Raw genomic sequence first — 111,771 nt, forward strand, 5'->3', positions numbered from 1 at the left:
CGGAGCCCGAGGACGGCGTCATCCTCGGATCCGGCAAGTTCCAGAAGGGGTACGTCGGAGCGGCGTCGAACTACATCGACGAGCGCACGAGCATCTCCGCGGTCGTCAAGGAGTTCGGTCGCAAGATCTTCCCCGACCACTGGTCCTTCCTCCTCGGCGAGGTCGCGCTCTACAGCTTCGTCATCATCCTGCTGTCGGGCACGTTCCTCACCTTCTTCTTCCAGGCCTCGATGGTCGAGACGCACTACGAGGGCAGCTATCTGCCCCTCAAGGGCATCGAGATGTCGGCGGCGATGTCGTCCTCGCTCGACATCTCCTTCGACATCCGCGGCGGCCTGCTGATGCGGCAGATCCACCACTGGGCGGCACTGCTGTTCGTGGCCTCGATCGGCCTGCACATGCTGCGCATCTTCTTCACCGGTGCGTTCCGCAAGCCCCGCGAGCTCAACTGGGTCATCGGCTTCGTCCTCTTCATCCTCGCGATGGCCGAGGGCTTCACCGGCTACTCGCTCCCCGACGACCTGCTCTCGGGCAACGGCCTCCGCATCATCGACGGCATGGTCAAGGGCATCCCGATCGTCGGCACCTGGATCTCGTTCCTGCTCTTCGGCGGCGAGTTCCCGGGCACCGACATCGTCGGCCGCCTCTACACGCTGCACATCCTGCTGCTGCCGGCGCTGGTGCTCGCGTTCATCGCCCTCCACCTCGTGTTCGTGGTCGTCCACAAGCACACCCAGTTCCCCGGTGCGGGCAAGACCGAGCAGAACGTCGTCGGCTACCCGGTGCTGCCGGTCTACGCCGCGAAGGCCGGTGGATTCTTCTTCATCGTCTTCGGCGTCGTCGTCCTCATCGCCTCGCTGTTCACGATCAACCCGATCTGGAACTACGGCCCGTACGACCCCTCGCCCGTCTCCGCGGGAACCCAGCCCGACTGGTACATCGGGTTCGCCGACGGCGCCCTGCGCCTCGTCCCGCCGGGACTCGAGTGGGCCATCCCGGGCATCGGAACCCTGTCATTCAACATCCTGATCCCGCTCGTCGGTCTCGGACTGTTCATCGCCGTGGTCATGCTCTACCCGTTCCTCGAGGCGTGGATCACCGGTGACAAGCGCGAGCACCACCTGCTCGACCGCCCGCGCAACGCCGCGACCCGCACCGCGATCGGCGCCGCCGGAGTCAGCTTCTACGCCGTCCTCTGGGCCGCCGCGTCGTCCGACCTCATCGCGACGCACTTCCACCTCACGATGGAGGGCGTGATCCACAGCCTGCAGTTCCTGCTCATTGCGGGTCCGTTCATCGCGTACTTCATCACCAAGCGCATCTGCCTGGCGTTGCAGAAGAAGGACCGCGAGATCGCGCTGCACGGCTTCGAGTCCGGCCGCATCGTCCGCCTCCCCGGCGGCGAGTTCATCGAGGTGCACCAGCAGCTCGACGAGTACGAGCGCTGGAAGCTCGTCGGTCAGGACGAGTACGAGCCCCTGATGATCCGTCCGGACTCGCGTGGCCGCATCACCGCCCCGCAGCGCGTCCGCGCCGGCCTCTCCCGCTGGTTCTTCGAGGACCGGATCACCCCCGTCACCCAGAAGGAGCTCGAGAGCTCGCACAGCGAGCACTGATCCTCCCCCGAAGGGCCCGGACGTTTCATTCGTCCGGGCCCTTCGTCGTTCCTGCAGCGGGGCGGGGCCTGTCCTCCGGCGCGGCAGAGGTCGGCGGTGGACCGAGAGCCGGTGAGACCGGATCACAGCGCCTCGACGGCGACAAGCCAGCAGGGACGTGGGGCGATCCACCGGACCTCGAGGCCTCCGCTCCTCGGATCACGAGATGCCATCTGACCGCCGAGCTGGAGACGTCCGCCCCCGTCCGATCATGGAGTGATCCAGCCCCTCTGCGTGCTCGCAGCGTCGTCGTCCGGTGAGGTCTCCCGGTTCCCGTTCACGTCGAGACGCTCGGCATCGGTTCCAGGGCACCCATCCTCAGCAGGCCCGTCAGGACTGCCCTCCCCCGCTCACGGCCGAACCCTCTGTGATCGGCGACGGCGACGCTCGCCGGTGAGACAGAGGAGGCGACCTCCGGGCCTCGACGACCGTCGCTGCAGCGGCATCTCAGGCTCCTTGTCCTCGCACCGACCGGCACGACCCGCTAGACGTACCGAGGAACTCCAAGAGCCGCAGGGGCGCCCGCGGTTCCGCCGGGGTGCGGGCTCCGCTGGGGTCGGAACGGTGTGCAGGAGTCCGTAGGGCGGCGCAGGCGCCAGAACAGGCGCGGCAGGCCCAGTACGGCCGCAGGCGCAGCAGTATCCCCGACCGTAGCGGCCACCACCGTCGGCACACCCACACGCGCACAGGAGAGCCGCCACAGGCGTAGCCCGCTCAGCCGTGACCGGAGCAGGAGCCGTCGCAGCGCAGACCCGTAGGGGTGATGACGCGGGCCGACGCTCCTGCCCGGCGCCGCCCGCTGCACTCCCCTGCGAGCTTCCACGTCGCGGGCCGTCGGGATGTGCACCGACGAGTTCTTCCGCGCAGGACGCCGCGGTGTCCCGCCAGCAGGACACCGCGAGAGATCCAGCTCACCTCGTCATCCCTCACTGAGCGGTCCCGGCCCTCACCGGGAGGTCCCGGCTCTCACCGGGAGGCTTGATCCGCCACCGATCGGCGAATGACGCCCCTGCACGAAGCCGAACGGCCGAGCCGACCGGGTCCCAACCACGCGCGCTTCCTCCTGGATACACGAAAGGGCCGAGTGCACGGAGCCGAAGCCCCCGTGCACCCGGCCCTCGGCCGTGCGATGCGCCCTAGCGGGCGAAGTACCCGCGGTAGTACTCGTACACCCAGCCGGCGATGGCGACCAGGAAGAGTCCGACGGCGATGTAGGTGATCCAGAACCCCACGGCCAGGCCGAGGAATCCGAGGGCCGCGGAACCGCCCAGGATCAGCGGCCACCAGCTCCACGGGCTGAAGAAGCCCAGCTCGGGGTCTCCGTCATCGATGTCCGCATCGAGGCGATCCTCGGGGAGCTCGGCACCCTGAGCCTTGTGGACGCGGCCGACGTAGAACGCGATGAACGCGCCCAGCACGGCCGAGAGGCCGATGCCGACGGTGCCGACCCACTCCACCTGGCCCGTGTCGAGCAGCGACCACACGATGTACGTGATGTCGGCGAGGAGGAAGAAGCCCGCGAGGAGCCAGAAGAGATTGACGTTGGCGCGCATGGCCCTACTTCACCGTGCCTTCGGACTTGTCGTACGTGGGGGCGTCCGGAGCGTCCTTCGCCGGACCGATTCCGACGGGGATGCCGGCCTCGGGGTGATTGAGGTCGAATGCCGGGGCCTCGCTTCGGATACGCGGGATCGAGGTGAAGTTGTGGCGGGGCGGCGGGCACGAGGTGGCCCACTCGAGCGACCGGGAGAAGCCCCACGGGTCGTTCACCGTCACCTTGGGCGCCTTGCGGGCCGTGATGTACACGTTCAGGAAGAACGGGATCAGCGACACCGCGAGGATCATCGCTCCGACCGTCGACACCTGGTTCATCCAGGTGAAGCCGTCCTCGGGCAGGTAGCTGGCGTAGCGGCGCGGCATGCCGACGACGCCCAGCCAGTGCTGGATGAGGAAGGTGGTGTGGAAGCCGATGAACAGCAGCCAGAAGTGCCACTTGCCCAGCGTCTCGTTCAGCATCTTGCCGGTCCACTTCGGCCACCAGAAGTAGAAGCCCGAGAACATCGCGAAGACGACGGTTCCGAACACGACGTAGTGGAAGTGCGCCACCACGAAGTACGAGTCCGAGACGTGGAAGTCGAGCGGGGGGGACGCGAGGATGACGCCGGTGAGTCCACCGAAGGTGAAGGTGATCAGGAAGCCGATCGCCCAGATCATCGGAGTCTCGAAGGTCACCGATCCGCGCCACATGGTGCCGACCCAGTTGAAGATCTTCACGCCGGTCGGAACCGCGATGAGCATCGTCATCAGCGAGAAGAACGGCAGCAGGACCGATCCGGTGACGTACATGTGGTGCGCCCACACCGTCACGGAGAGGGCGGCGATCGCGATGGTCGCGTAGATCAGCGTCTTGTAGCCGAAGATCGGCTTGCGGCTGAAGACCGGGAAGACCTCGGACACGATGCCGAAGAACGGCAGCGCGATGATGTACACCTCGGGGTGGCCGAAGAACCAGAACAGGTGCTGCCAGAGCAGGACGCCGCCGTTGGCCGCGTCGTAGATGTGGGCGTCGAACACGCGGTCGGCGCCGAGGGCGAACATCGCGGCGGCGAGCACCGGGAACGCGAGCAGCACGAGGATCGACGTCACCAGGATGTTCCAGGTGAAGATCGGCATGCGGAACATCGTCATGCCGGGAGCGCGCATCGTGATGATCGTCGTGATGAAGTTCACCGCGCCGAGGATCGTGCCGAAGCCTGAGAGCGCGAGGCCGAAGACCCAGAGATTGCCGCCGAGCCCTGGTGAGAACGTCGTGCTCGACAGTGGCGCGTACGCGAACCAGCCGAAGGACGCCGCACCCTGCGGGGTGACGAATCCGGCGACCGCGATGAGCGAGCCGAAGCTGTAGAGCCAGTACGCGAAGGCGTTGAGGCGGGGGAACGCGACGTCGGGGGCGCCGATCTGCAGCGGCATCAGGACGTTGGCGAAGCCGGCGAAGAGCGGCGTCGCGAACATCAGCAGCATGATCGTGCCGTGCATCGTGAACAGCTGGTTGTACTGCTCGCGCGTCTCGACCACGTTCAGGCCGGGCTCGAACAGCTGGGCGCGGATGACGAGTGCCATCACGCCGGCGATGCAGAAGTAGATGAACGACGTGATCAGGTACATGTACCCGATGACCTTGTGGTCGGTCGACGTCATCCAGCGGACGAGGACGTTCGCCTTGCGCTGGACCGGCGGAGTGCCGGCGGTGCGCGTCGGGCGGGGTGCCGTGGCGGTGCTCATGCTCCCTTACTCCTCGTTCTCGCGGGCCGGCGCGCCGGTTCCGGGAAGGTTCGAATTGCGGTTGTACTCGGCGCCGAGCTGACCGGTCTGGCCCGCGTCGCGCAGCGACTGGATGTAGTCGTCGTACTCGCCCTGCGAGACGACCTTGACGTTGAAGAGCATCGCGGAGTGGTACTCACCGCAGAGCTCGGCGCACTTGCCGGCGTAGGTCCCCTCCTTGAGCGGCGTGACGTACATGTAGTTCGTCTTGCCGGGGATCATGTCCTTCTTGTAGAGGAAGTCGACGACCCAGAAGGAGTGGATCACGTCGCGCGCGTCGAGCTGGATCTTGATCTTCTGTCCGACGGGCAGGTAGAGCGTGGGGATCTCGGACTCGACGAGCGAGCCGGCCGCGTCCCCGCCCTCCTGGTACTGGCCCTGGATGCCGGCGGAGTAGACGTCCTCGTCGACGTAGTTGAAGTCCCACGCCCACTGCTTGCCGTACACCTGGATGGTCTCGTCCGGGTCGTCGTAGGGCTGCTCGATGGCTGCCTGGTCGCGCGCGGTGAAGGCGAAGAAGCCGATCACGAGGATCAGCGGCACGATCGTGTAGAAGATCTCGATCGGCATGTTGTAGCGCAGCTGGACCGGCAGGCCGGTCTGCCCCTTGCGACGGCGGTAGACGACCACCGCCCAGATGGTGAGACCCCACGTGACGACGCCGACGGCGAGCAGGACGATCCAGGAGGTGACCCAGAGTCCGATGACGCGGTCGACGTGGTTCGTCGTGCCGGGTTCGGTGGGGAGCCAGCCCTGGAGCTGCTCTTGCGTGCAGCCCGCGAGGACGAGGGCGAGGGCTCCTGCGACGGGGGCAGCGACCCATCTGCGGATTCGGCGATTGAAGCGCACCGGTGACCTTTCGGAAGACTGGGGACCAGTTCACACGAAACTGTATTAGACCGGCTCCAGCCTACCCTTCCGCTCCGGCGGCCCGGTGCACGACGACCCGCTCTTGACGTCCCGGTCGAGTGGTGCAGTCATGACGAACGGCGCCCGACGGGCCACCGGAGTGGACTGTCGGACGCCGTTCGGAGGCGCTGCGGCCCGGGGCCGCGCGGCGTCAGTGGAAGCTGTCGCCGCAGGCGCAGCTGCCGCCCGCGTTGGGGTTGTCGATGGTGAAGCCCTGCTTCTGGATGGTGTCCTCGAAGTCGATCGAGGCGCCGTCGAGGTAGGGGACGCTCATCTTGTCGACGACGAGGCCGACGCCCTCGAACTCCACCGCGGCGTCGCCGTCGAGGGTGCGCTCGTCGAAGTAGAGCTGGTAGATGAGGCCGGAGCAGCCGCCGGGCTGCACCGCGACGCGCAGGCGCAGGTCGTCGCGGCCCTCCTGCTCGAGCAGGCTCTTGACCTTGGCGGCGGCGGTCGGGGTCATCGAGACGCCGTGGGCCGCGCTGGGCGGGGTGGCGAGGGGGGTCGCCGTCTGGTCGGTCAGTGTGTCTGACATGTCACTCCTCAGGGGACGGGCGGAACGGTCGTCGTGCCTTCCGGGATTCTACGGCTGAAACCCGGGTGGTCACCCGGGTATTCCACGACCGGTGGTCAGTCGCGGTGAGCGGCGGCGCGGAGCAGGAACAGCGCCTCGGTCTGCGCGGCGCGCTTGAAGACGCCCAGGTGCAGCGACTCGTTGGGGCTGTGCGCGCGCGAGTCGGGGTCCTCGACACCGGTGACGAGGATCTGCGCCTCGGGGAACTCGCGCACGAGGTCGGCGATGAACGGGATGCTCCCGCCGATCCCGGTCTCGAGGGGCTCGCGTCCCCAGGCGTCCGCCATCGCGCCCTTCACCAGGTCCACGGCCCAGCCGGTCGCGTCGACCAGGAACGGGCTGCCGGTGTCGACGTCCTCGATCGCGAGGTGGGCGCCGAACGGGGAGTTCGCCCGGAGGTGGCTCTCGATGGCGGCGAACGCCTCCTCCGCGTCCTGGCCGGGGGCGATGCGGGCGCTGATCTTCACGCGCACGGACGGGACGAGGGTGTTTGAGGCGTCGACGACGCTGGGCGCGTCGATCCCGGTGACCGTGACGGCCGGCTTCGACCACAGGCGCGAGAGGATCGCGCCGGTGCCGATCGGCGAGACCCCGTCGAGCAGCCCGGAGTCGCGGCGGAGGTCCTCCTCGGTCGTCTCGGGCACCGCTCCGTCGTGCTCGGTGAGGCCGGCGACGGCGACCGAGCCGTCCTCGTTCCAGAGCGTCGCGAGCAGGCGGACCGCCGCGAGCATCGCGTCCGGGACCGCTCCGCCGAGCATGCCCGAGTGCGAGGCGTGCGCGAGAGTGCTGACGGTGAGGGTGAAGGTGACGTTGCCGCGCAGGCCCACCGTCAGCGCGGGGGTGTCGACGTCCCAGTTGTCGCTGTCGGCGACGATGATCGCATCCGCGCGGAGGGCGTCGTGGTGCTCGCGGAGGAAGGTGGGGAACGAGCGCGACCCGAACTCCTCCTCCCCCTCGATGAAGAGGACGAGCCCGAGGTCGTGGTCCTCGCCCGCGACCTCGCGGAGTGCGCGCACCGCGGCGAGGTGGGACACGACTCCCGCCTTGTCGTCGGCGGCACCGCGCCCGTACAGGCGGTCGCCGCGCACGGTCGGCTCGAACGGAGGCGTCTCCCACGCCGACTCGGCGCCCTGCGGCTGCACGTCGTGGTGGGCGTAGAGGAGGACGGTCGGCGCTCCGTTGCGGGCGGCGCGGGTGGCCAGGACGGCAGGCTGGCCGAGCACGTCGGTGCCGTCGATCGTGGCGCTGTGGATCGCGACGTCGTCGAAGACGCCCGTCTCGCGCGCGAGCTCGGCGATGGCCTCGGCGCTGGCGGCCACGCGGGTCGCGTCGAAGCCGTCCCACGAGACGGACGGGATCCGCACGAGCTGCCCGAGCTGGGCGAGCGAGCGCGGCAGATCGTCGCGGACGGCGGCGAGGACGGCCTCCTCGTCGGAGGAGAGTGCGGGCGGAGTCGGAGCGTCGTGAGCCATGGAGGTAATCTTAAGAGACCCCCGATTCCAAGGACGTTCCCCGTGGCCAAGCACCCGATCGCAACCGACACGCCCGACGACGCCGGCTCCCCCGGCTCCGGGAAGGGCCGGCCGACGCCGACCCGGCGCGAGCAGGAGCTGGCCCGCAAGCGTCCGCTGGTCGTCACCGACCGCAAGCAGGCCGCCCGCGACGCCCGCGAGAAGGCCGCCGTGTCGCGCGAGCAGGCCCGCATCGGCCTGGCCGCCGGCGACCAGCGCTACCTGCCGCTGCGCGACAAGGGTCCTCAGCGCAAGTTCGTGCGCGACTGGGTCGACGCACGCTTCAGCCTCGGCGAGTTCCTCATCCCGGTGATGGTCGTCGTCCTGCTGCTGAGCTTCTTCCCGCAGCCGGAGCTGCAGTACGCGACGCTCGTCATCCTCTGGGTGTTCTTCCTCCTCGCGGTGATCGACTGCATCCTCCTCGGCATGCGGATGCGCCGGAAGCTCGCCGAGCGCTACGGCGCCGACAAGGTCGAGAAGGGCATCCGCTGGTATGCCGCGATGCGCGCCCTCCAGCTGCGCGTCATGCGCCTGCCGAAGCCCCAGGTCAAGCGCCGCGCCTTCCCCGAGTAGTCGGACGGCGGACCACGAAGGGCCCCTGCGGTCGCGCCTCGCGCGGCTCCGGGGGCCCTTCGTCGTGCACGGCGGGTCAGGAGGCGCGGGCCAGTCCCCGGTTGATGTCCCGAGCCCACAGGGGCCCGCGGTAGATGAAGGCGGTGTAGCCCTGGACGAGGGTGGCGCCCGCGTCGAGGCGCTCGCGCACGTCCTCGGCCGTCTCGACTCCTCCGACGGAGATCACGCAGAAGGCCGCGGGGACGGCGCCGCGGATCACGCGGAGCACCTCGAGCGAACGCGCGGCCAGCGGGGCACCGGAGAGGCCGCCGGCGCCGGCCGCCTCGACCACGGCACGATCGGTCGAGAGGCCCCCCCGGGAGAGCGTCGTGTTGGTCGCGATGATCCCGTCCAGACCCAGGCGGACGGCGAGCTCGGCGACCCGGCCGACCTCGTCGTCGGAGAGGTCCGGGGCGATCTTGACCAGCAGGGGCGTCGTGTCGGCGGCGTCCTTGACGGCCGCGAGGAGCGGCTCGAGGCGGTCGATCTCCTGCAGGCCGCGGAGCCCGGGGGTGTTCGGCGAGCTGACGTTCACGACGAGGTAGTCGGCGAGCGGCGCGAGCAGGCGCGTGCTGATCAGGTAGTCCTCGATCGCGTCGTCCACCTCGACCACCCGGCTCTTGCCGATGTTCACGCCGATCACGGGGCGGCGGCGCGCGCTGCGCAGCCGGATCAGCCGTTGCGCCGCGGCCTCGGCGCCGTGATTGTTGAAGCCCATCCTGTTGACGACGGCGCGGTCCGCGATCAGCCGGAAGAGGCGCGGCCGGTCGTTGCCCGGCTGCGCCCGAGCGGTCAGGGTCCCGACCTCGACGTGTCCGAAGCCGAGCGCGCCGAAGCCCAGGACCGCGGTGGCGTCCTTGTCGAAGCCGGCCGCGACGCCGAACGGGGTCTCGAAGCGGAGGCCGAGCGTCTCGACCGCGGGCGTTCCGCGCGGGACGGTGGTCCGGCGCAGGACCGGAGCGAGGGCTCCGAGGGCCCGGATCACCGGGAAGCTCAGGTGGTGCGCCCGCTCCGGGTCGAGGCGGCGCAGGACGGTGCGGAACAGGAGCGGGTACACCCGGGCCTCAGATCTCGTCGGCGCTGTGGGGCACGGAGGTGCGCTCGGCGCGGAGCAGGGTGATCGCAGACTCGAAGTCGTCCAGCGAGTCGAACGCCTGGTAGACGCTCGCGAAGCGGAGGTAGGCGACCTCGTCGAGCTCGCGCAGCGGCGGCAGGATGGCGAGGCCGATGTCGTTCGCGTCGATCTGTGACGCGCCCGTGGAGCGGATGCTCTCCTCCACCCGCTGCGCGAGGACGGCCAGATCGGTGTCGGTGACGGGCCGGCCCTGGCAGGCCTTCCGGACGCCGCTGACGATCTTCTCGCGGCTGAACGGCTCCACGACTCCGCTGCGCTTGATCACGACGAGGCTCGCGGTCTCGGTCGTCGAGAAGCGCCGGCCGCACGACGGGCACTGCCGGCGGCGGCGGATCGAGAGGCCGTCGTCGCTCGTGCGCGAGTCGATCACTCGGGAGTCGGGGTGCCGGCAGAAGGGGCAGAACATCGAGGGCCTCTCGGTCTCAGGCGAAGCGGGCGTCGACGGCGTCGCCGTGGGCGGGCAGCGCCTCGGCGTCGCTGAGAGCGCGGATGTGCGGGGCGACGCGCTCGAGCGCACCGCGGTCGTACGAGATCAGCTGCTGCGGCCGGAGGAAGGTGTAGGCGCCGAGCCCGGAGGAGAAGCGCGCCTGCCCGAGGGTCGGGAGCACGTGGTTGGAGCCGGCGAGGTAGTCACCCAGGCTCACCGGGGTGGTCGGGCCGAGGAAGATCGCGCCGGCGTCGTGGATCCGCTCGGCCGTCGCGACGGGGTCGGCCGTGTGCAGCTCGAGGTGCTCGGGGCCGTAGGCGTCGCTGAACGCGCAGGCGAGCTCGAGGTCGTCGACGATCACGAGCGCGGACTGCGGGCCGTCGAGTGCGATGGCCACGCGCTCCGCGTGGTGGGTGGCAGCGGCCTGGGCGGCGACCTCGCGCTCGACGGCGGCGGCGAGCTCGGCGCTGTCGGTGACCAGGACCGCGGAGGCGGCCTCGTCGTGCTCGGCCTGACTGACCAGGTCGGCGGCGACAAGGCGCGGGTCGGCGGAGTCGTCGGCGATCACGAGGATCTCGGTCGGGCCCGCCTCGGAGTCGATGCCGACCTGGCCGAGCACCTGGCGCTTCGCGGTGGTGACCCAGACGTTGCCCGGCCCGGTGATGATGCTGACGGGATCCAGCCCGATCGAGTCGACGCCGTAGGCCAGTGCGGCGACGGCTCCGGCGCCCCCGACCGCGTAGACCTCGTCGATGCCGAGCAGAGCGGCCGCCGCGAGGATCGTGGGGTGGACGGAGCCGCCGAACGCCTTCTGCGGCGGCGAGACCAGGGCGATGGAGGCGACTCCGGCGGCCTGCGCGGGCACGGCGTTCATGACGACGCTCGACGGGTAGACCGCCTTGCCGCCGGGGACGTACAGCCCGGCGCGGGCGACGGGCTGCCAGCGCTGGGTGACCGTGGCGCCGTCGTCGAGCTCGGTGGTGCGGGGCGGGGGGATCTGTGCGGCGCTGGCGCGGCGGACGCGCGCGATCGCCTCCTCGAGTGCGCTGCGGATGGCCGGGTCGAGGCGGTCGAGCGCCTCGGCGATCTGCTCGGCGGGCACGCGGAGGTGCGGGGGGCGCACGCCGTCCAGCCGCTCCGCCTGGTCGAGGAGCGCTTCCGCGCCGCGTTCGCGGACGTCGGCGATCAGCTCGGCGACGACGGGCCCGACGGAGGCGGACGTGCCCGGATTGCGGGGCACGAGGGCGAGGAGCTCGGCGGAGGAGGGACGACGGCCGCGGAGGTCGAGAGTCTGGATCATGGCCGCCCCAGTCTACGCGCCGCCCTCCCCCGCTCCCTCGCCGCGCGCTCCCCCGCCCGGACCCCGTCCCGCCCGGTCTGAACACGCTGCTCCGCGGCTACTCGACCACCATCTACGGGCCCGCCCGGTCCCTATACCCGCGCCGCCATTACTCGACCACCAGAAGGACACCGGCGGCCGCAGGCTCGCACTCCGATCCGCCACCCTCTCGCCGCACCCTCCGAGGCGAACCGGCGATCCGCGTGTCAGCGGATCGTCGTAGCCGTACGCAGGACGCCCTTGAGAACCCGGCCACCCTCCCCAGCCGACCGCGCCGAGCCGGTCGGGGACCGGCTCGGAATTCAATACAGACAGTTCGGCCCCAGCAGGCTCTTCAGCTCGCCGAAGAGGTCCGGGGTGATGCGCACGGGGAACGGCACCTCGAACACGCGGGCCGTGTCGCCCTTGATGAGCTTCAGGCGCACCTCGGTCTGGCCGGAGTGGCGGATGAGCACGTCGCTGAGCTGCGAGACCGTGTCGGTGGTCGCGCGCGACTCGGGCATCGAGACGGTGAGCGGTCCCGAGTCGCCGTCCTGGCTCATCTCGGGGGCGAACAGGCTGAACGCGTGCAGGTTCATCCCGTCGTCGCGCATGCTGACGCGGCCTCTGACGACGACGATGGAGTCGTTCGTGAGCGCCGGGGCGAACTCCTGGTACGCCTTCCCCATGAACATGCAGGTGATCTCGCCGCCGAAGTCCTCGACCTGGATCATCCCGTACTGGTTGCCGGAGGCCTTGGCCATGCGGTGCTGGACGCTCGTGACGAGGCCCGCGACGACCACGGTCTCGCCGTCGGCGATCGTCTCCGAGATCAGCAGGTCGGCGATCGTGGTGCTGTAGTGTTTGGCGAGCTCGGTCTCGAGTCCGGCGAGCGGATGGTCGGACACGTAGAGCCCGAGCATGTCGCGTTCGAAGGCGAGCTTGTCGCGCTTGGCCCATTCGGGCCGCTCGGGCACCTGGATCGCGGCCTGCGGCTCGTCCCAGAGGCTGTCGAAGTCGAAGCCGACCTGGCCGTTCGCCTCGTTGCGCTTCTCCCCCACCGCCGCCTCGACGGCGTCCTCGTGCACCTCGACCAGGGCGCGGCGCGTCGAGCCGAGCGAGTCGAAGGCGCCGGCCTTGATCAGCGACTCGATGGTGCGCTTGTTGGTCACCTGCAGCGGCACCTTGCGGAGGAAGTCGTGGAACGTCTCGAAGCGGCCCTTCTCCTCGCGGGCGGCCCGGATGCCCTCGACGACGTTCATGCCGACGTTGCGGACGGCGCCGAGGCCGAAGCGGATGTCGGTGCCGACTGCGGTGAAGAAGCCGATCGACTCGTTGACGTCCGGCGGGAGCACCTTGATCCCCATCCGCCGGCACTCGTTGAGGTAGGCGGCCATCTTGTCCTTGGAGTCGCCGACGCTGGTGAGCAGCGCGGCCATGTACTCCGCGGGGTAGTGCGCCTTGAGGTAGGCCGTCCAGTAGGAGACGACGCCGTACGCCGCCGAGTGCGCCTTGTTGAAGGCGTAGTCGGAGAAGGGCAGCAGGATGTCCCAGAGGGTCTTGACGGCCTCCATCGAGTAGCCGTTGGCGATCATGCCGCCCGAGAAGCCCTCGAACTGCTTGTCCAGCTCGGACTTCTTCTTCTTGCCCATCGCGCGCCGCAGCAGGTCGGCCTGTGCGAGCGTGAAGCCCGCGAGCTTCTGCGCGATCGACATGACCTGCTCCTGGTACACGATCAGGCCGTAGGTCCCTCCGAGCACCTCCGAGAGCGGCTCCTCGAGCTCCGGATGGATAGGGGTGATCTCCTGCACGCCGTTCTTCCGCAGCGCGTAGTTGGTGTGGGAGTCGGCGCCCATCGGGCCCGGCCGGTAGAGCGCGAGGACCGCGGAGATGTCCTCGAAGTTGTCGGGCTTCATCAGTCGGAGAAGGCCGCGCATCGGGCCGCCGTCGAGCTGGAACACGCCGAGCGTGTCGCCGCGGGCGAGGAGGTCGTAGGCGGCCTGGTCGTCGAGCTCGAGGTCCTCGAGCACGAGGTCCTGTCCGCGGTTGGCGCGGATGTTGTCGAGGGCGTCGTCGATGATCGTGAGGTTCCGCAGCCCCAGGAAGTCCATCTTGATCAGCCCGAGCGACTCGCACGCGGGGTAGTCGAACTGCGTGACGATCTGGCCGTCCTGCTCCCGCTTCATGATCGGGATGATGTCCAGCAGCGGATCGCTGGACATGATGACGCCGGCCGCGTGCACGCCCCACTGGCGCTTGAGGTTCTCGAGTCCGAGCGCGGTGTCGAAGACCAGCTTGGCCTGCGGGTCCTCGGCGATGACGTTGCGCACGTCGAGCGCTTCCTTGTAGCGCGCGTGGGCGGGGTCGTTGATGCCGCTGAGCGGGATGTCCTTGCCCATGATCGCGGGCGGCATGGCCTTCGTCAGCTTCTCGCCCATCCCGAACGGGAAGCCGAGGACGCGCGAGGCGTCCTTGAGAGCCTGCTTCGCCTTGATGGTGCCGTAGGTGACGATCTGCGCAACGCGCTCGTCGCCGTACTTCTCGGTGACGTAGCGGATGACCTCGCCGCGGCGACGGTCGTCGAAGTCGACGTCGAAGTCGGGCATGGAGACGCGGTCGGGGTTGAGGAAGCGCTCGAAGATCAGGCCGTGGCGCAGCGGATCGAGGTCGGTGATCTTCATGGCGTAGGCCGCCATCGAGCCGGCACCGGAGCCGCGGCCGGGACCGACGCGGATCCCGTTGCGCTTGGACCAGTTGATGAAGTCGGCGACGACGAGGAAGTAGCCGGGGAAGCCCATCTGCAGGATGACGCGGGTCTCGTAGTCCGCCCGGTCGCGCACCTCCTGGGAGATGCCGTCCGGGTAGCGCTCGCGCAGTCCGGCCTCGACCTCCTTCACGAACCAGGTGTCCTCCGTCTCGCCCTCCGGCACCGGGAAGCGGGGCATGTAGTTCGCCGAGGTGTCGAACTGGACGTCGCAGCGCTCCGCGATGAGGAGCGTGTTGTCGCAGGCCTCGGGGTGGTCGCGGAAGACCTGGCGCATCTCGCGCGGCGACTTGAGGTAGAACTCGTCCGCGTCGAACTTGAAGCGCTTGGGGTCGTCGAGGGTGGTCCCGGACTGCACGCAGAGCAGCGCCGCGTGCGAGGTCGCGTCGTGCGCGTGCGTGTAGTGCAGGTCGTTGGTGGCGACCAACGGGAGGTCGAGGTCCTTCGCGAGCCGGATGACGTCGCCGATCACCCGCCGCTCGATGTCGAGGCCGTGATCCATGATCTCGGCGAAGAAGTTCTCCTTGCCGAAGATGTCGCGGTAGTCGGCGGCCGCCTGGCGGGCCTCCTTGTACTGGCCGAGGCGCAGGCGCGTCTGGACCTCGCCGCTCGGGCAGCCCGTGGTGCCGATCAGGCCCTCGGAGTACTGCGAGAGGATCTCGCGGTCCATGCGCGGCTTGAAGTAGTAGCCCTCGATCGACGCGCGCGAGGAGAGGCGGAAGAGGTTGTGCATGCCCGTCGTGGTCGAGCTGAGCAGCGTCATGTGGGTGTACGCGCCGGAGCCGGACACGTCGTCCCCTCCGCCGTCGCCCCAGCGGATGCGGGTCTTGTCGGAGCGGTGCGTCCCCGGGGTGAGGTAGGCCTCGGTGCCGATGATCGGCTTGATCCCCGCCGCCGTCGCGGTGCGCCAGAAGTCGAAGGCGCCGAACACGTTCCCGTGGTCGGTCACGGCGATGGCCGGCATGCCCTCCTCGACCGCCGCGTCGATCAGCGGCTTCACCCGCGCTGCACCGTCGAGCATCGAGTACTCGCTGTGCACGTGGAGGTGGACGAAGGAATCGTTACTCGGCAAGGATGCGCCTCCGGCGGACTGCGGGCAGGGGAGGGATGGCCGGCGACCCGGGAGGGCCCGTGGACACGGCGGGAAGAAGTCTAACCGCGCCGGACGCGGGTCCGGCCGGGAGAGCGCGGATCACTCCCCGCGCAGCACCTCGAGGGCGTGCACCAGGTCGTCGGGGTACGACGCCTCGAACTGCACCCACTCCCCCGAGCCCGGGTGGGTGAAGCCGAGCCGGACCGCGTCGAGCCACTGGCGGGTGAGGCCGAGCCGCTTCGAGAGGGTCGGATCGGCGCCGTACATGGCGTCGCCGACGCACGGGTGGCGCTGGGCGGCCATGTGCACGCGGATCTGGTGGGTGCGGCCGGTCTCGAGGTGGATCTCGAGGAGGGAGGCGAACGGGAAGGCCTCGATCGTCTCGTAGTGGGTCACCGAGGGCTTGCCGTCGGCGCGGACCGCGAACTTCCAGTCCGAGGACGGGTGGCGGCCGAGCGGGGCGTCGATCGTGCCGGCGAGCGGGTCGGGGTGGCCCTGCACGACCGCGTGGTAGACCTTCTCGACCGTGCGGTCGTGGAACGCGCGCTTGAGGTGCGTGTAGGCGCGCTCGGACTTCGCGACGACCATGAGGCCGCTCGTGCCGGCGTCGAGCCGGTGCACGATGCCCGCGCGCTCGGCCGCACCGGAGGTCGACACGGTGAAGCCCGCGGCGGCGAGGGCGCCGAGCACCGTCGGTCCCTCCCAGCCCACGGCGGGGTGCGCGGCCACTCCGACGGGCTTGTCGATCACCACGATGTCGTCGTCGTCGTGCACGATGCCGAGGCCGGGGACCGCCATCGGCACGATCCGCGGCTCCTCGCGCGGGCTCCACTCGACGCTCAGCCAGGTGCCGGCGTGCACGCGGTCGCTCTTGTCGAGGACCCGTCCGTCGGCGCTCACTCCGCCCGCCTCCGCGACCTCGGCCGCGAAGGTGCGCGAGAAGCCGAGCAGCTTCGCGACGGCCGCGTCCACGCGGAGGCCGTCGAGCCCGTCCGGGACCGGCAGCTCTCGGGACTGCGCCATCAGCGTCCGCCGGGGCGGTCGGCGTCGCGGGCCGCCTCCTCGACGGAGGAGGCCGCTGCGGGGGCGCCCGCTCCGGGGGCGGCGGGAGCGCCGTTCTCGGACACGACCTGGTCCTGCTCGTCGCGGCCCGCGCGCTCACGGGTGCCGTCGAGGCCGACGCCCCGCACGCTCAGGAGGACGAACAGCGCCATCGCCGTGCAGATCGCGATGTCGGCGACGTTGTAGATCGCCGGGAGCAGCCACGGCGTGAAGAGGAAGTCGACGACGTGTCCGAGCCCGAAGGAGGGCTCTCGGAACAGCCGGTCGAAGAGGTTGCCGAGGGTGCCGCCGAGCAGCAGGCCGAAGAAGACGCCCCACGCGGTGGAGCGGATCCGGCGCGAGAACCAGATCACGGCGACGACGACGCACGCCGCGATGATCGAGAAGATCCAGGTCGACCCGCTCGCGAGGGAGAAGGCGGCGCCCGGGTTCTTCACGTAGTGCAGGATCAGGACGTCGCCGAGGACGTGGACGTCCTCGCCCAGGGTCAGGTTCGTCGTGACCAGGAGCTTCGCGGTCTGATCGATCGCGAAGACCGCGAGCGCGACGAGGCCGAGGGTGACGAGCACCCTCGGCCTGACGTCCGCTGCGGCGGGACTACGCCCCAAAGCCCGACAGCGAGGACTCCGTCGACGCCGGCTGGGTGTCGAGGTCGCGGAGCTGGCCCTCGATGTAGCTCTTCAGCTTCTGGCGGTACTCGCGCTCGAAGGTGCGGAGCTCGTCGATGCGGTGCTCGACCGTCGCGCGCTCCTCCTCGAGCTTCGCGACCTGCTGGCGCTGCTTGGCCTCGGCCTCGGCGACGATGCGGGCGGCCGTGGCACGGCCCTCGGCGACGAGAGCGTCGCGCTTCTCGGCACCCTCGCGCACGTGCTCCTCGTGGAGGCGGCGGGCGAGCTGCAGGAGTCCGCTGGAGCTCTCGGCCTCGTCGACCGGAGCCGACTGCGAGGAGCTGACGGGAGCGACGACCGGTGCGGGAGCCGGGGTGGGCTCGGGCTCGGGCTGCGGCTCCGGCTCGGGTGCCTCGTCGACCACCGGGGCGGGAGCAGGAGTGCTCTCGCGCGGGGCGTCGGGGACTCGGGCGTCCGACGGGCGGCTGTCGCCGGAGGAGAGGCGCTGACGAAGCTCCTCGTTCTCCTGGTTCAGGCGGCGGAGCTCCACGACGACCTCGTCGAGGAAGTCGTCGACCTCGTCCTGGTCGTATCCCTCACGGAACTTGGTCGGCTGGAACCGCTTGTTGACAACGTCTTCGGGAGTGAGCGCCATGGCTTTCCACCTTCGATTTCAAGTAGGTACACGTTTAACAACGCGCGACTAAAGCTAGCAACTTCAGGCGCACGGCGCAGTGCTGACACCGCGGGGAACGTCCGGACGTGCCAACGATACAGGGACGGTCAGGCGCGCTGGAGCCACGTGGCGATGTACATGCCCACGATGACGCAGAGCATGGTGAGGCTCCAGCCGAAATCGAGCGCGATCGGACCGATCGAGACCGGCTTGATCAGGCGTCGGAAGAAGCCGATCGGCGGGTCCGTGACGGTGTAGACGCCCTCCGCGGCGACGAGGCCGGCACCGCGGGGGCGCCAGTCGCGTCGGATCACGCGGACGAGGTCGAGCACGAACCGCGCCCACATCGCGAAGAAGTAGAGCAGCAGCACGAAGTACAGGACGCTCCCGAGGAGCGAGACGACGGAGGTCACCGGGGGCCAGGGCTCCCCGGGATCAGGACTTCGCGAAGAACGACGCGTCGGCGTCGCTCTCGGCGGAGGCGGAGTCGCCGGCGACGGTGATGTGCGACGGCGAGAGCAGGAAGACCTTGCTCGTCACGCGCTCGATGCGGCCGTAGAGGCCCTGCGAGAGTCCGCTCGCGAAGTCGATGAGGCGGCGGGCGTCCGCATCGCTCATCTGCGAGAGGTTGATGATCACGGGGATGCCGTCGCGGAAGTTCTCCGCGATGACCTGCGCGTCGCGGTACTGCTTCGGGTGGACGGTGAGGATCTCGTTCATCTCGGCGGGTGCCGTCGCCTTCGGGGTCTGGGGGGTGGGCTTGCGGAGCGGGGTGACCGTCGCGCGGGGCTGCTGCACCGGCTCGACGGGAGGGACGGGCTGCACCGGGGAGACCGGTGCGCGGTGGGCCGTCGCCGGGGCCGCCTCGACGGGCTCTGCGCGCTCGTACTCGACCTCTTCGTCGGCGAGTCCGAGGTAGACCATCGTCTTCTTCAGCGGGTTGGCCATGGGGTGTCCTCCGTGTCGTGTGTGCTCCCACAGGTGGGTCACCACGAGGTTAGGTGCGGGCGGGGCGTTCTCCGGTGATTGCCGATCCGATTCGCAGGTGTGTCGCACCCTCCGCGATCGCCTCGGCGAAGTCGTTCGACATGCCCGCCGAGATCGCCGTGGCGGAGGGCTCGACGGCGCGCACGCGGTCGGAGATGGACCGGAGCCGGGCGAACGCCGGACGGGGCTCCTCGTCCAGCGGGGCGACCGCCATCACGCCGCGCAGCGTGAGGCCGGGCGCCCCGGCGAGAGCCTCGGCGAGGGGCTCGACGTCGGCGGGCGACGCTCCCCCGCGGTCGGGATCCTCGGTGAGGTTGACCTGCAGGAACACGTCGAGCGGCTCCTCCCCCGCCTCCAGCAGCGGGACGAGCGCGAGCCGGTCGACGGAGTGGACCGCGTCGGCGTAGCGGCGCACCTGGCGCGCCTTCTTGCTCTGGAGCTGCCCGATGAAGTGCCAGCGCGCAGCGGTCCCCGCCAGCTCGGCCGACTTCTCCTGCGCCTCCTGGTGCCGGTTCTCGCCGAAGTCGACGACGCCCAGCTCGAGGAGGTCGCGGAGCAGCGACACGGGGTGGAACTTGGTCACCACGATGGTCGTGACCGAGGACGCCTCGCGACCGGCCGAGCGGGTCGCGTCGGCGACCCGCTCGGAGACCTCGGCCCAGCGCGCGGCCAGCTCCGGATCCGGCACGACTACTTGAGGAAGTCGGGGATGTCCAGGTCGCTGTCGTCGTCGTCGAAGGACGGGTCGGCGACAGGGGCCGGGGCGGCGACGGGGGTGCTCGACCAGATCGAGCCGGCCGCAGGGGCGGCGGCGGGAGCCGGGACGGGCTCGGCGGCCGACTCGCTCGCCGAGCTCTGCTGCTGGCGCGGCTGGGCGATCGCGGCCTGAGCGGTCCCGCCCGGCTCTCCGCCGTCGAAGCCCGCGGCGATGACGGTGACGCGCACCTCGTCGCCGAGCGTGTCGTCGATCACGGCACCGAAGATGATGTTCGCCTCGGCGTGCACCGCCTCCTGGACGAGGCGCGCCGCGTCGTTGATCTCGAAGATGCCGAGGTTCGAGCCGCCCTGGATCGAGAGGAGCACGCCGTGCGCGCCGTCGATGCTGGCCTCGAGCAGCGGTGAGGCGACGGCCAGCTCGGCCGCCTTGATCGCGCGATCGGCGCCGCGCGACGAGCCGATGCCCATCAGCGCCGAGCCCGCGCCCTGCATGACCGACTTCACGTCGGCGAAGTCGAGGTTGATCAGGCCGGGCGTGGTGATCAGGTCGGTGATGCCCTGGACGCCGGCGAGGAGCACCTGGTCGGCGGTCGCGAAGGCCTCGAGCATCGAGATGCCGCGGTCGCTGATCTCGAGCAGGCGGTCGTTCGGGACGACGATGAGCGTGTCGACCTCGTTCTTCAGCGTCGCGACGCCGGCCTCGGCCTGCGTCTGCCGACGGCGTCCCTCGAACCCGAAGGGCTTGGTCACGACGCCGATGGTGAGGGCGCCGATCGACTTGGCGATCCGCGCGACGACGGGCGCGCCGCCTGTGCCGGTACCGCCGCCCTCGCCCGCGGTGACGAAGACCATGTCGGCCCCCGCGAGGACCTCCTCGATCTCCTCGGCGTGGTCCTCGGCGGCGCGGCGGCCGACCTCGGGGTCGGCGCCGGCGCCGAGTCCGCGGGTCAGCTCGCGGCCCACGTCGAGCTTGACGTCGGCGTCGCTGAGCAGGAGCGCCTGGGCGTCCGTGTTGATCGCGATGAATTCGACACCGCGCAGGCCGAGCTCGATCATGCGGTTGACGGCGTTGACGCCGCCACCGCCGATGCCGACGACCTTGATCACGGCGAGGTAGTTCTGGTTTGAAGTCACGTCTCCGGCCTCCGGGCTGAACCTTAAACCTGTAGTTGAGGCTTAAAGTTATGCTGAGTATGCATTTGGGGTTCGGCTCCGACGGTAGGCGGAGTCCGGTCGCGCTCCCAGCAGACACGCCCGCAACGCTCGAAAGAACACGCGGATCCGCCGCCGGTCAGGGCCGGGGCGCCACGACGGCGGCCTGGGGCGAGGACACGTCGTAGGTGCCGACGACGGCGGGGTCGGTCGCGGCCATCAGCTTCTCGAGCACGACGGCTTTGAGCGGCGACTCGTCCGACCCGCCCCAGACGACTTCCGTGCCGTTCTGCAGGGTGAGCGAGACGTCGTCGCCGGTCGTGGCCGTCGCTGCCGTCACCTGCGGAGCGAGCGACGCGGGCAGGGAGCGCAGCACCCGTGCGGTCGCGCGGAAGCCGGCTCCCGAGGCGTCGCCGGACGCGGTGGTGAGGACCGGGTAGCCGGGCTGCGCCGAGTCCGCCGTCTCGATGACGACTCCGGCCGCGTCCACGAGCTCGAAGCGGCCCCCCGCCGCGATCACGCCGAGGGGCGTGCGCTCGACGATCGACACCACGAGGGTGCTCGGCGGACGGGTCTGCACCGAGTAGCTCTGGATGAGCGGGGACGCGCCCAGCACGCGGCCGACTTCGTCCCGGTCCACCAGGGTGAGCGGGACGCCGAGCTGGTCGTCGAGCTCGCTCTGCAGGGCGGCGGCGTCGACGCGCTGGGTGCCCGAGATCTCGATCGTGCGCACGGCCATGAGCGGCGAGTAGGCCGCGACTCCGACGATCAGGGCGAGGGCGACGAGCGACCCGGCCACGACCAGGGCGATCAGGCGGCGCCGACGCGCGCGCTTCGTGAAGCGGCGGACCTCCCCCCGCTCGTAGCGCCTCCGCTCGCGGGCGGCCCGGGAGACGGCCCGGTTCTCGGCACCGGGCAGGCGCAGGCCCGAGAGGGTGCGGCGGACCGCGCCCGCGCGCCACGGAGTGCGCTCGGCCGGCTCCGGGTCCACGCGGATCGCGGTGACGATCCGGATCGGCTCGGTGTCCGGCTCCGGCTCGCCGCCGCGCGTGGGGACGCTCCGACCGGGCGCCGGAGGGCGTCCGCCGTCGGGCCGCTTCACGGCCGCTCCCCCGCTTCGGGCGCGAGGACCGCGGTCATCGTGCGACCGGCGCGGCCTCGCTCGCGCCGAGCGACTCGAGCACCTGCGGGATGATCCGGTAGACGTCGCCGCAGCCGAGGGTGATGACGAAGTCGCCCTCGCGCGCGATGCCGGCCGTGAGGCGGGCCGCCTCCGCCCAGTCCGGGACGAACGAGACGTGCGACGGGTCGGCGAACTTCTCGCTGACCAGCGCTCCGGTCACTCCGGGCTCCGGATCCTCGCGCGCCCCGTAGACGTCGAGGACGATCGTCTCGTCGGCGTAGCGCTCGAGCGTCTCGGCGAACTCGCGGGCGAAGAGGCGGGTGCGGCTGTAGAGGTGCGGCTGGTGCACGGCGATGATGCGGCCCTCGCCGACCACGGTGCGCGCGGCGGAGAGGGCGGCGGCCACCTCGGTGGGGTGGTGGGCGTAGTCGTCGTAGACGCTGACTCCGCGGACCGCTCCGTGCAGCTCGAAGCGGCGCTCCGTGCCTCCGAACGCCGACACGGCCTCGAGCGAGGCGGCCGGATCGAAGCCCAGGCCCACCAGCACTGCGAACGCGCCGGCCGCGTTGATCGCGTTGTGCCGGCCGGGGATGCGGAGGCGGGCCGAGTAGCGCCTGCCCTCGTACTCGACCGAGAAGCCGACGGGGCCGACGAGGTCGAGGTCGACGACGCGGACGTCCGCCCCCTCGGCCTCGCCGAAGGTCAGCACCCGTCCGCCGTCCAGCCGCTCGGTGACGCGGACGGCGCCGGGGTCGTCGGAGGAGATGACGACGAGCTCGCTCGCGGAGGAGGCGAAGGTGACGAAGGCCTCCTCGAACGCCTCCAGCGATCCGTAGTGGTCGAGGTGGTCCGGATCGACGTTCGTGATGAGGGCGACCGCGGTGTCGTAGAGGAGGAAGCTGCCGTCCGACTCGTCGGCCTCGACGACGAAGACCTCGCCGGAGCCGGCGGCGGAGGAGGTGCCGAGGCTCTCGATGATGCCGCCGTTGACGAAGCTGGGGTCGGCGTCGACGCCGAGCAGGCCGGTGACGATCATGCCGGTCGACGTGGTCTTGCCGTGCGCTCCGGCCACCGCGACCAGGCGCTTGCCGCGCACCAGCCAGGCGAGGGCCTGCGAGCGGTGCAGCACGGGCAGGCCGCGCTCCTTCGCGAGCAGGTACTCCGGATTGTCGGGCCACAGGGCGGAGGTGACGACGACCGCCTCGGCGTCCCCGAGGTTCGCCGCGTCGTGGCCGATGGCGACCGGGACGCCGAGCTCCCGCAGCTGCTCGATGGGGTGGGACTCGCGGACGTCCGACCCGGTGACCCGGTGCCCGGCGTGGTGGAACAGCCGGGCGATCCCGCTCATCCCGGAGCCGCCGATGCCGATGAAGTGGACCGAGCCGAGCTCGTCGGGGACGGTGATGCCGAGGTCGGGCTTGATCACGGGGCTCTCGCTTTCGGGTGGGTCGCGGCGGGCGGGAGGAGCCTCCCGCGGTGCGCCGGATCAGTGTAGACGGTGGGCGGGAGTGCTCTCCCGAGCCGCGCGGAGCGGGCTCAGCGCGGAGCGGAGAGGGTCGACTCGATCAGGTCGACGAGCCGCCCGGAGCCGTCGCGGACTCCCACGCGGGCGGCCCGGCGCGCCATCTCGTCGCGACGGGCGGTTTCGGCCAGGAGCGGTACGAGCTCCCGCTGGACCCAGCCGGGGAGGAAGGCGGCGTCCTCGACGAGGACCGCTCCCCCGGCGTCGACGACGCCGCGCGCGTTGTAGCGCTGCTCGCCGTTGCCGACCGGGTACGGGACGTAGACCGCGGGCAGGCCGAGGGCTGTCAGCTCGCTGACGGTCGCCGCCCCCGCGCGGGAGACGGCCACGTCCGCGGCGGACAGCGCGAGGTCCATCCGGTCGCAGTAGGCGAGGAGGTGGTAGCCGGCCACCCCCGGGTCCGTGATCTCGGCGCGGTCGCCCGTGATGTGGAGGACCTGGAAGCCGGTGGCGACGAGATCCCGGGCGGCGGCGTGCACCGTCGCGTTGATCCGTCGAGCGCCGAGGGAGCCGCCGGTCACCAGGAGGGTCTGCCGGGACGGGTCGAGGCCCAGCGCCGCCATCGCCTCGTCGCGGCGCGCGGCCCGGTCGAGCTCGGCGATCTCGCGGCGCAGCGGCATGCCGACCACCCGCGCGTGCGGCAGGGGCGTGCCCTCGAAGGCCACGCCGACCGAGCGGGTCGCGCGCGCGCCGAGGCGGTTGGCGAGCCCGGGGCGCGCGTTGGCCTCGTGGACGGTGAAAGGGACGCCGGCGCGGCGGGCCGCCAGGTAGGCGGGTGCTGCCGCGTACCCGCCGAAGCCGACCACCGCGTCGATCCGCCGGTCGCGGATCGTCCGGACGATGCCGGCGATGGTCGCGCGGAAGGCTCCGGGGAACCGCAGCGCCGCCGCGTTCGGGCGGCGCGGGAACGGCAGCCGCGGGATCACCGAGAGCTCGTACCCGCGGAGGGGGACGAGGCGCGCCTCGAGCCCCTCGGCGGTGCCGAGCACGAGCACCTCGTCGTCCGGGTTCCGCCTGCGGATCTCGTCGGCCGTCGCGAGCAGCGGATTGACGTGGCCGGCGGTGCCGCCGCCGGCGAGCAGGTAGCGGGTCACTCCGCCGCCGCCTTCCTGCGGCGCAGCACGCCCGCGCCGGGCAGGGGCGCGGTCTGGGTGCGGGCGAAGGAGAGGACGACGCCGATGGCGAGAAGCGAGCTGAGCAGGGCGGTGCCTCCGGAGGAGATCAGCGGCAGCGGGACCCCCAGCACCGGGAGCACCCCCAGGACCACGCCGATGTTGACGAACGCCTGGCCGATCAGCCAGACCATGATCGCGCCGGTGCTGATCCGCACGAACGGATCGGAGGACGCGTGGATGACGCGGAAGAAGGCGACCGCGAGGACCACGAACAGCGCCAGGACGACGATCGCTCCGATCAGCCCGAGCTCCTCGCCGATGATGGCGAAGATGTAGTCGTTGTCCGCGGCGGGCAGCCAGGACCACTTGGCCTTGGAGTTGCCGAGGCCCACGCCGAAGATCCCGCCGGAGGCCATCGCCCAGGTGCCGTGCACCGGCTGCCAGCACGAGTTCTGGTACTCCTCGACGTTGGAGCAGTCGCCGAGGAAGGACATGATCCGGGTGAGGCGGTTGTCGCTGGAGACGGCGAACAGCACCGCTCCGATCGCACCGACCACCACGATCGGCACGAGGACCTTCATCTGGACGTTCGCGTAGAAGAGCGCGGCGAGGACGATGCCCGCCATGATCACGACCGTGCCCAGGTCGCCTCCGATGAGGACCAGTCCGATCGCCGCGCCGCCGACGATCAGGACGGGGATGAGCGCGTCCTTCCAGTCCTTCGGCGACCGGTAGCGGCGGGCGAGCAGGAGCCCCAGCCAGAGGGCGAGCGCGAGCTTGATGATCTCGGAGGGCTGCATGCTGAAGGCGCCGAGGCGGATCCAGTTGCGGTTCCCGCCGACGGAGTCGCCGAGCGGTGTGAAGAGCACGAGGCACTGGAGGACGCAGCCGGCGATGAGCAGGATCGGCGTCACGCGCTTCCACACGCCGAGGGGCAGCCGCGAGACCACCAGCATCATCGGAATCCCGAGGAGGGCGAACCCGCCCTGGCGCAGGAAGCCCCCGAAGGAGTCGTCGCTCGACACGTAGGAGGTGACCGACGAGGAGGAGAGCACCATCGTCAGTCCGAACAGCACCAGGAAGAGCGTGGTTCCGAAGAGGAGGTAGAAGTTCGGCGAGTGGGAGGCGAAGACCTTCGAGAGGACGATCCGCGCGGAGCGGGCCCCGCTCCGGTCCTTCCCGCGCGGCTCAGTGCGCGAGCGGCCCGCGGGGCGGCTCGTCGTCGGAGCGGTCATCGGCTCCCCCTCCCAGGTGTGTCGCCACGGCGGCCGCGAAGGAGCGGCCCCGAGCCGCGTAGTCGAGGAACTGGTCCATCGAGGCCGCGGCGGGTGCGAGCAGGACGACGTCCCCCGAGCGGGCGAGCGTCGCGGCCGCCTCGACGGCCGCCTGCATCACCGCACCAGTGTCGTCCGGCACCGCCTCGCTCACGGGGAGGGCGGGCGCGTGTCGTCGGAATGCCGCGAGCAGCGCCGAGCGGTCGGCGCCGATCACCACGGCGCCCCGCAGGCGGCCGACGTGCGCGGCCACGAGGGCGTCCACGTCGACGCCCTTGAGCAGGCCGCCGACGACCCAGACGACCGACGGGTACGCGCGCAGCGAGGCGTCGGCGGCGTGCGGGTTCGTGGCCTTGGAGTCGTTCACCCAGGCCACCCCGTCGTGCTCGGCGACGACCTGGATGCGGTGGGCGTCGAGCTCGAAGGACGCCAGCGCGGTGCGGACGGCCGTGACCTCGATCCCGCACGCTCGGGAGAGCGCTGCCGCGGCGAGCACGTTCTGGACGATGTGCGGAGCGGCGAGGTTCCGAGCGGCGAGCTCGTCCACGGTGGTGATCTCGAGGGCACTGGTGCGGCGGTCCTCGAGGAAGGCGCGGTCGCAGAGGATGCCGTCGACGATCCCGAAGTCGCTCGGGCCGGGCACGCCGAGGCCGAATCCGATCGCCCGGGCGCCCTCCACCACCTCGGCGTCGAGGACCATCTGCTCGGTCGCCGCGTCGGCGCGGTTGTACACGCAGGCGACGCGGGTGCCGGCGTAGACCTTGCCCTTGGCCGCGCGGTAGGCGTCGAACGAGCCGTGCCAGTCGAGGTGGTCGTCGGCGATGTTGAGGCACGCGCTCGCGATCGGCTCGATCGCGCCCAGGTAGTGCAGCTGGTAGCTCGAGAGCTCCACGACGAGGACGTCGAAGCCCTGCGGGTCGCGGACCGCGTCGAGCACGGGCACGCCGATGTTGCCGCAGGGGGCGGCGCGGAGGCCGCCGGCCACGAGCATCGTCGCCGTGAGCTGGACGGTCGTGGTCTTCCCGTTGGTGCCGGTGACGGCCACCCAGTCGGCCGGAGTGCCGTCGGCGCGCACGACCTTGTCGCGGACACGCCAGGCGAGCTCGACGTCGCCCCACACGGGGATCCCGGACTCCGCCGCCCACACGAGGATCGGGTGCGTCGGCCGGAAGCCGGGCGACACCACGACCAGCTCCGGTGAGAACGCGTGCAGCTCCTCCGGAGCGGAGTCGAGGCGGTCGGCCCGGTGCAGGCGGGCGCCGATCACCTCGAGCAGGCGCTCGCGCTCCTCATCGGCGCGGTCGGCGAGGACCAGCACCTCGGAGCCGAGCTCGGTCAGGGTGTCGGCCACCGAGAACCCGGTGACGCCCAGGCCCAGCACGGCGACGCGCAGGCCGCGCCAGTCCGAGTGCCAGCTGCGGAGGGAGTCGGGACGGGCGGGATCGGTCATGCCAGCGACAGCCATTCCAGGTAGAAGAGCCCGACTCCGGCGGCGACGAAGATGCCGGCGATGATCCAGAACCGGACCACGACCGTGATCTCGGCCCAGCCCTTGAGCTCGAAGTGGTGGTGGAGCGGGCTCATCAGGAAGATGCGCTTGCCCCGGGTCAGCTTGAAGTAGATCCGCTGGAGGATGACCGAGCCGGTCACGATGACGAACAGGCCGCCGATGAGGATGACCAGCAGCTCGGTGCGGGTGAGGATCGCCAGGGCCGCGAGCGCGCCGCCGAGGCCGAGCGAGCCGGTGTCGCCCATGAAGATCTGCGCCGGCGAGGTGTTCCACCAGAGGAAGCCCACCAGGGCACCGGAGACGGCCGCCGCGATGATGGCCAGGTCGAACGGGTCGCTCACCTGGTAGCACTTGTCGACGACCTCGGGGTTGAGGTGCTGGTCGAAGCACCACTGGTTCGACTGCCAGAACCCGATGATGACGTAGGAGCCGATCGCGAGGATCGAGGACCCGGTGGCGAGTCCGTCGAGCCCGTCGGCGACGTTCACGCCGTTCGACGTGCTGGTGACGATGATGCAGATCCACAGCACGAACAGGCCGATGCCGATCCAGCCGAGGGAGGCGAAGTCGAACGGCAGGTCGCGGATGAACGAGATCGAGGTGGACGCGGGGGTGAGCCCGTTGGAGTCGCGGACCATGATCGCGATCACCGCGAAGGCCGCGGCGACGATGACCTGGCCGGCGATCTTCGCCCAGCCGCCGAGGCCGAGGCTGCGCTGGTTGCGGGTCTTCAGGAAGTCGTCGACGAAGCCGACGAGTCCGAGCCCGACCATCATGAAGAGCACCAGCAGGGCCGACGGCGCGATCGCCCGGTTGCCGAACAGCATCCCGAGGAAGTAGCCGACCACGGTGCCGATGATGATGACGATGCCGCCCATCGTCGCCGTGCCGTGCTTGACGTGGTGCGACTTCGGTCCGTCCTCGCGGATGAACTGGCCCCACTGCAGGCGGTGGAAGAGGCGGATGAACAGGGGCGTCATCAGGAGCGTGAAGGCTCCCGAGAACGCGCCGGACAGGAGGAGTGCCCTCATCGGTGACGCTCCCCGAGACGGTCGGCGAGGAAGCGCAGCCCCGCGGAGTTGGACGACTTGACCAGCACGGTGTCGCCGGGTCGCAGGTAGTCCTCGAGGAGGTCGAACGCCTCGTCGGAGGTCTCGGCGAAGACGGACTCGCCGCTCCACGATCCCTCGCGCTCGGCCGCGACGTGGATCCGGCGGGCGCCTCGGCCCACCACCACGATCTGGGAGATGTTGAGGCGGACGGCCAGCAGGCCCACGCGCTCGTGCTCCTCGTCGGCCCACTCGCCGAGCTCGCTCATCTCTCCCAGGACGGCGACGGTGCGCCCCCCGGGCTTCGCGATCTGGGCGAGGGTGCGCAGGGCGGCCGCGGTGGAGTCGGGACTCGCGTTGTACGCGTCGTTGATGACGCGGACGTCCTCGCCGCCCAGGACCTCCATGCGGCCGCGCTCGGCGAGGGTGACGGTCGCGAGAGCCTCGACGATCGCGGGCAGCGCCACTCCGACAGAGAGCGCGGCGGCGGTCGCCGCGAGGGCGTTCATCACGTGGTGCTCGCCGAGGACACGCAGCAGGAGCTCGGCGCGAGCGGCCTCGCGGCCCTCCCCCGCCGAGACCTCGATGGCGAAGCGGGTGCCGTCGGCGGTCGCGTCGATGTCGACGGCGCGGACGTCCGCGCTCTCGCCGCGGCCGAACCAGAGGACCCGGGCGGCGGTGCGGCCCGCCATCGAGGCGACCCGGCCGTCGTCGGCGTTCAGCACGGCGACGTCGTCGGCGGTGAGGTCGGCGACCATCTCGGTCTTGGCCTCGAGCGTGCGCTCGATCCCACCGAACTCGCCGGCGTGCGCGAGGCCCACGGCGAGGACGACGCCGACGTCGGGCCTGGCCATCCGGACGAGGCGGCGGATCTCGCCGACCGCGCTCGCGCCCATCTCGGCGACGAGGAAGCGCGTCGACTCGGACACCTGGAGCATCGTGATCGGCGCGCCGACCTCGTTGTTGAAGGATCCGCGCGGAGCGACCGTCTCGCCGACCCGCTCGAGGACGGTGCGGAGGAGGTTCTTGGTCGTCGTCTTGCCGTTCGAGCCGGTGACGCCGATGACGGTCAGCCCGCCCTTCGCGCGGACGCGCCGGACGACCTCGGTCGCCAGCGCGCCGAGCGCCTCGACGGAGTCGTCGACGAGGACCTGCGGCACGTCGAGGTCGAGCGGGCGCTCCACGATGAGGAGCGCGGCACCGCGCTCGAGAGCGGCGGGAGCGAAGAGGTGACCGTCGGTGTGCTCGCCGCGCTTGGCGACGAAGATGCCGCCGGGCGCGATCTCGCGGGAGTCGGTCTCGGTCGCTCCGTCGATCACGGTGGCGGCCGTGGCGGACGAGCCGGCCAGGTGGAGGCGTCCGGAGACGGCCTCGGCGATCTCGGTGAGGGTGAGGGCGATCATCTACAGCCAGCCCGCCTCGCGCAGCGCGTGACGGACGTCGTCTCTGGCCGAATACGGCATGTGCACTCCTGCGATCTCCTGGTGGTCCTCGTGGCCGGGCCCGGCGTAGAGGATCGAGTCCCCTTCGCGCGCGAGGGCGACGGCGGCGCGCACGGCGGCGCGCGGGTCGGCGATCTCGTGGATCTCCCGGTCGGGCACGGCGGCCCGGGCGCCCTGGAGGAGCGCGGCGCGGATGGCGGCCGGATCCTCCCAGCGCGGGTGGAAGTCGGTGACGACCACGACGTCGGCGAGGCGGGCGGCGATGGCGCCCATGTCGCTCCGCTTGGTCGTGTCGCGGTCCCCGTCCGCCCCGAACACCATGAACAGGCGGCCGGGCGTGATGGACCGCAGCGCCTCGAGCGCGTTCTGGAACGCGTCGGGGGTGTGGCCGTAGTCGACGTAGACGCGCGGTCCGCGCTCCCCCGAGACGAGCTCTGCGCGGCCCGGGATGTAGACGTCGAGACGGCTGTCCTCGAGCGCGTGCGCGACGGCGTCCAGGTCGAAGCCCGACTCCACCAGCATCACGATCGCCAGCGCCGCGTTGGACGCCATGTACCAGCCGATCAGCGAGACGGTGACGACGACGGAGCGGTTCTCGGGCCCCTCCAGGCGGAAGGTGGTGCTGTCGGGCGTCGCGTCCAGCACCGTCATCGACCAGTCGGCGGGCGTCGTCGGGGCGACTCCGACGACCGGCGAGCCGGCGAGCGTCGCGACGGGGATGCGGCTGCGCTCGGCGAGCTCGCGCCCCCAGGCGCTGTCGACCGTGACGACGCCGCGGCGTGCGCGCTCCGGCTCGAAGAGGTCGGCCTTGGCCTCGAAGTACTCGCGCAGATCGGAGTAGTCGTCGAGGTGGTCGTGGCTGAGGTTCGTGAAGCCGACGACGTCGAAGACGAGGCCGTCGATCCTGTGCCGCGTGAGCGCCTGCGCCGACACCTCGATGGAGACCGCGCGGACGGCGGACTCGCGCATCCGCGCGAGCAGGCCGTGCAGCTCGCTCGCCTCGGGAGTGGTCAGCGAGCTGACCACGGCGACGTCGCCGATCCGGCGCTCGGCGGTGGAGCTGAGGCCGGAGACGACTCCGAGCCGGCGCAGCAGCGCGTCGAGGATGTAGACGACGCTCGTCTTGCCGTTGGTCCCCGTCACGCCGAAGAGCGTCGGGACGTCCTCGCGGGTGCGGTGGATCCACGCGGCGACGTCGCCGAGGGCGGCCCGCGGGTCGGGGGTCACCAGCACGGGCAGGCCGCTGTCGGCGGCGAGCTCCGCTCCGGCCGGGTCGGTCAGCACGGCGACGGCTCCGGACGCCGCGGCGGCCGACGCGAAGGCCGCGCCATGGGCACGGCGTCCTGCGACACCGACGTAGAGGTCCCCGGACTCGACCTGGTTCGAGTCCAGCGTGACTCCGCTCACCTCGACGCCCTCGAGGCCGCGGACCGGGCCGAGGGAGAACTCGGCCACGAGCTGCGAGAGGCTCCGCGGCACGGGGTGCTCGGGGCGGAGGGAGGACTGCGGGCGAGGGTCGTGCACTGCCCGCTCTTTCTCTCGTTCTGGTGCGTGGATCGTGGTCCCGGCGGGGCTCACCACGTCGTGGGGTACTGGACGGGCGGCACCGTGGACGGCTCCACCCGGTTGGTCTTGAGCACCTGGGTCATGACCTGCTGGAAGACGGGAGCCGTCGCCTGGGACGTGTTCATCTTAACCGGATCGGCGATGGTGACCGTCACGACGTACTCCGGGTCCTCCGCCGGCGCGAGCCCGGCGAGTGAGACGGTGTAGCTCTTCGAGTAGCCGCCCTTCCCGTCGGGCTGCTGCGCGGTACCGGTCTTGGTGGCGATGTTGTAGCCGTCGACGTGGATGTCGTTCGCCAGCCAGCCCTCGTTGTAGTGCGTCTGCAGCATGTCGACGACCTGCTTCGCGGCCGAGCTCGACACCACCTGGGTGCCCGTCGCATCGGGGACGTCCACGACGGAGCCGTCGGCCGTGGTGCAGCCGTCGATCAGCTGCGACGGGAGCCGCACTCCGCCGTTGCCGAGCGTTTGGTAGATGCTCGCGACCTGCACCGCGGTCGCCGAGACGCCCTGGCCGAACATCGTCGTGTAGTTCGTCTGGTTGTCCCAGTCCTGGTAGTCGGCGAGCAGGCCGCCCTCCTCGCCGGGGAAGCCGCTCGTGGTGGGCGTGCCGAGACCGAACTTCTGCAGGTAGTCGTAGCGGGTCTGCGCCGACAGGCGGGAGCCGAGCATGGAGATGCCGACGTTCGACGAGTCCTTGAGGATGCCGGTCAGCGTGTAGTTCGTCGGGGTGTGCGCGAAGTCGTCGCTGAACGAGGCGCCGTCCTTCTCGAAGGAGTCCGGGACGACGACCTGGGTCGTCGGGCCCGCCTGGCCCTGGTCGATCAGCATCGCGGCCGTCATCGGCTTGAAGGTCGAGCCCGGCTCGAACGGCGCCCGGAAGGCGCGCGAGCTGCGGTCGGCGGAGGCGCTCGCCTCGACGTTGTTGGGGTCGACGGTCGGCGTCTCGGCCACGGCGAGCAGCTTGCCGGTCTTGACCTCCTGCACCACGACGATCCCGTAGCTGCCGCCGACCTCGGCGACGCGCTGCGAGAGGACCTGCTGGGAGTAGTACTGGAGGTCGGAGTCGATGGTGAGCTTCAGCGTCCCGCCGTCGACGGCCGGGGTCTCCGAGACGGTGCTGCCCGGGATCCGGACGTAGTCGGCGCTGCGCTCGTAGCTCTCGGACCCGTTCTGCCCCGCGAGGCAGGTGTTCTCCGCGTACTCCATGCCCTCCTGGGCCGCTCCGTCCGCCCCGACGTAGCCGACGAGGTTGCCGGCCACCGCGCCGTTGGGGTAGCTGCGTCCCTGCTGGGTCTCGAAGTAGGTCCACGGGATGTCGAGCGCGACGAGCTTCTGGTAGGCCTCGAGGTCGAGCCCCTCCGAGAGGATCAGGTAGTTGGCCTTCGCGTCCTTCGCGAGCGCGGCGTCCACCGCTCCGGTGATCTGCTCGACCGACTGCCCGGTGATCGCGCCGATCTCGGAGGCGGCCTGCTGCACGCTGACCATGACCTTCTGGTCCTCGCCCAGCTCGCGCGGGAACTCGGCCACGTTCTTCGGCGAGGTCGTCAGCCGGTAGCGCGTGGTGGTGTCCGCGAGCACCGTCCCGGAGCGGTCCACGATGGGGCCGCGCTGGCCGTAGGTGACGACGCTGTTCGACTGGTTCTGGGCGGCCGCATCGGTGAGCTCGTTCGCCCGCACGATCTGGATGTCCACCAGCTTGCCGATGAAGAGTCCGACGACGGCGACGATGATGACGAACGTGACGGCCGTGCGGCGTCTGCTCGAGCGGTGGTGTCTCACTGCGGCGGTGTCCTTCTTGCTCCGGGCGGGCGGGCCGCCGTTCGTCGGGTCCGGATGGTCGTCGTGCGCCCCACGGGGCGGGTGCCCGCGCGGAGGCGGACCGCGACGCCGTGCGTCAGTGCGTGATGGGCGCGGGCAGCTCGCCCTGCAACGGTACGGCCGCACCGTCGACAGCCGGGGAGGACGCGCTCGCGCCGGGCTGGAGAGCCGGGACGAGGGCGTTGGGCACGAGCGGCGCGGAGGCGGTGCCCGCGACTTCGCTCGACGCGGCGGAGGAGGGGTCGCCCAGCACGGCGCCGTCCGAGAGGCGGAGGTAGACCGGCGCGGTGTTGGCGACCATGCCCAGGCCCTGCGCCGCGGTGGCGAGGTTCTGCGGCGAGCTCAGCGTGTCGACGGCGTCCTGCTTCTCCGCGTTGCTGCGGGTGAGCGACTTCTGCTCGGTCTGTAGCGCCGAGATCTGGTAGGCCCCCTGCGAGAGGCCGACGCTCACCAGGAGCTGGACGACGATGATCGCGAAGAGGCCGGCGACGGCGACGATCCCGTAGACGAGCTTCGGGCGCGACTGCGCCTGACCGGCCGGGACGGCCTCAATGCGGGGGCGGGGCGCCTCCTCCTCGGGGCGTGCTCGGCGGGCGGTGTCGATGACGGCGGGGTCGATGACGGCGGTGGCGCTCATGCGGTGCTCCTGATCCTCTCGGCCGCGCGCAGACGCACGGGTGTCGCTCGGGGGTTGCGGGCCTTCTCGTCGTCGGAGGCGAGCTCGGCTCCGCGGATGACGAGTCGGAACTCGGGTCGGTGCTCCGGCAGCTCCATCGGGAGGCCGGCCGGGGCGGTGGAGGAGGACGCGGCCTGGAGCGCGCGCTTGACGATCCGGTCCTCGAGCGACTGGTACGCCTCGACGACGATCCGCCCGCCCTCGTTGATCCGGCCCAGCGCGGCGGGGATCGCCCGCTCGAGGACGGACAGCTCCTGGTTGACCTCGATCCGCAGCGCCTGGAAGACGCGCTTGGCGGGGTGGCCGTTCCGCTGGATCGCGACCGGGGTCGCCGCCTGGATGATCTCGACGAGACGGCCGGAGCGCTCCAGCGGAGCCTCGCGACGGGCCTCCACGATCTTCTTGGCGTAGCGCGCGGCGAGGCGCTCCTCGCCGTACTCGTGGAAGATGCGGCGCAGGGCGGTCTCGTCGTAGTCGGCGAGGATGCTCGCCGCCGTGAGCGGGGCGGTCGAGTCCATCCGCATGTCCAGCGGCGCGTCCTTGGAGTAGGAGAAGCCGCGCTCGGTCTCGTCGAGCTGGAGCGAGGAGACGCCGAGGTCGAAGAGCGCACCGTCGATCGTGTCGATGCCCAGCTCGTCGAGCACGTCGGGCAGCTCGTCGTAGACGGCGTGCACGAGGTCGATCCGGGAGGCGTGGGCGGAGAGCCGCTCCCCCGCGAGCTGCAGCGCCTCGGGGTCGCGGTCCAGGCCCACGAGGTGCAGGCCGGGGAAGCGCTCGAGCAGCGCGAGCGAGTGCCCGCCCATGCCGAGCGTCGCGTCGACGACGACCGCCCCGTCGCGCTCCAGCGCCGGAGCCAGGAGCTCGACGCAGCGCTCGAGCAGCACCGGGAGGTGCCGCTCCTCGGTCGGGCGCGGAGCGCCCTTCGGAGTGTTCTCTGCCATGGCGGTCCCGCCGTTCCCGTTCCTGTCGTCCGATCCCCATCCACCTCGCGTCCGGACACCGGGGAAGGTGCGTCCGGGCGCCGAGTGGCTGGGAGTCGCGCGACAGGACCTAGAACAGGCCGGGGATCACCTCCTCCTGGGTGTCGGAGAACACGGACTCCTGCTCCTGCAGGTAGGTCTCCCAGGCGCCCTGCGCCCAGATCTCGGCGCGGTTGCCCGCTCCGATGACGGTGAGGTCGCGGTCGAGGCCCGCGTACGCACGCAGCGGAGCCGGGAGAGTCACGCGGTTCTGCTTGTCCGGCGTCTCGGCGCTCGCGCCCGAGAGGAACACCCGGAGGAAGTCCCGCGCCTGCTTGCTGGTCACCGGCGCCTGCCGGATCTTCTCGTGCATCACCTCGAACTCGGCCTGGCTGAACACGTACAGGCACCGCTCCTGGCCGCGCGTGACGACGACTCCGGAGGAGAGCTCGTCGCGGAACTTGGCGGGGAGGATCACGCGGCCCTTCTCGTCGAGCTTGGGGGAATAGGTGCCGAGGAACACGGACTGCCCCCCACTTCTTCCGGCCAAGGATGGTGTGTCCTCCACAGTACTCCACTTCCCCCCACTCACAACCCCGGCGCGGCGCGGGGCGCGCCGGAGAGGCCCCGGTCATCCGCGTGTTTCCGCGGAATCGCGACAGTGGGGCGAAGTGGAGGGGGAAGGCCGCGGGAGGGAGGCCGCGGGCACGAAAAAAGGGCCGATCCGTGAGGATCGACCCTGTGGTGGAGCGGAGGGGAGGCTAGCCGCGCCCGTCTCCGCGGTTGTCCCACCTGTCGTTCAGACGGTCCATGAAGCCGGACCCCTGGCGGTTGCCCGAGCGGGGCTTCGACGGACGGCCGACGTCGGGCAGGCCGGGCTCGGCGGAGCCGCCGGCGGCCGGGCGCATGGCCACGATCACGCCGCCGAGCATGAAGGCGAACCCGAGGATGCCGACGAGGGGCTGGCGCACGACCACGCCCGCGACGAGCACGGCGAGACCGAGGATGCCGAGCAGGATGCCGAGCACGAGGGCTCGGTAGTTGGTGCCGCCGCGCCCCTTGCCGACCGCCGCCACGAAATCGGCGTCGTTCTGGTAGAGGTTCCGCTCCATCTCATCGAGGAGCCGTTGCTCGTGTTCCGAAAGCGGCATCGTGACCCCTTCAGGGTGCGGCGTCGACCCTTTCGGGGATCGGCACCGGAATAGGCGGCGTCTGGGCTCGACCGGTCGGGCGGCGCTTCAGTGTAGACCGAGCCCGACGCAGGCACCAGGCACCTTCGGTGCATAGGCTGGTCGGGTGAACCACAGCTCTCGACTGGTCGATCGCGTCCAGCTCCGAATCGATGAATTCCTCACCGGGCGCACGCCAATTCTGCGCTCCATAGGAGAGGACGTCTTCGCCCTCGGCGACCTTTCGCGGGACTTTCTCAGCGGGGGCAAGCGGTTCCGCGCGCGCTTCTGCGAGGCGGGCTGGAACGCCGTGTCGAGCACCTCGAGCGAGGCCCATCCGAGCGGCTCCGATCCGATCGCGAGGGTGGGCGCCGGCCTGGAGCTGTTCCACGCCGCCGCTCTCGTCCACGACGACGTGATCGACAACTCCGACACCCGCCGCGGCGCTCCCGCGGCGCACCGGCGCTTCTCCTCCTTCCACGCCGACGGCGGCTGGACCGGCGACCGCGACGAGTTCGGCCGCTCCTCCGCGATCCTCCTCGGCGACCTCCTCCTGGTCTGGTCGGACGAGATCTTCGCCGCGGCGGAGTGGTCGCTCGGGGATCGAGTCGCGGCCGAGCGCGCGCGCGCCGAGTTCAACCTGATGCGCACCGAGGTCACGCTGGGCCAGTACCTCGACATCCTCGAGGAGAGCGCGTGGGTGCAGCACCCCGAGCACGAGCACCTGCAGCGGGCGGAGCGGGTGGTGGTCTACAAGAGCGCGAAGTACAGCATCGAGGCGCCGCTGGTGATCGGCGGCTCCCTCGCCGGCGGCGACGACGCTCAGCTGGACGCCCTGCGCCGCTTCGGGCTCCCGGTCGGGATCGCCTTCCAGCTGCGCGACGACGTCCTCGGAGTCTTCGGCGACCCGGCGGTGACGGGAAAGCCGGCCGGCGACGATCTGCGGGAGGGCAAGCGCACCGTGCTGCTCGGCCTCGCCCGCGGCGCGTGCTCGCCGGGCGAGCGGGCCGAGCTCGACGCGGTCGTGGGCCGGAGCGACGCCGACGCGGCGTCCATCGCGCGGGCGCAGGAGATCATCGCGGGCAGCGGCGCCCTCGAGCGGCTCGAGGAGCGCATCGACCAGGAGGTGGCCGCGGCGATCGCGGTCCTCCCCGACGCGCCGCTCCGCACGGAGGGCGTGGCGGAGCTGCGCGAGCTGGCAGCCCAGGTCACGGTCCGCACCTCCTAGGAGCGGACCGGCGGGATCAGGCCAGGGCCTGGGCGACCCGCCGGACCTCGGCCTTGCGGCCGGCGCGGAGGGCGACGATCGGGCTCGTGCCCAGGCTCTCCTCGACCGTCAGCATCCAGTCGACCGCCTCGTCGTCGGTGAAGCCGGAGTCGGCGAGCAGGATCGCGGTGCCGCGGATCTCGCTCATCGGCTCCCCGTCGCGGAGGAAGAGGGCGGGGACCTTCAGCACGCCGTCGCGGCGGGTGCCGAGCAGGTGGCGCTCCTCGAGGAGGCGGCGGACCCGGCCGGCGCCGAGCCCGGTCAGCTCTACGAGGTCGGGGACGGTCAGCCACTCGAGCTCGGAATCGGTCGAGGTGGCGGGGGAAGCGGACGAGTCGGTCACGTGTCAAGACTGCCACGAGCCCGGAGGGCCGCCAACTGCGGGCGTCCGGAGAAGGAGTCGCGCCCGTCCTGCACCGCCCGGGCGTCGCTCACCGGTTCCCCCGGGGGTCTTGCCTAGACTCGTCGCGTGACCACCAGCCAGCTCGACCCCCTCCTCGGCCGTCTCGTCGACGGCCGGTACGAGGTGCGCTCGAGGATCGCCCGCGGCGGCATGGCGACGGTCTACCTGGCGCACGACCAGCGCCTCGAGCGCCGCGTGGCGATGAAGGTCATGCACGGCCACCTCTCCGACGACGCGACGTTCAAGAACCGCTTCGTCCAGGAGGCGCGCTCCGCCGCCCGTCTCGCCCACCCGAACGTCGTCAGCGTCTTCGACCAGGGCCAGGACTCGGACATGGCCTACCTGGTGATGGAGTACCTCCCCGGGATCACCCTGCGCGACCTGCTCAAGGAGCGCGGCCGGCTGACCGCCCAGCAGGTCGTCGACATCATGCACTCCGTGCTCTCGGGTCTCGCCGCCGCGCACCGCGCCGGGATCCTCCACCGCGACCTCAAGCCCGAGAACGTGCTCCTCGCCGACGACGGCCGGATCAAGATCGGCGACTTCGGCCTCGCGCGCGCCGCCTCCGCCAACACCGCCTCCGGCCAGGCCCTCCTCGGCACGATCGCCTACCTCTCCCCCGAGCTGGTCACGCGGGGCACCGCCGACACCCGCAGCGACATCTACGCCATCGGGATCATGATCTACGAGATGCTCACCGGAGAGCAGCCCTTCACGGGCGAGCAGCCGATGCAGATCGCGTACCAGCACGCGAACGACTCCGTCCCGTACCCCAGCGCGACGGTCGCCTCCGTCCCCACCTCGCTCGACGAGCTCGTCCTCTGGGCGACCGAGCGCGACCCGGACCTGCGGCCCCGCGACGCCGGCGTCATGCTCGCGCAGCTGCTCGAGGCCGAGCGACTCATGGGCATCACACCGAGCGACCGCCGCGGCGACACGCAGGCGGTCACCTCGCTCCCGGCGCCCGTCGCCGATCCGGCGCCCGCGACGGCCGTCTTCGATACGGCGGAGCCCGGGCAGACCTCGGTCTTCGACCCGGCGCCGGCCCCCGGAGCGGTGCTCGTGGTCGACGAGGACGACGACACCGTCGCCCGGCTCGCGAGCAGGCGCCGCGTCCGACGGCGCCGCGGCGTCCTGCTCACGGTGGTCGTCCTCCTCCTGGCGCTCATCGGCGGCGGGACGGCCTGGTGGTTCGGCGAGGGACCCGGCGCGATCGTGTCGATCCCGAACGTCGTCAGCCAGTCGCAGCAGGACGCGACGGCCCAGCTGCAGGCGCAGGGCTTCGAGGTGCAGCCGCAGGAGACGCCCGACCTCACCGTGCCCGCGGGGACGGTGGTGAGCTCCGATCCGCCCGGCGGGCAGGGGGTGCACAAGGGCTCCGTCATCACGCTGACCGTCTCGAGCGGGCCGCGCCAGCTGCCGGTCCCGTCGCTCGCCGGCCTCTCGGAGGCCGACGCTGCCGCCGCGGTGACGGGCGGCTCCTTCACCGTCGGCGACGTCTCGAAGATCTTCGACGCCGACGTCGACGCGGGTGTGGTCGTCTCCGCCTCGCTGCCTGACGGATCGGCACTGCCCGAGACGATGTCCGAGACCAGCACCATCGCGATGGTGGTGAGTCTCGGACCGATCCCGAACGTCGTCGGCCTCTCGATCGACGACGCGACGGCGAAGGCGGAGGCGGCCGGTCTCGCCCTCGACCGCAGCGGCGAGGACTGGAGCGACACCGTGGCCGCGGGCGTCGTCCTCACGCAGGCGAACCCGGAGGCGCCCGCCGCGACCGGCGACACCGTCTCGGTCGTCGTGTCGAAGGGGCCCGAGCCCGTCGCCGTGCCGAACGTCGTGGGGATGAACCGCGACGAGGCGAAGGCGGCCCTCGAGGCGGCGGACCTGTCGTGGAGCTACTCCCTGACGACGCTCGGCCCGCTGATCGACGCGGCGCCGAACGAGCTGACCAAGGTCACGAACCAGTCCAACAAGGCCGGCGATCTCGTGCAGCGCGGCACGACGATCCAGCTGTCGATCACCATCACGACCTGACGCCGCCGGTCGAGCCCCTCGGCGGGGACTCGACCGGCGGTCGGGGTCGGATCAGATCGCGCGGCCCCGGAGCTCCTCCGCCACGAGGAACGCGAGCTCGAGCGACTGCATGTGGTTGAGGCGGGGGTCGCAGACCGACTCGTACCGGGTGGCGAGCGTCGCCTCGTCGATGTGCTCCGAGCCGCCGAGGCACTCGGTGACGTCGTCGCCTGTGAGCTCGACGTGGATGCCGCCCGGGTGCGTCCCCGCGGCGCGGTGCGCCTCGAAGAAGCCCTTGACCTCGTCGACCACGTCGTCGAAGCGACGGGTCTTGTAGCCGGTCGGGGTCGTCAGCCCGTTGCCGTGCATCGGATCGGTCACCCACAGCGGCAGGGCGTCGCTCCGCTTGACGGCCTCGAGCAGCGGCGGGAGGGCGTCGCGGATCCTCCCGGCACCCATGCGGGTGATGAAGGTGAGGCGCCCGGGCTCCCGCTCGGGGTCGAGCTTGTCGATCAGCTCGAGCATCGTCTCGGGCGTGGTCGACGGGCCGAGCTTCACGCCGATCGGGTTGCGCACCCGCGACAGGAAGTCGACGTGCGCGCCGTCGAGCTCGCGGGTGCGCTCGCCGATCCAGATGAAGTGGCTGGAGGTGTTGTACGGCGTGCCGGTCCGCGAGTCGATGCGCGTCATGGGGCGCTCGTAGTCCATCAGCAGGCCCTCGTGGCCGGTGTAGAACTCGGTGCGCTTCATGCCCTCGAAGTCGGCCCCGCACGCCACCATGAACTTGACCGCGCGGTCGATCTCGCGGGCCAGCTGCTCGTAGCGCTGGTTCTGCGGGTTCTCGGTGAAGCCCTTGTTCCAGTAGTGGACGAGGCGCAGGTCGGCGAATCCGCCCTGCGTGAAGGCGCGGATGAGGTTCAGCGTCGAGGCGGCGGTGTGGTAGCCCTGCACGATGCGGCGCGGGTCCGCGGCGCGCGACTCCGGGGTGAAGTCGTAGCCGTTGACGATGTCGCCGCGGTAGGCGGGCAGGGTCACGTCGCCGCGGGTCTCGAGGTCGCTCGAGCGCGGCTTCGCGAACTGGCCGGCCATCCGGCCCATCTTGATGACGGGCATGCTCGCGCCGTAGGTCAGGACGACGGCCATCTGCAGCACGGTCTTGACGCGGTTCCGGATCTGCTCGGCGGTCGCTCCGGCGAAGGTCTCGGCGCAGTCGCCGCCCTGCAGGAGGAACGCCTCGCCGCGGGCCGCGGCTCCGAGACGCTCGCGCAGCTGGTCCACCTCGCCGGCGAACACCAGCGGAGGGAGCGCGGCCACCTCGGCGGACGCCGCTCGCACGGCCTCCGCATCGGGCCACTGCGGCTGCTGCTTGATCTCGAGCTCGCGCCAATAGTCCAGGCCGGCGACCACGGAGGGGGCGGCGAGGACGTACGGTTCGTTCGGATCGATGACCACGAGGGTGTTCCCGGTTCTGACGGGCGCCAGCGGCGCGCGGAGGGCCGCCGTCCGGACGGACGGCAGCGGTTGACGAGCTTATCGCCTGGCAGGGCGCTCGGCCGGGAGGGGGCCCCGGCGTCGAGCGGGCGCTCAGCGGGTGAGGGCCGCGCGCTTCTCCTTGACCGAGGTCGCGTAGACGTCGAGGTACTCCTGGCCGCTCAGGGCGAGGAGCTCGTACATGATCTCGTCGGTGATCGAGCGGAGGATGAACCGGTCGCCCTCCATGCCCTCGAAGCGGCTGAAGTCGAGCGGCTCCCCGAAGACGATGCCGATGCGGCCCAGCTTCGGCAGGCGCTTGCCGATGGGCATGATGCGCGCGGTGTCGATCATGGCGACCGGGATGACGGGCACGCGGGCCTCGAGGACCATGCGCGCGACACCGGTGCGGCCGCGGTACATGCGGCCATCGGGGCTGCGCGTGCCCTCGGGATAGATGCCCAGGGCGTGGCCGCCCGCGAGGACGCGGAGGCCCGTGTTGAGCGAGGCCTCCGACGCCTTGCCACCGGAGCGGTCGATGGGCAGCATCCCCGTGGCGGTGAAGAACGTCCGCGTCGCCCAGCCCTTGAGGCCCTTGCCGGTGAAGTAGTCGCTCTTGGCGAGGAAGACCATGTTCCGCTCGATCACCAGCGGGAGGATCACGGAGTCGATGAAGGAGAGGTGGTTGCTCGCGAGGATCACGCCGCCGTTCTGCGGCACCTTGTCGGCACCGACCACCCACGGCCGGAAGATCGTCTTCAGGAGCGGGCCCGCGACGATGTGCTTCATGAACCAGTAGAACATCGGGCTCCTCGGCGGTGCGGCGGATCGGGTGCGGCGGGTGCCGCTAGAGGGAGCTCGCGTGCAGGCGCGCCAGGTCGGCGGCCCCCACGACTCCCGCGTCGTTGACGAGCTCCGCGATGCGGAACTCGGGCTCGGGGTGGTAGCCCCGGGCGGGGAGGTTGTCGAGGTAGGCCTGGCGGATGGGGTCCAGCAGGAGGTCGCCCGCCTGCGCCACTCCGCCGCCGATGACGAACATCTGCGGGTCGAGGACGGCGCTCAGGCTGGCCGCCGCCTCGCCCAGCCAGTGGCCGAGCTGTCGCAGCGCCGCGAGGGCGCCGAGGTCGCCGGCGGTGATCAGCTCGGAGATGAGGTGGCCGTTCAGCTCGCCGCCGTTGCGGGCGCGGGCGTCGGCGATGCCCTGGCCGATCCCGCCCGCGTCGGCCAGCTCGCCGGCGAAGCGCTGGAGCGCGCGGCCCGAGCCGTACTGCTCGATGCAGCCGCGGGCGCCGCAGCCGCAGGGCAGGCCTCCGGGGACGACGCGCATGTGCCCGATCTCGGCCGCTGCGCCGAAGCCGCCGCGCAGGAGCCGGTCGTTGATGACGATCGCGCCACCCACTCCGGTGCCGATGGTGAGCATCAGCATGTCGCTGACGAGGCGGCCCGAGCCGTAGCGGAACTCGGCCCAGCCGGCGGCGTTCGCATCGTTCTCGATGATGATCGGCAGGTCGATGCGGGCCGAGAGCTTCTCGCGGAAGGGCTCGTTGCGCCAGTTGATGTTCGGGGCGTAGTAGACGATCGACTGCGAGGCGTCGATGAAGCCGGCGGCGGCGACTCCGACCGCGGAGACGTCTCCCGGGAGCAGACCGGAGCGCAGATGCTCGACCATCTCGACCACGACGTCGACGATCAGCTCGGGGTGCCCGGCGGGCGTGGGCCGACGGTCCTCGCGGAGGATCCCCCCGAACTCGTCGACCAGGGCTCCGGCGATCTTCGTGCCGCCGATGTCGATCCCGATCGCGTGCACGCGAACCGCCTTCCCGTCGCCACCGGCGCGGCAGCGTCGGCGGGCCGCCCTGAGCGGCGGCCAGGACGAGTGTAGTGACCGCGAGTGCTCCGATGCGGCTCAGCGGCGAGTCCCGGCGACGCGTGTCGGCCCTCCTCGCGGAGCCACCGCTGGATCGTTACCCTGAACGGATCCACAGCTTGCGCCGCGCCGGTAGGGTGGAGACGACGTTCATTCAGGTACCGAAGGAGTTGCCGTGGACCAGTTCGATTCCCCCCTGGTGGTTCCGGCCGATCCCCAGGCCAATACGACCGCCCTCCTGCTGGACCGCGTCCGCGAGACGCCCGATCGCCCGCTCTTCGCGCTGCCCGACGGCGACGGCTGGCGCGATGTGACGGCGCAGGAGTTCCTCGACCAGGTCACGGCCCTCGCGAAGGGCTTCGTCGCCGCCGGCCTCGAGCCGGGCGAGAAGGTCGGGCTGATCTGCAAGACGCGCTACGAGTGGACGCTGATCGACTTCGCCGTCTGGTTCGCCGGCGGGGTCCTCGTCCCGGTGTACGAGACCTCCTCCCCCGCGCAGGTGCAGTGGAACCTCGCCGACTCCGGCGCGCACGCCGTGATCGTCGAGACCCCCGAGCACTTCGCCCGCTTCGACGAGATCCGCGCCGACCTTCCCGAGGTCCGCCTCGCCTGGCAGATCGGGCTGGGCGATCTGGACAAGCTCGTCGCCCGCGGCATCGACGTGCCGGATGCCGAGATCGAGCGCCGCCGCTCGCTGGCGACCGGCACCGACATCGCGACGATCATCTACACCTCCGGCTCCACCGGCCGCCCCAAGGGCTGCATCATCCGGCACTCGAACTTCGTCGAGCTCAGCCGCAATTCGGCGGTCGCCCTGACGGAGCTGATCCACCAGCCCGGCGCGTCGACGCTGCTGTTCATCACCACCGCGCACGTGTTCGCCCGCTTCATCGCGATCCTCTGCGTGCACGGCGGGGTGAAGGTGGGGCACCAGGCCGACACCAGGCAGCTGCTCCCCTCGCTCGCGTCCTTCAAGCCGACGTTCCTCCTGGCCGTGCCGCGCGTGTTCGAGAAGGTCTACAACTCCGCCGAGCAGAAGGCCGAGGCCGGGGGGAAGGGGAAGATCTTCCGCCGCGCGGCCGACGTCGCCGTCGCCCACTCGATGGCGCTCGAGGCGGGCTCGGTGCCGCTCGCGCTGAAGCTGCAGTTCCTCCTCTTCGACCGGCTCGTGTACTCGAAGCTGCGCACCGCCATGGGCGGGAACGTCCGCTTCGCCGTGTCCGGCTCGGCGCCGCTGGGAGACCGGCTCGGGCACTTCTTCCACAGCCTCGGCATCAAGATCCTCGAGGGCTACGGCCTCACGGAGACGACGGCGCCCGCCACGGTCAACCGCACCGAGCGGTTCAAGATCGGCTCGGTGGGCCCGGCGATGCCCGGGGTCTCGATCCGGATCGCGGGCGACGGCGAGATCCAGGTGCGCGGCATCGACGTCTTCGGCGGCTACTGGAACAACGAGGCGGCGACGGCCGAGTCGTTCGACGGCGAGTGGTTCCGCACGGGCGACCTCGGAACCCTGGACGAGGACGGGTACCTGCGCGTCACCGGGCGGAAGAAGGAGATCATCGTCACCGCCGGCGGCAAGAACGTCGCTCCGGCGGCGCTGGAGGATCCGATCCGCGCGAACCCGCTGGTCGGCCAGGTCGTCGTCGTCGGCGATCAGCGCCCGTTCATCGCCGCTCTGGTCACGCTCGACTCCGAGATGCTGCCGACGTGGCTCGCCAACAACGGGCAGGACAAGGGCCTGTCACTCGAGGACGCGGCCGTGAACCCGGTCGTTCTGGCCGAGGTGCAGCGGGCCGTCGACGCGGCGAACGAACGCGTCTCCCGTGCAGAGTCGATCCGGAAGTTCGTGATCCTCCCGACCGAGTTCTCGGAGGCGAGCGGTCACCTGACTCCGAAGATGAGCATCAAGCGCAACGTCATCCTCGCCGACTTCGCCGACACCATCGCCGCCGTCTACTCCGCCGCCCCCGCCACCGAGGGCATCTCCCTCCGCTGACCCCGCGCTCTCCCCGCGTCACCAGCAGGCCGTCCCGATCGCAGCCGACTCCGAGAAAGCGCGCCCAGCTCTATCCCGTCGGCGGAACGCCCGACGCTCCTCGGAACGCGCCCACCTCGAAAGGCCGACCGCGCGGAGCCGGGCAAGGACCGGCTCCCCTCGACACAGCCGTATCCGGGAAAGCGCGTCCCAGCGCTTTCCCGTCGGCGGAACGCCCGACGCTCCACAGAACGCCCCCACCTCGCTGAGCCGACCGCGCCGGGCCGGGCAGGGACCGGCTCCCCCCTCAACGCAGCCGTATCCGGTGAAGCGCGTGCCAGCGCTTCACCGTCGGCGGAACGCACGACGCTCCACCGAACGCGCCCACCTCGAAAAGCCGACCGCGCCGAGCCGGGCAAGGACCGGCTCGGAATCCAACTCAGAACCAGTCGGATTCCCGGACGGCCTTCATGGCGGCGCGGCGGTCGTCCTGGGAGAGGCGGTCGAGGTAGAGGCGTCCGTCGAGGTGGTCGCATTCGTGCTGGAGGGCCTGGGCCATGAGGCCGTCGCCTTCGAGGACGATCTCGTTGCCGTCGAGGTCGGTGCCGCGGACCTTCGCGTGCGGGTAGCGGATCGCGGGGTACCAGAGGTTCGGGACGGAGAGGCAGCCCTCGTCGACCGGTCGCGGGTCTCCGCTGAGCTCGATGATCTCGGGGTTGAGGATGTACCCGATGACGCCGTCGACGTTGTAGCTGAAGGCGCGGAGGTTGACGCCGATCTGGGGGGCTGCGACGCCGGCGCGTCCGGGCGGCCGGACGCTGTCGACGAGGTCCTCGACGAGGCCGCGGACGCCGGCGTCGACCGTCTCGATGGTCGTGGACGGGGTCTTCAGCACCGGGTCCCCGAAGATGCGGATCTGGCGTTCGGTCATGTGGTGCGCTCCCTCAGGGCCTCCTCCGCGCTCAGGAGGGCGTTCTCGACGACTTCGCTCGCTGCGGGGTGCGGCCAGTACTGGCTGCGGGCGAGTCCGCGGATGCCGGTGCCGGCGCTGGCGGCCTGGACGAGCGGCTGAATGAGGATACTGGCCTGCGGCCCGATGATGTGCGCGCCGAGGAGGGCGCCGTCGAGTCCGACGACCAGGAGGCAGGCGCTGGAGTCGTCCTCGAGCGCCCAGCCGAAGGCGGTGGAGCCGTACTCCTGGGTGACGGTGACGACGTCCAGGCCCTGGTCCCGCGCTTCGGCCGCGGTGAGCCCGAAGTGGGCGATCTGCGGGTGGGCGAAGATCGCGCCGGGCACCGGCGAGAGGGTGTCGGAGAGCAGCTCGCCCGGGTGCAGGAGGTTGTGCGCCACGAGGCGCGCCTCGTGGTTGGCGACGTGCTTGAGCTGCCAGCGCGACGACACGTCGCCGAGGGCGAAGAGGCCGGGCACGGGGCGTCCGCCGGAGAGGACGCGCTGCTCGGTGTCGACGCTGATCCGGCCGTCCTCGTGCAGATCGATCCCGACGGAGGCGGCGGCGACCGTGTCGCTGTTGGGGTCGCGGCCGATCGCGACGAGCAGCAGGTCGGTCTCGACCGTCGTGCCGTCGCTGAGGGCGACGCGGAGCCCGTCAGGGCGGGCGTCGACGCTCTCGGCGCTCACTCCGGTGAGCACCGTGTACCGCTCGGCGGCGATCCCGGTGAACCGGCGCGAGACGTCCTCGTCGAGGGCGCGGAGGAGGCGGTCGCCGCGGACGGCGACGGTCACGGCCGTGCCGAAGGAGGAGAAGACGTGGGCGAACTCGACGGCCACGGCGCCGCCGCCGAGGATGAGCATCCGCTCGGGGAGCTCGTCGAGCCGCATGACCGAGGAGGAGTCCTGGATGCGGGGGTCGGGCTCGTACGCGGCGAGGAGCGGCCTGGGCCGCGAGCCGGCGGCCACGACCACCTGCGGAGCACTGATGCGGGCACCGCTGGCGCTGACGAGGACGTGCGGGCGGTCGCCGTCTCCGAGCGCCTCGAAGCCGAAGCTCTCGCGGAGGACGGTCACGTTCGGGGAGCGCTGATCGCGGTACTCGAAACCGCCCTCGCTGATCGCGTCGATCCGGCCGAACACACGGTCGCGCACCTCGGCCCACTCGGGGCGGCGGAGGCGGGAGTGGACGCCGATCGGGCCGCCCTGGTCGACGTCGGTGACCACGTCGGCGACGTGGACGAACATCTTGGTCGGGATGCAGCCGGCGTTGAGGCAGGTGCCGCCGAACCACTCCCCGTCGTCGAGGATCGCGACCCGCAGGCCGTCGAACTCCGGACCGACGATCGAGTTGCCGGAGCCGGCCCCGACGACGATCAGGTCGAAGGCGTCGGTGGACGCGTCGGGCCCGTCGGTGCGGTCCTGGTGCGCGGCGGACGCCGCCCCGGAGCCCCGGGGCTCAGACACGTCGGACCGGCATGCCCTCGACCACGAGCGCGGCGAGCAGGCGTGCGGCGTCCTTCGTGCCCTCGCGCAGCTGCTCCCACTTCACCACGGAGCCGGCGGCGAGCACCGGGTCGTAGGGGATGCGGACGATGTCGCGGACGCGGGAGCGGAAGTGCGACTCGATCTCCTCCAGCTTCACCAGGCTCGTGCCCTGCGTCGCCGTGTTGAGCGCGACGACCGCGTTGCGCACCAGGGCGCCGTAGCCGTTCGCGTCCAGCCAGGTGAGGGTCTCGGAGGCCAGGCGGGCCTCGTCGACGCTGCCGCCCGAGACGATCACCACTGTGTCGGCGCGCTGCAGCGTGGGCCGCATCACCGAGTGCACGATGCCCGTGCCGCAGTCGGTGAGCATGATCGAGTAGAAGCGCTCGACCAGATCGGCGACCACGTTGTAGTCGTCCTCGTCGAAGGCCTCGGAGAGCTGCGGGTCGGTGTCGGAGGCGAGGACGTCGAGGCGGGTCTCGTCGCGGGAGACCATCGTCGAGAACTCGGTGAACCCGGTCACGCCGGCCGCGCGGTTCACGACATCGCGGACGGTCGCCCGCGTCTGCTTGGGGACGCGCTCGGCCAGGGTGCCGCGGTCGGGGTTCGCGTCGACCGCGATGATGCGGTCCTCGCGCGCGTCGGCGAGGGCCATGCCCAGGAGCGTCGTGACCGTGGTCTTGCCGACGCCGCCCTTGCGGGTCATGACCGGGACGAAGCGGGTGCCGCCCTCGAACTGCCGGCCGATCCGCTCGTCCATCGCCTTCCACGCCTTCACCTTCGCGGAGTCGCCGAGGTTGACCGTGTGGAAGGTCAGGCCGTAGAGGAAGCGGTGCCAGCCGCCCGTGGGAGCGGGACGGGTCTTGCGGTTGACCTCCAGGAGCCTGTCCGGGGTGAGCATCGACGCCGACTCGGGGACGGCGGCGCTCGGCGCGGACGGGGCGGGAGCGGCGCTCGAGGACTCGGCGCGGAGGCGGTCGCGGCGCGTGGGGACGGCGGCGGGCTCCCCCGCGGACTCGGACGCCGCGGGCTTCTCGGCGGACTCCGCTCGGGCGGGGATCCCCGCCGAGACCGGTCCGTTCGCGCCGGACGGGTGAGCGGGAGCCGGTGAGGGGGTCGGAGCAGGACTCGGCTCCGGGGGCACGAGAGCGTGCGAGCGCGAGGGCGGCAGGCCGAGGCGGCCGACGTCGATCGCGTCCTCGTCCTCGACCGGAGCGGGGGCGGTGGAGCGGCGCCGCGGGCCGGGCGGGGTGATCCGCACGCCGTCGGGCAGGAGGGTCGGAGCGGTGTCGCTCGCTCGCGGGGAGTACTGACCCGATTCCCGAGCCGCGTCCATGGCGGTCCGCGGCGTGGGACCGGTGCCGGTGTCGGGCTGTTCGTCGTTGCGCTCATCCATGCGAACGAGCCTCCTTCCGCTCAGGACGAGTGTACCGGCGGGCCCGGGTCGCGCCGGGCGGCTTGGTCGGAGCGCGCTCCGACTGCTAGTGCGGCCCGCTTCCGGAGGCGGCGCGGACGGCGCGTGCAGCGAACGGTTAGGTTCTGCCGCCCGGAGGAACGTAAAGTAGTCAGCCATGCATGTACTCAGCGTGAGCTCCCTCAAGGGCGGCGTCGGCAAGACCACGGTGACGCTCGGCCTTGCATCCGCGGCGTTCTCGAAGGGCCTGCGAACGCTGGTCGTCGACCTCGATCCCCAGTCCGACGTGTCGACCGGAATGGACATCAACGTCGCCGGCCACCTCAACATCGCCGACGTCCTGACGTCGCCGAAGGAGAAGATCGTCCGCTCGGCGATCGCCCCCTCCGGCTGGACCAAGGAGCACCACGGCACGATCGACGTGCTGATCGGCAGCCCCTCCGCGATCAACTTCGACGGGCCGCACCCCAGCATCCGCGACATCTGGAAGCTCGAGGAGGCCCTCGCGAGCGTCGAGGCCGACTACGACCTCGTGCTGATCGACTGCGCCCCCTCGCTCAACGCCCTGACCCGCACGGCCTGGGCCGCGAGCGACCGCGTCGCCGTCGTCACGGAGCCGGGCCTGTTCTCGGTGGCCGCCGCCGACCGAGCGCTCCGGGCGATCGAGGAGATCCGCCGCGGACTCAGCCCGCGCCTCCAGCCGCTGGGCATCATCGTCAACCGCGCCCGCGTCCAGTCGCTGGAGCACCAGTTCCGGATCAAGGAGCTGCGCGACATGTTCGGACCGCTCGTGCTCAGCCCGCAGCTCCCGGAGCGCACCTCCCTCCAGCAGGCGCAGGGCGCGGCGAAGCCCGTGCATGTCTGGCCCGGGGAGAGCGCTCAGGAGATGGCGCACAACTTCGACCTGCTGCTCGACCGCGTGATCCGCACCGGTCGCATCGGCGAGCAGGTCCCCGCCGCGACCTAGGGCCGGCGGGTCCGCCGGACTTCTCCGGCTCGAGGTCTCGGGACGCGGGCGATGCTCGGTGCCCGAGGAGTGCCAGGGACGGCGCCGGCGGACGCTCGGCGTCGGAGTTCAGCGCGGACTCTCGATGCGCGGGCGGAGCCCATCGTCGGATCCGCAGGGCGGGACACGGACGGAGCCCGTCATCGGACCAGCAGGGTGAGCGGGCGTGATCGGCGGGGAGCTCGCGTCCGGCGGACGGTTCACGCGGGCGGGGCCCGCCACTCGATCAGCACGGTCAGACTCGGATGGCGCCCGTTGCTCGCACAGCGCGGCTGCAGGCGGGTCCGCTCCTGATCGGCTGAGCGTGCGGAGGGGACCCGGGAGTTCCCGGGGCCGCGGTCGACCTGCGAGAGGTGGGCGGTCAGCCGACGCGGCGGGAGGCGCGGCGCTGGGCGAGCTCGTCGCCCGGGTCGACCGACTGGTGGTCGAGCTCGACGAGGCTCGACTCGACCTCGCGGAGGACCTTGCCGACGGCGATGCCGAAGACGCCCTGGCCGCGGCTGAGCAGGTCGATGACCTCGTCGTTCGAGGTGCAGAGGTAGACGCTCGCGCCGTCGCTCATCAGGGTCGTCTGCGCGAGGTCGTCGACCCCGGACTCGCGGAGCTGGTTGACCGCCGTGCGGATCTGCTGGAGCGAGATCCCGGTGTCGAGCAGGCGCTTGACCAGCTTCAGCACGAGGATGTCGCGGAAGCCGTAGAGGCGCTGCGTTCCGGAGCCGGACGCGCCGCGCACGGTGGGCTCGACGAGCTCGGTCCGCGCCCAGTAGTCGAGCTGCCGGTAGGTGATCCCCGCGGCGCGCGCCGCGACGGCCCCGCGGTAGCCCGCGTCGGCGTCGAGCTCGGGCAGTCCGTCGGTGAACAGGACGAGGTCGCGCTGGCCGCTGACGTCGCGGCTGACTTCTCTCATCCCTGTGCCTCTCGGATCCGGACGCCGGATCCTCCGAACGCGCTCCCTACCGTACCGACCGGCGCAGGCCGAGTAAACGACATCGGCCTCGGCGCCGCGGCGTGTCGCACGGGCCGCCCGTCGGCCGGCGGCGCGGCCCTCACGAGCGGGCGATCCGCGAGAGGGCGCTGCGCACCATCGCCCCGCGGATCGTGCCCAGCTGGGTCGCGAGCCCCACCGCGTTCTCGGCAGCACCGGCGGAGCCGGACGCCTCTCCGCGGCGGGCGCTGGAGGCGACGACGCTCTCGATGAGCGACATCTCGCGCTCGACGGCGACGCGGAGCGGTCGGAGGTGACGGGGCTCGATACCCGATCGGCCGAGGTCGACGAGCGCCTTGAGCGTCGTCACGGCCTCGTCCCCGAACACGTCGCCGCCCCGCACGAGCCCGGCGGCGATGGCCTCCTGGACGAGAGCGGGCGTGGCACCGGACTCGGCCGCGAGGCCCTCGCGGGTCAAGCGCGTGGCGGGGCCGAGGAGCGAGGCGCTCGGACCCCCGACACCGGCCGGCAGGGCGGGCTCGCGCCCGGCGTCGATGTCGTCGAGGTACCCGCGGATGACCTTGAGGGGGAGGTAGTGGTCGCGCTGCAGCGCGAGGATCATCCGGAGCCGCTCGACGTCGGAGCCCGAGAACTTGCGGTAGCCGGAGTCGGTGCGGGCCGGCGAGACGAGCCCCTGCTCCTCGAGGAAGCGCAGCTTGGACGGGGTGACGTCCGGGAACTCAGTGGTCAGCCTGGCCAGCACCTGCCCGATGCTCAGCAGAGCGGCGGAGCCGGTGGAAAGGGCGCGCGCGGAGGAGCGGCCCACGGCTCACGCGTCCGGAGCGGCGACGAGGTCGGCGCGGGACGCGTAGAAGGTGAGTCGGAACTTGCCGACCTGCACCTCGGAGCCGTCGGTGAGGATCGCGGACTCGATCCGGACCCCGTCGAAGTAGGTGCCGTTCAGGGAGCCGAGGTCGTGGACCTCGAACGCCGTGCCCCGGCGGACGAACTCGGCGTGCCGGCGCGAGACCGTGACGTCGTCGAGGAAGATGCCCGCATCGGGGTGACGGCCGACCGTCGTGGAGTCGGTGTCGAGGAGGAAGCGGGCGCCGGTGTTCGGTCCGCGGCGCACGACCAGCAGCGCGGATCCCGAGGGCAGAGCCCCGACGGCCTCGGCCTCCTCGCGGGACGCGCGGTTGTCGAGAGCGGCGAGCTGGGCACCGATGTCGTCGGTGAACGTCAGAGTCGTCTCCGTCGACGGCTCACCGGGAACGGAATTGTGCTGGGCGGATGATGCTCCACCGACGGGCTCGACCAAGACGTACCTCCTATCAGGTCAGCGTATCCGAATCGTGACCCTCGTCGGACCCCTGAGCACCTGTGCGGACCCCCAGGACGAGGTCCCGCGTCTGGACGGCGTAGACGATCCCGGCCCACCAGTAGAGGAACGCGCCCCACAGCGCGAAGGCCCAGGCGATGGGGAGCGAGGCGGGCGCGAGGGCCGGGAACGCCTGCCCCAGCATGATCAGCGGGAGCGCGTAGAAGAGGCAGAAGGTCGCGAATTTCCCCAGGTGGTGCACGGGAAGCGGTCCGTAGCCGTTGTTCGCCAGGACGACCGCCAGGACCACGAGCATCAAGTCGCGGGCGAGCAGCACGGCGACCAGCCACCAGGGCACCAGTCCGCGGGCCGCGAGGCCCAGGACGGTGGCGAAGATGTAGAGGCGGTCGGCGGCCGGATCAAGGACGCGGCCGAGGCGCGTCATCTGGTCGAAGCGGCGCGCGATCCAGCCGTCGAGGTAATCGGTGAGGCTCGAGACCACGAGGGTCAGGAGCGCGAGCGCGTCCTCGCCGAGGACCACGAGCACGAGGAACACCGGCACCAGGGCGAGGCGCACCATGCTGAGGACGTTCGGGACCGTCCAGATCCGGTCCTCACCGGTGCGCGCCATGCGCCCAGCCTAGGCGGGGCGCACGGCGGCGTGGTCAGCGCTTGTCGCGCCAGACCCGCTCGAACGGCAGGCGCCAGGCGTGCGGCGCGATCAGCTGGTGGATGGCGTTCGGCCCCCAGGAGCCGGGCGCGTAGAGACGGACGGGCGGCGGATCCTGCAGGAGCGGCGCGGAGACCTCCCAGAGCCGCTCGATGCCCTCCGCGGTGGTGAACAGCGTGTGGTCTCCGCGCATCGCGTCGAGGATCAGGCGCTCGTAGGCCTCGAGCGCGTCGCCCGCGCGGTCGGTCTCCTGGAGCGCGAACTGCATGCTCAGCTTGTCGAGCCGCATGCCGGGACCGGGGCGCTTCCCGTAGAACGAGAGCGAGACCTTCGAGGCGTCCGCCAGGTCGAAGGTGAGGTGGTCCGGGCCGTGGGCACCGACTCCGGAGCCCTGCGGGAACATGCTCTTCGGGGGCTCGCGGAACGCGATCGAGATGATGCGCTGGCCCTCCGCCATCCGCTTGCCGGTGCGGAGGTAGAACGGCACTCCCGCCCAGCGCCAGTTGTCGATCTCGCACTTGAGCGCGACGAAGGTGTCGGTCTCGGAGTCGGCGGCGACGCCCGGCTCGTCGCGGTAGCCGATGTACTGGCCGCGCACCACGTTCTCGGGGTTCAGCGGACGCATCGAGCGGAAGACCTTGTTCTTCTCCTCGCTGATGGCCTGGGGCTCCAGCGCGGTCGGCGGCTCCATCGCCATGAACGCCAGCACCTGGAAGAGGTGGGTGACGACCATGTCCTTGTACGCGCCGGTGGACTCGTAGAACTCGGCGCGACGGTCGAGCGTGAGGCGCTCGGGGATGTCGATCTGGACGTGATCGATGAAGTTGCGGTTCCAGATGGGCTCGAAGAGGCCGTTGGCGAAGCGGAAGGCGAGGATGTTCTGCGCCGGCTCCTTGCCGAGGAAGTGGTCGATCCGGAAGATCTGCTCCTCGCTGAAGGTCTCGTGGAGCTCCGCGTTGAGGACGACCGCGCTCTCGAGGTCGACGCCGAACGGCTTCTCCATGATGATCCGCGAGCGCTCGACCAGCCCGGCCTCGGCGAGCATCCGCACGACGGAGAGAGCTGCCCTGGGCGGGACGCTGAGGTAGTGCAGCCGGCTCACGTCCGGGCCGAGGACCGCCTCGGCGTCGGTCACGGCGGCGGCCAGCGCGGCCGGGCCGGCGGACTGCGGGACGTAGCGGAGCTTGGACGCGAACTCGTCCCACTGCGCCGGCGTCAGGGAGCGGCTCCCGAACTCGTCGTAGGCCAGCTTCGCGAAGGCGCGGAACGAGGCGTCGTCGTGCTCCTCGAGCGAGGTGCCGACGATCTGCAGGTCCGGTGCGAGGGAGGAGAGCGCGAGGTGGGCCATCCCCGGGATGAGCTTGCGCCGGGCCAGGTCGCCGACGGCGCCGAACAGCACGACGACATGGGGTGCCGCCTGCTCGGTCTGGACGGCGGGAGCGGGGGGTGCGGTTGTCACGGTCACCTCTCGATCATTCCAGTTCGGATCGTGACGCAGGCGTCATGTGCTCGATACGCACCGCCGCTAAGGTCTCTCCCGTGCCTCCGTTCTTCGACGCGTCCGCCGCGACCGCAGCACCCGCCTCCGCCACCGCCCCCTCCTCCGCCGACGGGACGACCGCGCCTCCGCTCGACGAGAGGATCCGCGCCGACGTCCACCTGCTGGGCGAGCTGCTCGGCCAGGTGCTCCGCGAGTCGGGCGAGCCCTCCCTCTACGAGGACGTGGAGCGCCTGCGCGCGCTCACGATCAGCGCCTACGACAGCGGCGACGCCGCCGGGACCGCGGAGGCGGAGGAGTTCGTCGCCTCGCTCACGCTCGAGCGCGCCGAGGAGGTCGCCCGGGCGTTCACCTGCTACTTCCACCTCGTCAACGTGGCGGAGGAGTTCCACCGCGTCCGCGTGCTGCGCCGGCGCGAGGCCGACGCCGGTGCGCAGTCGCCCGAGGACTCGATCCTCGCCTCGATGCGCCGGCTGACCGGGGAGCTCGGGGAGGACGAGGCGTTCGCGCGCCTGTCACGACTGGAGTTCCGCCCGGTCCTCACGGCGCACCCGACCGAGGCGCGCCGCCGCGCGGTGGCCTCGACCATCCGCCGCATCAGCGACCTGCTCGAGCAGCGCGACGACCCGCGCATGGGCGGCGTCGTGCTGGTGGAGATCCGCCGCAAGCTGCTGGCCGAGGTCGACACGCTGTGGCGCACCGCTCCGCTGCGCGAGTCCAAGCCCACTCCTCTCGACGAGGTGCGCACCGCCATGAGCGTCTTCGACGAGTCGCTGTTCTCGGTGCTCCCCCGGGTCTACCGCCGCCTCGACGACGCTCTGCTCGGCGATGGCTCGGGCACCCGGGCTCCGGTCGCACCGGCCTTCGTCCGCCTGGGCACCTGGATCGGCGGCGACCGCGACGGCAATCCCTTCGTCACCGCCGAGACGACCCTCGCTGCGGTGGACATCGCCTCCGAGCACGTCCTCATGGGTCTCGAGCGGGTCGCCCGCCGCGTGGGCCGCGCGCTGACCCTCGACGCGTCGACCACTCCCCCGTCGGCCGCCGTCGAGGCGCTCTGGGCCTCCTGCGTCGAGCGGGCTCCCGAGCTCGCCGCCGACATCGCCGAGCGCTCGCCCAACGAGGCGCACCGCCGCGTCCTGCTCTTCGCGGCCGAGCGCCTGGCCGCGACCCGGTCCGAGGGGCCGCTGGCCTACTCCGCCGCCGCCGAGCTGCTGGCCGAGCTGCGCACCCTCCAGGAGTCCCTGGTCGAGGCCGAGGACGTCCGCGCCGCCTACGGCGACCTCCAGGACTTCGTCTGGCAGCTCGAGACCTTCGGCTTCCACCTCGCCGAGATCGAGGTGCGCCAGCACTCGAAGGTGCACCGCGAGACGATCGCCGCGATCCGCGCCGGCGAGGAGCTCGACGAGCGCGGCCTCGAGGTCCTGTCGGTGTTCCGGGCGATCGCGAAGGTCCAGGAGCGCTTCGGCACCGACGCGGCGAGGCGGTACATCGTCTCCTTCACCCAGTCGGCCGACGACCTGCGGACCGTCTTCGAACTGGCCGAGGCGGCGACCGACGGCGTGCCGCCGATCATCGACGCGGTCCCGCTCTTCGAGACCTTCGCCGACCTCGACGCCTCGACCGACATCCTCGCCGAGATGATCCGCCTCCCCCAGGTGCAGGCGCGCCTCGCGGCCACCGGCAACCGGCTCGAGGTGATGCTCGGCTACTCCGACTCGTCGAAGGATGTCGGACCGGTCTCGGCGACGCTCGCGCTCTACGACGCGCAGGCGCGCATCGCGCAGTGGGCGGCCGACGAGGGCATCGTGCTCACGCTGTTCCACGGGCGCGGCGGAGCGCTCGGCCGCGGCGGCGGGCCGGCCAACCGGGCCGTCCTCGCGCAGCCGCCCGGATCGGTGGACGGCCGCTTCAAGCTGACGGAGCAGGGCGAGGTCATCTTCGCCCGCTACGGCAACCCGGACATCGCCACCCGGCACATCGAGCAGGTGGCGGGAGCGACGCTGCTCGCCTCCTCCCCCGCGGTCGGCGAGCGCAACGCGGGCGCCGCGGAGCGCTTCGCCGAGGTGGCGGCGACGATGGACCGCGAGTCGCGCCGCCGCTTCTTCGAGCTCGTGAAGGCCGACGGCTTCGCGCCGTGGTTCGCCCGGGTCACCCCGCAGGAGGAGGTGGGCCTGCTCGCCCTCGGCTCGCGTCCGGCCCGCCGCGGCCTCTCCGTCGAGTCGCTCGAGGACCTGCGAGCGATCCCGTGGGTCTTCGCCTGGACCCAGGCCCGCGTCAACCTGACCGGCTGGTTCGGGCTGGGCAGCGCGCTCGAGGCCGTCGGCGACCTCGACCTGCTCCGCGAGGCCTACGCCTCCTGGCCGCTGTTCACGACGATGGTCGACAACGTCGAGATGTCGCTCGCGAAGACCGACGAGGGCATCGCCCGCCGGTACCTCGCCCTCGACTCCCGCGACGACCTCGCCGGACTCGTGCTCGACGAGATGGCGCTCACCCGCCGGTGGGTGCTCTCGATCACCGGCGAGGAGAGCCTGCTCACGGGCCACCGCGTGCTCGGCCGTGCCGTGCGCCTGCGCACCCCGTACGTCAACGCGCTCTCGCTCCTGCAGCTGCGCGCACTGAAGGCGCTCCGCACCGACCCGGGCGGATCCGGGACGGAGCAGAACCAGCGGCTGCTCCTGCTCGCGGTCAACGGAGTCGCGGCGGGGCTGCAGAACACCGGCTGATCCCGGCTCGGAACGACGGAACCCCCGGCGGCCTCACGGCTGCCGGGGGTTCTCGTGCGTCTGCGGGCGCCTCCCGCCTGCGGAGCGGATCGAAGCGCCGCGCGGATCAGGCCTGCGGAGCGGCGCCGGCCTCCTGAGCGGCCTTCGCATCCTCGTACTGGCGGCGCACCTCGACCATGTCGAGGCCGCGGACCTGCTCGATCAGGTTGTCGAGCGCGGGGGCGGGCAGGGCGCCGGGCTGAGCCATCAGCGGGATGCCGTCGCGGTACACCACGAGGGTGGGGATGGAGGAGATGCCGTAGCTCGCCGCGAGCTGCTGCTGGTCCTCCGTGTCGACCTTCGCGAACGTGATGTCGGCGTTCTTCTCGCTCGTGGCCTCGAAGACCGGAGCGAACTGCTTGCACGGGCCGCACCAGTCGGCCCAGAAGTCGATGAGGACGATGCCGTCGGCGATCGTCTGGTCGTGGGAGTCGAGGGTCATCGCAGTCGTAGCCATGGGGGATGCAACCGGGTGCCCCCGCGGCCTATTCCCGGGCGGGATCGAGGAGGTCGAGCAGCGAGCGCGGACCGACCACGGCGGCCCCGAGCGCCTCGACGCGGGCGGCCAGTCCCCGGTCGGCCGTGACGACGACCGCGGTCTCGAGCGCGCCGACCAGCTCGACGATCGCGTCGTCGCCCGAGCCGTCGGCCGAGTGGACCGTGAGCCGCTCCGTGAGAGCGCCCGCCTCCGGACGGGCGGCGCGCGCCACTCCCTCGAGCACCACGGCGATGCGCGGCCAGACCGTGTCGGCGTCGATCCCCAGGAGACGGCCGGGGACGCCTGCCCCCGCGAGGCGGGCCAGGGAGGCGAGGAGGCGCTCCGCGGCGCCGGCGCGGTCGCGCCACCAGCCGTCGGGGCGTGAGCCGACCACGTTGGCGGCGTCCACGACGAGCACCGGGATCGAGGAGCCGAGCGCGCGCAGACCCGGCCAGGCCGCTCCGAAGCCCGGGTGCAGCGGCAGGGAGGCGACGTCCTCGGGGGCGACCCAGCGCAGCTCGGTGCTCTCGGCGTCGCTGATGCGGGGAGTGAAGTGCTCGCGGGACTCGGCCAGGACGGTGGAGTAGCTCCACGGGCCGATCACGACGACGCTGGAGAGCACGGGCAGGATCAGGTCGGCGGGGACGCCCGCCTCCTCCTCCGACTCCCGGAGGGCCGCCTCGAAGGCCGTCTCCTCGGGGTGACGGGCGCCGCCGGGCAGCCCCCAGGTGTCCCCGAAATGGCTCCAGCTGACGCGGTGCTGGAGCAGGACGCGTCCCGACGGATCGCGCAGGAGGAGGCCGGCGGCGCCGAAGCGCCCCCAGAAGCGGCGTCCGTCGCCGATCTCGACCCAGCCGTCGCCGAGCGACGCGTCGAAGGGGTGGCGCGGGAGCACGGCGTCCGCGCCGGGGTCCTCGCTGGTCATGCCCTCCAGCCTCCCACACCGCGCCCGCCGCGCCCGACCCCGACGGGCTGGCAGAATCGGACGATGCGCCGCTCGAGACCCCTCCGCCTCGCGACGCTCGCCTGGCTCGCGCTGATCGCCCTGATCACGCTGACGCCCGCGCCCTACCCTGCCGGGGAGCCCAACGCGCTGATCCGCGGGATCATCGCGTTTCTCGCCTCCACGCCGCTCACCGGCTGGTTCGACTTCGACGTGGCGGAGTTCACCGCGAACGTGCTGCTCTTCGTGCCGCTCGGTGCGCTGATCGCCGCGCAGCTGCCGGCGGGGCGCCGCCTGTGGGCCGCCGCCATCGGGCTCGCCGTGTCGGCGGCCGTCGAGACCGCGCAGCTGCTGTGGCTGCCGACCCGCGTCTCCGACGTGCAGGACCTGGTCTCGAACGGCAGCGGCTCCCTGATCGGCGCCCTGCTGACGATCGCGCTGCTCCGCTTCTCCCCCCGCCGCCGCTGCCGGAAGGACCGCACCGCCCATGCCCGCTGAGACCCTCGTCGTCCTCGACCGACCCTCCCTCGACGCCGAGGCCCACTCGCCGGGAGGACCCGCGCACCGCATCGATCCGAGCGGGCGCGGCGATCTGGACGTCACCGACCTCGGCTTCACCCGCGGCGACGGCGTGTTCGAGACGATCAACCTGGTCGACGGACGGCTGCAGGCGCTCGACGCGCACCTGGACCGCTTCGAGCGCTCGGCCCGGATGCTCGACCTGCCCCGGCCGGACCGGGCCGCCTGGCTCGAGGCGATCGGAGCGGCGGTGGCCGCGCACCCGCCCGTCGCGGAGGCGATGGTGAAGACGATCCTGACCCGCGGCGTCGAGGAAGGCGGGCGGCCCACCGGCGTCGTCTTCGTGCAGACCAGCCCGGACTTCGGCCCGGCCCGCCGCGACGGCGTGCGCGTGGTGCTCCTGGACCGCGGGCTGCGCTCCGACGTGCAGTCGACGTCCCCCTGGCTGCTCGCCGGCGCGAAGACGCTCTCGTACGCGGTGAACCGTGCGGCCGCGCGGGAGGCCGCCCGGCGCGGTGCCGACGACGCCCTGTTCGTGTCGAGCGACGGCTACCTGCTCGAGGGGCCGACCTCGAACCTCGTGCTGCTGGCGGGCGGGGAGCTCGTGACTCCTCCGCCGAGCCTCGGGCTGCTGCCCGGCACCACGCAGGCCGACCTGTTCGTGCTCGCGCCGGGCCTCGGCCTCGGGACGGCGGTGCGTCCGCTGCGCGCGGGCGATCTGGAGGCGGCGGACGCGGCGTGGCTGGTCTCGAGCGCGCGCAACGCCGCTCCCGTCCGCGCCGTCGACGGGACCGACCGCCGGGTCGACGCCGACCTCTCGGCCCGGATCAACGCCGCGCTGCTCGCCCGCTGAGACTCCGATCCTCCCCCGTGGGACGCCCCGCGCTGAGCGCGGACGGCGTCCCGGAGGAGAGAGCGCTCAGGAGAGGCCGTCGACGTCCGCGGGGCCGCGGCTGATCAGTCCGCCGCGGACGTGCTCGACGGTGGGGTCGAGCTGGACCGGCTCGCGCTCGTCCGCCGCCTCGTCGTTGATCACGGCCGACACGATGCCGCGCCAGTCGGTGCCCTCGGCCACGGCGTCCTCGGAGCCGACGCGGCGCGTGACGAACACGGCCTCCGACTCCTCGCCCGCGTGCGAGATGACGGCGAGGACGCCGACGGTGCGACCGCCCGGGTGCTCGATCCGCCACTCCTCGTGCCCGGACGGGACGAGCGAGAACTCCAGGCCCGCGTGCGGGAAGCCGGTGGGGCGCAGCTCGGACGGGGATCCGCTCTGCGGAGGCGCGCCGCGGGTGGGGACCCCGGTGCCCTCGCCGCTCGTCGTGCTCATGCCGACGTCGCCGCGGGTTCCGCCGGCTCCGGAGCTGTCGTTCGCCGCGACCATGCGGTCGTCGCCGCTCCGCAGCGCGTCGTCCGCTCCGGTGTAGATGCTGTCGTCTCGGTTCATGGGAACCTCCTTGTCGGCGGCCAGTGTAGGACCGCGGGGTGGGTGGCGAGCGGGCGCCGTTCGTAGACTGGGGGGATGCAGATCCCGGTGACCGGTGCCGTGCGGGTGGACGCGTGGCTCTGGGCGGTGCGCATCTACAAGACGCGCTCCGCCGCGACGACCGCGGCCCGGGCGGGCCACATCCGCGTCAACGGCGAGCGGGCCAAGGCGGCGCAGACCGTGCGGGTCGGCGACGAGGTCCGCGCCCGGATCGGCGGCTTCGACCGGGAGCTGATCGTCCGCGGACTCGTGGTCAAGCGGGTCGGTGCGCCGGTGGCCGCCGAGTGCATGGAGGACCGGACGCCCCCGCCGCCACCCCGGGAGTCCGCGCCGGGCGTGATCGTCCGTGACCGCGGAGCGGGCCGCCCGACGAAGCGCGACCGGCGCGACATCGAGCGCCTCCGCGGATTCTGACCGCGCGACCCGGCAGCGGCCTCAGGGGGCGAGCGCGCGCAGGCGCTCCAGGAGCCCCTCCGCCGCCTCGTCGAGGAACCGCTGCTGCAGCTCGTCGCCGACCTGGACGAGGGCGATGTCGGTGAAGCCCGCCTCGATGTAGGGCACGAAGCTCTGGGCGAGCTCGTCGAGGTCGGGGCCGCAGGCGATCTGCTCGGCGACGTCCTCCGGGCGCACGAACTGGCTCGCTCCGGCGAAGCCGGCGGGGGTCGGCAGATCGGAGTTGACCGCCCAGCCGCCGGCGAACCAGCGGAACTGCTCGTGGGCCAGCGCCACTCCCTGCTCCTTGTCCGGCGCCCAGCAGATCGGGATCTGGCCGATCGTGCGCGAGGGGGCGGCGTCCGCACCGCGGACCGCGGTCCACTGCGAGATCAGCTCGGCGTCGGGCTCGGTCGTGATGAGGTGGTCGCCGATCGGCGCGAAGCGGGCGATCGACTTCTCCCCCGAGACCGCCAGGCCGATCTCGACCGGCGTGTCCGGCAGGTCCCAGATGCGGGCGGAGTCGACGCGGAAGTACTCGCCCTCCCAGGTCACCAGCTCGCCGGTGTGCAGCTCGCGGATGAGGTGGACGGCCTCCTCGAGCATGTCCTGGCGCACGGCGACCGAGGGCCAGCCCTCGCCGACGACGTGCTCGTTGAGGTTCTCGCCCGAGCCGAGGCCGAGCGTGAAGCGGTCGTCGGAGAGGATCGCGAGCGTCGCGGCCTTCTGCGCCACCACGGCCGGGTGGTAGCGGATGGTCGGCGCGGTGACGTAGGTCGTGAGGTCGATGGTCGACGTGGCCTGCGCGACCGCTCCGAGCAGCGTCCAGGCGTAGGAGGCGTGCCCCTGCTCGGTCAGCCACGGCGAGTAGTGGTCGCTCGAGACCGCGAACTCGAAGCCGAGCCTCTCGGCGTCGACCGCGTAGCCCACCAGCTGCTTGGGTCCGCTCTGCTCGGTCATCAGGGTGTATCCGAATCGCACCATGGTCCGTCCTCGTTCCGCTCGTCGTGGGATGCCCGGGGGCACGTCCCATGGTGGGCGGGGCGCCGGATGCGCGCTAACCCCTTGCCCCGGTCGCGAGCGGCGGCTAGCGCGGCGTCAGACGAAGCGAATGCGGTTCTGCACGCGGGTGCGGACCTCGAACGACTCGCCGTACCCGCCGAGCCGCGGGTCGTCCGTGCCGGAGCGCAGCAGCTGCGGCAGCAGCGAGCGGCGGATGACGACGGCGCCCTGGTGCCTGCCGCGCTCGACCTGCTCGAACGGCTGCTCCAGCGCGTCGTCCGGCACGACCACGACGCTCGTCGAGAAGCGGACGCCCAGCTCGCGGCCGAGACGGCGCGCGGCCTTCGCGAGCGAGGCGATCGGCTTCTCGTCCTCGGCGATCCCGGGGCCCTCGAGCTCGCCCTTCCTCAGACGGACCGGGTCGCCCCAGTCGGCGGAGGTCAGCGCGAGCAGGCCGGCCGGCCCGAGCACGAGGTGGTCGATCTTGAGCCCGCCGTCGCCGACCGCGACGTCGTTCCAGATCGTGTAGGCGATGCCGAGCGCGCCGACGAGCGCGGCCGTCGCCTCCTCGGCCTGAGCCTTCGCGAGCCAGGAGCGGACCTCGCGAGGAGCGGAGCGGACGATCGCCGGGTCGAAGGGGTCCTCGGTCTCGACGCCGCGGCCGAGCCACTCGCGCACCAGGCGCAGGTAGTACTCCCGCGCCGCGCCTCCCGGGTGACCGTAGGAGCGGGCGCGCACGGCCGAGGCGGTCTGCGGGCGCGGTGAGCCGGTGTACGGCGACTGCGGGGAGGACCTCCCGGGGGCGGGAGCGCCTCGGTCGTAGTCGCCGCGGGCGGAGGCGCTGCCGATCCGCTCCCAGGCGAGCTGCACCGCGTGGAACGACGCGGCGTCGCCTCCCGTGTCCGGATGGGTCTCGCGGAGGCGGAGCCGGTACGCCCGGCGGAGCTCGTCGTCGGACGCGGTGGCGGCGACGCCCAGCACCTCGTAGGGGGTGCGGGCGGCGTGGCTGTCGGGCATGTGCTTCCGGGAGGGTCGGGGCGGGGGGGTTCCGAGTGTATCGACGCGGGCCGGGCGCCCGGTGGGAGCGCGCACCGCGTCGGCTCGGAACGCGCCGAGCGCCCAGCGGGGGAAGGGGCGCCCGGCGGGGGTCAGTGCGCGAGCAGCTCGCGCACCCGCGGGATGACCTGCGTGCCGTAGAGCTCGATGTTGCGCATGATCGCCGGGTGCGGCAGCGTCCCGGCGCTGTACTTGAGGTCGAAGCGGTCGATGCCCAGGGCCTCGACCGTTCGCGCGATCTTCCGGGCCACCGTCTCGGGCGAGCCGAGGTGGATGGCGCCGTCGGGGCCGGCCTCCTCCTCGAAGCGCTCGCGGGTCATCGGGGACCAGCCGCGCTCGCGGCCGATGGCGTCCATCATCGCCTTGTGGTGCGGGAAGTACAGCTCGCGCGCCTCCTCGTCGGTGTCGGCGACGAAGCCGGGCGAGTGCACGGCGACCGGGAGGCGGGGCTGCTCGAGCTGGTCGAGCGCGCGGCCGAAGAGCTCGACGTAGGGGCGGAAGCGGGCCGGCGAGCCGCCGATGATCGCCAGGACGAGCGGGAAGCCGTACCGGGCGGCGCGGACGACCGACTCGGGGCTGCCGCCGACGCCGATCCAGGTGCGGAGGGTGCCGTTGTCGAGGGTCGGGTAGACGCTCTGCTCGGTGAGCGCGGGGCGGGTCGTGCCCTGCCAGGTGACCGGGCCGCCCTGGATCAGGGCGTGGAAGAGGTCGAGCTTCTCCTCGAAGAGGACCTCGTACTGCGCGAGGTCGTAGCCGAAGAGCGGGAAGGACTCCGTGAAGGAGCCGCGGCCGAGGATGACCTCGGCCCGGCCGCCGGAGAGTCCGTCGAGGGTGGCGAAGCGCTGGTAGACGCGCACCGGGTCGTCCGAGGAGAGGACCGTCACGGCGGAGCCGAGGTGGATGCGCTCGGTGCGGGCCGCGATGGCGGCGAGCACGACGTCCGGTGCGCTCACGGCGAAGTCGGCGCGGTGGTGCTCGCCGATCCCGAAGAAGTCGATGCCGACCCGGTCGGCCAGGACTCCCTCCTCGACCACGTCGCGGAGGACCTGGCCGTGCGGCAGCGCGGCGCCGTCGGGGCCGGCGGTGACGTCGCCGAACGTGTCGACGCCGAACTTGACTTCATGCATACTCATGGACTTCTGCAACCTCCGGGGGTCGACGGCTATTCCTACGGGCGGGGTCCGACGTCCCCGGGCAGGAGCGCGTCGGAAGCGACGATCCCCGCCTCGAGCGCCGGCTCGCGGTAGGCGCGCCCGAGCGAGGCGACGGTGTCGTGCGCGTTCAGGCCGCTCGGGTTCGGCAGCACCCAGAGCGGCGCGCCCGCCACGTCCTCCTCCTGCCTGCCCTGCACCGCCCTGCGGCGTCCGAACGCGATCCGGTAGGCGGTGATGCCGACGACCGCGGCGGCCCGGGGCCGCACCCGCTCCACGGTGGCGACCAGCCGCTGAGCGCCCTCGCGCAGCTCCTCCGCGGTCAGCTCGTCGGCGCGGGCGGTCGCCCGGGAGGCGAGATTGGTGATGCCGACGCCGCGGGAGACGAGCTCCGCGCGGTCCGCGGCGCTCATCCCCTCGGACACGCGCGGCGCGCGCTCGAGGATCCCGGCCGCGACGAGCGCCGGGTAGAAGCGGTTGCCGGGGTGGGCGAAGTGCGCGCCGGTGGCGGCGGTCCACAGTCCCGGGTTGATGCCGACGAAGAGGAGCCGGACGTCGTCGCCCAGCAGGTCCTCGACGGTGCGGTCCTGGAACGCTGCGAGCTCGACGCGGGTGAACGACATGCGACCATCCTGCCGCGGCGCAAGTCCTCTCGGCACGGGGTCGCCGGTGCCAGCATGGAGGCATGACGAACGCATCCCAGGACCACCCGATCCAGCACGGCAGCGACGACGCGCAGCTCGACGAGAAGCTGCGCGGCGTGCTGCTGCAGGTCGCCGGCGACGCCGAGCTGCGACCGGAGGAGGACGTCGAGACCCTGCTGCGCCAGCGCCTGCGCGACACGCGGATCTCGATCTCGGACGAGGCGATCCCGGGACTCGCCAAGCGCATCCCCGGCCTCATGCAGCGCGGGGGCGGCGACGTGAACCCCGGGGCGCACTAGCCCCGAGGGACGGGCGCGGGCCGAGCGGCCGCTCGGACCCGCGCCTGCCCGCGCTACTCGGGGACCGCCGGGCCCTTGCGGTGGTGGTCGAACACCAGACTCGTGCGCGTCGAGGCCACCGCCGGGTTCGCCGAGAGGTTCGAGACCACGAAGTCCCGCACGTCGCTGGAGTCGCGGACCGCGACGTGGATGATGAAGTCCTCCGAGCCGCCGAGGAAGAACACCTGCACCACCTCGGGCAGCGCGCGGATCTCCTCCGCGAAGCGCGTGATCGCCTGGCGCTGGCCGACGCGGATGCTGACGCTGATCAGCGCCTGCAGGGTCAGGCCGAGCGCCGCCGGGTCGAGTTCGGCGGTGAAGCCGGTGATGACGCCGCGCTCGACGAGGCCCCGGACGCGTGCGACGCAGGTCGACGGGGCGATGCCGGCGCGCTCGGCGAGCCGGCTGTTGGGCGTCCGCGCGTCGGCGCGGAGGAGGCGCACCAGGGTCCGATCGACCGGATCCAGGTCGTCGAGGTCGTGCAGATCCTTCGGTGGCATGCGCCCGCTCCCTCACTCCGCCGACGAACCTTCGGCCCGTGCGGTGACTTCCGACCGATCCTGCGGAGTTCCTCCGCTCCGGGCACGATCTTCGCACGATGGGGGCAGAGCCGGTGCAGGATCGGCGCCCACCGCCCGCCCCGCGGGCCGCAGCGAAGGAGCCGCCGTGCGCGTCGGGATCCCCACCGAGATCAAGAACAACGAGAACCGGGTCGCCGCCACTCCGGCCGGCGTCCACGAGCTGGTGCGCCGCGGCCACGAGGTCCTCGTCGAGGCCGGCGCGGGCCTGGGCTCGCGCGTGTCGGACGACGACTTCCGCCGCGCCGGCGCCCTCGTCGTCGACGGGCCCGACGAGGTCTGGGGCGAGTCCGAGCTGGTCCTCAAGGTCAAGGAGCCGATCGAGGCCGAGTACCCGCGGATGCGCCGCGACCAGGTGCTCTTCACCTACCTCCACCTCGCCGCCTCCCGCCCGTGCACCGATGCGCTGCTCGCCGCCGGGACGACCTCCATCGCCTACGAGACGGTCCAGCTGGACGACCGGCGGCTGCCGCTGCTCTCGCCGATGAGCGAGGTCGCCGGGCGCCTGTCGATCACGGTCGGCGCGTACCACCTCATGAGCGCCGTCGGCGGACGGGGCACGCTGCTCGGCGGGGTCCCCGGCACTCCGAAGGCGAAGGTCGTCGTGATCGGCGGCGGCACGGCCGGCGAGCACGCCGCGGCCAACGCCCTCGGCCTGGGGGCCGACGTCACGATCGTCGACCTCTCGCTCCCCCGCCTCGCGCAGCTCGAGAACCGCTTCCAGGGCGCGATCCAGACCCGCGCCTCCTCGGCCTACGAGATCGCCGCGCAGCTGGCCGACGCCGACCTCGTGATCGGATCCGTCCTCATCCCGGGCGCCAAGGCGCCCAAGCTGGTGACCGACGAGATGGTCGCCACGATGAAGCCGGGCTCGGTGCTGGTCGACATCGCGATCGACCAGGGCGGCTGCTTCGAGGGCTCGCGTCCGACCACGCACGACGACCCGGTGTTCCCCGTGCACCGGAGCGTCTACTACTGCGTCGCGAACATGCCCGGCGCCGTCCCCGAGACCTCGACCCGCGCGCTCACCAACGCGACGCTCCCCTACGCGCTCGCGCTGGCCGACCGCGGGTGGCGGGCCGCCCTGGCCGCCGACCCGGCGCTCGCCCGCGGCCTGAGCACCCACGACGGCCGGGTGACGAACGCCGCCGTCGCCGCGGCCTTCGACCTCCCGGCCGTGCCGGTGGAGTCGCTGCTGGGCTAGGCGCCCGCGGGGGCGAGGCCGAGCCCCCCGAGGATCTCGGCGATCTCCTCCTCCGGAGCGCCGCCCACGTCGACCGTGACGTGGAGCTCGTCGTCACCGAGGGGCTCGAGCGCCTCGAACTGCGAGTCGAGCAGCGTGGTCGGCATGAAGTGGCCGACCCGCGAGGCGAGCCGCCCGGCGATCCGGTCCCTCGATCCCGCGAGGTGCGCGAAGACGAGGTCGTCGCGGCGGAGGACGTCGCGGTAGCGGCGGCGCAGGGCCGAGCAGGTCACGACGACCGAGCCGCCCGCGGCGATCCGCTGGTCCACCACGCGGGCGATCTCGGCCAGCCAGGGCGCCCGGTCCTCGTCGGTCAGCGGGATGCCGGCGTGCATCTTGTCGACGTTCGCCTGCGGGTGCAGGTCGTCCCCCTCGAGGAACTCCCAGCCCAGTCGGCGCGCCAGGAGCGACGCGACGGTCGACTTGCCGCTGCCGGAGACGCCCATGACGACGACGGCGCGGACGGGGACGGCGGGAAGAGCGGTCATCAGATACCTCCTACGAAGAGACCGATCAGGAGGACCCCGGCGAGCCCGGTCACCGAGACCAGGCACTCCATCACGGTCCAGGTCTTGAGCGTCTGGCCGATGCTGAGCCCGAGGTACTCCTTCACCAGCCAGAACCCGGCGTCGTTGACGTGCGACAGGAACACCGAGCCGGCGCCGATCGCGAGCACCATGAGGGCGACCATCGGCCCGTCCATGGTCTCGGTCAGCGGCTGGAGGATCCCTGCGGCGGTCACGGTGGCGACGGTCGCGGAGCCGGTGGCGACGCGGATCACGACGGCCACGAGCCAGGCGAGCAGCAGCGCCGAGGCGCCGCTCCCCTCCGCGAGCTGGGCGACCACCCCGCCGATCCCGGTGTCGACGAGGACCTGCTTGAAACCGCCGCCCGCGCCGACGATGAGCAGGATGCCCGCGATCGGCGGCAGCGAGCTCGAGAGCGAGGCCTGCAGCTCGGTGCGGTTCATCCGGCCGCCGCGGCCGAGCAGGACCAGACCGGCCAGGAGCGCGATCCCCAGCGCGATGGTCGGCGTGCCGAGAAAGTCGAGGGCGCCCTTCCAGGCGTCCGTGGAGCCCGGGGCCGCGATGTCGGCGATCGCCTTGCCCAGCATCAGGACGACCGGCAGCAGGATGCTCGCGACGGCAGCGGCGAAGCCCGGGCGGTGCTCGCGCGTCTCGCCCGCGCCCTCGCCGAAGAGCGGCGGCGTCTCCACCGGCGCCCAGCGGGCGGCGACCCGGCCGAAGAGCGGGCCGGCCACGACGACGGTGGGGATCGCGACCAGGACGCCGAACGCGAGGGTCACGCCGAGGTTCGCGCCGAGTGCGTCGATCGCGACCAGCGGTCCGGGGTGGGGCGGGACGAGGCCGTGCATCACCGAGAGGCCGGCGAGCGTCGGGATCGCCACCTTCATCAGCGGCAGACCGCTCCGGCGGGCGACCAGGATCACGACCGGGATCAGCAGCACGAGCCCGACCTCGAAGAACATCGGCAGCCCGATCAGCGCGCCGACGAAGCCCATCATCCAGGGCAGCGCGCGAGTGCTCGAGCGGGCGATGAGGGTGTCCACGATGCGGTCCGCGCCGCCCGAGTCGGCGAGGAGCTTGCCGTACATCGCGCCGAGGCCGATGAGGATGCCGACGCCGCCCATGGTGTTGCCGAACCCCAGCGCGAAGCTGGCGACCGCGTCCGCCGCCGCCAGCCCCGCGATCAGGCCCGTGGCCAGCGCTCCGATCAGCAGGGAGACGAAGGGGTGCAGCTTCAGCCAGGTGATCAGCACGACGATCACGGCGATGCCGACGACGGCGGCGAGGATCAGCTGCCCCTGCCCGGCGGTGGTGGCGGGGGCGTCCCCGGCGGCGGCGTGGAGGGCGGGGAGGAGGGTCGGTGTCATGAGCGTCCTTGGTCGAGCCGACGGCCAGCGGCCGGCTTTTGTCCGACATAACCTGCGTGTGTCCCGATCATGCCCGAAGATCGGCCGGGGCGCGACTCCGGCGATGGCAGGATGACCGCATGCCCGCGCCGACGCCCTCACTGCACCACTCGGTGCTGGACGAGCTCGGCTCGCAGATCGTGCGCGGCGAGCTCGCGCCGGGCACCACCTTCAGCGCCGACGAGCGTGCGGAGCGGCGCGGGGTCTCCCGCTCGGTGATGCGGGAGGCCGTGCGCGTCCTTGAGACGCTCGGGCTCGTGACGTCCCGCCGCCGCGCGGGGACGCGGGTCCAGCCTCCGGAGTGCTGGAACGCCCTGGACACGCGGGTCGTCGCGTGGGGACTGGACGGCCCGGACCGGCGGCGCCAGCTGCACCAGCTCAGCGAGCTCCGACTCGGGGTGGAGCCGCTCGCCGCCCGGCTCGCCGCGGCGAACGCGACCGAGGAGCAGCGGCGGGCGCTCGCGGAGGCGGGCGACGCCCTCTCCACCCACTCCCGCGCAGCCGACCAGTCCGCCTACCTCGCCGCCGACACCGCCTTCCACCGCTCCCTCCTGGCCGCGTCCGGCAACCGGATGCTCGCGCAGCTGGGCGATCTGGTCGCCGAGGTCCTCGCCGGCCGCACCCGCAATGCGCTCATGCCGCGCGAGGCCGACTCCACCGCGGTGCGGCTGCACCGGGCGGTGGCCGCCGCCGTCGCCTCGGGCGACGCGGACGCTGCGGAGGCCGCGATGCGGGCGATCGTCGAGGAGTCGGACCGGGCGGTGCAGGAGAGCTGACGGGGTTGCACGCCCGCAGCGCCGCGCGCACAGTGGAGCGCATGGTCGAGGGATACACGTCCGCGCAGGTGCGGGCCGCCGAGGCTCCGCACCTGGCCCGGCGGGAGCCGCTGATGCAGCGCGCCGCCGACGGCCTCGCCCGCGAGCTGCGTCTCGTGCTCGCCGGGCGCTCCGACCGCTCCCGTCCGGCCTCGGTGCTCGTCCTGGTCGGTCCGGGCGACAACGGCGGTGACGCGCTCTACGCGGCCGCCGAGCTCTCCTCCTCCGGAACCGACGTCGTCCTCGTCCTCACGGCCGAGCGGGTGCACCGCCGGGGCCTCGCCGTGGCGCTCGACGAGGGCTGCGGGCAGGTGCCGGCCGACGACGCGCCCGGCCTCGCCGCGGCGGTGGCGCGGGCGGATGTCCTGGTCGACGGGATCCTCGGCATCGGAGCGACGGAGCCCGCGCTGCGGGGGCGGCCGCGCGTCGTCGTCGAGGCGGTGCTCGACGCGCTGGAGCGGCGGGCCGAGCGCCCGGTGGTCGTCGCGGTCGACCTGCCGAGCGGCGTCCATCCCGACGACGGGTCGGTCCCCGATCCCACCGTGCTGCGCGCCGATGTGACGGTCGCCTTCGGCGCGATCAAGGCCGGTCTGCTGCTGCCTCCGGGCGACTCCTACGCGGGCCGTCTGCGCCTGGTCGACATCGGCCTCGGCCCGGACCTGGCCGGAGTGGAGCCCGCGGTCCGCGAGTGAGCGAGCGGCTCAGGAGGGAGCGAGGAGGTGCGCCTTCTCGGGGTGCTGCTCGAACCACTGCCCGACGTACCAGCACATCGGCACGACGCTCCGCCCGCCGGCGGCCTCGATGTCGTCGACGGCGAAGGAGACCAGCTCCCCTGCGAGCCCGCGGCCTCGGAAGGGCGGGGTCGTGAAGGAGCGGACGAGGGAGACGCTGCCGGGCGCCTCGCGGTAGTCGAGGACGCCCACCAGGGCGCCGTCGAGGTGGAGCTCGTAGCGCGACGCGTCGTCCGCCCGGCGGAAGTCCTTGGCCATGCCTCCAGAGTAGGACGGCCCGGACGGATCAGGCCTCGTCGCCGAGCATCTCGCCGTCGACGTAGAGCCAGCGACCGTCCTCGCGCAGGAAGCGGCTGCGCTCGTGCACGAGGCCGGGGCCGGCGGGCGAGCGGTAGGAGGCGCGGAACTCGACCAGGCCCTCCTCGTCGCCCTCCCCGCCGAACGAGGTGTCGACGATCTGGATCCGGCGCCACTGGACGTCGGGATCGAGGTCGATGCGGCGCGGCCGGGTCGAGGGGTGCCAGCTCGCGAGCAGGTAGGGAGCGCTGCCGAGGACGTTCGCGCTGTAGCGGCTGCGCATCAGGCGCTCCGCCGTCGGCGAGGTCTCCTCGCCGAGGTGGGCGGGGCGGCAGCAGTCGGCGTAGTGGCGGCGGCTTCCGCAGGGGCAGGAGTCGGCGGGATGCATCCGGCCAGTGTGGCAGGCGATGCGGCGCCCCCGGTCCGGCGCGGCTCCGGCGAGCGCCGCGACTCCCTGGGCCGTCCAGGTGTGCATCCCCTCCACATCCGCTCCGCCGCCTTGAGGGAGCCGCCGGATCCCGGCAACGTGGCCCCCTCATCGACCACGGACGGAAGGAACGACCCGATGCTCACGCTCACCGACAACGCCAGCACCGTCGTCAAGACCATCACCGGGCAGACCGAGACCCCCGTCGAGGGAGGCCTGCGCATCAGCGGCACCGATCTCGACGCCCGCAACTTCGCGGTCGCGGTCGCCGCGGCCCCCGAGACGACGGACGCCGTCGTGGAGCAGGACGGAGCGCGCGTGTTCCTCGAAGTCGCCGCCTCCGTCGCTCTCGGCGACAAGGTCCTCGACGCGCAGGTGGACGAAGGCGGCTCCGTCAGCTTCGGGATCGCTCCCCAGGACTGACCCCGTCGACATCGGAGGCCGCCCCCACCGCAGTGCGGGAGGGCGGCCTCCGTCGTCCCAGGATCAGGAGAGGATGTCGCGGGTGGTGAAGCGGCCGATCGCGAGGGACCCGAACACGGCGACGTAGGCGAGCTGGAGCAGCGCGTTCTCGCCGAAGGAGCTCCACGCGATCGGGTCGCGCAGGAGGTCGGCGAAGTCGAACCACCGGTCGGTCAGCAGGAACGGGTGGAGGGCGTCCAGCTGCGAGAGCGAGCCGACGATCTGCGCCGCGATGGAGACGACGACGGTGGCCGCCATGGCGCCGACCGGCACATCGGTCAGCGTCGAGATGAAGAGGCCGATCGCCGAGAGCCCGACCAGCGAGAGCGCCGCGTACACGGCGATCGCCAGGGCCCGGCCGACCGCGTCGCCGAGCGGGACGGTGCTGCCGGAGAGCAGCGTCACCGGTCCCGCCGGGAAGAGCGCCAGGCCGATCAGGATCCCGACCACCATGACGGTGAGTGCTGCGGCGAGGCAGAAGGCGAGGGAGGCGGCGAACTTCACCGCGAGCAGCAGCACGCGGCCGACGGGGCTGACCAGCAGGTAGCGCAGCGTCCCGAGCGAGGCCTCGCCCGCGATCGCGTCGCCGGCGACGACCCCGACCGTGAGCGGGAGGAACAGCGGGACGGCGACCGTGATGGCCGCGAAGCCGGTGAAGAGGCCGTTGCCGGCGATCGCGCCCACGAAGGAGGGCCCGCCTCCGTCGCCGCCCGAGAGCCGCACCGCGACGGCGAGCAGGATCGGGATGGCGGCCAGGGCCGCGAGCAGCGCCCAGGTGCGGCGCCGGCGGAAGAGCAGGGCGAGCTCGGAGGCGAGCAGGGACCCGATCCCCGCGCGGCGGACGGTCGCGTCAGCGCTCGACATCGAAGCCCTCCCCGGTCAGCTCGACGAAGCGCTCCTCGAGCGAGGGGCGGCGGACGGCGAACCCGCGGACGCGGACGTCGGCCCGCACGAGGTCGGCGACCAGCGTCTCGGCCGCGAGCCCGGGCGGCAGAGCGGCGACGACCAGCGGCGGATCGGCGGGGTGCGGGCCCGGCGCGGTGCGCGGCTCCAGACCCCGGGTGTGCAGAGCCACGATCGCGCGCTCGCGGTCGGGCGTCAGCAGCTCGACCGAGGCGGCGTCCCCGCGCAGCTCGTCGAGCCCGCCCTGGGCGACGAGGCGCCCGGTGCGCATGATGGCGGCGTGGGTGCAGAGCTGCTCGATCTCGGCCAGGAGGTGGCTGGAGACGAGGACGGTCGTGCCGTCCTGGTTCAGTCCGCGCACGAGAGCGCGGACCTCGCGGGTGCCCTGCGGGTCGAGGCCGTTCGTGGGCTCGTCCAGCACGATCAGGTCGCGCGGCGAGAGCAGGGCGACCGCGATGCCGAGCCGCTGCTTCATGCCCAGGGAGTAGGAGCCGACCTTCTTGCGCGCCGCGGCCGAGAGGCCGACGCGGGCGAGGGCCTCCTTCGCGCGGGTGTCGCGGGTGCGGGACGAGGTGCCCGCCTCCGCGGCGTCGAAGCGCCGGAGGTTGGCCGCTCCGGAGAGGAACGGGTAGAAGCCCGGCCCCTCGACCAGCGCCCCCACCCGGGGCAGGACCTCGGCCGCGCGCCGGGGCATGGCCTGCCCGAGGACGGTGATGCTGCCCGCGGTCGGCGCGGCGAGGGCGAGCAGCATCCGGATCGTCGTGGTCTTGCCCGAGCCGTTCGGGCCGAGGAAGCCGAAGACGGCGCCGCGGGGAACGGCGAGGTCGAGACTGGAGACCGCTTCCTGGCGCCCGAAGCGCTTGGTGAGGCCCCGCGTCTCGACGGCGAGCTCGCCCGCCGTCACCGAGCGGAGGCCGCGTCGCGGAGCGTCTCGGCCGGGACCGCGCCGGCGAGGACGCGTCCGTCGTCGGTGACGAGGACGGTCAGCAGGGCGGAGGAGAGGATGCGGCCCCCGTCGACCGGCGTGGTGACCGCGTCGAGCGAGGAGAGCGCGTCGGCGTCACCGGCGGGCAGCTCGACGACGCTCGTCCAGCCGGAGCCCGTGGTGACGACGTCGGAGTGCTCGGCCGTGTCCACGGCGGGCGCGTCGGAGGCGTCCGCCTCGTCGTCGACCGGAGCGGCCTGCTCCGTCACCTCGGCGCCGGCCGGGGGCGTGAAGGAGAAGAGGGACGCGTCGGGTGTCGAGAAGTCGATGCTCGTGTACGCGACGCTGAACGCGGGCGCGGTGCCCCCGCGGGCGGTCACGGCTACCCCGAGCGGGAGGCCCGTCTCGCCGTCGACCGAGACGGTCACGGAGCCCACGAGGGTGCCGCCGTCGCGGGGCGTGAGCACGAGCTCGTACGCATCGCGCCCGGCGACGCTGACGTCCGAGCCGACCGCGACCGTGGTCGTCGGGTCGATCGCGGCGAGCAGCTGCTCGGCGGCGGACGACGGCGTCACGACCTGATCGCCCGGCGAGGCCTCGGGGGCTCCGCCGGCGGGAGGCACGAGGTGGGTGGCGGTGTTCGCGCTCGAGTCGTAGATCCAGACTCCGTCGGTCGTCGAGGCGACGACGTCGCGCTCGGCCAGCCGGTCGAGCACCTGGAGGCGCGCGCCCTTCTCGGCGTCGACGTACACGCGCGCCTGGTGCGAGCCGGTGGCGAGCTCGACGAGGGAGTCGGCGGGGTCGGCGGACGCCGAGCCGGCGGAGCCGCCGAGCGCCGAGAGGTCGGGCAGGCCGAGGTCCGAGGTCTGCTGGATCTCGCCGGAGAACGCCGTGGCGTCGCTCTCGGCGACGAAGGCGAGGAGGTCGGCGGCGGACTTCTCGGGGAGGTCCCCCGCGGCGCTCGCCGAGAGGGGGAGGGCGACGGCCGCGGCGACGACGACCGCGGGGACGACGGCGACGGGCGTCCAGCGCTTCCAGTCAATGCTCATGCCGGGAACGCTACGCCTCGAACCTCCGCGGCGGGCCTGGAACGTCCCGGTCCACAGCCTTCCGGAAGGGGGTGCGGTCCGAGACCGCGGCCGGGATGATCAGGGCATGGACCTCCCGTTCGCGCTCCCCGTCGCCCCGATGCTCGCCAAGGCCGTTCCTGCGGTGCCGGAGCAGACCGCCGTCGCGGGCGGATACTCCTACGAGCCGAAGTGGGACGGGTTCCGCGCGATCGTCTCGGTCTCCGGCGGGGAGTGCGAGATCGGGAGCCGCGGCTCCAAGCCGCTGACCCGGTACTTCCCCGAGCTCGTCGAGGCCTTCCTCCGGCTGCTCCCCGACGGCTGCGTGCTCGACGGCGAGATCGTCCTGGCGACCGGCGAGCCGGGAGCGCAGCGGCTCGACTGGGACCTGCTCTCGCAGCGCATCCATCCGGCCGCGAGCCGCGTGAGGATGCTGGCGGAGACCACCCCGGCGATGCTCGTCGCCTTCGACCTGCTCGCCGTGGACGGGCGCAGCATGCTCGAGGAGCCGTACTCGGCGCGGCGGGAGGCGCTCGCCGCGGTGATGGCCGGCGTCCCGCATCCGCTGCACCTCGGCCGCGCCACCGACGACGAGGCCCTGGCGCGCGACTGGCTGGAGCGCTTCGAGGGCGCAGGACTGGACGGCGTCGTGGCGAAGCCCCTGGCCGCGCCCTACTCCCCCGGGAAGCGCGCCGTGCTCAAGGTCAAGCACCACCGCACGGCCGACGTGATCGCGATCGGGTACCGCGAGCACGCCTCCAAGCCGGGCGTGGGCTCGATCCTGCTCGGCCTGCACGGCGACGACGGAGAGGTCCGCCAGGTCGGCGGGGCCTCGGCCTTCAGCGACGAGCGTCGCGTGCAGCTGCTGGAGGAGCTCGCACCCGCGGTCGAGCGCGACGTGGACGGAGCACCGGTGCGCGGCGAGGGCGAGCGGAGCCGGTTCTCGAGCGGCCGCGACACCTCCTTCGTGCGCCTGCGTCCCGAGCTCGTGCTCGAGGTCCGCTACGACCAGCGCGAGGGCGACCGCTTCCGGCACACCGTGCAGTTCGAGCGCTGGCGCCCGGACCGCGACGCCGCCTCCTGCACCATGGAGCAGCTGGAGCAGCCGACCGCGTACGACCTCGGCGACGTCCTCGGCTAGGCCCTCTTCGCGCGGCTGGGCTGCACGCGGGGCGGCTCGCCCGGCATCTTGGGGAAGTCGGGCGGGAACGGCAGCTCGCCGAGGCCGGCGGCGACATCGCGCTCCCACCAGCCGAGCAGGGCGTCGAGGCGGCCGGGGGCGTCGTGCATCCGGGCCCACGGATCACCGCGCTCGGCGAGGCGCGCCGGGACCGTGCGGATCGTGAAGGCCCGCGGGTCGACGCCGTCGAGCTCGTCCCAGTCCAGCGGAGTGGAGACGGGAGCGTGCGCGAGCGGCCGCGGGCTGTAGGCACCGGCGATCGTCCGGTCGCGGTTGGCCTGGTTGAAGTCGACGAAGATCCGCTCGCCGCGCTCCTCCTTCCACCACGCCGTCGTGACCTGCTCGGGCATCCGCCGCTCCAGCTCGCGCGCCGCGGCGATCACCGCGTGGCGGACGTCGAGGAACTCGTGCTCGGCGACGATCGGCGCGAAGACGTGCAGGCCGCGGTTGCCGGACGTCTTCACGAACGGGTCGAGGCCGGCCTGCCGCAGGACCTCCCGCAGCGCGTGCGCGGCGACGACCGCGTCGGCGACGTCGGTGCCGGGCTGCGGGTCGAGGTCGATCCGGAGCTGGTCGGGCAGGTCGGGCGCATCGGCGCGGGACGCCCACGGGTGGAAGACGACGGTGTTCATCTGCGCCGCCCAGACGGCGGCCGCGGGCTCGTCGATCACGAGCTGCGGATGCACCCGCCCGCTCGGGTACGTCACCGGGACGGACCGGACGTACTCGGGCGCGCCCGTGGGCGGGTTCTTCGAGAAGAACTGCTCGCCCTCGATCCCGGAGGAGAAGCGCTGCAGCGAGACGGGGCGGCCGCCGTTCGCCGCGACGAACGGCTCACCGACGGCGATCAGGTACTCCGCGACCTCGCGCTTGGTGATGCCCGGCTCCGGGAAGAGCACGCGCTCGGGGCTCGAGATCCGCACCTCCCGGTCGCCGTGCGGTCCGGGGACGGTGAGGACGACGGCGTCGCTGCTGGGCATCTGCTGAGGCTAGCCCGCCGCGCCGCCCGGCGACAGGGGTCCGCCGGGGCGCCGCCGCAGCCGGATCGGGCCCTTCGCCCGCGAGGGGTCGACGACCTGTCCGCCCTGCACGATGTCGATCTCGCCCCGGTCGACCAGGCGGCGCGCGGCCCGGCGCACGGGCTCCATCAGCGGCCGCCACTCCTCGCCGCCGACCCGGCGCGCGACCTCGGACGGGCACGCCGTCGACGACGCCGCTCGCGCGAGCAGGACGGTGCGGATCTCCTCCTCGAGGCGCGCCTCCTCCGGACCGACTCCGCGACGGCGGCAGGCGTCCGAGCAGTAGCGGACGTCCTCCCAGTCGCGCGCCCACTTCGCGCGCCACTCGATCTCGCGACCGCAGGAGGCGCAGGTCTTGCTCTCGGGATGCGCGGTGGACGTGCGCTGACGGTGGGCCATGCCCTCGAGTCTGCGCGCAGACCGCGGCCGCAGCGACGGGTTGCGCTGAGGGCGAGCGACGGGTGCGCGGACGCCGGCGCCGACGACGCGCACCCGATCCGGCGTGATCGGGAACAGGGAGCGGCGGATCGGCGTTCCCCGAGGTGGCGGCGTCATACTCCGCAATGGGGCGGCCCTCCCCCGGCCGGTGCGCCAGTCTGGAGGAGCCGTGCTGCGGCGCGACGGCGGGCCACCACCCCGTGCCGCACCCTCGATCGATCAGGAGTCTCCGATGAGCCGCGAGAACCTCGCCACCACCCCGGACCGCGAGCCGGAGCACCGCGCCTTCGCCGGACTCTCCCCGGAGGACTTCAAGCTCGCGTTCCGCAACCACGCCGCCGGAGTCGCGCTGATCACCGCCGACCCGGGCACCGGCCCGGTCGCCCTGACCGCGACCTCCGTCTTCTCGGTGAGCGCCGAGCCGCCGCTGTTCGTCTTCTCGCTCTCGTCCGCCTCGTCCAGCTCTCCGGCCATCCAGGCGTCCGAGACGCTGGTCGTGCACCTGCTCGGGGCGGAGCAGCTCGACCTGGCGCGTCTGGGCTCGACCAGCGGCATCGACCGCTTCGCCGACACGTCGCTCTGGTCGCGGCTGCCCACGGGCGAGCCGTTCTTCCCGGGCGCCGCCGCCTGGATCCGCGGCACGGTGATCAACCGCATGGAGGCGGGATCGTCCACGATCGTCGCCGTGCACGCCCTCGAGGCCCACGTGCCCGAGGACTCCGAGACCACGGCGCCGCTCGTCTACCACAACCGCACCTGGCACCACCTCGGCGAGCACTCCCGCCTCAGCTGAGCTCCGCGGGCGCTCCGGAGCAGGCGGTTCAGACCTCCGGGCCGGTCGCCACCGTCCGGCCCGGCGTGCTCGACCACTGCGACCAGGAGCCCGGGTAGAGCGCCGGCGCGAAGCCCGCGAGCGTGAGCGCGACGACGTCGACCGCGGCCGAGACGCCGCTGCCGCAGTACACGCCGACGGGGGCGTCCTCCCGCACGCCGAGCGCCTCGAATCCCGCGCGCAGGTCGGAGGCGGGCCGGAACCGCCCCTCGGAGTCGAGCGCCGCGGACGCGGGAGCGTTCCGAGCGCCGGGGATGTGGCCCGCCCGCGGGTCGATCGGCTCGACCTCGCCGCGGTACCGCTCAGGGGCGCGGGCGTCGAGCAGGACGCCCGCCGAGGGCAGCGCCGCCGCCTCGTCGATGTCCAGCACCGGGAGCCGACCGTAGGCCAGCTCGACGTCGCCCCGCTCGCGCGGGACGTCGCCCGTCTCGAGCTCCCGCCCCGAGCGGATCCAGCCGGCGAGCGACCCGTCGAGCAGGCGGACGTCCTCCACTCCCGTCGCCCGCAGCAGCCACCAGGCCCGCGCGGCCGGGACGCTACGCGCGTCGTCGTACACGACGACGGACCGGCCCCGGCGGAGCCCCCAGCCGCGCGCCGCCTCCTGCAGCACCTCGATCGGAGGCAGCGGGTGGCGCCCCTCCTCCGGCTCGCCGTGGGCGGCCAGCTCGTGATCGAGGTCGACGTGCACCGCGCCGGGCAGGTGGCCCGCGAGGTACTCCGGGCGGCCGTCGGGCCGGTCGAGGCGCCAGCGCACGTCGAGGACGAGCGGCGGCTCGGTGGAGGCCATGAGCTCGGCGAGCTCGTCAGGGGTGACCAGCAGGCTCTCGCGGCTGGAGGGGGTCGTCGGGGTCATGGCGTCCTTCCGATCCGCGTCGTCGGCGGAGTCCTGCCCCAGCATGCCGGGTCGCCCGGCGGCGCGGGAGCGGCCGGTGCACCGACCGGCCCCGACCGCCACAGAGGAGGAAAGGAGAGACTCGGAACTCCCGCCCTCTCGATGGGCACGGGTCAGTTCCGGCGGGGTGCGCCTGGAAGATCCTGACAGGGGACGCCGTCCCCGTCCCCATCCAGGTTGCCGGCGTTGGCGTAGGTCTGGAACCAGGCGTTCGCTTCTGCCCAGTTCGAGAATGACCGGCACGTCCTGATCGGCCCATTCGGTCGCGGACCCGGCGCCGGCGCCGCGGCCTGCGTGCTCGCCCAGAGTGCGCGGCCCTGCGGCGAGTAGATCACCAGGTTGCCGTCGTTCTGCATGACCATCCGGGAGCCCGGGCTGCCCGCCGTGCCGGACTGCCAGCGCGCTCCGCCGGAGCCCGCGTAGACCACGGCGTTGCCGTCGGACTGCATCTCGAGCCGGTTGCCGCCTCCGGATGTGCCGGCCGCCCAGCGGGCCGAGCCGCGCGAGTAGACGACGAGGTTGCCGTCGCCCTGCATGACCGCCTCGCTCCCTCCGTCGGAGGAGCGCAGCAGCTGTCCGGAGGTGAGCCGGCTCCCGGAGGAGAGGGTGTCCCGGACGGCGGGCGCGGGCGGCGCCGGAGGGGTGTCGCTCGCCCACAGCGCGCGGCCCGAGGCGGAGTAGACGACCAGGTTGCCGTCGTTCTGCATCTGCAGGCGGGATCCCGGGTTGCCCGCCGTACCCGAGGCCCAGAGGGGTCGGCCCGAGGCGGAGGTGACCACGGCGTTGCCGTCCGACTGCATCGAGAGCGTCTCGCCCTCGCCCTGGGTGCCGGCGCCCCAGCGGACGTCCCCCCGCGAGTAGACCGCGAGATTGCCGTCGCCCTGCAGGGAGGCGCGCGACCGGCCGTCCGGCGAGGTGAGCTGCTGTCCCCGGCTGAGCCGCGAGCCGGAGGAGAGGACGTCGCGGATCTCAGGCGCGCGCGAGGTCGAGCTCGCCCAGAGCGGCCGTCCGGAGGCGGCGGTGATCACCAGGTTGCCGTCGTTCTGCATCCGCATCCGCGCGCCCGGGTTCCCGGGCGTGCCCGCCTGCCAGCGCACGCCGGACCCGGGGGCCGAGACCACCGCGTTCCCGTCGGTCTGCATCGCGAGGCGGTTGCCCGCTCCGGAGGTGGCGGAGCTCCAGCGCGGCGATCCGTCCACGTAGACGACAAGATTGCCGTCGCTCTGCATCGCGGCGCGCGAGCGGCCGTCGGAGGCGGTCAGCTGCTGTCCCGGAGAGAGCTCGCGCCCGCTGTCGAGGACGTCGGCGATCGGCTCCGGCTCGGGCTCCTGCTCATCGGCCGAGGACCAGGCCGTGTCCCCGTTCGGGCGGACGAGCACGAGCTGCCCGTCGTCCTGGATGAGGGCGAGCGCGCCGGTCTCTCCCGCGGTCCCGGACGCCCAGACGGGCGTGCCGGAGCCGGTCACGACGACGAGGTTGCCGTCCTCCTGCATCCGCACCGTGGTCGCACCGGTGCCCTGGGTCCTGGTGCTCCAGACGGGGCGGCGCCCGGCGTCGTAGATCACGGCGTTGCCGTCCGCCTGCATCTCGAAGCTCGCGGAGTCTCCGTTCGAGAAGATGCGCTCGCCCGCGTCGAGCGAGTCGCCGCCGAGGAGGGCGTTCGTGTAGGTCTGCGATCCGCGCGCCTCGGCGGGCGGAGTCTCCCCCGGGACGAAGGCGGTCGGAGTCTCGGCGACGGCCTGCGTCGCGAGTGCGGACGGCGCCAGAGCGGCGGAACCGCCCGCGGCGAGCAGGCAGGCGAGGGCCATCGCCGCGAGGCGATGAGGAGGTCGTGGCACGGAGAGCCCTTTCGGAGGCGGCGGCGGCGGAAGCCGTGGTCGAGCGGAGCCTGGCACGCGCTCGCCACGGCCGTCCATCCGGGCCGCGCGGAACCACTCAGCCGGAGCGGGCGATCCGCGCCGGCTGCGCGGGCGCCGCCTCCGGACCACGGAGCCTCCGGCCGGCTCGCGCGCCCCGGTCGGGGTTGTCGGCGATCGACGCGGATCGACGGAGGACGTGCTCCCACGGCCGGAGCGCACCCCGCGCGGGTGCCCCGGGAGGCGGCTCGGACCTCCCGCGGCACGGAGGAGGTCCCCGTTCCTCCTAAAATCGGAGGCATGTCGAAAGTGTTGAGCAGTCTGCCCGTGGGCGAGCGTGTCGGAATCGCATTCTCGGGAGGCCTCGACACATCCGTCGCCGTCGCCTGGATGCGCGAGAAGGGCGCGGTGCCCTGCACGTACACGGCCGACATCGGCCAGTACGACGAGCCCGACATCGAGAGCGTCCCGTCCCGCGCGGCCCAGTACGGCGCCGAGATCTCGCGCCTCGTCGACGCGAAGAGCGCGCTGGTCGAGGAGGGGCTCGTCGCCCTGCAGTGCGGCGCCTTCCACATCCGCTCCGGCGGCAAGACCTACTTCAACACCACCCCCCTCGGCCGCGCCGTGACCGGCACCCTCCTCGTCCGCGCCATGCGCGAGGACGGCGTCGACATCTGGGGCGACGGCTCGACCTACAAGGGCAACGACATCGAGCGGTTCTACCGCTACGGCCTGCTCGCCAACCCCCGCCTGCGCATCTACAAGCCCTGGCTCGACGTGCAGTTCGTCAACGAGCTCGGCGGCCGCACCGAGATGTCGGAGTGGCTGGTCGCCCGCGGCTTCCCCTACCGCGACGCCACCGAGAAGGCCTACTCGACCGACGCCAACATCTGGGGCGCCACCCACGAGGCCAAGCGCCTCGAGGAGCTCTCCAGCGGCCTCGAGCTCGTCGAGCCGATCATGGGGGTCGCGTCGTGGCGCGACGAGGTCGAGATCGCCTCCGAGGTCGTCTCGGTGCGCTTCGAGGCCGGCCGTCCCGTCGCGCTGAACGGCGTCGAGTTCTCGGACGCCGTCGCGCTCGTGCTCGAGGCGAACGCGATCGGCGGACGCCACGGGCTCGGCGTCTCGGACCAGATCGAGAACCGGATCATCGAGGCCAAGAGCCGCGGCATCTACGAGGCCCCCGGCATGGCGCTGCTGCACATCGCCTACGAGCGCCTGCTGAACGCGATCCACAACGAGGACACCGTCGCCCAGTACCACTCGGAGGGCCGCCGTCTCGGCCGCCTGATGTACGAGGGCCGCTGGCTCGACCCGCAGTCGCTGATGCTGCGCGAGTCCATCCAGCGCTGGGTCGGCTCGGCCGTCTCCGGGGAGGTCACCCTGCGACTGCGCCGCGGCGACGACTACACGATCCTCGACACGACCGGCCCCGCGCTGAGCTACCACCCCGACAAGCTCTCGATGGAGCGGGTCGGCGACGCCGCCTTCGGCCCCGAGGACCGCATCGGGCAGCTCACGATGCGCAACCTCGACATCGCCGACTCCCGCTCGCGGCTCGAGCAGTACGCGGCCGCCGGCCTCGTCGGCGGTCCGACCGCCGAGCTCGTCGGCGAGCTCGAGATCGGCGAGGCCGACGCGATCACCGAGGGCGGCGGGTCCGCAGCGGCCGATGCGCTCGGACGCGCCACCGACCTGGCCTCGGAGGGTGCGGCGTTCGACGCCGGCACCGACTGACCCCGCCCGTCCGACGCCCCCGCGCGCATCCGTCCCACCGGGACGCGAGGCGCACGGGGGCGTCGTGCTGTGCGGGCCGACCCGGCGCGCCGGGTGCGAGGGCGGGCCCGGCGCGAGAGCGGTGCTCCGGCGTTCGTCGCGACGGCCGTCAGGGCGCGGAGGATCGGACGAGCGCGAGCGCGGCGTCCACGGTGGCGAGCGACTGCGCCGGATCGACGCGGGCCAGCACGAGCGCGGCCACCAGGAGCGACACGAGGACGTCCGCCTGAGCCGACGCCCACGCCTGCGCGTGGGGCCAGCGGGCCAGCGCTCCGGCGCGCAGTGCGCCCAGCAGCTCGGCCCGGTAGTCGGCGATCACCTCGCGCACGGCGTCGTCGCGCGCGATCGGCGCGCCCGCGGCGTTGAGCAGCAGGCAGCCGCTCCTCGCGGAGAGCGTGCGGGAGTCGGCGAGCGCCGCCCGCAGCCCGGTGAAGTACTCCTCGAGCGCCGTCGGCGACGCCCCTCGCGGATCGACGAGCGGGGCGAGCCGGGGCCGCACCACCTCGTCGAGGTAGCTCTGCACGGCAGCGTCGAAGAGCCCGCGCTTGCTGCCGAAGGCGTGGTAGAGGCTGGAGCGGCGCAGTCCGGTCGCGGACTCCAGGTCCGGGAGCGACGCCTCCTCGAAGCCGCTCTCCCAGAAGACGGCGCGGGCGGCGCGGACGACCTGCTCGGTGTCGAAGCCCTGCGTGCGACCCACGGTGCTCCTCCTGAGGGGTGACAGCTGCGGCGCCGCACTGGCGCGGACCGCTCGCTCCAGTATATTGTGGACTGGTCGTTACACAATCGGTGCGGAGCCCTCCGCATCACGACCATCGCCTGGAGGCCCGCCGTGATCGTTCTCGGACTGGTGCTCGCCGCTCTCGCCGCGGCGCTGCACGTCTACATCTTCGTGCTCGAGTCGGTCCTCTGGACGACCTCGCGCGCCCGATCGACGTTCGGCACGACCGCCGGCGAGGCGGAGGCGACGAAGGAAATGGCCTACAACCAGGGCTTCTACAACCTCTTCCTCGCCGTCGTCACCGTGGCGGGCATCGTCGCCGTCGCGATCGGCGCCACCGCCGTCGGCGCGGCCCTCGTGTTCGTCGGCGCCGGATCGATGGTCGCCGCAGCACTCGTCCTGCTCCTCTCCGCTCCGACCAAGCGCCGCGCCGCGCTGACCCAGATGACCCCGGGTCTGCTCGCGGTGATCGCTCTCGCCGTCGGCCTCTCACTCTGATCCCCTCCGCTCCACCACCACGAAAGGTCCTATGAGCACCGTCACCAGCACCCAGATCCAGCTCGTCCGCCGCCCCGACGGCTGGCCCGTCGCCGAGGACTTCCGGACCGCGACCGTCGAGTACGGCGATCCGGCCGCGGGCGAGATCCGCGTCGAGAACGCCTTCCTCTCGGTCGACCCCTACATGCGCGGCCGCATGAACGACGTGAAGAGCTACACCCCGCCCTTCGCCCTCGGCGAGACCATGACCGGCGGTGCCGTCGGCCGGGTGACCGTCTCCGACGACCCCGCGTTCCCCGTCGGCAGCGCGGTCCTGCACCAGCTCGGCTGGCGCGACGTCGTGCAGGCCGAGTCGTCGCAGTTCCGCGTCGTCCCCGAGATCCCCGGAGTGCCGCTCTCGCTCCGCCTCGGCATCCTCGGGATGACCGGACTCACCGCGTACGTCGGGCTCACCGCCATCGCGGGCATGAAGGAGGGCGACACCGTCTTCGTCTCGGGCGCCGCGGGAGCCGTCGGCTCGGCCGCCGGCCAGATCGCGCGCCTCCTCGGAGCCGAGCGGGTCGTCGGATCCGCGGGTTCGGCCGAGAAGGTCGCCCTGCTGACCGAGAAGTACGGCTACGACGCCGCCTTCGACTACCACTCCGGCCCGGTCCGCGAGCAGCTGGCCGAGGCCGCGCCCGACGGGATCGACGTGTACTTCGACAACGTCGGCGGCGACCACCTCGAGGCGGCCCTCGACGCCTTCCGCGACGGCGGCCGCGCGGCGCTCTGCGGAGCGATCGCCGGCTACAACAGCACCGAGAAGACGCCCGGCCCCGACAACATGGCGAACATCATCACCCGCGGTCTCACGCTGCGCGGCTTCACGCTGTCCGGTTACCTCGACCACGCGCCGGAGTTCAACCGGCTGATGGCCGGCTGGTTCGCCGACGGAGAGATCGCCTACGACGAGACCGTCGTCGACGGCATCGACCACGCCGTGGACGCGTTCCTCTCGATGATGCGCGGCGGCAACACCGGGAAGATGGTCGTCCGCATCTAGCGCCGACCCCGGTGCGGCGGGCGCGAGGAGGGGCACCTCCGGACGCCCGCCGCATCCGTCCTGCGCCTCCCTGTCCGGGATCTCCGAGCATGCTCGCGGATCCGCGGGGCCGTTCGGTCCGGGCGGTGGCAGACTGCGGACATGAGCACGTTCTCGCACCGGACCGGCGCCTCCGCGCTGGCAGCAGCAGCACTCGTCCTCGTCCTCTCCGGCTGCGCGGGCAGCGGCGGAGCCCCGTCCGCGCGGACGCCGCTCCCGACGCCGACCGCGACCCCGACGTCTTCGCCGACTCCCGCTCCGACGCCGACTCCCACCGTGACCGTGACGGTCACGGCGACCCCCGAGCCCTCGTCGACCGGTTCTCCCGCCGCGGATCCGGCGGCGGCGCGCTGCACGGGCTCCGACCTGACGATGGAGTACCGCCCCGACCCCGACGCGTCGGGTGCCGGGAACAGCGCCTTCGACCTCGTGCTCACCAGCACCTCCTCCTCGGACTGCGCTCTCGCGGGCATCCCCGGCGTCTACGCGACCGACGCCGACGGGAACCGGATCAGCGCGGTCGCCGACGCGTCCGGCCCGAACCCCGATGCTCCCGTGATCCTCGTCCCCGGCGCCCGGGCGGACGTCCGGGTCGCCTGGCACTCCCCCGGCGCCTACGGCTGCGCGGTCGGGACCTCCGCGTTCCTCGTCGCCGAGGTCCTCGACGCCCCGGACGGCGCAGTCCGCGCCCCCGCCGAGCTCCAGGTGTGCACCGACGGCACCGTGATGATGGACGCGTCCGCCTACACACTGCTCTGAGCCCTCGCCGAGCGCGCACGCCTCCTGCGCGGCCCGCTCACCGGGCGCGACCCCTTGACCGGGCGCGGCGCAGCCGGGACCCTCGCACTACACGTCCCCACCCCACCCCGGAGGTCACCATGAAGGTCGGCTCACTCGTTCTCCGTCTCGCCGTCGGCGGGCTCTTCGTCGGACACGGTCTGCAGAAGCTGCGGGGCTCGTTCGACGGCCCCGGCCTCGACGGCACCGAGCAGATGATGTCGAGCCTGGAGATGCACCCGGCCCGGCGCAACGCCGTCGCCGCAGCGGTGACCGAGACGGCCGGAGGCGCCGCTCTCGCCCTCGGCGCCGCGACTCCGCTCGCCGCCGCCGGACTCGTCGCCACGATGGTCACCGCCGTGCGCAAGGTGCACTGGAGCAACGGCCTGTGGAACGCGGGCGGCGGGTGGGAGTACAACGCCGTCCTCGTCGCGGCGACGGCCGCGATCGTCGCGGACGGCCCCGGCGCGCTCTCGTTCGACGCCCTGATCGGCAAGCGCAAGTGGGGAGCCGGCTGGGCGCTGTTCGCCCTGATCGGCGGAGCGGCTGCGTCGACCGCCCTGATCGAGGCCGGCCGACGCGCCGCGCCGGTCGGAGCGGGCACCTCCGGCTCCGACGACGGCGGGTCGGACGACGACGGCGCCGACTCGACCGCCTCGTAGCCCCGCTCCCCGCACTGAGCGGGCGCGGTAGCGTCAGAGGCGTGATCGAGACACGCGCCTCCGACCCCGACCGCCCCGAGACCGACGCGCTCGCCCTCTGGCTCGCGGCGGTCGAGCGCCTCGACGCTCAGGACGACCCGGACGGCGTCGTCGAGCGGATGCGCGTCCTCGCAGCCCGCTACCCGGGACACGACGGAATCGCCGCTTTCGAGCTGGGCGGCGCCCTCGACAGCGCGGGACACGAGGCGGAGGCGGCGGTCGAGTACGAGCGCGCCCTCGCAGCCGGCCTGGATGACGAGCGGCGGGCGCGGTTGACGATCCAGTACGCCTCGACACTCCGGAACCTCGGCCGCACCGATGAGGCGATCGACCTCCTCGCCGGCGCCGCCGCGCACCCCGCGGTGGGCTCCGCGCGGGAGGTGTTCCTCGCGCTCGCCCTGCACAGCGCCGGGCGCGTCGACGAGGCCCTGCGGATCGCGCTGGAGGCGCTGGCTCCGGGGCTCCCCCGGTACCAGCGCTCCGTCCGCGCCTACGCCGCCGCCCTCACCGACCCCGAGCAGTAGCGCGGACGGCTCCTCCGCCCGGAGGCTCGGCGCGGCGAGCGCCGAACCTCCATGGGCGCCGACTCAGTCCTCGAGCAGGATCGCGTCGATCTGCCCCATCGCCTGGCGGAGTCCCTCCTCCATGCCCATCTGGACCATCTGCTCGAGCTGCTCGACCGACTCGAAACGGCTGCTGAGGACCATCCGCGTGCGCCCCGGCTCGATCTCGTCGAGGGTGACCGTGGCCCGGGTGATCCCCAGCGCGTCGACCGGGTCGCCGCGCTCGTCGGCGAAGCCGTCCTCGAACTCGAACCGCGTCGGCTCCTCCACCCGGGTCATGCGCCACCAGCCGCGCGCCTGCTCGCCGTCCGGTCCCGTCATGACGTAGGCGCTCCGTCCGCCCTCGACCGGCTCGTGCCGCTCGAAGGTCGCCGGCCAGGTCGGCGGCCCCCACCAGCGCTCGAGGCGGCGCGGATCCGTCCAGAGGAGCCAGACGCGCTCGATCCCCGCGTGGAACTCGGCGGTCACGGTCAGGGTCAGTTCCTCGATGTCCTTCACGGACTGCAGCACGCTCATCGCGCCTCTCCCTCCAGCAGATCCCGCGCGCCGGTCGGCTCGCGGGTGTCACTCCTCGTCGAGGAGGTCCGACATGCGGTCGATCCTCCCCGCCCACAGCTGCTCGTAGGCGTCGAGCAGGCGCGACGCCCGCCGCACTGCGGCGACCTCGCCCTGCACCAGCTGCTCCCGCCCGCTCCTCCGCTTGCGGACGAGTGCGGCCCGCTCGAGGACGGCCACGTGCTTCTGCACCGCCGCGAACGACATCTCGTAGCGCGCCGCGAGTGCGGAGACGGACTGCTCGCCGACCAGCACCCGGGCGACGATGTCGCGGCGGGTGCTGTCGGCCAGCGCCCGGAAGAGCAGGTCGATGTCGGCGTCCATACGTACAACCATGTGGTTGCACATTAGGGCCGTCCCCTCCCCCGCGCAAGAGCATCCGTCTCCGGGACGAGCGCACCGGCCGGCGCCCGACCTCAGGCGCTCGCGGCGTCGAGCGCCTCGGCAGCGGCCGCGAGCACCCAGTCCGGCAGGGGGCGGGCCGCGAACAGCGAGGCGTAGAGCCGGGCAATCGAGTCGTCGGGGTCGAGCCGCAGCGCCTCGTCGAGGTGGAGCCCGGCGAGGCTCGAGACACCCCTCGCCCACCAGCACCACGCGAGAACGGTGAGCACGGAGGAGCGCGCCTCCTCCGGCGCCAACGCGGCGGCACGGGCGAGGAGCCCGGTCGCCCGCGCCAGACGGCCGCGCTCCGGAGCACGCCCGCTGCCGAGCAGCAGGGCCGACAGCTCGAGGTCGTGGTCGTCGTCCGTTCCGGCGCGGGCGTCGCCCGCCGCGCCGGGCGGCACTCCCATTCCCGCCTGCGCGCTCCGCGCGATCTGCACGGTCACCCGGTCGCGGAGGGGCGGCGACTGCAGCGTCCGCACGATCAGTCCTTCGCGGCGGACGTCCCGCGGTCCGCTGAGCCAGCGCTCGACGAGCCGTTCCGTGTCGCCGACCAGGGGCGGCCGGCGGAGCACCTCCGCGACGAGCGCGCGATCCTCCTCGAGGACCGGCGGCAGCACGGAGAGCGCGTCGATGTCCAGAGGCTCGTCGGCCACCGCTCGGGCGAGGACGCCGGTCTCGCTCCGCTCGATCTCGAGGAGCGGACGTGGCCTGCGGCACTCCTCGGCGTCCGTGTAGCGCCCCCATCCGTCGGCGGCGATGCAGGCCACGGCGATGATGTCCAGGCGCGTGCGCTCCAGGCGCCGGAGCACCGCGCGGCCGAGGTCGAGATGCGGGATCCCCCGCTCCTCGGCGTAGCCCGCACGGGTGCAGACCACCACCAGCACACCGGTGGCCCGCGGCATCGTCTCCATCATGGCCGCGCAGCCGCCCGCCAGCGCCTCCGCCTCCATCCCGCGCAGCGTCTCCGGGAGCGGGATCCGGAAGCCTCCCCCGGCGCGCGTGCCGAGGAACGGCACCACGACGACGGATTCCTCCGGACGGATGCCGATGATGGAGGGGACGGCCGCCAGGAGGTCCTGGATCGCGCTCGCCCGCAGGACTTCGGGATCGCGGCGGCGGGACGGAGGAGCAGGGGTTCGCTGTGTGAATGTCATGTCCGACACCCTGCTCGCGTCGCCGGCGGCGCGAGATCCCGCTGGCCCGGACCGGGGAGAACCGGAGCGGATCGGCGCCTGTGGAGGAGCGCCCGGGGCCGGCGGCTCAGCCGGCCGCGGGAGCCCGCAGCACCTTCGCCATCGGCCGTCCCTTCGCGATCTCGTCGATCAGCTTGTCGAGGTACCGGATGCGCTGCATCAGCGGATCCTCGATCGTCTCGACCCGCACGCCGCAGATCACCCCCGTGATCGCCGAGGCCTGCGGAGGCAGGCGCGCCGCCGCGAAGAACTCCTCGAAGGTCGTCCTGCTCTCGAGGTGCCGGGCCAGCTCCTCGTCCGAGAAGCCGGTGAGCCAGCGGACCGCCTCGTCGACCTCCTCCCTCGTCCGGCCCTTGCGCTCCGCCTTCGCCACGTAGAGGGGGTGCACGTCGGCGAACGCCACGGAGAAGATCCTGCTCATGGCCGGGAAGCGTACTCGCGCGACGCCCGGCGCGGCAGAGGCGCCCGCCCCGCTATCCTCCCCAGTGGCCCTCGCGCCTCCACCCCGCAGCCCACAGAGAGAACCACCGTGAGCCTCCTCCGCACCAAGTCCGTCGAGCAGTCGATCGCCGACACCGATGAGCCCGAGTACAAGCTCAAGAAGTCGCTGACCGCGCTCGATCTCACGGTCTTCGGCGTCGGAGTCGTCATCGGCGCCGGCATCTTCACCCTCACCGGCCGCGCCGCCCACGACATCGCCGGACCGGCGATCGTCCTGAGCTTCGTCGTCGCCGCCTTCGCCTGCGCCCTCGCGGCCATGTGCTACGCCGAGTTCGCCTCCACGGTCCCGGTGTCGGGCTCCGCCTACACCTTCTCCTACGCCTCCCTCGGCGAGCTCTTCGCCTGGATCATCGGCTGGGACCTGATCCTCGAGCTGTTCCTCGGAGCGAGCGTGGTCGCGCAGGGGTGGAGCGCGTACCTCGGGTCGCTGCTGCAGCAGCTGGGAGTGACTCTCCCGCCGGCGCTCACCTACGGCGGCGTGGTCGACGTGCCGGCGATCCTGCTCGTCCTCGTGCTCGGCGCGCTGATGACCTTCGGGATCAAGGAATCGCTGCGCGTCAACCTGGTGCTCGTCGCGATCAAGCTGTTCATCGTCCTGTTCGTCATCATCGCGGGCCTGCAGTTCGTGAACACCGCCAACTACACCCCGTTCGTCCCCGCCGCCGAGCCCTCGCCGTCCGCGTCCGGTCTGACCCAGCCGCTGCTCCAGTTCCTCTCGGGCATCGAGCCGGCCACGTTCGGGGTCGGCGGCATCATCGCCGGCGCCTCCCTGGTGTTCTTCGCCTACATCGGGTTCGACGTCGTCGCGACGACCGCGGAGGAGACCCGCCGCCCCCAGCGCGACCTGCCCATCGGCATCATCGCCTCGCTGATCATCTGCACGGTCCTGTACTGCGCCGTCGCCCTCGTCGTGACCGGCATGGTCCCCTACCGCGAGCTCGACCCGTCGGCCGCGCTCGCCAACGCGTTCGCCTACCACGGGCAGACCTGGATGGCGACGGTCATCTCGGCCGGCGCCGTCGCGGGCCTGACCACCGTCGTGCTGACGCTGCTGATCGGAGCGACGCGCATCATCTTCGCGATGGCGCGCGACGGGCTCCTCCCCCGGCGCCTGGCCACCGTCCACCCGCGCCTGCGCACGCCGTGGTTCACCTCCGTGGTCGTGACGATCGTCGTCGCGCTGCTCGCCGGCCTCACTCCGATCGGCGTGCTCGAGGAGATGGTCAACATCGGAACGCTCTCGGCGTTCGTGCTGGTCTCGGTCGGCGTCGTGGTGCTGCGCCGCAAGCGGCCCGACCTGAAGCGCGGCTTCCGGGTCCCGCTGAACCCGTGGCTCCCGCTGCTCTCGGCCCTGATCTGCACCTACCTGATGCTCAACCTCTCGATCGAGACCTGGCTGCGCTTCCTGATCTGGCTGGCCGTGGGCTTCGCGATCTACTTCGCCTACTCGCGCAGCCACGCGAAGATCGGCACGAAGCCCTAGGGGGCCAGGCCCACCTTCGGCCTGGCCCAGGAGCGTCCGCGCGTGTCCTTGAGGATGTCGTACTCCACCTCGACGTGCGGCTCGATCGCGCTGTACTTGTCGTTCGGGGCGCCGATCACGAGCTGGAAGCCGAGACCGCGCCACGCACCGATCGCCCGCTTGGTGAAGTGGGCGTCGGCCTTGATCAGCGCCTCGTCCATGAAGACCGGGGCGTACCGGGGGCGGTCTGCTCCCGCGTCGCCGAGCTGGTAGCGCAGCGCCGCTCCGACGATGAAGGCGATCAGCTCCTGCGACTCCCCGCCGGACTTCTCGCCGATGTGGTCGTACAGCGCTACGTGCGCTCGGGTGACGGCGTCCACGCGCTCGGCGCTGACCCGGACGTGGTTGCGGACGTCGACGAGGTCGCCGAAGTCGGGCGCGGTGCGCCGCAGCCGCTGGATGAGCCGGGACATCCGCCGGTAGACCTGCTCGCGCTCCTCCTCCGCGGACACGGCCTGGATCTGCGCGCGCACCTCGCGGAGCTCGCGGCGGAAGCGACGGCGCACCTCCGACTGGTTCTCGCGCGTCGTGATCTGCAGGCGGTGGCCGTCGTCGTAGAACGGCAGATCCTGCATGATCACGTTGATCGGCTCGATCCGCTCGCGGATCTCCCGCAGCGAGCGGCCGAGCGTGGAGTCGAAGCTCGTGAGGTCGTTGCCGGAGAGCGTGAGCAGGCTGTCGCGCCACTCGGTCTCGAGCCGGTGCAGGCCGCTGGTCTCGAGGGCGTCGAGCAGCCGCTCGAAGTCGCCCGCGGACGCCTCGGGGTCCGCGAGCAGGTTGGGGTTCGGCCAGCGGTCGAGGAAGCCGGCCATGATCCGGCCGGCGCTCTCGCGCTGCTGCTCGTGCGCCTCGGCCGCGGAGCGGCGGTCCTCCGCCAGTCGCTGCGCTGCCGTGGCGAGCGCTGCGTCGAAGCGGACCAGGATGTCCGAGGCGCTGCCGGACGCCGCGGCCTCGGTCAGCGTGAACCGGGCGTCGAGGAAGGCGCGCTGGTCGTCGTCGAGCTCGCGTCCTGCGCGCTCCGCCGCATCGAGAACCGCCTGGCTCGCGTCGACGTCGTCGACCACGACGGCCCACTCCGCCTCGATCCGCTCGCGCTCCACACCGGCGCGCGCGATCTCCTGGCGGAGGCGCTCGAGGCGGCCGCGCAGCCCGTCGATCTGCTCCTGCAGCCCGGCGAGCTCGGGGTTCGCCTCCGCCGCCTCGGCGCCGACCGCCTCCCAGCGCTCCTGCTCGGCGAGCAGCGACTCGACGTCGACCGTCTCCCAGCTCACCAGCGCGAGGCGGGCGTGGCGCGTCATCCGGTCGTCGAGTGCATCGAGGGATTCCTCCGCCGCCGACGCCGCCGAGACGGCCGCCGCGCTGCGGGCCCGGGCCGCCTCGACCAGGGCGTTCAGCTCGCGGAGTCGACGGGAGTTGGAGAAGCCGAGGACGTTCGCGGCGCCGTGGCCGCCGTGCGCACCGCGCTGCCCCTGCGAGAGCTGACCGGTGAGGGTCAGGGCGAGCCGGTGGCGCCCGAGCTCCGCAGCGCTGTCGACGCACACGTAGCCGAAGCGGTCCTCGAGCCGGTCCTGCAGCCAGCCGGTGAAGGCGGTGGCGCGGTAGTCGAGGCGCCCGGGCAGCGTCTGCGGGTCGAGGCCCCGCACCTCCTCGAGCCCGGTCTCCACGCCCTCGTAGCGGAGCCGGACCGGGAGCCGGAGGGAGTCGATGGCGCGGCGGAAGCGGTCGAGGTGGGCGGAGTCGATCATCAGCGTCGTCGCGAAGCCGCCGAGGGCGAGCGTGAACGCCTCGCGCCAGGGCTCGAACTCGGCACGCACCTCGACCAGCTCGCCGACGAAGGGCAGGTCGTCGGCGGTGAGGCCGGCTGCCTCCGCGATCCGCTCGCGCGCCTCGTGCAGAGGCCGGGGGATGCTGTCCCGACGGTCCGAGGCCGAGCGCTGCTCCGCCTCGAGCTCGGCGAGATCGCGCGCCGCGGCCTTCCGCTCGGCGACCGCGTCCGACCAGGCCGCACGGGTGCTGCGCTTGGCGTCGGCCGCGCTCGCCGCCCGGGCGAGCACCGCCTCGAACCGCTCGCGGGTGGTCTCCGGCTCGCCGAGAGCGCGCAGGTCCTCGTCGAGCCGGGCGCGGTTCTCGCGCGCCGCGCCCAGCCGCCGCTCCACCTCGCGGAGCTCGCGCTGGGCCGTCTCGAGGCGGTCGCCGCCGGAGGCCCGCAGCACCTCGGCGAGCCCGTCCCGCTCCGACTCCGCCGCCTCGGCGAGGGCCCGCTTCTCGCGGAGCACGGCGTCGACGGCGCGGGTGCGCTCGCGCAGCTCGGCCTCGACGTCGCGCAGCAGGCCGAGGCGCTGCTCAGCGCGCCACAGGGCCGCCGGCGACACCGGGGCGTCGAACTCCCCGAGTGCGTCGATGAGGCGCACGCGCTCCGCGGACGCGGCGATGCGCAGGCGCAGGCCCCGCAACGGCTCGAGTGCCGCGACCTGCTGGCGCGCGGTGAGCATCCGCTGCCGCGTGCTCTCGAGCTCGTCGAAGTGGGCGACGACCGCGTCGGCGGAGGCCAGGGTCTCGGGCTCCTCGAGCACGAGCCGCTTGTAGAGGTCGTCGACGGTCGTGATCTGCTGACCGGCCTGGATGCGGGCGAGCAGGCTCATCGCCTTCGATCCGGCTCCCGCCGCTCCGATGCCGAGCACCGCGTGCAGACGCGCCGAGAACTCGCGGTCGGTGCCGAGCGGATCCAGGCCCGCCGCGCGCAGCGACGCGTCGGAGAAGCGGTGCGCCGCCGCCCGGTCGAGCGCGGCGAGGTCGACCGGGCCCTCGGCGCTCGCGCGGATCCGCACGGTCTCCTCGAGCACCCGGGAGCCGGCCGGGACGTACCAGGCGCGGACCGCGCTGAAGCGCGAGCCGTCGTGGTCGACCCAGGTCATCGCGACGGCGGTCCAGGTGTCGACTCCGTCGCCGCGCAGGACGCGCATGGTCGTGCCCTCGTCCGTGCGCGACTCGTCGAGCTTGCCGCGCGCGTAGGAGAGGATGTTCCGCTGGTCCTCGCCGCGCGGACGGCCCGTCACTCCGCCGTTCGAGGCGCCGTTGAACGGCGTGGTGTGCGGCATCATCAGGGCGATGTAGGCGTCCATCAGCGTGGACTTGCCGGAGCCGGAGCCGCCGCAGAGCAGTGTGGCCCCCGGCGAGAAGCGGACCCGGTGCGCGCCGTCGTAGCCGCCCCAGTTGACCAGCTGCAGGTCCTCGGCGAGCCACTGCTGACCGCGGGAGGCGGCGGGGATCAGGCCGAAGAGGGTGTCGAGCATCGTCATCGGGGGTCGTCCTCCGGGTCGGGGGTGTCGTCGTCGGTCGGCTCGTCGTCCAGCGGCTCGTCGTCGGCCGGCTCGTCGTCCGCGACATCGGTCCCGGGCAGGACGCCGTCCGTGGGCGGGTCCGCGTCCTCGTCGAGGCCGTCGTCCTCGAGCGCGTCGTCGTCCGCCTGCTCCGGATCGTCCGAGCCGGGCTCCTCGGCGAGCGCCGCTTCTGCGACCACCGAGGAAGCGTCCTCGCCCGCCCGCCCGCGCAGCCAGTCGCTCAGCTCCCGCAGCTTCGGCGCGCTCAGCACGATCTCCACGATCGGGCTGATCCGGTACCGCCCTGCGGACTCCTCGTCGACGATGCCGTCGCGGCCGAGCCGCTCCAGCGCCTTGCGGACCATGCGCTGCCGGCGGGCGGTGTCGCGCTCGGCGTCGGCGAAGTAGCTGAGCACCGTCTGCTCGACCTCCTCGACGTCCACGCGCGCCGACGCCTCGCCGGCCGCCGACTCCCGCTGATGGACCGTGCGCAAGTGCACCAGCACCAGCGTCTCGGCGCGGCTGTAGGGGAGGTCGCGCAGCAGCACCGGCATCTCCACCTCGTCGGAGCGCACCTGCTGCTTGTAGGCGACCCCGCGCTCGTGGTCGACGACGAGCCGCACGAACAGGTCGTTCAGCCGCGACTCGATCAGCTGCCGGTGCTCCTGGAGCACGGCCCACTGCTCGCGGTGGCGGTCGGCGAGGAGGAAGCGGCGCTGCAGCACGTGCACGAGCACCCGGCGCACCTCGGTGTCGAGGACGCCGCGGTCGCCGGGGAAGAGCTCGTCGGGGTCCTCCTCCATCGACACGGGCGCGATGAACGGATCGGCGGCGGTCCCGTCGGTCGCCAGGGTGTCACTCATCGTCGGTCTCCTCCTCGGTGCGGGCGGTCACGGATCCGAAGGCGAAGCGGCGCACGGTCCCGTCGGGTCGGCGCGTGCTCACGACGGAGTAGCCCTCGCGGTCGACGAGGCCCGTCCGGTGCGCGATCTCGAGCAGCCCGAGCAGGTCGACGGGCCGTCGAGTGTCCTCCGGAGCCGCGCTGAACGCGTCCGCCAGATCGAACTCGTCGCCGAGCTCCGCCACGTAGGCCTCCAGCTCCGCGTAGCGGGGACCGCCCCAGGCCCGGCTGTCGTCGCCGACGAACTCGGCGTCGCCGTCGTCTCCGGCCAGGGGCGCCGGCCCGCCGGCCGGGCGCACGTCGCCGAGGGTCTGGCGCAGGTGGCCGATCCCGGCGACGGGCAGGTGCCGCAGCGGCGTGACCGGCGCGTCCGGCGAGATCCCGCCCGTCCACTCCTGGAGCCCCGCCATCACGTCGCGCAGCAGCTCGTCCACCTGGCGGTCGCGAGCGGGGTCGTGGGTGCGGACCTGGCCCGTGATGACGTGGGACGCGCGACGCTGCGCGGTCAGGACCTCCTGCACGCCCAGCTCCACCCGGCGGCCGATCGCGGCCAGCTCCGCGCGCTGGGCGGGGTCCATCAGGCGGGAGAACGGCTGCACGAGCACGGTGTGGAGCTGGTCGGCGAGCGCGTCGATCCGCTCGGGGTCGCCCAGGAGGCGGAGGGCTCCGGCGAACGCACGGCCCTCGCTGGTCGCCTGCATCACGTGCTGCCCGCGCTCGAGGTACTCCCGCAGCACCTCGCCGGTCGGGCGGACGTCGCGGCGCAGATCCGCGACCACGTCGCGCTGCATCGCCTTGATCGACTCCGCCACCCGCGCGAAGTCGGCCGGCAGCTCGCGGGCGAGGTGCACCACGTTCTCGGCCTCCTCCAGGAGCTGCTCGTCGTCGGCCGGCTCGAGACCGGCGCCCTCCTCGAGGGCGGCGATCTCGACGTCCAGGCGCGCCCGCTCCTCGCGGAGCCGCGAGAGCCGGGCCTCCGGGTCGGGCTCGACGTCCGCGGCCAGCCGCTCGACCGCCTCCAGCAGAGTGCGCACCCGCGAGTTCGAGACGCGCGTGCGTCCGCCTCCGGTGCGCCCGGTGATCTCGAGGGCGCTCACGGCGTGGGCGCTCAGCCGGTAGACCTCGGCCTCGCCCTCGATCTGCGGCACGAGCCAGCCGACGCGGACCCAGTAGCGGCACACCTCGCGCGCCGTGCCGCTCGGCAGCGCGCGCTCGCCCTCGTCGTACCCGGCCGAGCGCAGCTCCTCGAGCAGCTCCCCCACCTCGGCGTGCGCGTCGGCGACCGCCACGGCCTGCCGGTCGACGGTGAACACGAGCGACAGGGCGGCGACGACGAACGGCGCGTAGCGGCCGTGGAGGAGATCGAGGGTCGGCGTTCGGAAGGCGCCGAGGGAGCGCAGGTAGGCGGCCTCGGCGCGGGAGTTCGACATCGCCCTCAAGGATAGGCGGCGGGCCGGCATCGCGCGGACGAGGCGCCAGGGGCCGTCCCGCTCGCGGACCCGACCTCCTCGGCCCGCCCCGATCCTGCGAGCGGCAGGACGACGGCAGCCGCTCCTCGCCGTTCCGCCGGGGTCGCGATCGCATCGACGCGAGATTCGCCCGACGCCGTCACCGGCCGACAGCCGCCACCCCGCCCGCCGAGCTCTGCGGCACCGGTCCGCACCTCCACAAGGAGAACCCGGTGACCGCGGAGGCGTGCTCCCCCGACTCCGTCGCCGCCGGCCCCCACTCCTGCAGCTCGGTGCACCTGTCCGCCACTGCGGCCTTCCGCACCGACTCGGTCGGCGGAGCGGAGTTCTTCAGCACCAGCAGAGGCGTGCCTCCTGCCGCGATCATCCGGGTGACGTCCTGCTCGGTGAAGACCCGCGCCTGGCCGGAGAAGCCGCCGTCGGTGAGCACGCTCGCGCCGGTCGCCGTGATGATCGGCGCCGAGATCGCCCAGGAGTCGGTGAGGAACAGGGGCGCGCCGTCCACCCCGCCGCCGGCGGCACGAGCGGCAGCGACCAGGCCGGTCTCGTCGGCGGTCATCGAGTCGTGCCCGCCGACCGCGTCCGGCGATGAGACCGCGAACGGAGCCGAGGTCTCGGCCCGCTGCGGGAAGCGCAGGCCGACGAGCGCGTCGCCGCCCGACCCGTCGAGGGACGCGTCGAGCACCTGCAGGCTGAACGCGACCGGCCCGGCCAGGATCACGACCGCTGCCGCGAGCGCGACGGGACGACGCCGGGCCGCTTCCCTCCGGCTCCCGACCGCTCGCTCCACCGCACCGCCCCTCCGTCGCCGCGCCGCCACCGCGACCACGACGAGCCCTGCTCCGGCGAGCGCCGCGAACGGCAGGCCCAGCACCGCGGGCAGCTGCCCGCCCACGGCGAGCGCCGCGCTCCACGCCGTCTGCGCGACGAGGAGGAGCGGCAGCACCAGCCGCGCGACGACCCGGGTCGACGCGAGCAGCCGCACCGCCTCCGCCCAGCCCAGCGCCGCGAGGAGCGCCAGCTGCACTCCGATCGCCGCGACGTAGGCGGTGTGCGGCACCGTCGCCACCGAGAGCACCGCCGCCGCCGTCGCCAGCCACACCGCGGTCAGGACCAGGAGGGCGAACGGACCGCGGGTGCTCCCCCGCCGCGGCCGCCAGCGCACCGCCCCCAGGATCAGCCCCGCAAGCGCCGCGGGGTACAGCCAGCCCACCTGGGTCGCGTACTGCGCGAGCAGAAGCTTCACCGGCGACGATCCCGCCGCTCCGCCCATCGCCGCGACGTGGGCGGACGCGACGACGGCGCCGGGCACCGCGCCCGAGATCAGCCGGTCGAGCCCGTTGAATCCGAACACCATCGCGAACACGTCGTTCCCCGTCGACCCGTCGATGTACGGCCGGCCGCCCGCGGGCACCGCCTGGATCGCGACCGTCCACGCCACGGAGGCACCCACCGCGACGGCCAGGAGCCCGCCCGCCCAGGCGAGGGCTCGGCGCCACCCGTGCACCCCGACGAGAGTCGCCACCACGAGCGCCGGCAGGACGAACCAGGCCTGCATCATCTTCGCCTGGAAGCCGATCCCGATGGACAGCCCGGTCATCAGGAGCGGCCACCACCGCCCGGTCAGCACCGCGCGCTGCCACCACACCAGCGCCACAGCGAGTGCCGCCGTGAGCAGCCCGTCCTCCATCGGGTGCCCGAACATCGACACGAGGATCGGCGTGCTCGCCGCCGCTGCCGCCGCGACCAGCCCGAGCCCCCGGCCGCCCCACCGGAGCCCGACGACCGAGCACGCCGCGACCGTGATCAGCCCCTCGATCAGCTGCGGCAGCGCGATCGACGACGTCGACATGCCGAACAGCCGGATGCTCAGCGCCTGCGGCACCGCGAACCCCGCCAGCTTGTCCAGCGTCACCGTGGCGGCGGGATCGAAGGCTCCGAACGCCAGCGCGTGCCACGACTCCGACATCGACCGTGCCGCCGCCTCGTAGAAGACGGCGTCTCCGCCCCGGGCGAGATTCCAGCCGGTGAGGACCGTCGAACCGCACAGGATCGCGAGGAGGGTGAGCCGCGCCCACCAGGGTTCGCGCCACCAGCGGGCGAGCGGAGCGGAGTGGGTCACGTCCACCGACGCTAGGGAGCCGGCCTGCCGCCGCCCTTGCGGGCGGTCGGGGAGACGCCGTGCATGCCGCTCCGGCCTCTCAGTCCGGACGCCGCCGGCACGGCCGACGACCAGGAAGGGTGCCGCGCCGCCCCGGTGACCCTCTAGGGTGCGGACATGCCCCGCTCCATGGCCGACCTCTCCTTCCGCCGCGCCCAGTGGGAGCAGCGCTATGCACCGCACGTGGCTCCCGTGAACCGCTGGGTCGACGAGCTGCGGAACCCCTACGGACGCGGCTGGCTGCCCTACGTCGCTCCCCTGCACGGCGGAGTGGAGGCGCGCGTCCTCAGCGTCCTCCGCGATCCCGGCCCCGCCACCCAGGACGGCGTCGGAAGCGGCTTCCTCTGCACCGAGAACGACGACCCGACGGCGGAGCTCATGGCCGGGCTGATGGACGAGGTGGGCCTCGCCCCCGCCGACCTGCTGCCGTGGAACGCCTACCCCTGGTACATCAACCAGGCCCCGAACGCCGAGCAGCTCGACGCCGGCGTCGAGACCGTCCTGCATCTGCTCGCGCTCGCCCCCGACGTCGAGGTGGTCCTCCTGCAGGGCGGCGACGCCGATCACGGCTGGCGGCGCCTCCTCAGGCGGCACCCGACGATCGAGCGCGAGCGCGGCCTCACGGTGATCCGCACCTTCCATCCGTCGCGACAGGCGCTCTGGGCACGGGATCCCGCCGAGCGGGAGGCGCGCTCCGCTCGACGTCGCGAGGCCTTCGCCGAGGTCGCCGCAGCGCTCCGGTGAGCGGTCCGCAGCATCACGACGAGGCCCGGAAACGACGGAAGCCCTGACGACGACCAGCGGTCTCATCAGGGCTTTCCGTCGGGCTGACAGGATTTGAACCTGCGACCCCTTGACCCCCAGTCAAGTGCGCTACCAAGCTGCGCCACAGCCCGTGGCAGACCGGGCCGAGGCCCGGGCAACTCGACTACCTTAGCGGATGCCGACGCCGGAAGTGAAAACGAGCGGGCCCCGTAGACTCGCTGCGCGGAACGCGTCGGCACGGGTCGACGCGCCGTCGGCAGCTCGGGAGGCGTCAGCAGTGGATGCGCGGCAGAAGCGATCACAGGTGGCCCTGCACCGGGCCATCATCGAACTCGCGACCGGCCGCGACGTCGCCACCCTCACCGTCTCCGAGATCACGGATCTCGCCGGCGTGAACCGCTCCACCTTCTACGCCCACGCCTCCTCCGCCGCAGAACTGCTCTGCGCAGCCCTGCAGGACGAGCTCGACGCGATCCGCGAGGGCTACCTCCAGCAGCTCCGGAGCGGCGCCACGACCGACGCGAGCATCCGCGAGGGCACCTCCCGCGTCCTCGGCCACCTGGACGGCCACCGCGACCTCTACCTCCGCGCCTTCGACGCCCCCGGCGGCGACTCGGGCCTCCGCTCGATGCTCGCGGGGCACTTCCGCACCGCCGTCTCCGCGACGCTCGACACCGGGATCCTCGACGTGCCGGCCGCGGAAGCACCGCTCGGGTTCCTCGAGGACGCGACGGCCTCGTTCCTCGCGGCGGGCTCCGTCGGCCTGATGGAGCAGTGGCTCCGCCTGCCCGCGCCCCGCGATCCCGGCAGCTACCTCGCCGCCTACCGACGGCTCCTGCCGCCGTGGTGGCCCTTCGCCACCGGCGACTGACCGGCCTCCCGGCCCTGCCGACGCCCGATCGGAGAGACGACCGCCCGGTTCGAGGGAGGCCGCTGGGCCTTCGGCAGCACCGCGCCGCCCGTCACTCCCGCTCGCGACGAGGCCGACCCGCTCGATCGAGCCGCATCGGAGCGGCATCCGCCCCTCGACTCGACGACCGCTCCTCCCGGAGACGCGGACGGCCCGCGGGAGGAACTCCCACGGGCCGGACACGGTGCGGCTGCGCTCAGCGCGCGCGCTTCTCGCGGATGCGCACGCGGGCTGCGCTCAGCGCGCGCGCTTCTCGCGGACGCGCATGTTGACGTTCACCGGCGACCCCTGGAAGCCGTAGATCTCGCGCAGGCGGCGTGCGATGTAGCGGCGGTAGCCCGGGTCGAGGAACCCGGTCGTGAAGAGGACGAATGTCGGCGGGCGCGACGAGGCCTGCGTGCCGAAGAGCACGCGGGGCTGCTTGCCTCCGCGGAGGGGGTGCGGGTGCGCCGCGGTGAGCTCGGCGAGGAAGGCGTTGAACTTGCCCGTCGGGATGCGGGTGTCCCACGACTCGAGGGCGAGCTCGAGCGCGGGCACGAGCTTCTCGAGGTGGCGGCCGGTGCGGGCCGAGATGTTGACGCGGGGCGCCCACGCCACGTGCGCGAGGTCGGTCTCGATCTCGCGCTCGAGGTACCGGCGGCGCTCGTCGTCGAGCAGGTCCCACTTGTTGAAGGCGAGAACGAGCGCACGGCCCGACTCCAGCACCAGGTCGATGATGCGGACATCCTGCTCCGAGATCGGCTGCGAGACGTCGAGGACGACGACGGCGACCTCGGCCTTCTCGAGCGCGGTCGAGGTGCGCAGCGACGCGTAGAAGTCGGCGCCCTGCTGGAGGTGCACGCGGCGGCGGATGCCCGCGGTGTCGACGAAGCGCCAGACCTTGCCGGCGATCTCGACCTGCTCGTCGACCGGGTCGCGCGTGGTGCCGGCGAGCTCGTTGACGACGACCCGCTCCTCCCCCGCGGCCTTGTTGAGAAGGCTGGACTTGCCGACGTTCGGGCGGCCGAGGATCGCGACGCGGCGCGGTCCGCCGACCTCGCGCTTGGCGACGGCCGACTCCAGAGGGAGCCTCTCGAGCACCGCGTCGAGCAGGTCGGCGACGCCGCGGCCGTGGACGGCCGAGACGGGGCGGGGCTCGCCCAGGCCGAGCGACCACAGCGAGGCGGCGTTCGGCTCCTGGCGGGCGTCGTCCACCTTGTTCGCGGCGAGGAAGACCGGCTTCTTCGTCTTGCGCAGCAGCTTCACGACGTGCTCGTCGGTCGCGGTCGCGCCGACGTTCGCGTCGACGACGAAGATGACGGCGTCGGCGAGGTCGATGGCGATCTCGGCCTGCATGGCGACGGAGGCGTCGATGCCGCGGGCGTCGGGCTCCCAGCCGCCGGTGTCGACGATGGTGAACGCCCTGTCGATCCACTCCGCCTTGTAGGACACGCGGTCGCGCGTGACGCCCGGGGTGTCCTCGACGACGGCCTCGCGGCGGCCGAGGATGCGGTTCACCAGCGCGGACTTGCCGACGTTGGGGCGGCCCACGATCGCCACGACCGGGAGGGCGGGGAGGTAGCGGACCTCGTCCGAGTCCTCCCCGGCGAACTCGAGGAGGTCGAGGTCCTCCTCGTCGAGGTCGTAGTCCTCGAGTCCGCTGCGGAGCGCCTGCGCGCGTGAGGAGGCGAGCTGCTCGTCGAGGTCGCCGAGGCGCTCGACGAGGTCGTCGTCTCCGAAGTTCAGCTCGTCGTCACCGACGTGCGTGTCCTGTGCCATGACCGGCCCTTGCTCTCGAAGTTCGGACCTCGGCGACGACCGCGTCGACGGTCTGCTCGAAGTCGAGATGAGTGGAGTCGAGAAGAGTGACTCCTTCTGCGGCGTTCATGAAGTCGACCACCTGCGAGTCGGCGCGGTCCCTCGACCGCAGCGCCTGACCCGTCGCCTCGGCGGATTCCGTGGTGACCTCGCGCGAACGCCTGGCCATTCTAGCCTCTTCGCTCGCCGTCAGCAGGATCCGGACCGGAGCGGTCGGTGCGACGACCGTCGTGATGTCGCGGCCCTCGACGATGATGCCCTCCCGACGCGTCTCGCCGATGATCCTCCGGAACAGCAGTGTGATCCTCCGACGGACCTCGGGGACCTTCGCCACGGCCGAGACGCGCGCGGTCACCCGGGGCTCGCGGATGGCGGTGGTCACCTCGGTCGGACCGACCCACACCGAGTACGACTCGGGGTCGGTGCCGATGGAGTAGTCGAAGCCGTCGAGCGCGTCGACGATCGCGTCCTGGTCCTCGAAGTCGAGGCCGCGGTCGAGCCCGTGCCAGGCGAGCGCGCGGTAGGCCGCTCCCGTGTCGAGGAACTCGAAGTCGAGGCGGCGGGCGGCAGCCCTCGACACGCTGGACTTGCCGCTGCCGGCCGGGCCGTCGATGGCGACCACGACGGCCTCGCCGAAGTCGCCCTGCTCGGCGGCCTCGGAGCGCGCCTCGCGCTCGGGAGCCGCGCCCCCGTCCTCCGGGATGCTCTGCTGTGCCCGGCGGGCGGGCGTCATCCTGTTCAGGCCGCCCTCCTGCCTGTTCTGCTCGGTGCTCATCCGGCGATCCTCCAGCCGCGTATGGTCAGTTCTTCGGTCAGCGGCGCGACCGCTTCGGGCACGACCGAGATCTCGGCGAGACCCACTCGGCGCCCCTGCGCGTGCTCGAGGCGCACGTCCTCGAGGTTGACGCCCGCCTCGCCGATCTCGACCAGGAGTCGCGCGAGGGTTCCGGGAGAGTCGTCGACGAGGACGATCAGGGTCGAGAAGCGCTGGTCCTGGCCGTGCTTGCCGGGCAGGCGCGCCACTCCGGCGTTGCCCGCGGCCAGGTGCTCGGCGAGCACGCGGCGCGAGCCGGGCGCCTCGAGGTCGCGGAGAGCGTCGGCGACCGCGGCGACGTCGTCGCGGAAGGCGTCGAGCACCGTGACGACGTGCTCGCGGTTCGCGGCCAGGATCTGCATCCAGAGCTCGGGGGCCGAGGCCGCCAGGCGCGAGACGTCGCGGACGCCCTGCCCGGCGAGGCGGAGCGCCGCGTTCGGGGCGTCGAGGAGGCGCTGGCCGAGCAGTGACGAGATCACCTGCGGGGCGTGCGAGACGAGGCCGACCGAGAGGTCGTGCTCCTCCGGGTCCATCTCGACGATGGTGCCGCCGAGGTCGAGAGCGAGGCCCTCCACCCGCGCGAGCGCGTCGGGCGCGGTCTCGCCGTCGCGGCAGATCACCCAGGGCCGACCGACGAAGAGGTCCCCCCGCGCGGCGACCGGTCCGCCGCGCTCGCGGCCGGCCATCGGGTGCGAGCCGATGTAGCGGGCGAGGTCGACGCCGCGGGAGCGCAGCTCGCGCAGCGGCTGGGTCTTGACGCTCGCCACGTCGGTGACGACGGCTCCGGGGTGCGCCGCGAGCTCGCGCTCGACGACGCTCGCGGTGACGTCAGGGGGGACGCAGACGACGACGACGGAGGGCCGGTCGTCGGCGGAGGCGGCGCGGCCGGCCCCGTAGTCGATGGCGAGGGAGAGGCTCGCGGGCGAGGCGTCGTCGAGGACGACGTCGATCCCGCGGGAGGCGAGGCCGAGGCCGATGGAGGCGCCGAGTAGTCCGGAGCCGACCACCCGCACCGTCCCGGTCGTCCGCATCGCGGGCGGCGCGGGGTGCAGGAGCTCGTTCACCCCGACAGCCTAGCGATCGGCGCGGCGCTGCTTGTCGGCGCCGGACCGGCGCGGAGGACCGTCGCTCCGCCCGCCGCCGGCGGAGGAGCCGCCGCGATCGGACGACCGTCCCGCCGAGCCGCCGCGGTCGGACGACCGTCCGGACGATCCGCCGCGATCCGAGGATCGCCCGGCCGAGCCGCGCTCCGCCGGGGCGACGCGCTCGCCGCTGTCCGGCCGGGGCCGCCGCGCACCGGCGCTCGCCTTCTTCGAGGGGACCGCGGGAGCGGCCGCCACCGCCTCGCCGCCCTGCCGCGCGATCGTGAGCAGCGCGCCCAGCTCCTCCCGGGTCAGGTCGCGCAGATCGCCCGAGCGCAGGGTGCCCAGGTGCAGCGGACCGAACTGGCGGCGGACGAGCTCGATCACCGGGTGGCCGACCGCCGCCATCATCCGGCGGACGACCCAGTTGCGACCGGAGTGCAGGGTGATCTCGACGAGCGAGGCGTTCGAGCGGCCCTCCGGCCGGCCGAGGAGACGCGCCTTGTCGGCGGCCACCGGTCCGTCGTCGAGCTCGATCCCGGAGGTCAGCGTCGCGATCGTCTGCGGGAGCACCTGCCCGTGCACCTTCGCGATGTAGGTCTTCGTCACTCCGAACGACGGGTGCGCGAGGACGTGGGCGAGCTCGCCGTCGTTGGTCAGCACCAGCAGGCCCGAGGTCTCGGCGTCGAGGCGCCCGACGTTGAACAGCCGCTCCTCGAAGTTCTTCGTGTAGAGGCTGAGGTCGGTGCGTCCGTTCTCGTCCGCCAGCGAGCTGACGACGCCGATCGGCTTGTTGAGCATGACGTAGCGGCGCGAGGTGTCCAGCTGCACCGCGACCCCGTCGACCTCGATCCGGTCGGTCGCCGGATCGATGCGGCGGCCGAGCTCGTCCGCCACCTCGCCGTTGACGCGGATCCGCCGCGCCACGATCATCTCCTCGACCACTCGTCGGGAGGCGACCCCCGCTGCCGCGAGGACCTTCTGCAGTCGTTCGCCGTCGGGGCCGCTGTCAGGCGCGCTCATCGAATCCGTCTCTTCCGTCGCTCAGTAGGGGGGAGATCTTCGGCAGCTCGTCGAGCGAGGTGAGGCCGAGGTGCACGAGCAGCTGCTCGGTGGTGCCGTAGAGGACCGCGCCCGTCTCGGGGTCGTGGCCGACCTCCGCGATGAGGCCGCGGCCGAGGAGGGTGCGCGCGACGGAGTCGACGTTGACCGCGCGGATCTGCGCGACCTGACCGCGCGAGACCGGCTGCTTGTAGGCGATCACGGCGAGCGTCTCGAGAGCCGCCTGCGAGAGCCGCGTCGGGTTCTGCGTCAGGACGAAGTCCTTGACCACCGGGTCGTACTCGCGGCGCACGTAGATCCGCCAGCCGGCACCGACCTCGCGCAGCTCGAAGCCCCGGCGGGTCGCCCCGTCGGCGCCGTCGTAGTCGGCGGCCAGGCGCTCGATCGACTGGCGGACCACGGCGATCGGCCTCGACAGCGCGGTCGCGAGGGAGGCGAGCGGCTGCGGCTCGTCCGCGACCATCAGGATCGCCTCGATCGCCCGGTCGATCTCGAACGCGACGGTCCCGGGGCCGGCGTCAGGAGTCATAGTCGGCTCCGAGCGCGGCGAGGCTCGCATCGCTCCACTGCTCGGCGACCCAGCGCAGCGTGAGCTCGCCGAGCGGCTCCGGCTGGTCGAACGAGATCGCGGCGTGCCGGTAGAGCTCGAGCACGGCCAGGAAGCGCGCGACGATCACGCCCTTCTCGTCGGCGTCCGCGATCAGCTCGCCAAACGTGGCCCTCCCGCGGGCGCGCAGCATCGCCACGACGTGCGCGGCCTGCTCCCGGATGCTGATCTGCGGGGCGTGCAGGTGGTCCAGGCCCACCGTCGGCAGCTCGCGCGGAGCGAGGGCGACGGTCGCGAGGGCGGCGAAGTCGGCGGGCGACAGGGTCCAGACGAGCTCCGGCTTCGCGGACCGGTACTCCTCCTCCAGAGGCACGTCCCGCACGTGGCGGGCGGTCTCGATCGCGATCCGCTCGGCGAACCACGACGACACCTGCTTGAAGGCCCGGTACTGCAGGAGCCGGGCGAACAGCAGGTCTCGCGCCTCCAGCAGCGCCGCGTCCTCCGCGTCCACGAGCTCGCCCTGGGGCAGGAGTCCGGCGATCTTCAGGTCGAGGAGCGTCGCGGCGACGACGAGGAACTCCGACGCGCGGTCCAGCCCCTCGAGCGAGTCGATCCCGTGCAGGTACGAGAGGAACTCGTCCGTCACGGCGCTCAGCGCGATCTCGGTGATGTCGACCTGCTGCTTCGCGATGAGGCTCAGCAGGAGGTCGAACGGACCCTCGAAGTTGGTCAGCGCGAGGTGGAACCCGGTGGGAGCGGCGCGCTCCTCGAGGAGGACCTCAGGCGACCGCGCCACGCGAGATCAGCTCCCTGGCGAGCTTGCGGTACGCCTTCGCGGCGTTGTGCTCGGGCGCGAACTGGGTGATCGGGACGCCGGACACGCTGGCGTCCGGGAACTTCACCGTGCGGCCGATCACCGTCTCGAGCACGCTGTCTCCGAAGGCGTCGACCACCCGGTCGAGCACCTCCCGCGAGTGCAGAGTGCGGGAGTCGTACATCGTGGGCAGGATGCCGTCGAGCTCGATCACCGGGTTGAGCCGGTCGCGGACCTTGTCGATCGTCTCGATCAGCAGGGCGACGCCGCGCAGCGCGAAGAACTCGCACTCGAGCGGGATGAGCACGCCGTGGCTCGCGGTGAGCGCGTTGACCGTGAGCAGGCCCAGCGAGGGCTGGCAGTCGATCAGGATGACGTCGTAGTCCGCGCTCACCTTGCGGAGCACCCGGGCGAGGATCTGCTCGCGCGCGACCTCGTTGACGAGATGGACCTCGGCGGCGGAGAGGTCGATGTTGGCCGGGATGACGTCCAGGCCCGGCACGCGGGTCCTCCGGATCGCCTCGGCCGGGTCCTTCACGGTGCCGAGGAGCAGGTCGTAGATCGTGATGGCGTCGTAGGTTGTGACCCCGAGGCCGGCCGAGAGGGCGCCCTGCGGGTCGAAGTCGATGGCCAGCACGCGTCGGCCGTACTCGGCGAGGGTCGCGCCCAGGTTGATGGTCGTCGTCGTCTTGCCGACGCCGCCCTTCTGGTTGCAGAGCGAGATGATCCGGGCGGGGCCGTGACCGGTGAGCTCCACCGGCAGCGGGAAGTCGCGCAGGGGGCGGCCGGTCGGGCCGAGCGTCGGGGCTTCGAGACCGGTGAGCTCGGCCTTGTCGTCCGTCTTGCGTGTCACCTGCGTCGTCCTCGCTTCCGTGGCGGCGTGCGCTCCCGCGCGGCCTCCGACGAGTGTACCGGCGCCCCGCTCCTCGGCCGCCGCGCCCCGCCGCGCGGGGCCGCGGCTCTAGCGCCGCGCTCGCGGGTGCGCGGACGTGTAGACGTCCCGGAGCGTGTCCGCCGTCACCAGTGTGTAGATCTGCGTCGTCGCCACCGAGGCGTGCCCGAGGAGCTCCTGCACCACGCGGACGTCGGCGCCGCCCGCGAGCAGGTGGGTCGCGAAGGAGTGCCGGAAGGTGTGCGGCGAGATCTCCCGGTCCAGCCCGGCCTTCTCGGCGACGGCGCGGATGACCAGCCAGGCGCTCTGCCGCGACAGGCGGCTCCCGCGGACCCCCAGGAAGAGCGCCGGCGTCGCGCGCCCCCTCCGCGAGAGCTCCGGCCGCGCACGCACGAGGTACTCGTCGACCGCCTCGCGGGCGAAGCGGCCGAGCGGCACCATCCGCTGCTTGGACCCCTTGCCCGTCAGCCGCACCACCTCCGCGGCGACCACGTCGTCGACGTTCAGGTCCACCGCCTCCGAGATGCGCGCGCCCGTCGCGTAGAGCAGCTCCAGCAGGGCCCGGTCCCGCAGGTCCGCGAGCTCCTCGCCGCGCGCAGCGTCGAGCAGCGCCGCCATCTGCTCGACCGTGACCGCCTTCGGCAGGGTCATCGGGATCTTCGGCGGCACCACGTCCCGGGCAACGTCGTCCGCGACGACCCCCTCCTCGAGGGCGAAGCGGTGCAGCCCTCGGACGCTCGAGAGGATCCGTGCGCGCGAGCTCGCCGCGAGCGGCCGCTCCGGGCGTGCGGCCAGCCAGGAGGAGAACTCCCCCACGTCGACCCGTCCGAGCTCCGCCAGATCGACGGTCCCGCGCTCCTCGAGCCAGCCGAGGTAGAGCTCCAGGTCGCGCCGGTAGGCCGCGAGCGTGTGCGCCGAGAGCCCGCGCTCCACGCTCGCCTGCCGGAGGTACGCCTCGGCGCAGGCGCGGGGGCTCACCCCCGGGGGTGGCGGACCCGCGGGTGGCGCGTCCACGGCGAGGACGCGTCGCCCAGCCCGTCCCAGTCGCGCGAGCGGAACGCGTGCGCCGCGAGCACCGCGATCGTCAGCGAGGGGTTCTGCACCCGGCGGGCGAGGACCGCCTCGACCGCCTCGTCCAGCGGCACCCACCGCAGCTCCATGTCGGCCTCCTCCGCCTCGCGGTCGAAGGCGGAGCCTGTGGACGAGAGCCCGCGGGCCAGGTAGATCCGGATGACCTCGTCGCTGCCGCCCGGCGAGGTCGCGAACTCCGAGAGCAGGTCCCAGCGCTCGGCATGCAGGTCCGTCTCCTCGCCCAGCTCCCGCTGAGCGGCGACCAGCGGATCCTCGCCCTCGACGTCGAGCAGGCCGGCCGGGATCTCCCACTCGCGGGTGCGGACCGGGTGCCGGTACTGCTTGATGAGGGCGACGCGGTCCTCGTCGTCGAGGGCCAGCACCGCGACGGCTCCCGTGTGATCGAGGAACTCCCGGCGCAGCTCGCCGCCGCCGTAGCGGAACGTCTCCGCGCGGACGCCCCAGACCATCCCGTCGAAGACGCGCTCACTGGTCAGGACCTCCGGCTCGACGAGCTCGTCCGACAGCGGCTCACTCATCGGCGCCCGCCTCCGATGCCGGGAAGAGGCGCGAGGCCTCCTGGCGCTCGAGGGCGGCGGTCACGAGGCCGCGGAAGAGCGGGTGCGCGGCGTTCGGGCGCGAGCGGAGCTCCGGGTGCGCCTGCGTGCCCACGTAGTAGGGGTGCTTCTCGCGGGGCAGCTCGACGTACTCCACGAGGTGGCCGTCGGGCGAGAGGCCCGAGAACCAGAGCCCCGCCTCGGCGATCCGGTCGCGGTAGCGGTTGTTGACCTCGTAGCGGTGACGGTGGCGCTCGGCAGCCTCAGGTGCGCCGTACACCTCGGCGACGATCGAGCCCTCGGCGAGCTCGGCCGTGTAGAGGCCGAGGCGCATCGTGCCGCCCATGTCCCCGGACGCGAGGATCTCGACCTGCTCGGCCATCGTCGCGATGACGGGGAACTCCGTCTCCGGGTCGAACTCCGACGACGAGGCCCCCTCGAGGCCGGCCTCGTTGCGGGCGTACTCGATGACCATGCACTGCAGGCCGAGGCAGAGCCCGAGGGTCGGTATCCCGTTCTCCCGCGCGAAGCGCAGCGCGCCGAGCTTGCCCTCGATGCCGCGGATGCCGAAGCCGCCGGGCACGCAGATGCCGTCGAGCTCGGAGAGCGCCTTGGCCGCAGCCTCGGGGTCCTCGAGCCCGTCGGAGGCGATCCAGCGGATGGCGACCTTCGTCTGCTGCGCGAAGCCGCCGGCTCGCAGAGCCTCCGTCACCGAGAGGTAGGCGTCGGGCAGGTCGATGTACTTCCCGACCAGGCCGATGGTGACCTCGTGCTTGGGCTCGTGCACGGCCTCGAGCAGTCGCGACCAGCCGTCCCAGACGACCTCGCCGGCCGGGAGGCCCAGCTGGTCGATGATGTAGGCGTCGAGGCCCTGCTCGTTGAGCATCTGCGGGATCTCGTAGATCGACGCGACGTCCTTGGCGTTGACCACGGCCTGCTCGTCGACGTCGCACATCAGCGCGATCTTGCGCTTGTTCGACTCCGAGACGGGCCGGTCGCTCCGCAGCACCAGGGCGTCCGGCTGGATGCCGATCGAGCGCAGCGCAGCGACGGAGTGCTGGGTGGGCTTGGTCTTCTGCTCACCGGAGGCGCCCATGAAGGGCACCAGCGAGACGTGCACGAAGAAGACGTTGCGGCGGCCGAGCTCGTGGCGGACCTGGCGGGCCGACTCGATGAACGGCTGGCTCTCGATGTCGCCGACGGTGCCGCCGATCTCGGTGATGATGACGTCCGGCTGCGGGTCGTCCTCCGACTGGAGGCGCATGCGCCGCTTGATCTCGTCCGTGATGTGCGGGATGACCTGGACCGTGTCGCCGAGGTACTCGCCGGCGCGCTCGCGCGCGATGACCCTCGAGTAGATCTGGCCGGTCGTGACGTTCGCGGCCTGGTTCAGGTTGATGTCGAGGAAGCGCTCGTAGTGGCCGATGTCGAGATCGGTCTCGGCGCCGTCGTCGGTCACGAAGACCTCGCCGTGCTGGAACGGGTTCATCGTCCCCGGGTCCACGTTGAGGTACGGGTCGAGCTTCTGCATGACGACGCGCAGCCCGCGCGCGGTCAGCAGGTTGCCCAGGCTCGCGGCCGTGAGTCCCTTGCCGAGCGAGGAGACGACACCGCCGGTGACGAAGATGTGCTTCGTGATCTTCGAGGGGGCGTCCTGCCCGGCCGTCGAAGCGTTCCGGGTCGAGGACCCGGAGGAGCCCTCGGGATCCGAGGGAGAAGAAGAGGAAAGGCCCGCGTTCGTAAAGTCCACCACGGGGTTCCACCGTAACAGCAGAACGGCGGCGGCGGACCGCCCGGGACGGATCGATGTCGTCCAGGGCCGCTCGCGATCAGCCCCGCCGACTCGATTCGAGGAGCTCCCGCGCATGAGCGAGAGCGTTGGCGGAGTCGGTGAGCCCCGAGAGCAGGCGCGCCATCTCGGACACCCGCTCCTCGGAGTCGAGCTGCGTCACGGCGCTCGAGGTCACCGCGCCGTCCGAGCCCTTCTCGACGCGGAGGTGGTTCGTGGCGAATGCGGCGACCTGCGCGAGGTGGGTCACCACGATGACCTGCGATGTCTCGGCGAGCCGCGCGAGCCGTCGGCCGATCTCGATCGCCGCTGCTCCGCCGACCCCTGCGTCGACCTCGTCGAAGACGAACGTCGGCACGGGGTCGTTGGCGGCGACCACGACCTCGATCGCGAGCATCACCCGCGAGAGCTCGCCTCCCGAGGCTCCGCGGGCGAGGGGCCGGGGTGCGGCCCCGGTGTGCGGCTGGAGCAGCATCTCGACGGAGTCGCGCCCGTGGATGCTCGGCTCCCCCGCGGCCGTCACCTTCACGTGCAGGCGCGCATCCGCCATGGCCAGCGCGGTGAGCTCGTCGCTGACCCGCTCCCCCAGCTCGGCGGCCGCCGCGGTCCGCAGCTCGGTCAGCCGGGTCGCGAGGCGGTCGACGAGGTCCGCGTCGGCCGCGGTGTCGGCCTCGAGAGCCGCGATCCTCTCGTCGTCGCCGTCGAGCTCGAGCAGGCGGAGTCCGGAGGAGTCCACCAGGTCGAGCACGTCGTCCAGGGTCGGTCCGTAGGTGCGGGCGAGCAGGGACAGCTCCGCCCGCCGGTTCTCGATCAGCTCCAGGTCGTGCGCGCCGTCGAGGTCGAGCTCCGCCAGGTAGGAGGAGAGCCCGCCGGCGGCGTCGACGAGGAGCACCGCCGCCTCGCCGAGCGTCTGGACCGTCGGCTGCAGGGCGGCGTCATGCTCGGCCGCCCGCTCCAGCACGCGCCGCGCCGTCTCGAGGAGCCCGAGCGCGTCCCGCCCGTCCAGCTCCTCGGACGAGATCGCCTCGCGGGCCTCGCCGGCGGCGAGCCGGAGCTGCTCGATGCTCCCGAGCCGGGCGGACTGCGCCGCGAGCTCGACGTCCTCCCCGCGCTGGGGGGCGACCA

Annotated in this window: 105 protein-coding genes, 1 tRNA gene and 1 pseudogene (2 of these 107 cut by a window edge); 26 read left to right on the top strand and 81 right to left on the bottom strand. The window is 72.5% G+C overall.

Features of this window, described 5'->3' with window-relative positions; translation table 11 throughout:
* Positions 1–1,616 carry the 3' portion of a ubiquinol-cytochrome c reductase cytochrome b subunit gene (locus C5C53_RS09305; protein ID WP_104224650.1) on the top strand. It extends 40 nt beyond the left edge of the window, so 1,616 of the gene's 1,656 nt are visible here — the last part of the coding sequence; the start codon falls outside the window, past its left edge; its stop codon occupies positions 1,614–1,616.
* Between the two features lie 1,175 nt (positions 1,617–2,791).
* Here the strand turns inward: C5C53_RS09305 and C5C53_RS09310 are convergent.
* From C5C53_RS09310 to C5C53_RS09330, 5 genes are all read right to left on the bottom strand, one after another.
* Positions 2,792–3,208, bottom strand: coding sequence for a cytochrome c oxidase subunit 4 (locus C5C53_RS09310; RefSeq protein ID WP_104224651.1), 417 nt, complete (start codon positions 3,206–3,208; stop codon positions 2,792–2,794).
* Between the two features lie 4 nt (positions 3,209–3,212).
* Positions 3,213–4,937, bottom strand: a complete 1,725-nt coding sequence (gene ctaD, locus C5C53_RS09315) for a cytochrome c oxidase subunit I (protein ID WP_104224652.1) — start codon at positions 4,935–4,937, stop codon at positions 3,213–3,215.
* A gap of 6 nt (positions 4,938–4,943) precedes the next feature.
* Positions 4,944–5,825 (bottom strand): cytochrome c oxidase subunit II, encoded by an 882-nt coding sequence (gene coxB / locus C5C53_RS09320; protein ID WP_104224653.1) that lies wholly within the window; start codon positions 5,823–5,825, stop codon positions 4,944–4,946.
* A 211-nt stretch (positions 5,826–6,036) separates the two neighbouring features.
* Positions 6,037–6,420: an iron-sulfur cluster insertion protein ErpA gene (gene erpA, locus C5C53_RS09325; RefSeq protein WP_104224654.1), complete on the bottom strand. Its 384-nt coding sequence runs from the start codon at positions 6,418–6,420 to the stop codon at positions 6,037–6,039.
* Positions 6,421–6,515: 95 nt separating this feature from the next.
* Positions 6,516–7,931 carry a dipeptidase gene (locus C5C53_RS09330; RefSeq protein ID WP_104225360.1) on the bottom strand — a complete coding sequence of 472 codons (1,416 nt, stop codon included), beginning with the start codon at positions 7,929–7,931 and terminating at the stop codon, positions 6,516–6,518.
* A gap of 42 nt (positions 7,932–7,973) precedes the next feature.
* Between C5C53_RS09330 and C5C53_RS09335 the strand changes: the two genes are divergently transcribed.
* Positions 7,974–8,543 (top strand): DUF3043 domain-containing protein, encoded by a 570-nt coding sequence (locus C5C53_RS09335; RefSeq protein WP_181027102.1) that lies wholly within the window; start codon positions 7,974–7,976, stop codon positions 8,541–8,543.
* Between the two features lie 76 nt (positions 8,544–8,619).
* Here the strand turns inward: C5C53_RS09335 and C5C53_RS09340 are convergent, their stop codons facing one another.
* The 24 genes from C5C53_RS09340 to C5C53_RS09455 form a co-directional block, all read right to left on the bottom strand.
* Complete coding sequence (locus tag C5C53_RS09340) at positions 8,620–9,639, bottom strand: quinone-dependent dihydroorotate dehydrogenase (protein ID WP_104267389.1); 1,020 nt, start codon at positions 9,637–9,639, stop codon at positions 8,620–8,622.
* A gap of 7 nt (positions 9,640–9,646) precedes the next feature.
* On the bottom strand, positions 9,647–10,123 hold the full coding sequence (nrdR, locus tag C5C53_RS09345; RefSeq protein WP_104224657.1) for a transcriptional regulator NrdR: 477 nt from the start codon (positions 10,121–10,123) through the stop codon (positions 9,647–9,649).
* A gap of 16 nt (positions 10,124–10,139) precedes the next feature.
* Positions 10,140–11,444, bottom strand: coding sequence for a histidinol dehydrogenase (gene hisD / locus C5C53_RS09350; RefSeq protein WP_104246755.1), 1,305 nt, complete (start codon positions 11,442–11,444; stop codon positions 10,140–10,142).
* Between the two features lie 341 nt (positions 11,445–11,785).
* Positions 11,786–15,247: a DNA polymerase III subunit alpha gene (gene dnaE / locus C5C53_RS09355; protein ID WP_244229655.1), complete on the bottom strand. Its 3,462-nt coding sequence runs from the start codon at positions 15,245–15,247 to the stop codon at positions 11,786–11,788.
* 171 nt (positions 15,248–15,418) lie between these two features.
* Entirely contained in the window at positions 15,419–16,342 is a 924-nt protein-coding gene (locus C5C53_RS09360) for an RluA family pseudouridine synthase (RefSeq protein WP_104233341.1), read from the bottom strand.
* Positions 16,342–16,950 carry a signal peptidase II gene (gene lspA / locus C5C53_RS09365; RefSeq protein ID WP_104267390.1) on the bottom strand — a complete coding sequence of 203 codons (609 nt, stop codon included), beginning with the start codon at positions 16,948–16,950 and terminating at the stop codon, positions 16,342–16,344. Before lspA ends, C5C53_RS09360 begins: the two co-directional genes overlap by 1 nt.
* A gap of 28 nt (positions 16,951–16,978) precedes the next feature.
* Positions 16,979–17,644 (bottom strand): DivIVA domain-containing protein, encoded by a 666-nt coding sequence (locus C5C53_RS09370; protein WP_104267391.1) that lies wholly within the window; start codon positions 17,642–17,644, stop codon positions 16,979–16,981.
* A gap of 128 nt (positions 17,645–17,772) precedes the next feature.
* Positions 17,773–18,078 (bottom strand): YggT family protein, encoded by a 306-nt coding sequence (locus C5C53_RS09375; protein ID WP_258059242.1) that lies wholly within the window; start codon positions 18,076–18,078, stop codon positions 17,773–17,775.
* A gap of 22 nt (positions 18,079–18,100) precedes the next feature.
* On the bottom strand, positions 18,101–18,613 hold the full coding sequence (locus C5C53_RS09380) for a cell division protein SepF (protein ID WP_104222599.1): 513 nt from the start codon (positions 18,611–18,613) through the stop codon (positions 18,101–18,103).
* Positions 18,614–18,662: 49 nt separating this feature from the next.
* Complete coding sequence (locus C5C53_RS09385; protein WP_104222598.1) at positions 18,663–19,340, bottom strand: YggS family pyridoxal phosphate-dependent enzyme; 678 nt, start codon at positions 19,338–19,340, stop codon at positions 18,663–18,665.
* A 2-nt stretch (positions 19,341–19,342) separates the two neighbouring features.
* The gene (gene ftsZ, locus C5C53_RS09390) at positions 19,343–20,503 is read right to left on the bottom strand and encodes a cell division protein FtsZ (RefSeq protein ID WP_104222597.1); all 1,161 of its coding nucleotides are present in this window, start codon (positions 20,501–20,503) and stop codon (positions 19,343–19,345) included.
* Between the two features lie 157 nt (positions 20,504–20,660).
* Entirely contained in the window at positions 20,661–21,623 is a 963-nt protein-coding gene (locus tag C5C53_RS09395; protein ID WP_104267392.1) for a cell division protein FtsQ/DivIB, read from the bottom strand.
* 34 nt (positions 21,624–21,657) lie between these two features.
* Entirely contained in the window at positions 21,658–23,070 is a 1,413-nt protein-coding gene (gene murC / locus C5C53_RS09400; protein ID WP_104233346.1) for a UDP-N-acetylmuramate--L-alanine ligase, read from the bottom strand.
* A 110-nt stretch (positions 23,071–23,180) separates the two neighbouring features.
* Positions 23,181–24,260, bottom strand: a complete 1,080-nt coding sequence (gene murG, locus C5C53_RS09405; protein WP_104267393.1) for an undecaprenyldiphospho-muramoylpentapeptide beta-N-acetylglucosaminyltransferase — start codon at positions 24,258–24,260, stop codon at positions 23,181–23,183.
* Entirely contained in the window at positions 24,257–25,516 is a 1,260-nt protein-coding gene (ftsW, locus tag C5C53_RS09410) for a putative lipid II flippase FtsW (protein WP_104222593.1), read from the bottom strand. The genes murG and ftsW overlap by 4 nt, the downstream gene beginning before the upstream one ends.
* On the bottom strand, positions 25,470–27,005 hold the full coding sequence (murD, locus tag C5C53_RS09415) for a UDP-N-acetylmuramoyl-L-alanine--D-glutamate ligase (protein WP_104267394.1): 1,536 nt from the start codon (positions 27,003–27,005) through the stop codon (positions 25,470–25,472). Before murD ends, ftsW begins: the two co-directional genes overlap by 47 nt.
* Positions 27,002–28,096 carry a phospho-N-acetylmuramoyl-pentapeptide-transferase gene (gene mraY / locus C5C53_RS09420; protein WP_104222591.1) on the bottom strand — a complete coding sequence of 365 codons (1,095 nt, stop codon included), beginning with the start codon at positions 28,094–28,096 and terminating at the stop codon, positions 27,002–27,004. The genes murD and mraY overlap by 4 nt, the downstream gene beginning before the upstream one ends.
* Positions 28,093–29,517, bottom strand: a complete 1,425-nt coding sequence (murF, locus tag C5C53_RS09425; protein ID WP_104222590.1) for a UDP-N-acetylmuramoyl-tripeptide--D-alanyl-D-alanine ligase — start codon at positions 29,515–29,517, stop codon at positions 28,093–28,095. The genes mraY and murF overlap by 4 nt, the downstream gene beginning before the upstream one ends.
* Positions 29,518–31,080 carry a Mur ligase family protein gene (locus C5C53_RS09430; protein ID WP_104222589.1) on the bottom strand — a complete coding sequence of 521 codons (1,563 nt, stop codon included), beginning with the start codon at positions 31,078–31,080 and terminating at the stop codon, positions 29,518–29,520. It lies immediately after the preceding gene.
* Positions 31,081–31,130: 50 nt separating this feature from the next.
* Positions 31,131–32,903: a penicillin-binding protein 2 gene (locus C5C53_RS09435; RefSeq protein ID WP_258063941.1), complete on the bottom strand. Its 1,773-nt coding sequence runs from the start codon at positions 32,901–32,903 to the stop codon at positions 31,131–31,133.
* Between the two features lie 115 nt (positions 32,904–33,018).
* A complete protein-coding gene (locus tag C5C53_RS09440; RefSeq protein ID WP_104222588.1) occupies positions 33,019–33,579 on the bottom strand; it encodes a hypothetical protein in 561 nt (186 codons plus the stop codon).
* Positions 33,576–34,559, bottom strand: a complete 984-nt coding sequence (gene rsmH / locus C5C53_RS09445) for a 16S rRNA (cytosine(1402)-N(4))-methyltransferase RsmH (protein ID WP_104225374.1) — start codon at positions 34,557–34,559, stop codon at positions 33,576–33,578. The genes C5C53_RS09440 and rsmH overlap by 4 nt, the downstream gene beginning before the upstream one ends.
* A gap of 109 nt (positions 34,560–34,668) precedes the next feature.
* Positions 34,669–35,100 carry a division/cell wall cluster transcriptional repressor MraZ gene (mraZ, locus tag C5C53_RS09450; protein ID WP_104222586.1) on the bottom strand — a complete coding sequence of 144 codons (432 nt, stop codon included), beginning with the start codon at positions 35,098–35,100 and terminating at the stop codon, positions 34,669–34,671.
* Between the two features lie 238 nt (positions 35,101–35,338).
* Entirely contained in the window at positions 35,339–35,728 is a 390-nt protein-coding gene (locus C5C53_RS09455) for a DUF3040 domain-containing protein (protein WP_104222585.1), read from the bottom strand.
* Between the two features lie 145 nt (positions 35,729–35,873).
* On the opposite strand from C5C53_RS09455, the gene C5C53_RS09460 reads away from it, so the two are divergent.
* Positions 35,874–36,974, top strand: coding sequence for a polyprenyl synthetase family protein (locus C5C53_RS09460; protein WP_104267395.1), 1,101 nt, complete (start codon positions 35,874–35,876; stop codon positions 36,972–36,974).
* A gap of 16 nt (positions 36,975–36,990) precedes the next feature.
* Here the strand turns inward: C5C53_RS09460 and C5C53_RS09465 are convergent, their stop codons facing one another.
* Positions 36,991–37,356 carry an Rv2175c family DNA-binding protein gene (locus C5C53_RS09465; protein ID WP_104222583.1) on the bottom strand — a complete coding sequence of 122 codons (366 nt, stop codon included), beginning with the start codon at positions 37,354–37,356 and terminating at the stop codon, positions 36,991–36,993.
* Between the two features lie 126 nt (positions 37,357–37,482).
* Between C5C53_RS09465 and pknB the strand changes: the two genes are divergently transcribed.
* Positions 37,483–39,453 carry a Stk1 family PASTA domain-containing Ser/Thr kinase gene (gene pknB, locus C5C53_RS09470; RefSeq protein WP_104267396.1) on the top strand — a complete coding sequence of 657 codons (1,971 nt, stop codon included), beginning with the start codon at positions 37,483–37,485 and terminating at the stop codon, positions 39,451–39,453.
* A gap of 51 nt (positions 39,454–39,504) precedes the next feature.
* On the opposite strand, the gene C5C53_RS09475 is transcribed toward pknB, so the two are convergent.
* The 3 genes from C5C53_RS09475 to C5C53_RS09485 all read right to left on the bottom strand — a co-directional run bounded on the left by C5C53_RS09475 (position 39,505) and on the right by C5C53_RS09485 (position 42,709).
* Entirely contained in the window at positions 39,505–40,839 is a 1,335-nt protein-coding gene (locus tag C5C53_RS09475) for a class II 3-deoxy-7-phosphoheptulonate synthase (RefSeq protein WP_104222617.1), read from the bottom strand.
* 177 nt (positions 40,840–41,016) lie between these two features.
* On the bottom strand, positions 41,017–41,706 hold the full coding sequence (locus C5C53_RS09480; protein WP_104222581.1) for a 1-acyl-sn-glycerol-3-phosphate acyltransferase: 690 nt from the start codon (positions 41,704–41,706) through the stop codon (positions 41,017–41,019).
* A 43-nt stretch (positions 41,707–41,749) separates the two neighbouring features.
* The gene (locus tag C5C53_RS09485; RefSeq protein WP_104222580.1) at positions 41,750–42,709 is read right to left on the bottom strand and encodes an ROK family glucokinase; all 960 of its coding nucleotides are present in this window, start codon (positions 42,707–42,709) and stop codon (positions 41,750–41,752) included.
* Positions 42,710–42,944: 235 nt separating this feature from the next.
* Here C5C53_RS09485 and C5C53_RS09490 point away from each other — a divergent pair, with 235 nt between their 5' ends.
* Positions 42,945–44,768 (top strand): long-chain fatty acid--CoA ligase, encoded by a 1,824-nt coding sequence (locus C5C53_RS09490; RefSeq protein ID WP_104267397.1) that lies wholly within the window; start codon positions 42,945–42,947, stop codon positions 44,766–44,768.
* Between the two features lie 418 nt (positions 44,769–45,186).
* Here the strand turns inward: C5C53_RS09490 and def are convergent, their stop codons facing one another.
* The 3 genes from def to C5C53_RS09505 are packed head-to-tail and all read right to left on the bottom strand — an operon-like array spanning position 45,187 to position 48,576.
* A complete protein-coding gene (gene def / locus C5C53_RS09495) occupies positions 45,187–45,678 on the bottom strand; it encodes a peptide deformylase (protein WP_104225378.1) in 492 nt (163 codons plus the stop codon).
* A complete protein-coding gene (locus C5C53_RS09500) occupies positions 45,675–47,162 on the bottom strand; it encodes a mycothione reductase (protein ID WP_104267398.1) in 1,488 nt (495 codons plus the stop codon). The genes def and C5C53_RS09500 overlap by 4 nt, the downstream gene beginning before the upstream one ends.
* The gene (locus tag C5C53_RS09505; protein WP_258059940.1) at positions 47,155–48,576 is read right to left on the bottom strand and encodes a MinD/ParA family protein; all 1,422 of its coding nucleotides are present in this window, start codon (positions 48,574–48,576) and stop codon (positions 47,155–47,157) included. The genes C5C53_RS09500 and C5C53_RS09505 overlap by 8 nt, the downstream gene beginning before the upstream one ends.
* A gap of 175 nt (positions 48,577–48,751) precedes the next feature.
* Between C5C53_RS09505 and C5C53_RS09510 the strand changes: the two genes are divergently transcribed.
* Positions 48,752–49,561, top strand: a complete 810-nt coding sequence (locus C5C53_RS09510; RefSeq protein WP_104222576.1) for a ParA family protein — start codon at positions 48,752–48,754, stop codon at positions 49,559–49,561.
* A 400-nt stretch (positions 49,562–49,961) separates the two neighbouring features.
* Here the strand turns inward: C5C53_RS09510 and C5C53_RS09515 are convergent, their stop codons facing one another.
* From C5C53_RS09515 to zwf, 5 genes are all read right to left on the bottom strand, one after another.
* Positions 49,962–50,507 carry a MerR family transcriptional regulator gene (locus tag C5C53_RS09515; RefSeq protein WP_104222575.1) on the bottom strand — a complete coding sequence of 182 codons (546 nt, stop codon included), beginning with the start codon at positions 50,505–50,507 and terminating at the stop codon, positions 49,962–49,964.
* A 139-nt stretch (positions 50,508–50,646) separates the two neighbouring features.
* Complete coding sequence (locus tag C5C53_RS09520) at positions 50,647–51,351, bottom strand: MerR family transcriptional regulator (protein WP_104267399.1); 705 nt, start codon at positions 51,349–51,351, stop codon at positions 50,647–50,649.
* A gap of 3 nt (positions 51,352–51,354) precedes the next feature.
* Complete coding sequence (locus C5C53_RS09525) at positions 51,355–51,843, bottom strand: FHA domain-containing protein (RefSeq protein WP_104222573.1); 489 nt, start codon at positions 51,841–51,843, stop codon at positions 51,355–51,357.
* Between the two features lie 13 nt (positions 51,844–51,856).
* Entirely contained in the window at positions 51,857–52,474 is a 618-nt protein-coding gene (locus C5C53_RS09530) for a CDP-alcohol phosphatidyltransferase family protein (RefSeq protein ID WP_104222572.1), read from the bottom strand.
* Positions 52,475–52,508: 34 nt separating this feature from the next.
* A complete protein-coding gene (zwf, locus tag C5C53_RS09535) occupies positions 52,509–53,972 on the bottom strand; it encodes a glucose-6-phosphate dehydrogenase (protein ID WP_104225448.1) in 1,464 nt (487 codons plus the stop codon).
* A gap of 80 nt (positions 53,973–54,052) precedes the next feature.
* Here zwf and C5C53_RS09540 point away from each other — a divergent pair, with 80 nt between their 5' ends.
* Positions 54,053–56,740, top strand: a complete 2,688-nt coding sequence (locus C5C53_RS09540; protein WP_374954338.1) for a phosphoenolpyruvate carboxylase — start codon at positions 54,053–54,055, stop codon at positions 56,738–56,740.
* Between the two features lie 106 nt (positions 56,741–56,846).
* On the opposite strand, the gene trxA is transcribed toward C5C53_RS09540, so the two are convergent.
* Positions 56,847–57,236 carry a thioredoxin gene (gene trxA, locus C5C53_RS09545; RefSeq protein ID WP_104233357.1) on the bottom strand — a complete coding sequence of 130 codons (390 nt, stop codon included), beginning with the start codon at positions 57,234–57,236 and terminating at the stop codon, positions 56,847–56,849.
* Between the two features lie 28 nt (positions 57,237–57,264).
* Positions 57,265–58,182: an NUDIX domain-containing protein gene (locus tag C5C53_RS09550; protein WP_104267401.1), complete on the bottom strand. Its 918-nt coding sequence runs from the start codon at positions 58,180–58,182 to the stop codon at positions 57,265–57,267.
* A 63-nt stretch (positions 58,183–58,245) separates the two neighbouring features.
* Between C5C53_RS09550 and C5C53_RS09555 the strand changes: the two genes are divergently transcribed.
* Positions 58,246–58,698 (top strand): VanZ family protein, encoded by a 453-nt coding sequence (locus C5C53_RS09555; RefSeq protein ID WP_104267402.1) that lies wholly within the window; start codon positions 58,246–58,248, stop codon positions 58,696–58,698.
* Positions 58,688–59,572 carry an aminotransferase class IV gene (locus C5C53_RS09560; RefSeq protein WP_104233359.1) on the top strand — a complete coding sequence of 295 codons (885 nt, stop codon included), beginning with the start codon at positions 58,688–58,690 and terminating at the stop codon, positions 59,570–59,572. Before C5C53_RS09555 ends, C5C53_RS09560 begins: the two co-directional genes overlap by 11 nt.
* Positions 59,573–59,638: 66 nt before the next feature.
* On the opposite strand, the gene C5C53_RS09565 is transcribed toward C5C53_RS09560, so the two are convergent.
* Positions 59,639–60,166: a hypothetical protein gene (locus C5C53_RS09565; RefSeq protein ID WP_104233360.1), complete on the bottom strand. Its 528-nt coding sequence runs from the start codon at positions 60,164–60,166 to the stop codon at positions 59,639–59,641.
* Between the two features lie 75 nt (positions 60,167–60,241).
* Between C5C53_RS09565 and C5C53_RS09570 the strand changes: the two genes are divergently transcribed.
* Positions 60,242–60,619, top strand: coding sequence for an RNA-binding S4 domain-containing protein (locus C5C53_RS09570; protein WP_181027140.1), 378 nt, complete (start codon positions 60,242–60,244; stop codon positions 60,617–60,619).
* Between the two features lie 21 nt (positions 60,620–60,640).
* Here the strand turns inward: C5C53_RS09570 and C5C53_RS09575 are convergent, their stop codons facing one another.
* The 4 genes from C5C53_RS09575 to C5C53_RS09590 form a co-directional block, all read right to left on the bottom strand.
* Positions 60,641–61,621 carry a TIGR03557 family F420-dependent LLM class oxidoreductase gene (locus C5C53_RS09575; protein WP_104222565.1) on the bottom strand — a complete coding sequence of 327 codons (981 nt, stop codon included), beginning with the start codon at positions 61,619–61,621 and terminating at the stop codon, positions 60,641–60,643.
* A 114-nt stretch (positions 61,622–61,735) separates the two neighbouring features.
* Positions 61,736–62,656, bottom strand: a complete 921-nt coding sequence (locus tag C5C53_RS09580) for a J domain-containing protein (RefSeq protein ID WP_104222564.1) — start codon at positions 62,654–62,656, stop codon at positions 61,736–61,738.
* A 131-nt stretch (positions 62,657–62,787) separates the two neighbouring features.
* Positions 62,788–63,822 carry an LLM class flavin-dependent oxidoreductase gene (locus C5C53_RS09585; RefSeq protein WP_104267403.1) on the bottom strand — a complete coding sequence of 345 codons (1,035 nt, stop codon included), beginning with the start codon at positions 63,820–63,822 and terminating at the stop codon, positions 62,788–62,790.
* A gap of 41 nt (positions 63,823–63,863) precedes the next feature.
* Positions 63,864–64,469 (bottom strand): mismatch-specific DNA-glycosylase, encoded by a 606-nt coding sequence (locus C5C53_RS09590; protein WP_104267404.1) that lies wholly within the window; start codon positions 64,467–64,469, stop codon positions 63,864–63,866.
* Positions 64,470–64,531: 62 nt separating this feature from the next.
* On the opposite strand from C5C53_RS09590, the gene C5C53_RS09595 reads away from it, so the two are divergent.
* The gene (locus C5C53_RS09595; protein ID WP_104222561.1) at positions 64,532–64,789 is read left to right on the top strand and encodes a hypothetical protein; all 258 of its coding nucleotides are present in this window, start codon (positions 64,532–64,534) and stop codon (positions 64,787–64,789) included.
* Positions 64,790–64,842: 53 nt separating this feature from the next.
* Here C5C53_RS09595 and C5C53_RS09600 read toward each other — a convergent pair whose 3' ends face one another.
* A complete protein-coding gene (locus C5C53_RS09600; RefSeq protein WP_104222560.1) occupies positions 64,843–65,328 on the bottom strand; it encodes an Lrp/AsnC family transcriptional regulator in 486 nt (161 codons plus the stop codon).
* A 166-nt stretch (positions 65,329–65,494) separates the two neighbouring features.
* Between C5C53_RS09600 and ald the strand changes: the two genes are divergently transcribed.
* Positions 65,495–66,610 carry an alanine dehydrogenase gene (gene ald / locus C5C53_RS09605; RefSeq protein WP_104267405.1) on the top strand — a complete coding sequence of 372 codons (1,116 nt, stop codon included), beginning with the start codon at positions 65,495–65,497 and terminating at the stop codon, positions 66,608–66,610.
* On the opposite strand, the gene C5C53_RS09610 is transcribed toward ald, so the two are convergent.
* Together C5C53_RS09610 and C5C53_RS09615 are read right to left on the bottom strand one after the other, a co-directional pair.
* The gene (locus C5C53_RS09610) at positions 66,607–67,137 is read right to left on the bottom strand and encodes a gluconokinase (protein WP_104267406.1); all 531 of its coding nucleotides are present in this window, start codon (positions 67,135–67,137) and stop codon (positions 66,607–66,609) included. The genes ald and C5C53_RS09610 overlap by 4 nt on opposite strands.
* Positions 67,137–68,543, bottom strand: a complete 1,407-nt coding sequence (locus C5C53_RS09615; RefSeq protein ID WP_104267407.1) for a GntP family permease — start codon at positions 68,541–68,543, stop codon at positions 67,137–67,139. The genes C5C53_RS09610 and C5C53_RS09615 overlap by 1 nt, the downstream gene beginning before the upstream one ends.
* Before the next feature lie 119 nt (positions 68,544–68,662).
* Here C5C53_RS09615 and C5C53_RS09620 point away from each other — a divergent pair, with 119 nt between their 5' ends.
* Positions 68,663–69,358 (top strand): FadR/GntR family transcriptional regulator, encoded by a 696-nt coding sequence (locus C5C53_RS09620; protein WP_104267408.1) that lies wholly within the window; start codon positions 68,663–68,665, stop codon positions 69,356–69,358.
* Between the two features lie 41 nt (positions 69,359–69,399).
* A complete protein-coding gene (locus C5C53_RS09625; RefSeq protein ID WP_104267409.1) occupies positions 69,400–70,089 on the top strand; it encodes an NAD(P)H-hydrate epimerase in 690 nt (229 codons plus the stop codon).
* A 9-nt stretch (positions 70,090–70,098) separates the two neighbouring features.
* Here C5C53_RS09625 and C5C53_RS09630 read toward each other — a convergent pair whose 3' ends face one another.
* Positions 70,099–70,386 carry a GNAT family N-acetyltransferase gene (locus C5C53_RS09630; RefSeq protein WP_104222554.1) on the bottom strand — a complete coding sequence of 96 codons (288 nt, stop codon included), beginning with the start codon at positions 70,384–70,386 and terminating at the stop codon, positions 70,099–70,101.
* A gap of 28 nt (positions 70,387–70,414) precedes the next feature.
* Positions 70,415–70,813 (bottom strand): YchJ family protein, encoded by a 399-nt coding sequence (locus C5C53_RS09635; RefSeq protein ID WP_104267440.1) that lies wholly within the window; start codon positions 70,811–70,813, stop codon positions 70,415–70,417.
* A 177-nt stretch (positions 70,814–70,990) separates the two neighbouring features.
* On the opposite strand from C5C53_RS09635, the gene C5C53_RS09640 reads away from it, so the two are divergent.
* Positions 70,991–71,275: a hypothetical protein gene (locus tag C5C53_RS09640; RefSeq protein WP_104267410.1), complete on the top strand. Its 285-nt coding sequence runs from the start codon at positions 70,991–70,993 to the stop codon at positions 71,273–71,275.
* A 63-nt stretch (positions 71,276–71,338) separates the two neighbouring features.
* On the opposite strand, the gene C5C53_RS09645 is transcribed toward C5C53_RS09640, so the two are convergent.
* Genes C5C53_RS09645 through C5C53_RS09655 form a run of 3 tightly spaced genes read right to left on the bottom strand, consistent with a single transcriptional unit; the run spans position 71,339 to position 74,191 of the window.
* The gene (locus tag C5C53_RS09645) at positions 71,339–72,178 is read right to left on the bottom strand and encodes an ABC transporter permease (RefSeq protein ID WP_104267411.1); all 840 of its coding nucleotides are present in this window, start codon (positions 72,176–72,178) and stop codon (positions 71,339–71,341) included.
* Positions 72,165–73,121: an ABC transporter ATP-binding protein gene (locus C5C53_RS09650; protein ID WP_104267412.1), complete on the bottom strand. Its 957-nt coding sequence runs from the start codon at positions 73,119–73,121 to the stop codon at positions 72,165–72,167. Before C5C53_RS09650 ends, C5C53_RS09645 begins: the two co-directional genes overlap by 14 nt.
* Positions 73,118–74,191, bottom strand: coding sequence for a DUF2092 domain-containing protein (locus C5C53_RS09655; RefSeq protein ID WP_104267413.1), 1,074 nt, complete (start codon positions 74,189–74,191; stop codon positions 73,118–73,120). Before C5C53_RS09655 ends, C5C53_RS09650 begins: the two co-directional genes overlap by 4 nt.
* 106 nt (positions 74,192–74,297) lie before the next feature.
* Here C5C53_RS09655 and C5C53_RS09660 point away from each other — a divergent pair, with 106 nt between their 5' ends.
* Complete coding sequence (locus C5C53_RS09660) at positions 74,298–75,350, top strand: ATP-dependent DNA ligase (protein WP_104267414.1); 1,053 nt, start codon at positions 74,298–74,300, stop codon at positions 75,348–75,350.
* On the opposite strand, the gene ligD is transcribed toward C5C53_RS09660, so the two are convergent.
* Positions 75,347–76,369, bottom strand: a complete 1,023-nt coding sequence (ligD, locus tag C5C53_RS09665; protein WP_181127740.1) for a non-homologous end-joining DNA ligase — start codon at positions 76,367–76,369, stop codon at positions 75,347–75,349. The genes C5C53_RS09660 and ligD overlap by 4 nt on opposite strands.
* 9 nt (positions 76,370–76,378) lie before the next feature.
* The gene (locus C5C53_RS09670) at positions 76,379–76,807 is read right to left on the bottom strand and encodes a DUF2256 and DUF3253 domain-containing protein (RefSeq protein ID WP_104233370.1); all 429 of its coding nucleotides are present in this window, start codon (positions 76,805–76,807) and stop codon (positions 76,379–76,381) included.
* 271 nt (positions 76,808–77,078) lie between these two features.
* On the opposite strand from C5C53_RS09670, the gene C5C53_RS09675 reads away from it, so the two are divergent.
* Positions 77,079–77,639 carry a flavin reductase family protein gene (locus C5C53_RS09675; RefSeq protein ID WP_104222547.1) on the top strand — a complete coding sequence of 187 codons (561 nt, stop codon included), beginning with the start codon at positions 77,079–77,081 and terminating at the stop codon, positions 77,637–77,639.
* A 28-nt stretch (positions 77,640–77,667) separates the two neighbouring features.
* On the opposite strand, the gene C5C53_RS09680 is transcribed toward C5C53_RS09675, so the two are convergent.
* On the bottom strand, positions 77,668–78,531 hold the full coding sequence (locus C5C53_RS09680) for a sulfurtransferase (RefSeq protein WP_104267442.1): 864 nt from the start codon (positions 78,529–78,531) through the stop codon (positions 77,668–77,670).
* A gap of 152 nt (positions 78,532–78,683) precedes the next feature.
* A complete protein-coding gene (locus C5C53_RS09685) occupies positions 78,684–80,378 on the bottom strand; it encodes a hypothetical protein (RefSeq protein WP_181127741.1) in 1,695 nt (564 codons plus the stop codon).
* Between the two features lie 348 nt (positions 80,379–80,726).
* On the opposite strand from C5C53_RS09685, the gene argG reads away from it, so the two are divergent.
* Positions 80,727–82,163, top strand: coding sequence for an argininosuccinate synthase (argG, locus tag C5C53_RS09690; RefSeq protein WP_104222545.1), 1,437 nt, complete (start codon positions 80,727–80,729; stop codon positions 82,161–82,163).
* A gap of 148 nt (positions 82,164–82,311) precedes the next feature.
* On the opposite strand, the gene C5C53_RS09695 is transcribed toward argG, so the two are convergent.
* Positions 82,312–82,899, bottom strand: coding sequence for a TetR/AcrR family transcriptional regulator (locus tag C5C53_RS09695; protein ID WP_104267416.1), 588 nt, complete (start codon positions 82,897–82,899; stop codon positions 82,312–82,314).
* A gap of 132 nt (positions 82,900–83,031) precedes the next feature.
* Here C5C53_RS09695 and C5C53_RS09700 point away from each other — a divergent pair, with 132 nt between their 5' ends.
* From C5C53_RS09700 to C5C53_RS09725, 5 genes are all read left to right on the top strand, one after another.
* On the top strand, positions 83,032–83,418 hold the full coding sequence (locus C5C53_RS09700; protein ID WP_104267417.1) for a DUF1304 domain-containing protein: 387 nt from the start codon (positions 83,032–83,034) through the stop codon (positions 83,416–83,418).
* Between the two features lie 31 nt (positions 83,419–83,449).
* A complete protein-coding gene (locus C5C53_RS09705; protein ID WP_104267418.1) occupies positions 83,450–84,460 on the top strand; it encodes an NADP-dependent oxidoreductase in 1,011 nt (336 codons plus the stop codon).
* Positions 84,461–84,601: 141 nt separating this feature from the next.
* On the top strand, positions 84,602–85,258 hold the full coding sequence (locus C5C53_RS17115; RefSeq protein WP_181127742.1) for a DUF4232 domain-containing protein: 657 nt from the start codon (positions 84,602–84,604) through the stop codon (positions 85,256–85,258).
* A 119-nt stretch (positions 85,259–85,377) separates the two neighbouring features.
* Positions 85,378–85,938, top strand: coding sequence for a DoxX family protein (locus C5C53_RS09720; protein ID WP_104222539.1), 561 nt, complete (start codon positions 85,378–85,380; stop codon positions 85,936–85,938).
* Positions 85,939–85,979: 41 nt separating this feature from the next.
* Positions 85,980–86,501 (top strand): tetratricopeptide repeat protein, encoded by a 522-nt coding sequence (locus C5C53_RS09725; protein WP_258075403.1) that lies wholly within the window; start codon positions 85,980–85,982, stop codon positions 86,499–86,501.
* Positions 86,502–86,564: 63 nt separating this feature from the next.
* On the opposite strand, the gene C5C53_RS09730 is transcribed toward C5C53_RS09725, so the two are convergent.
* The 4 genes from C5C53_RS09730 to C5C53_RS09745 form a co-directional block, all read right to left on the bottom strand.
* The gene (locus tag C5C53_RS09730; protein WP_104267421.1) at positions 86,565–87,056 is read right to left on the bottom strand and encodes an SRPBCC domain-containing protein; all 492 of its coding nucleotides are present in this window, start codon (positions 87,054–87,056) and stop codon (positions 86,565–86,567) included.
* 48 nt (positions 87,057–87,104) lie between these two features.
* Positions 87,105–87,419 (bottom strand): ArsR/SmtB family transcription factor, encoded by a 315-nt coding sequence (locus C5C53_RS09735; RefSeq protein WP_374953892.1) that lies wholly within the window; start codon positions 87,417–87,419, stop codon positions 87,105–87,107.
* 92 nt (positions 87,420–87,511) lie between these two features.
* Entirely contained in the window at positions 87,512–88,633 is a 1,122-nt protein-coding gene (locus C5C53_RS09740; protein WP_146084661.1) for a DUF4192 family protein, read from the bottom strand.
* A 106-nt stretch (positions 88,634–88,739) separates the two neighbouring features.
* Positions 88,740–89,093, bottom strand: coding sequence for a DUF2200 domain-containing protein (locus tag C5C53_RS09745; RefSeq protein ID WP_104225408.1), 354 nt, complete (start codon positions 89,091–89,093; stop codon positions 88,740–88,742).
* Between the two features lie 108 nt (positions 89,094–89,201).
* On the opposite strand from C5C53_RS09745, the gene C5C53_RS09750 reads away from it, so the two are divergent.
* Entirely contained in the window at positions 89,202–90,656 is a 1,455-nt protein-coding gene (locus tag C5C53_RS09750) for an amino acid permease (protein WP_104257295.1), read from the top strand.
* Here the strand turns inward: C5C53_RS09750 and C5C53_RS09755 are convergent.
* From C5C53_RS09755 to C5C53_RS09770, 4 genes are all read right to left on the bottom strand, one after another.
* Complete coding sequence (locus C5C53_RS09755; protein WP_104267423.1) at positions 90,653–93,994, bottom strand: ATP-binding protein; 3,342 nt, start codon at positions 93,992–93,994, stop codon at positions 90,653–90,655. The two genes, C5C53_RS09750 and C5C53_RS09755, sit on opposite strands and share 4 nt — an antisense overlap.
* Complete coding sequence (locus tag C5C53_RS09760; RefSeq protein ID WP_104267424.1) at positions 93,991–94,878, bottom strand: DUF4194 domain-containing protein; 888 nt, start codon at positions 94,876–94,878, stop codon at positions 93,991–93,993. The genes C5C53_RS09755 and C5C53_RS09760 overlap by 4 nt, the downstream gene beginning before the upstream one ends.
* A complete protein-coding gene (locus C5C53_RS09765; RefSeq protein WP_104267425.1) occupies positions 94,871–96,346 on the bottom strand; it encodes a DUF3375 domain-containing protein in 1,476 nt (491 codons plus the stop codon). The genes C5C53_RS09760 and C5C53_RS09765 overlap by 8 nt, the downstream gene beginning before the upstream one ends.
* Positions 96,347–96,524: 178 nt before the next feature.
* A complete protein-coding gene (locus C5C53_RS09770) occupies positions 96,525–98,507 on the bottom strand; it encodes a glycosyltransferase family 39 protein (protein ID WP_104267443.1) in 1,983 nt (660 codons plus the stop codon).
* A gap of 156 nt (positions 98,508–98,663) precedes the next feature.
* Between C5C53_RS09770 and C5C53_RS17435 the strand changes: the two genes are divergently transcribed.
* Entirely contained in the window at positions 98,664–99,290 is a 627-nt protein-coding gene (locus C5C53_RS17435; RefSeq protein WP_104267426.1) for a uracil-DNA glycosylase, read from the top strand.
* A gap of 78 nt (positions 99,291–99,368) precedes the next feature.
* Here the strand turns inward: C5C53_RS17435 and C5C53_RS09780 are convergent.
* Positions 99,369–99,442, bottom strand: a tRNA-Pro gene (locus C5C53_RS09780).
* A 173-nt stretch (positions 99,443–99,615) separates the two neighbouring features.
* Here C5C53_RS09780 and C5C53_RS09785 point away from each other — a divergent pair.
* Positions 99,616–100,182 (top strand): TetR/AcrR family transcriptional regulator, encoded by a 567-nt coding sequence (locus tag C5C53_RS09785; RefSeq protein ID WP_104267427.1) that lies wholly within the window; start codon positions 99,616–99,618, stop codon positions 100,180–100,182.
* 276 nt (positions 100,183–100,458) lie between these two features.
* On the opposite strand, the gene der is transcribed toward C5C53_RS09785, so the two are convergent.
* The 11 genes and pseudogenes from der to recN all read right to left on the bottom strand — a co-directional run.
* Complete coding sequence (gene der, locus C5C53_RS09790) at positions 100,459–101,979, bottom strand: ribosome biogenesis GTPase Der (protein WP_104267428.1); 1,521 nt, start codon at positions 101,977–101,979, stop codon at positions 100,459–100,461.
* Entirely contained in the window at positions 101,954–102,793 is an 840-nt protein-coding gene (gene cmk / locus C5C53_RS09795; protein ID WP_244230649.1) for a (d)CMP kinase, read from the bottom strand. The genes der and cmk overlap by 26 nt, the downstream gene beginning before the upstream one ends.
* Complete coding sequence (locus C5C53_RS09800) at positions 102,790–103,863, bottom strand: prephenate dehydrogenase (protein WP_104267444.1); 1,074 nt, start codon at positions 103,861–103,863, stop codon at positions 102,790–102,792. Before C5C53_RS09800 ends, cmk begins: the two co-directional genes overlap by 4 nt.
* Before the next feature lie 303 nt (positions 103,864–104,166).
* Positions 104,167–104,937 (bottom strand): annotated as a pseudogene (locus tag C5C53_RS09805) (pseudouridine synthase); the annotation flags it as partial.
* On the bottom strand, positions 104,924–105,505 hold the full coding sequence (scpB, locus tag C5C53_RS09810; protein WP_104267430.1) for an SMC-Scp complex subunit ScpB: 582 nt from the start codon (positions 105,503–105,505) through the stop codon (positions 104,924–104,926). The pseudogene C5C53_RS09805 and the gene scpB, both read right to left, overlap by 14 nt.
* Positions 105,495–106,319 carry a ScpA family protein gene (locus C5C53_RS09815; RefSeq protein WP_104267431.1) on the bottom strand — a complete coding sequence of 275 codons (825 nt, stop codon included), beginning with the start codon at positions 106,317–106,319 and terminating at the stop codon, positions 105,495–105,497. Before C5C53_RS09815 ends, scpB begins: the two co-directional genes overlap by 11 nt.
* Positions 106,303–107,190 carry a ParA family protein gene (locus C5C53_RS09820; protein ID WP_104222502.1) on the bottom strand — a complete coding sequence of 296 codons (888 nt, stop codon included), beginning with the start codon at positions 107,188–107,190 and terminating at the stop codon, positions 106,303–106,305. Before C5C53_RS09820 ends, C5C53_RS09815 begins: the two co-directional genes overlap by 17 nt.
* Positions 107,191–107,298: 108 nt before the next feature.
* On the bottom strand, positions 107,299–108,207 hold the full coding sequence (gene xerD / locus C5C53_RS09825; protein ID WP_104267432.1) for a site-specific tyrosine recombinase XerD: 909 nt from the start codon (positions 108,205–108,207) through the stop codon (positions 107,299–107,301).
* Positions 108,204–108,839 carry an NUDIX hydrolase gene (locus C5C53_RS09830; RefSeq protein ID WP_104267433.1) on the bottom strand — a complete coding sequence of 212 codons (636 nt, stop codon included), beginning with the start codon at positions 108,837–108,839 and terminating at the stop codon, positions 108,204–108,206. The genes xerD and C5C53_RS09830 overlap by 4 nt, the downstream gene beginning before the upstream one ends.
* Complete coding sequence (locus tag C5C53_RS09835; RefSeq protein ID WP_104222604.1) at positions 108,832–110,496, bottom strand: CTP synthase; 1,665 nt, start codon at positions 110,494–110,496, stop codon at positions 108,832–108,834. Before C5C53_RS09835 ends, C5C53_RS09830 begins: the two co-directional genes overlap by 8 nt.
* Positions 110,497–110,686: 190 nt before the next feature.
* Positions 110,687–111,771, bottom strand: partial view of a DNA repair protein RecN gene (recN, locus tag C5C53_RS09840; protein WP_104222499.1) — the 3' portion only. It continues 604 nt past the right edge of the window; 1,085 of the gene's 1,689 nt are visible here — the last part of the coding sequence; its start codon lies beyond the right edge, outside the window — the gene reads right to left on this strand; it ends in the stop codon at positions 110,687–110,689.

Origin of the sequence: Rathayibacter sp. AY1E3, assembly GCF_002932235.1 — a bacterium.
Taxonomy (GTDB): Bacteria; Actinomycetota; Actinomycetes; order Actinomycetales; family Microbacteriaceae; genus Rathayibacter.

Excerpts from the sequence above, each read along its gene's own strand:
- C5C53_RS09310 (WP_104224651.1), bottom strand. The coding sequence starts at position 3,208 with ATGCGCGCCAACGTCAATCTCTTCTGGCTCCTCGCGGGCTTCTTCCTC.
- ctaD (WP_104224652.1), bottom strand. The coding sequence starts at position 4,937 with ATGAGCACCGCCACGGCACCCCGCCCGACGCGCACCGCCGGCACTCCG.
- erpA (WP_104224654.1), bottom strand. The coding sequence starts at position 6,420 with ATGTCAGACACACTGACCGACCAGACGGCGACCCCCCTCGCCACCCCG.
- C5C53_RS09330 (WP_104225360.1), bottom strand. The coding sequence starts at position 7,931 with ATGGCTCACGACGCTCCGACTCCGCCCGCACTCTCCTCCGACGAGGAG.
- nrdR (WP_104224657.1), bottom strand. The coding sequence starts at position 10,123 with ATGTTCTGCCCCTTCTGCCGGCACCCCGACTCCCGAGTGATCGACTCG.
- hisD (WP_104246755.1), bottom strand. The coding sequence starts at position 11,444 with ATGATCCAGACTCTCGACCTCCGCGGCCGTCGTCCCTCCTCCGCCGAG.
- dnaE (WP_244229655.1), bottom strand. The coding sequence starts at position 15,247 with ATGCTCGACGGTGCAGCGCGGGTGAAGCCGCTGATCGACGCGGCGGTC.
- C5C53_RS09360 (WP_104233341.1), bottom strand. The coding sequence starts at position 16,342 with ATGGCGCAGTCCCGAGAGCTGCCGGTCCCGGACGGGCTCGACGGCCTC.
- C5C53_RS09370 (WP_104267391.1), bottom strand. The coding sequence starts at position 17,644 with ATGGCGCTCACTCCCGAAGACGTTGTCAACAAGCGGTTCCAGCCGACC.
- C5C53_RS09380 (WP_104222599.1), bottom strand. The coding sequence starts at position 18,613 with ATGGCCAACCCGCTGAAGAAGACGATGGTCTACCTCGGACTCGCCGAC.
- ftsW (WP_104222593.1), bottom strand. The coding sequence starts at position 25,516 with ATGACCGCTCCGACGACGAGCCGCCCCGCGGGCCGCTCGCGCACTGAG.
- murD (WP_104267394.1), bottom strand. The coding sequence starts at position 27,005 with ATGACCGATCCCGCCCGTCCCGACTCCCTCCGCAGCTGGCACTCGGAC.
- mraY (WP_104222591.1), bottom strand. The coding sequence starts at position 28,096 with ATGAGGGCACTCCTCCTGTCCGGCGCGTTCTCGGGAGCCTTCACGCTC.
- murF (WP_104222590.1), bottom strand. The coding sequence starts at position 29,517 with ATGATCGCCCTCACCCTCACCGAGATCGCCGAGGCCGTCTCCGGACGC.
- C5C53_RS09440 (WP_104222588.1), bottom strand. The coding sequence starts at position 33,579 with ATGAGCGCCACCGCCGTCATCGACCCCGCCGTCATCGACACCGCCCGC.
- rsmH (WP_104225374.1), bottom strand. The coding sequence starts at position 34,559 with ATGGCAGAGAACACTCCGAAGGGCGCTCCGCGCCCGACCGAGGAGCGG.
- C5C53_RS09455 (WP_104222585.1), bottom strand. The coding sequence starts at position 35,728 with ATGCCGCTTTCGGAACACGAGCAACGGCTCCTCGATGAGATGGAGCGG.
- C5C53_RS09480 (WP_104222581.1), bottom strand. The coding sequence starts at position 41,706 with ATGTTCTACTGGTTCATGAAGCACATCGTCGCGGGCCCGCTCCTGAAG.
- def (WP_104225378.1), bottom strand. The coding sequence starts at position 45,678 with ATGACCGAACGCCAGATCCGCATCTTCGGGGACCCGGTGCTGAAGACC.
- C5C53_RS09505 (WP_258059940.1), bottom strand. The coding sequence starts at position 48,576 with ATGGATGAGCGCAACGACGAACAGCCCGACACCGGCACCGGTCCCACG.
- C5C53_RS09510 (WP_104222576.1), top strand. The coding sequence starts at position 48,752 with ATGCATGTACTCAGCGTGAGCTCCCTCAAGGGCGGCGTCGGCAAGACC.
- C5C53_RS09515 (WP_104222575.1), bottom strand. The coding sequence starts at position 50,507 with ATGAGAGAAGTCAGCCGCGACGTCAGCGGCCAGCGCGACCTCGTCCTG.
- C5C53_RS09530 (WP_104222572.1), bottom strand. The coding sequence starts at position 52,474 with ATGGCGCGCACCGGTGAGGACCGGATCTGGACGGTCCCGAACGTCCTC.
- trxA (WP_104233357.1), bottom strand. The coding sequence starts at position 57,236 with ATGGCTACGACTGCGATGACCCTCGACTCCCACGACCAGACGATCGCC.
- C5C53_RS09550 (WP_104267401.1), bottom strand. The coding sequence starts at position 58,182 with ATGACCAGCGAGGACCCCGGCGCGGACGCCGTGCTCCCGCGCCACCCC.
- C5C53_RS09555 (WP_104267402.1), top strand. The coding sequence starts at position 58,246 with ATGCGCCGCTCGAGACCCCTCCGCCTCGCGACGCTCGCCTGGCTCGCG.
- C5C53_RS09560 (WP_104233359.1), top strand. The coding sequence starts at position 58,688 with ATGCCCGCTGAGACCCTCGTCGTCCTCGACCGACCCTCCCTCGACGCC.
- C5C53_RS09565 (WP_104233360.1), bottom strand. The coding sequence starts at position 60,166 with ATGAACCGAGACGACAGCATCTACACCGGAGCGGACGACGCGCTGCGG.
- C5C53_RS09570 (WP_181027140.1), top strand. The coding sequence starts at position 60,242 with ATGCAGATCCCGGTGACCGGTGCCGTGCGGGTGGACGCGTGGCTCTGG.
- C5C53_RS09575 (WP_104222565.1), bottom strand. The coding sequence starts at position 61,621 with ATGGTGCGATTCGGATACACCCTGATGACCGAGCAGAGCGGACCCAAG.
- C5C53_RS09580 (WP_104222564.1), bottom strand. The coding sequence starts at position 62,656 with ATGCCCGACAGCCACGCCGCCCGCACCCCCTACGAGGTGCTGGGCGTC.
- C5C53_RS09585 (WP_104267403.1), bottom strand. The coding sequence starts at position 63,822 with ATGCATGAAGTCAAGTTCGGCGTCGACACGTTCGGCGACGTCACCGCC.
- C5C53_RS09590 (WP_104267404.1), bottom strand. The coding sequence starts at position 64,469 with ATGTCGTTCACCCGCGTCGAGCTCGCAGCGTTCCAGGACCGCACCGTC.
- C5C53_RS09595 (WP_104222561.1), top strand. The coding sequence starts at position 64,532 with ATGACGAACGCATCCCAGGACCACCCGATCCAGCACGGCAGCGACGAC.
- C5C53_RS09600 (WP_104222560.1), bottom strand. The coding sequence starts at position 65,328 with ATGCCACCGAAGGATCTGCACGACCTCGACGACCTGGATCCGGTCGAT.
- C5C53_RS09610 (WP_104267406.1), bottom strand. The coding sequence starts at position 67,137 with ATGACCGCTCTTCCCGCCGTCCCCGTCCGCGCCGTCGTCGTCATGGGC.
- C5C53_RS09615 (WP_104267407.1), bottom strand. The coding sequence starts at position 68,543 with ATGACACCGACCCTCCTCCCCGCCCTCCACGCCGCCGCCGGGGACGCC.
- C5C53_RS09620 (WP_104267408.1), top strand. The coding sequence starts at position 68,663 with ATGCCCGCGCCGACGCCCTCACTGCACCACTCGGTGCTGGACGAGCTC.
- C5C53_RS09625 (WP_104267409.1), top strand. The coding sequence starts at position 69,400 with ATGGTCGAGGGATACACGTCCGCGCAGGTGCGGGCCGCCGAGGCTCCG.
- C5C53_RS09630 (WP_104222554.1), bottom strand. The coding sequence starts at position 70,386 with ATGGCCAAGGACTTCCGCCGGGCGGACGACGCGTCGCGCTACGAGCTC.
- C5C53_RS09635 (WP_104267440.1), bottom strand. The coding sequence starts at position 70,813 with ATGCATCCCGCCGACTCCTGCCCCTGCGGAAGCCGCCGCCACTACGCC.
- C5C53_RS09640 (WP_104267410.1), top strand. The coding sequence starts at position 70,991 with ATGCTCACGCTCACCGACAACGCCAGCACCGTCGTCAAGACCATCACC.
- C5C53_RS09645 (WP_104267411.1), bottom strand. The coding sequence starts at position 72,178 with ATGTCGAGCGCTGACGCGACCGTCCGCCGCGCGGGGATCGGGTCCCTG.
- C5C53_RS09655 (WP_104267413.1), bottom strand. The coding sequence starts at position 74,191 with ATGAGCATTGACTGGAAGCGCTGGACGCCCGTCGCCGTCGTCCCCGCG.
- C5C53_RS09660 (WP_104267414.1), top strand. The coding sequence starts at position 74,298 with ATGGACCTCCCGTTCGCGCTCCCCGTCGCCCCGATGCTCGCCAAGGCC.
- ligD (WP_181127740.1), bottom strand. The coding sequence starts at position 76,369 with ATGCCCAGCAGCGACGCCGTCGTCCTCACCGTCCCCGGACCGCACGGC.
- C5C53_RS09670 (WP_104233370.1), bottom strand. The coding sequence starts at position 76,807 with ATGGCCCACCGTCAGCGCACGTCCACCGCGCATCCCGAGAGCAAGACC.
- C5C53_RS09675 (WP_104222547.1), top strand. The coding sequence starts at position 77,079 with ATGAGCCGCGAGAACCTCGCCACCACCCCGGACCGCGAGCCGGAGCAC.
- C5C53_RS09680 (WP_104267442.1), bottom strand. The coding sequence starts at position 78,531 with ATGACCCCGACGACCCCCTCCAGCCGCGAGAGCCTGCTGGTCACCCCT.
- C5C53_RS09685 (WP_181127741.1), bottom strand. The coding sequence starts at position 80,378 with ATGGCCCTCGCCTGCCTGCTCGCCGCGGGCGGTTCCGCCGCTCTGGCG.
- argG (WP_104222545.1), top strand. The coding sequence starts at position 80,727 with ATGTCGAAAGTGTTGAGCAGTCTGCCCGTGGGCGAGCGTGTCGGAATC.
- C5C53_RS09705 (WP_104267418.1), top strand. The coding sequence starts at position 83,450 with ATGAGCACCGTCACCAGCACCCAGATCCAGCTCGTCCGCCGCCCCGAC.
- C5C53_RS17115 (WP_181127742.1), top strand. The coding sequence starts at position 84,602 with ATGAGCACGTTCTCGCACCGGACCGGCGCCTCCGCGCTGGCAGCAGCA.
- C5C53_RS09720 (WP_104222539.1), top strand. The coding sequence starts at position 85,378 with ATGAAGGTCGGCTCACTCGTTCTCCGTCTCGCCGTCGGCGGGCTCTTC.
- C5C53_RS09730 (WP_104267421.1), bottom strand. The coding sequence starts at position 87,056 with ATGAGCGTGCTGCAGTCCGTGAAGGACATCGAGGAACTGACCCTGACC.
- C5C53_RS09735 (WP_374953892.1), bottom strand. The coding sequence starts at position 87,419 with ATGGACGCCGACATCGACCTGCTCTTCCGGGCGCTGGCCGACAGCACC.
- C5C53_RS09740 (WP_146084661.1), bottom strand. The coding sequence starts at position 88,633 with ATGACATTCACACAGCGAACCCCTGCTCCTCCGTCCCGCCGCCGCGAT.
- C5C53_RS09745 (WP_104225408.1), bottom strand. The coding sequence starts at position 89,093 with ATGAGCAGGATCTTCTCCGTGGCGTTCGCCGACGTGCACCCCCTCTAC.
- C5C53_RS09755 (WP_104267423.1), bottom strand. The coding sequence starts at position 93,994 with ATGACGATGCTCGACACCCTCTTCGGCCTGATCCCCGCCGCCTCCCGC.
- C5C53_RS09760 (WP_104267424.1), bottom strand. The coding sequence starts at position 94,878 with ATGAGTGACACCCTGGCGACCGACGGGACCGCCGCCGATCCGTTCATC.
- C5C53_RS09765 (WP_104267425.1), bottom strand. The coding sequence starts at position 96,346 with ATGTCGAACTCCCGCGCCGAGGCCGCCTACCTGCGCTCCCTCGGCGCC.
- C5C53_RS17435 (WP_104267426.1), top strand. The coding sequence starts at position 98,664 with ATGCCCCGCTCCATGGCCGACCTCTCCTTCCGCCGCGCCCAGTGGGAG.
- der (WP_104267428.1), bottom strand. The coding sequence starts at position 101,979 with ATGGCACAGGACACGCACGTCGGTGACGACGAGCTGAACTTCGGAGAC.
- cmk (WP_244230649.1), bottom strand. The coding sequence starts at position 102,793 with ATGAGCACCGAGCAGAACAGGCAGGAGGGCGGCCTGAACAGGATGACG.
- C5C53_RS09800 (WP_104267444.1), bottom strand. The coding sequence starts at position 103,863 with ATGCGGACGACCGGGACGGTGCGGGTGGTCGGCTCCGGACTACTCGGC.
- scpB (WP_104267430.1), bottom strand. The coding sequence starts at position 105,505 with ATGACTCCTGACGCCGGCCCCGGGACCGTCGCGTTCGAGATCGACCGG.
- C5C53_RS09830 (WP_104267433.1), bottom strand. The coding sequence starts at position 108,839 with ATGAGTGAGCCGCTGTCGGACGAGCTCGTCGAGCCGGAGGTCCTGACC.